The 115343-nt window shown below is 39.4% G+C and carries 105 protein-coding genes, 1 tRNA gene, 1 pseudogene and 1 riboswitch (2 of these 108 cut by a window edge); of the genes and pseudogenes, 43 read left to right on the top strand and 64 right to left on the bottom strand.

Annotated features, from left to right (window positions below; genetic code table 11):
- Together ABFY81_RS11200 and ABFY81_RS11195 are read right to left on the bottom strand one after the other, a co-directional pair.
- On the bottom strand, positions 1 to 759 hold the 5' portion of the coding sequence (locus tag ABFY81_RS11200; RefSeq protein ID WP_347913793.1) for a hypothetical protein. Its footprint begins 21 nt before the window's first position; only the first 759 of its 780 coding nucleotides appear in the window; the start codon lies at positions 757 to 759; the stop codon falls past the left edge of the window.
- 141 nt (positions 760 to 900) lie between these two features.
- A complete protein-coding gene (locus ABFY81_RS11195) occupies positions 901 to 1458 on the bottom strand; it encodes an NAD(P)H-dependent oxidoreductase (RefSeq protein WP_004705070.1) in 558 nt (185 codons plus the stop codon).
- A gap of 115 nt (positions 1459 to 1573) precedes the next feature.
- Between ABFY81_RS11195 and ABFY81_RS11190 the strand changes: the two genes are divergently transcribed.
- Together ABFY81_RS11190 and ABFY81_RS11185 are read left to right on the top strand one after the other, a co-directional pair.
- Complete coding sequence (locus ABFY81_RS11190; protein WP_005300806.1) at positions 1574 to 1909, top strand: helix-turn-helix domain-containing protein; 336 nt, start codon at positions 1574 to 1576, stop codon at positions 1907 to 1909.
- Positions 1910 to 1936: 27 nt separating this feature from the next.
- Positions 1937 to 2155 carry a DUF6500 family protein gene (locus ABFY81_RS11185; RefSeq protein ID WP_347913792.1) on the top strand — a complete coding sequence of 73 codons (219 nt, stop codon included), beginning with the start codon at positions 1937 to 1939 and terminating at the stop codon, positions 2153 to 2155.
- 73 nt (positions 2156 to 2228) lie between these two features.
- On the opposite strand, the gene ABFY81_RS11180 is transcribed toward ABFY81_RS11185, so the two are convergent.
- Positions 2229 to 4469 carry a restriction endonuclease gene (locus ABFY81_RS11180; RefSeq protein ID WP_347913791.1) on the bottom strand — a complete coding sequence of 747 codons (2241 nt, stop codon included), beginning with the start codon at positions 4467 to 4469 and terminating at the stop codon, positions 2229 to 2231.
- 117 nt (positions 4470 to 4586) lie between these two features.
- Positions 4587 to 5138 (bottom strand): TetR/AcrR family transcriptional regulator, encoded by a 552-nt coding sequence (locus ABFY81_RS11175; RefSeq protein ID WP_347913790.1) that lies wholly within the window; start codon positions 5136 to 5138, stop codon positions 4587 to 4589.
- Between the two features lie 762 nt (positions 5139 to 5900).
- On the opposite strand from ABFY81_RS11175, the gene ABFY81_RS11170 reads away from it, so the two are divergent.
- Both ABFY81_RS11170 and ABFY81_RS11165 read left to right on the top strand, forming a co-directional pair.
- Complete coding sequence (locus ABFY81_RS11170; protein WP_002052189.1) at positions 5901 to 6803, top strand: helix-turn-helix transcriptional regulator; 903 nt, start codon at positions 5901 to 5903, stop codon at positions 6801 to 6803.
- 112 nt (positions 6804 to 6915) lie between these two features.
- Positions 6916 to 7917, top strand: a complete 1002-nt coding sequence (locus tag ABFY81_RS11165; protein WP_347913789.1) for an aldo/keto reductase — start codon at positions 6916 to 6918, stop codon at positions 7915 to 7917.
- A gap of 47 nt (positions 7918 to 7964) precedes the next feature.
- Here ABFY81_RS11165 and ABFY81_RS11160 read toward each other — a convergent pair whose 3' ends face one another.
- The gene (locus ABFY81_RS11160) at positions 7965 to 8357 is read right to left on the bottom strand and encodes a hypothetical protein (RefSeq protein WP_347913788.1); all 393 of its coding nucleotides are present in this window, start codon (positions 8355 to 8357) and stop codon (positions 7965 to 7967) included.
- A gap of 21 nt (positions 8358 to 8378) precedes the next feature.
- Positions 8379 to 9122, bottom strand: coding sequence for a hypothetical protein (locus ABFY81_RS11155; protein WP_347913787.1), 744 nt, complete (start codon positions 9120 to 9122; stop codon positions 8379 to 8381).
- A gap of 230 nt (positions 9123 to 9352) precedes the next feature.
- Between ABFY81_RS11155 and ABFY81_RS11150 the strand changes: the two genes are divergently transcribed.
- Positions 9353 to 10240, top strand: coding sequence for a DMT family transporter (locus ABFY81_RS11150; protein ID WP_151682830.1), 888 nt, complete (start codon positions 9353 to 9355; stop codon positions 10238 to 10240).
- Here ABFY81_RS11150 and ABFY81_RS11145 read toward each other — a convergent pair.
- Entirely contained in the window at positions 10237 to 11157 is a 921-nt protein-coding gene (locus ABFY81_RS11145) for a LysR family transcriptional regulator (protein WP_087606007.1), read from the bottom strand. The two genes, ABFY81_RS11150 and ABFY81_RS11145, sit on opposite strands and share 4 nt — an antisense overlap.
- Positions 11158 to 11296: 139 nt before the next feature.
- On the opposite strand from ABFY81_RS11145, the gene ABFY81_RS11140 reads away from it, so the two are divergent.
- From ABFY81_RS11140 to ABFY81_RS11130, 3 genes are all read left to right on the top strand, one after another.
- Complete coding sequence (locus ABFY81_RS11140) at positions 11297 to 12541, top strand: MFS transporter (RefSeq protein WP_191105854.1); 1245 nt, start codon at positions 11297 to 11299, stop codon at positions 12539 to 12541.
- A 23-nt stretch (positions 12542 to 12564) separates the two neighbouring features.
- The gene (locus ABFY81_RS11135; protein ID WP_151792178.1) at positions 12565 to 12891 is read left to right on the top strand and encodes a gamma-glutamylcyclotransferase family protein; all 327 of its coding nucleotides are present in this window, start codon (positions 12565 to 12567) and stop codon (positions 12889 to 12891) included.
- A gap of 111 nt (positions 12892 to 13002) precedes the next feature.
- Positions 13003 to 13078 (top strand) — tRNA-Thr (locus ABFY81_RS11130).
- A 650-nt stretch (positions 13079 to 13728) separates the two neighbouring features.
- On the opposite strand, the gene ABFY81_RS11125 is transcribed toward ABFY81_RS11130, so the two are convergent.
- The 4 genes from ABFY81_RS11125 to ABFY81_RS11110 form a co-directional block, all read right to left on the bottom strand.
- Complete coding sequence (locus ABFY81_RS11125) at positions 13729 to 14151, bottom strand: GFA family protein (protein WP_347913786.1); 423 nt, start codon at positions 14149 to 14151, stop codon at positions 13729 to 13731.
- Between the two features lie 8 nt (positions 14152 to 14159).
- Positions 14160 to 14987 carry a class I SAM-dependent methyltransferase gene (locus ABFY81_RS11120; protein ID WP_347913785.1) on the bottom strand — a complete coding sequence of 276 codons (828 nt, stop codon included), beginning with the start codon at positions 14985 to 14987 and terminating at the stop codon, positions 14160 to 14162.
- A gap of 4 nt (positions 14988 to 14991) precedes the next feature.
- Complete coding sequence (locus ABFY81_RS11115) at positions 14992 to 16290, bottom strand: FAD-dependent oxidoreductase (protein WP_347913784.1); 1299 nt, start codon at positions 16288 to 16290, stop codon at positions 14992 to 14994.
- Positions 16291 to 16729: 439 nt separating this feature from the next.
- Positions 16730 to 17602 (bottom strand): pirin family protein, encoded by an 873-nt coding sequence (locus ABFY81_RS11110; RefSeq protein WP_347913783.1) that lies wholly within the window; start codon positions 17600 to 17602, stop codon positions 16730 to 16732.
- 276 nt (positions 17603 to 17878) lie between these two features.
- Here ABFY81_RS11110 and ycaC point away from each other — a divergent pair, with 276 nt between their 5' ends.
- Together ycaC and ABFY81_RS11100 are read left to right on the top strand one after the other, a co-directional pair.
- On the top strand, positions 17879 to 18505 hold the full coding sequence (gene ycaC, locus ABFY81_RS11105; protein WP_347913782.1) for an isochorismate family cysteine hydrolase YcaC: 627 nt from the start codon (positions 17879 to 17881) through the stop codon (positions 18503 to 18505).
- 20 nt (positions 18506 to 18525) lie between these two features.
- The gene (locus ABFY81_RS11100; RefSeq protein ID WP_288420888.1) at positions 18526 to 19500 is read left to right on the top strand and encodes a LysR substrate-binding domain-containing protein; all 975 of its coding nucleotides are present in this window, start codon (positions 18526 to 18528) and stop codon (positions 19498 to 19500) included.
- 104 nt (positions 19501 to 19604) lie between these two features.
- On the opposite strand, the gene ABFY81_RS11095 is transcribed toward ABFY81_RS11100, so the two are convergent.
- Both ABFY81_RS11095 and gabT read right to left on the bottom strand, forming a co-directional pair.
- The gene (locus tag ABFY81_RS11095) at positions 19605 to 21053 is read right to left on the bottom strand and encodes an NAD-dependent succinate-semialdehyde dehydrogenase (protein ID WP_347913781.1); all 1449 of its coding nucleotides are present in this window, start codon (positions 21051 to 21053) and stop codon (positions 19605 to 19607) included.
- Entirely contained in the window at positions 21050 to 22342 is a 1293-nt protein-coding gene (gene gabT, locus ABFY81_RS11090) for a 4-aminobutyrate--2-oxoglutarate transaminase (protein ID WP_068935230.1), read from the bottom strand. Before gabT ends, ABFY81_RS11095 begins: the two co-directional genes overlap by 4 nt.
- Before the next feature lie 156 nt (positions 22343 to 22498).
- Here gabT and ABFY81_RS11085 point away from each other — a divergent pair, with 156 nt between their 5' ends.
- The gene (locus ABFY81_RS11085) at positions 22499 to 23998 is read left to right on the top strand and encodes a PLP-dependent aminotransferase family protein (protein WP_347913780.1); all 1500 of its coding nucleotides are present in this window, start codon (positions 22499 to 22501) and stop codon (positions 23996 to 23998) included.
- A gap of 62 nt (positions 23999 to 24060) precedes the next feature.
- Here ABFY81_RS11085 and ABFY81_RS11080 read toward each other — a convergent pair whose 3' ends face one another.
- Both ABFY81_RS11080 and ABFY81_RS11075 read right to left on the bottom strand, forming a co-directional pair.
- Positions 24061 to 25503, bottom strand: a complete 1443-nt coding sequence (locus ABFY81_RS11080; protein ID WP_068935232.1) for an amino acid permease — start codon at positions 25501 to 25503, stop codon at positions 24061 to 24063.
- 305 nt (positions 25504 to 25808) lie between these two features.
- Entirely contained in the window at positions 25809 to 26357 is a 549-nt protein-coding gene (locus ABFY81_RS11075) for an XRE family transcriptional regulator (RefSeq protein WP_002117406.1), read from the bottom strand.
- Between the two features lie 68 nt (positions 26358 to 26425).
- On the opposite strand from ABFY81_RS11075, the gene ABFY81_RS11070 reads away from it, so the two are divergent.
- Both ABFY81_RS11070 and ABFY81_RS11065 read left to right on the top strand, forming a co-directional pair.
- A complete protein-coding gene (locus ABFY81_RS11070; protein ID WP_151682839.1) occupies positions 26426 to 27121 on the top strand; it encodes an AzlC family ABC transporter permease in 696 nt (231 codons plus the stop codon).
- The gene (locus ABFY81_RS11065; RefSeq protein WP_151792172.1) at positions 27118 to 27441 is read left to right on the top strand and encodes an AzlD domain-containing protein; all 324 of its coding nucleotides are present in this window, start codon (positions 27118 to 27120) and stop codon (positions 27439 to 27441) included. Before ABFY81_RS11070 ends, ABFY81_RS11065 begins: the two co-directional genes overlap by 4 nt.
- Positions 27442 to 27481: 40 nt before the next feature.
- Here the strand turns inward: ABFY81_RS11065 and ssb are convergent, their stop codons facing one another.
- From ssb to ABFY81_RS11050, 3 genes are all read right to left on the bottom strand, one after another.
- The gene (gene ssb / locus ABFY81_RS11060) at positions 27482 to 28069 is read right to left on the bottom strand and encodes a single-stranded DNA-binding protein (protein WP_004705007.1); all 588 of its coding nucleotides are present in this window, start codon (positions 28067 to 28069) and stop codon (positions 27482 to 27484) included.
- A 50-nt stretch (positions 28070 to 28119) separates the two neighbouring features.
- Positions 28120 to 29484, bottom strand: coding sequence for an MFS transporter (locus ABFY81_RS11055; protein ID WP_216984416.1), 1365 nt, complete (start codon positions 29482 to 29484; stop codon positions 28120 to 28122).
- 146 nt (positions 29485 to 29630) lie between these two features.
- Positions 29631 to 30713 carry a DUF475 domain-containing protein gene (locus tag ABFY81_RS11050; protein WP_004705003.1) on the bottom strand — a complete coding sequence of 361 codons (1083 nt, stop codon included), beginning with the start codon at positions 30711 to 30713 and terminating at the stop codon, positions 29631 to 29633.
- Positions 30714 to 30975: 262 nt separating this feature from the next.
- Between ABFY81_RS11050 and tenA the strand changes: the two genes are divergently transcribed.
- From tenA to ABFY81_RS11035, 3 genes are all read left to right on the top strand, one after another.
- Positions 30976 to 31650: a thiaminase II gene (gene tenA, locus ABFY81_RS11045; protein WP_151761294.1), complete on the top strand. Its 675-nt coding sequence runs from the start codon at positions 30976 to 30978 to the stop codon at positions 31648 to 31650.
- A 64-nt stretch (positions 31651 to 31714) separates the two neighbouring features.
- Positions 31715 to 32086 carry a MerR family transcriptional regulator gene (locus ABFY81_RS11040; protein WP_019458498.1) on the top strand — a complete coding sequence of 124 codons (372 nt, stop codon included), beginning with the start codon at positions 31715 to 31717 and terminating at the stop codon, positions 32084 to 32086.
- Positions 32087 to 32189: 103 nt separating this feature from the next.
- Entirely contained in the window at positions 32190 to 32996 is an 807-nt protein-coding gene (locus ABFY81_RS11035) for an SDR family oxidoreductase (protein ID WP_100290573.1), read from the top strand.
- Between the two features lie 43 nt (positions 32997 to 33039).
- Here ABFY81_RS11035 and ABFY81_RS11030 read toward each other — a convergent pair whose 3' ends face one another.
- The 4 genes from ABFY81_RS11030 to ABFY81_RS11015 all read right to left on the bottom strand — a co-directional run bounded on the left by ABFY81_RS11030 (position 33040) and on the right by ABFY81_RS11015 (position 35436).
- Positions 33040 to 33381, bottom strand: a complete 342-nt coding sequence (locus tag ABFY81_RS11030) for a GlpM family protein (RefSeq protein ID WP_148356559.1) — start codon at positions 33379 to 33381, stop codon at positions 33040 to 33042.
- A gap of 52 nt (positions 33382 to 33433) precedes the next feature.
- Positions 33434 to 33787, bottom strand: a complete 354-nt coding sequence (locus ABFY81_RS11025; RefSeq protein WP_347913779.1) for a DUF1304 domain-containing protein — start codon at positions 33785 to 33787, stop codon at positions 33434 to 33436.
- A gap of 65 nt (positions 33788 to 33852) precedes the next feature.
- On the bottom strand, positions 33853 to 34830 hold the full coding sequence (locus tag ABFY81_RS11020) for a zinc-binding dehydrogenase (protein WP_174723248.1): 978 nt from the start codon (positions 34828 to 34830) through the stop codon (positions 33853 to 33855).
- 3 nt (positions 34831 to 34833) lie between these two features.
- On the bottom strand, positions 34834 to 35436 hold the full coding sequence (locus ABFY81_RS11015) for a TetR/AcrR family transcriptional regulator (RefSeq protein ID WP_347913778.1): 603 nt from the start codon (positions 35434 to 35436) through the stop codon (positions 34834 to 34836).
- Between the two features lie 293 nt (positions 35437 to 35729).
- Between ABFY81_RS11015 and uvrA the strand changes: the two genes are divergently transcribed.
- On the top strand, positions 35730 to 38561 hold the full coding sequence (gene uvrA / locus ABFY81_RS11010; RefSeq protein ID WP_347913777.1) for an excinuclease ABC subunit UvrA: 2832 nt from the start codon (positions 35730 to 35732) through the stop codon (positions 38559 to 38561).
- 39 nt (positions 38562 to 38600) lie between these two features.
- On the opposite strand, the gene ABFY81_RS11005 is transcribed toward uvrA, so the two are convergent.
- Positions 38601 to 40307, bottom strand: a complete 1707-nt coding sequence (locus ABFY81_RS11005; protein WP_347913776.1) for a GGDEF domain-containing protein — start codon at positions 40305 to 40307, stop codon at positions 38601 to 38603.
- Positions 40308 to 41303: 996 nt separating this feature from the next.
- Here ABFY81_RS11005 and omp33-36 point away from each other — a divergent pair.
- A complete protein-coding gene (omp33-36, locus tag ABFY81_RS11000; RefSeq protein ID WP_019458506.1) occupies positions 41304 to 42206 on the top strand; it encodes a porin Omp33-36 in 903 nt (300 codons plus the stop codon).
- A 58-nt stretch (positions 42207 to 42264) separates the two neighbouring features.
- On the opposite strand, the gene betT is transcribed toward omp33-36, so the two are convergent.
- The 4 genes from betT to ABFY81_RS10980 all read right to left on the bottom strand — a co-directional run bounded on the left by betT (position 42265) and on the right by ABFY81_RS10980 (position 47311).
- Positions 42265 to 44232, bottom strand: coding sequence for a choline BCCT transporter BetT (betT, locus tag ABFY81_RS10995; protein WP_347913775.1), 1968 nt, complete (start codon positions 44230 to 44232; stop codon positions 42265 to 42267).
- Between the two features lie 166 nt (positions 44233 to 44398).
- Positions 44399 to 45091, bottom strand: a complete 693-nt coding sequence (locus ABFY81_RS10990) for an ion channel (protein ID WP_004704983.1) — start codon at positions 45089 to 45091, stop codon at positions 44399 to 44401.
- A gap of 170 nt (positions 45092 to 45261) precedes the next feature.
- Entirely contained in the window at positions 45262 to 46977 is a 1716-nt protein-coding gene (locus tag ABFY81_RS10985; RefSeq protein ID WP_347913774.1) for a cation acetate symporter, read from the bottom strand.
- Between the two features lies 1 nt (position 46978).
- Positions 46979 to 47311: a DUF485 domain-containing protein gene (locus tag ABFY81_RS10980; RefSeq protein ID WP_000372818.1), complete on the bottom strand. Its 333-nt coding sequence runs from the start codon at positions 47309 to 47311 to the stop codon at positions 46979 to 46981.
- Positions 47312 to 47494: 183 nt separating this feature from the next.
- On the opposite strand from ABFY81_RS10980, the gene ABFY81_RS10975 reads away from it, so the two are divergent.
- On the top strand, positions 47495 to 50992 hold the full coding sequence (locus tag ABFY81_RS10975; protein ID WP_039251860.1) for a PAS domain-containing hybrid sensor histidine kinase/response regulator: 3498 nt from the start codon (positions 47495 to 47497) through the stop codon (positions 50990 to 50992).
- A gap of 371 nt (positions 50993 to 51363) precedes the next feature.
- The gene (locus ABFY81_RS10970; RefSeq protein ID WP_019458510.1) at positions 51364 to 52131 is read left to right on the top strand and encodes a hypothetical protein; all 768 of its coding nucleotides are present in this window, start codon (positions 51364 to 51366) and stop codon (positions 52129 to 52131) included.
- A 36-nt stretch (positions 52132 to 52167) separates the two neighbouring features.
- Here ABFY81_RS10970 and ABFY81_RS10965 read toward each other — a convergent pair.
- Positions 52168 to 52825, bottom strand: a pseudogene (locus tag ABFY81_RS10965) (response regulator transcription factor).
- Between the two features lie 375 nt (positions 52826 to 53200).
- On the opposite strand from ABFY81_RS10965, the gene msuE reads away from it, so the two are divergent.
- Complete coding sequence (gene msuE, locus ABFY81_RS10960) at positions 53201 to 53938, top strand: FMN reductase (RefSeq protein WP_039251864.1); 738 nt, start codon at positions 53201 to 53203, stop codon at positions 53936 to 53938.
- A 43-nt stretch (positions 53939 to 53981) separates the two neighbouring features.
- Positions 53982 to 55094: a dimethylsulfone monooxygenase SfnG gene (sfnG, locus tag ABFY81_RS10955; RefSeq protein ID WP_004704974.1), complete on the top strand. Its 1113-nt coding sequence runs from the start codon at positions 53982 to 53984 to the stop codon at positions 55092 to 55094.
- A 93-nt stretch (positions 55095 to 55187) separates the two neighbouring features.
- Here the strand turns inward: sfnG and ABFY81_RS10950 are convergent, their stop codons facing one another.
- Positions 55188 to 55601 (bottom strand): winged helix-turn-helix transcriptional regulator, encoded by a 414-nt coding sequence (locus tag ABFY81_RS10950; protein ID WP_347913773.1) that lies wholly within the window; start codon positions 55599 to 55601, stop codon positions 55188 to 55190.
- A gap of 105 nt (positions 55602 to 55706) precedes the next feature.
- Here ABFY81_RS10950 and ABFY81_RS10945 point away from each other — a divergent pair, with 105 nt between their 5' ends.
- Positions 55707 to 56249, top strand: coding sequence for a cysteine hydrolase family protein (locus ABFY81_RS10945; protein ID WP_019458514.1), 543 nt, complete (start codon positions 55707 to 55709; stop codon positions 56247 to 56249).
- Between the two features lie 40 nt (positions 56250 to 56289).
- On the opposite strand, the gene acs is transcribed toward ABFY81_RS10945, so the two are convergent.
- On the bottom strand, positions 56290 to 58239 hold the full coding sequence (gene acs, locus ABFY81_RS10940) for an acetate--CoA ligase (protein ID WP_039251874.1): 1950 nt from the start codon (positions 58237 to 58239) through the stop codon (positions 56290 to 56292).
- Between the two features lie 294 nt (positions 58240 to 58533).
- Between acs and ABFY81_RS10935 the strand changes: the two genes are divergently transcribed.
- Together ABFY81_RS10935 and ABFY81_RS10930 are read left to right on the top strand one after the other, a co-directional pair.
- Positions 58534 to 59109, top strand: coding sequence for a DUF805 domain-containing protein (locus tag ABFY81_RS10935; protein ID WP_002053807.1), 576 nt, complete (start codon positions 58534 to 58536; stop codon positions 59107 to 59109).
- Positions 59110 to 59222: 113 nt separating this feature from the next.
- A complete protein-coding gene (locus ABFY81_RS10930) occupies positions 59223 to 60194 on the top strand; it encodes a mechanosensitive ion channel family protein (protein ID WP_077163708.1) in 972 nt (323 codons plus the stop codon).
- Here ABFY81_RS10930 and ABFY81_RS10925 read toward each other — a convergent pair.
- The 5 genes from ABFY81_RS10925 to prfB form a co-directional block, all read right to left on the bottom strand.
- Positions 60183 to 60890, bottom strand: a complete 708-nt coding sequence (locus ABFY81_RS10925) for a 16S rRNA (uracil(1498)-N(3))-methyltransferase (protein WP_347913772.1) — start codon at positions 60888 to 60890, stop codon at positions 60183 to 60185. The two genes, ABFY81_RS10930 and ABFY81_RS10925, sit on opposite strands and share 12 nt — an antisense overlap.
- Entirely contained in the window at positions 60887 to 62179 is a 1293-nt protein-coding gene (locus ABFY81_RS10920) for a 3-deoxy-D-manno-octulosonic acid transferase (protein ID WP_347913771.1), read from the bottom strand. Before ABFY81_RS10920 ends, ABFY81_RS10925 begins: the two co-directional genes overlap by 4 nt.
- 168 nt (positions 62180 to 62347) lie before the next feature.
- Positions 62348 to 63406, bottom strand: a complete 1059-nt coding sequence (locus ABFY81_RS10915; RefSeq protein ID WP_004704960.1) for an alkene reductase — start codon at positions 63404 to 63406, stop codon at positions 62348 to 62350.
- Positions 63407 to 63434: 28 nt separating this feature from the next.
- Entirely contained in the window at positions 63435 to 63737 is a 303-nt protein-coding gene (locus ABFY81_RS10910) for a helix-turn-helix transcriptional regulator (RefSeq protein ID WP_002053977.1), read from the bottom strand.
- Between the two features lie 199 nt (positions 63738 to 63936).
- Positions 63937 to 65032, bottom strand: a protein-coding gene (gene prfB, locus ABFY81_RS10905) for a peptide chain release factor 2 (RefSeq protein WP_099143691.1) whose coding sequence is annotated in 2 segments (ribosomal slippage) — positions 63937 to 64959 and positions 64961 to 65032 — 1095 coding nt in all. Because the reading frame shifts where the segments join, the coding sequence is not laid out codon by codon here.
- 204 nt (positions 65033 to 65236) lie between these two features.
- Here prfB and ABFY81_RS10900 point away from each other — a divergent pair.
- Both ABFY81_RS10900 and ABFY81_RS10895 read left to right on the top strand, forming a co-directional pair.
- A complete protein-coding gene (locus ABFY81_RS10900; protein WP_077168845.1) occupies positions 65237 to 66094 on the top strand; it encodes a putative porin in 858 nt (285 codons plus the stop codon).
- Between the two features lie 335 nt (positions 66095 to 66429).
- Positions 66430 to 67197, top strand: coding sequence for a putative porin (locus tag ABFY81_RS10895; RefSeq protein ID WP_004704957.1), 768 nt, complete (start codon positions 66430 to 66432; stop codon positions 67195 to 67197).
- Positions 67198 to 67238: 41 nt separating this feature from the next.
- Here ABFY81_RS10895 and recJ read toward each other — a convergent pair whose 3' ends face one another.
- The 11 genes from recJ to ABFY81_RS10840 form a co-directional block, all read right to left on the bottom strand.
- Complete coding sequence (recJ, locus tag ABFY81_RS10890; RefSeq protein ID WP_347913769.1) at positions 67239 to 68939, bottom strand: single-stranded-DNA-specific exonuclease RecJ; 1701 nt, start codon at positions 68937 to 68939, stop codon at positions 67239 to 67241.
- Positions 68940 to 69596, bottom strand: a complete 657-nt coding sequence (gene pdxH, locus ABFY81_RS10885) for a pyridoxamine 5'-phosphate oxidase (RefSeq protein ID WP_068935275.1) — start codon at positions 69594 to 69596, stop codon at positions 68940 to 68942. It abuts the gene before it with no gap.
- 10 nt (positions 69597 to 69606) lie between these two features.
- Positions 69607 to 70944 carry a phosphoglucosamine mutase gene (gene glmM, locus ABFY81_RS10880; protein WP_019458523.1) on the bottom strand — a complete coding sequence of 446 codons (1338 nt, stop codon included), beginning with the start codon at positions 70942 to 70944 and terminating at the stop codon, positions 69607 to 69609.
- A gap of 149 nt (positions 70945 to 71093) precedes the next feature.
- Entirely contained in the window at positions 71094 to 72560 is a 1467-nt protein-coding gene (gene guaB, locus ABFY81_RS10875; RefSeq protein WP_002121951.1) for an IMP dehydrogenase, read from the bottom strand.
- Positions 72561 to 72695: 135 nt separating this feature from the next.
- Positions 72696 to 73061 carry a YkgJ family cysteine cluster protein gene (locus tag ABFY81_RS10870; RefSeq protein ID WP_191000984.1) on the bottom strand — a complete coding sequence of 122 codons (366 nt, stop codon included), beginning with the start codon at positions 73059 to 73061 and terminating at the stop codon, positions 72696 to 72698.
- A 91-nt stretch (positions 73062 to 73152) separates the two neighbouring features.
- On the bottom strand, positions 73153 to 73950 hold the full coding sequence (locus ABFY81_RS10865) for an MBL fold metallo-hydrolase (protein ID WP_004711495.1): 798 nt from the start codon (positions 73948 to 73950) through the stop codon (positions 73153 to 73155).
- 269 nt (positions 73951 to 74219) lie between these two features.
- Complete coding sequence (locus ABFY81_RS10860; protein WP_004704943.1) at positions 74220 to 74795, bottom strand: TMEM165/GDT1 family protein; 576 nt, start codon at positions 74793 to 74795, stop codon at positions 74220 to 74222.
- Positions 74796 to 74810: 15 nt separating this feature from the next.
- Positions 74811 to 75007, bottom strand: a riboswitch (yybP-ykoY riboswitch).
- 36 nt (positions 75008 to 75043) lie between these two features.
- The gene (locus tag ABFY81_RS10855; RefSeq protein ID WP_347913768.1) at positions 75044 to 75316 is read right to left on the bottom strand and encodes a hypothetical protein; all 273 of its coding nucleotides are present in this window, start codon (positions 75314 to 75316) and stop codon (positions 75044 to 75046) included.
- A gap of 149 nt (positions 75317 to 75465) precedes the next feature.
- Positions 75466 to 77436: a 2-oxo acid dehydrogenase subunit E2 gene (locus ABFY81_RS10850; protein ID WP_347913767.1), complete on the bottom strand. Its 1971-nt coding sequence runs from the start codon at positions 77434 to 77436 to the stop codon at positions 75466 to 75468.
- 2 nt (positions 77437 to 77438) lie between these two features.
- The gene (aceE, locus tag ABFY81_RS10845; protein ID WP_049066257.1) at positions 77439 to 80156 is read right to left on the bottom strand and encodes a pyruvate dehydrogenase (acetyl-transferring), homodimeric type; all 2718 of its coding nucleotides are present in this window, start codon (positions 80154 to 80156) and stop codon (positions 77439 to 77441) included.
- 250 nt (positions 80157 to 80406) lie between these two features.
- Positions 80407 to 81099 (bottom strand): M23 family metallopeptidase, encoded by a 693-nt coding sequence (locus tag ABFY81_RS10840; RefSeq protein ID WP_004704936.1) that lies wholly within the window; start codon positions 81097 to 81099, stop codon positions 80407 to 80409.
- A 107-nt stretch (positions 81100 to 81206) separates the two neighbouring features.
- On the opposite strand from ABFY81_RS10840, the gene ABFY81_RS10835 reads away from it, so the two are divergent.
- A complete protein-coding gene (locus ABFY81_RS10835; protein ID WP_347913766.1) occupies positions 81207 to 81653 on the top strand; it encodes a DciA family protein in 447 nt (148 codons plus the stop codon).
- Positions 81654 to 81750: 97 nt separating this feature from the next.
- Here ABFY81_RS10835 and lpxC read toward each other — a convergent pair whose 3' ends face one another.
- From lpxC to gshB, 8 genes are all read right to left on the bottom strand, one after another.
- The gene (gene lpxC, locus ABFY81_RS10830) at positions 81751 to 82653 is read right to left on the bottom strand and encodes a UDP-3-O-acyl-N-acetylglucosamine deacetylase (protein WP_347913765.1); all 903 of its coding nucleotides are present in this window, start codon (positions 82651 to 82653) and stop codon (positions 81751 to 81753) included.
- 110 nt (positions 82654 to 82763) lie between these two features.
- Positions 82764 to 83939, bottom strand: a complete 1176-nt coding sequence (gene ftsZ, locus ABFY81_RS10825; protein WP_004704930.1) for a cell division protein FtsZ — start codon at positions 83937 to 83939, stop codon at positions 82764 to 82766.
- A 164-nt stretch (positions 83940 to 84103) separates the two neighbouring features.
- Positions 84104 to 85366 (bottom strand): cell division protein FtsA, encoded by a 1263-nt coding sequence (gene ftsA / locus ABFY81_RS10820; RefSeq protein ID WP_347913764.1) that lies wholly within the window; start codon positions 85364 to 85366, stop codon positions 84104 to 84106.
- A gap of 60 nt (positions 85367 to 85426) precedes the next feature.
- A complete protein-coding gene (locus ABFY81_RS10815; RefSeq protein WP_019458529.1) occupies positions 85427 to 86281 on the bottom strand; it encodes a cell division protein FtsQ/DivIB in 855 nt (284 codons plus the stop codon).
- A 2-nt stretch (positions 86282 to 86283) separates the two neighbouring features.
- On the bottom strand, positions 86284 to 87210 hold the full coding sequence (locus ABFY81_RS10810; RefSeq protein WP_004704925.1) for a D-alanine--D-alanine ligase: 927 nt from the start codon (positions 87208 to 87210) through the stop codon (positions 86284 to 86286).
- Between the two features lie 38 nt (positions 87211 to 87248).
- Positions 87249 to 88697, bottom strand: coding sequence for a UDP-N-acetylmuramate--L-alanine ligase (gene murC / locus ABFY81_RS10805; RefSeq protein ID WP_004704924.1), 1449 nt, complete (start codon positions 88695 to 88697; stop codon positions 87249 to 87251).
- Between the two features lie 11 nt (positions 88698 to 88708).
- A complete protein-coding gene (gene murG / locus ABFY81_RS10800; RefSeq protein ID WP_347913763.1) occupies positions 88709 to 89806 on the bottom strand; it encodes an undecaprenyldiphospho-muramoylpentapeptide beta-N-acetylglucosaminyltransferase in 1098 nt (365 codons plus the stop codon).
- Between the two features lie 237 nt (positions 89807 to 90043).
- On the bottom strand, positions 90044 to 90988 hold the full coding sequence (gshB, locus tag ABFY81_RS10795) for a glutathione synthase (protein WP_347913762.1): 945 nt from the start codon (positions 90986 to 90988) through the stop codon (positions 90044 to 90046).
- A 161-nt stretch (positions 90989 to 91149) separates the two neighbouring features.
- Between gshB and ABFY81_RS10790 the strand changes: the two genes are divergently transcribed.
- The 3 genes from ABFY81_RS10790 (at position 91150) to ABFY81_RS10780 (ending at position 94399) form a co-directional block, all read left to right on the top strand.
- On the top strand, positions 91150 to 91362 hold the full coding sequence (locus ABFY81_RS10790; RefSeq protein ID WP_347913761.1) for a DUF1737 domain-containing protein: 213 nt from the start codon (positions 91150 to 91152) through the stop codon (positions 91360 to 91362).
- 226 nt (positions 91363 to 91588) lie between these two features.
- Positions 91589 to 93781 (top strand): TonB-dependent siderophore receptor, encoded by a 2193-nt coding sequence (locus tag ABFY81_RS10785; protein WP_347913760.1) that lies wholly within the window; start codon positions 91589 to 91591, stop codon positions 93779 to 93781.
- Between the two features lie 150 nt (positions 93782 to 93931).
- Positions 93932 to 94399 (top strand): surface-adhesin E family protein, encoded by a 468-nt coding sequence (locus ABFY81_RS10780; protein ID WP_347913759.1) that lies wholly within the window; start codon positions 93932 to 93934, stop codon positions 94397 to 94399.
- A 51-nt stretch (positions 94400 to 94450) separates the two neighbouring features.
- Here ABFY81_RS10780 and pyrE read toward each other — a convergent pair whose 3' ends face one another.
- Complete coding sequence (gene pyrE, locus ABFY81_RS10775; RefSeq protein ID WP_005130591.1) at positions 94451 to 95101, bottom strand: orotate phosphoribosyltransferase; 651 nt, start codon at positions 95099 to 95101, stop codon at positions 94451 to 94453.
- Between the two features lie 38 nt (positions 95102 to 95139).
- On the opposite strand from pyrE, the gene ABFY81_RS10770 reads away from it, so the two are divergent.
- Entirely contained in the window at positions 95140 to 95964 is an 825-nt protein-coding gene (locus ABFY81_RS10770; RefSeq protein WP_049066069.1) for an exodeoxyribonuclease III, read from the top strand.
- A 456-nt stretch (positions 95965 to 96420) separates the two neighbouring features.
- A complete protein-coding gene (locus ABFY81_RS10765; protein ID WP_100193409.1) occupies positions 96421 to 96771 on the top strand; it encodes an arsenate reductase in 351 nt (116 codons plus the stop codon).
- A 39-nt stretch (positions 96772 to 96810) separates the two neighbouring features.
- Here the strand turns inward: ABFY81_RS10765 and ABFY81_RS10760 are convergent, their stop codons facing one another.
- Positions 96811 to 97248, bottom strand: a complete 438-nt coding sequence (locus ABFY81_RS10760; protein WP_004704906.1) for a DUF2147 domain-containing protein — start codon at positions 97246 to 97248, stop codon at positions 96811 to 96813.
- Between the two features lie 149 nt (positions 97249 to 97397).
- On the opposite strand from ABFY81_RS10760, the gene ABFY81_RS10755 reads away from it, so the two are divergent.
- A complete protein-coding gene (locus ABFY81_RS10755; protein ID WP_068935299.1) occupies positions 97398 to 98309 on the top strand; it encodes an alpha/beta hydrolase in 912 nt (303 codons plus the stop codon).
- A 176-nt stretch (positions 98310 to 98485) separates the two neighbouring features.
- Positions 98486 to 99679: a diguanylate cyclase gene (locus ABFY81_RS10750; RefSeq protein WP_347913758.1), complete on the top strand. Its 1194-nt coding sequence runs from the start codon at positions 98486 to 98488 to the stop codon at positions 99677 to 99679.
- Here ABFY81_RS10750 and dsbD read toward each other — a convergent pair whose 3' ends face one another.
- From dsbD to ABFY81_RS10730, 4 genes are all read right to left on the bottom strand, one after another.
- Positions 99680 to 101491 carry a protein-disulfide reductase DsbD gene (gene dsbD / locus ABFY81_RS10745; RefSeq protein ID WP_347913757.1) on the bottom strand — a complete coding sequence of 604 codons (1812 nt, stop codon included), beginning with the start codon at positions 101489 to 101491 and terminating at the stop codon, positions 99680 to 99682.
- Between the two features lie 18 nt (positions 101492 to 101509).
- Complete coding sequence (locus ABFY81_RS10740) at positions 101510 to 102277, bottom strand: transporter (protein WP_004704898.1); 768 nt, start codon at positions 102275 to 102277, stop codon at positions 101510 to 101512.
- 12 nt (positions 102278 to 102289) lie between these two features.
- Positions 102290 to 102835 (bottom strand): ankyrin repeat domain-containing protein, encoded by a 546-nt coding sequence (locus ABFY81_RS10735; RefSeq protein WP_004704896.1) that lies wholly within the window; start codon positions 102833 to 102835, stop codon positions 102290 to 102292.
- Between the two features lie 158 nt (positions 102836 to 102993).
- The gene (locus ABFY81_RS10730) at positions 102994 to 103344 is read right to left on the bottom strand and encodes an HPF/RaiA family ribosome-associated protein (protein WP_004704894.1); all 351 of its coding nucleotides are present in this window, start codon (positions 103342 to 103344) and stop codon (positions 102994 to 102996) included.
- 252 nt (positions 103345 to 103596) lie between these two features.
- Here ABFY81_RS10730 and puuE point away from each other — a divergent pair, with 252 nt between their 5' ends.
- The 5 genes from puuE to ABFY81_RS10705 all read left to right on the top strand — a co-directional run bounded on the left by puuE (position 103597) and on the right by ABFY81_RS10705 (position 107723).
- Positions 103597 to 104562 carry an allantoinase PuuE gene (gene puuE, locus ABFY81_RS10725; RefSeq protein WP_191104685.1) on the top strand — a complete coding sequence of 322 codons (966 nt, stop codon included), beginning with the start codon at positions 103597 to 103599 and terminating at the stop codon, positions 104560 to 104562.
- A 99-nt stretch (positions 104563 to 104661) separates the two neighbouring features.
- A complete protein-coding gene (uraD, locus tag ABFY81_RS10720) occupies positions 104662 to 105165 on the top strand; it encodes a 2-oxo-4-hydroxy-4-carboxy-5-ureidoimidazoline decarboxylase (protein WP_347913881.1) in 504 nt (167 codons plus the stop codon).
- On the top strand, positions 105162 to 105485 hold the full coding sequence (uraH, locus tag ABFY81_RS10715) for a hydroxyisourate hydrolase (RefSeq protein ID WP_004704888.1): 324 nt from the start codon (positions 105162 to 105164) through the stop codon (positions 105483 to 105485). Before uraD ends, uraH begins: the two co-directional genes overlap by 4 nt.
- A 23-nt stretch (positions 105486 to 105508) precedes the next feature.
- Positions 105509 to 106876, top strand: a complete 1368-nt coding sequence (locus ABFY81_RS10710; protein ID WP_347913756.1) for a nucleobase:cation symporter-2 family protein — start codon at positions 105509 to 105511, stop codon at positions 106874 to 106876.
- 121 nt (positions 106877 to 106997) lie between these two features.
- Positions 106998 to 107723 carry an outer membrane protein OmpK gene (locus tag ABFY81_RS10705; protein WP_039251953.1) on the top strand — a complete coding sequence of 242 codons (726 nt, stop codon included), beginning with the start codon at positions 106998 to 107000 and terminating at the stop codon, positions 107721 to 107723.
- Between the two features lie 54 nt (positions 107724 to 107777).
- On the opposite strand, the gene hpxO is transcribed toward ABFY81_RS10705, so the two are convergent.
- Positions 107778 to 108935 (bottom strand): FAD-dependent urate hydroxylase HpxO, encoded by a 1158-nt coding sequence (gene hpxO / locus ABFY81_RS10700; protein ID WP_004704883.1) that lies wholly within the window; start codon positions 108933 to 108935, stop codon positions 107778 to 107780.
- A 199-nt stretch (positions 108936 to 109134) separates the two neighbouring features.
- Here hpxO and alc point away from each other — a divergent pair, with 199 nt between their 5' ends.
- Positions 109135 to 110145: an allantoicase gene (gene alc, locus ABFY81_RS10695; protein WP_347913880.1), complete on the top strand. Its 1011-nt coding sequence runs from the start codon at positions 109135 to 109137 to the stop codon at positions 110143 to 110145.
- Positions 110142 to 110645 (top strand): ureidoglycolate lyase, encoded by a 504-nt coding sequence (locus tag ABFY81_RS10690; RefSeq protein WP_347913754.1) that lies wholly within the window; start codon positions 110142 to 110144, stop codon positions 110643 to 110645. Before alc ends, ABFY81_RS10690 begins: the two co-directional genes overlap by 4 nt.
- 116 nt (positions 110646 to 110761) lie before the next feature.
- On the opposite strand, the gene parE is transcribed toward ABFY81_RS10690, so the two are convergent.
- Together parE and ABFY81_RS10680 are read right to left on the bottom strand one after the other, a co-directional pair.
- Positions 110762 to 112645 (bottom strand): DNA topoisomerase IV subunit B, encoded by a 1884-nt coding sequence (gene parE, locus ABFY81_RS10685; protein ID WP_004704878.1) that lies wholly within the window; start codon positions 112643 to 112645, stop codon positions 110762 to 110764.
- A gap of 14 nt (positions 112646 to 112659) precedes the next feature.
- Positions 112660 to 113241 (bottom strand): YqiA/YcfP family alpha/beta fold hydrolase, encoded by a 582-nt coding sequence (locus tag ABFY81_RS10680; protein WP_019458548.1) that lies wholly within the window; start codon positions 113239 to 113241, stop codon positions 112660 to 112662.
- Between the two features lie 211 nt (positions 113242 to 113452).
- Between ABFY81_RS10680 and ABFY81_RS10675 the strand changes: the two genes are divergently transcribed.
- Entirely contained in the window at positions 113453 to 114796 is a 1344-nt protein-coding gene (locus tag ABFY81_RS10675) for a hypothetical protein (RefSeq protein ID WP_004704875.1), read from the top strand.
- 96 nt (positions 114797 to 114892) lie between these two features.
- On the opposite strand, the gene ABFY81_RS10670 is transcribed toward ABFY81_RS10675, so the two are convergent.
- A protein-coding gene (locus ABFY81_RS10670; RefSeq protein WP_228144408.1) for a hypothetical protein crosses the window boundary here: on the bottom strand, positions 114893 to 115343 show its 3' portion. 71 nt of this gene lie beyond the right edge of the window; 451 of the gene's 522 nt are visible here — the last part of the coding sequence; its start codon lies off the right edge, out of view; the stop codon is at positions 114893 to 114895.

Below are 115343 nucleotides of genomic sequence, written 5' to 3'. Positions count from 1 at the left end.
TAATGACTCTACATAAGGCAAAATAAGATATTCATGATGAGATAAATGTTGTTCTAGCTGGTGATGCGTTGTTTGATTGAATTGATAAAAGCTGCTCAACTCATTAAGTAATTGAGGCGTTTTATTTGCATCAAATTTTGGTGTTTTCATAAAGAATAATAAGCTTGCCCCTAAACCCACATACTCTAAGCCATAGTTTTGATCTAAATGCTCAATCAAGCTAAAAGATTCAAAAGGGTTCAAATCACAACTAAAATATCCATTGAGGCATGCTGCAAATTTTTGAGTTTCAGTTTGACTATTGACTAACTTTACTTGAATAACATCATCTAAAATTTTGTCGGGTTCAGCATTGATCTGTAGCAGAGTTACTTGATCTTCATCGCTATAGTTAAGTTTTTTAGGCAAGTTATTAAAGCCTATATAATTTTCTGGCTTTAATAATTGTTCTATATGATATTGAAGCTCTAAAGGTCGAGTATTTTCCCAACTTGCTGCACTGTCATCTTCAACGAATTCTGTAGTATCAAAATAAAGCCCATCTCCCATTGAAGCATGCATGGATGTGTATTCACATTGCCCAATATCTTCTAAAAGTAATAATACTTTTTTAGGTAAATGCTTATGCTTAATTTCTGAATATAAGTTAACGACATCGTTCCATGAGTTTATTTCACTGATTGTTGCGTAGCATATTAATTCATGAGCATCATCAGTTATAAGGGAATTTTCTTTTTCTTTAATATCAAGAATAGTCATAAATTTTTAAATTTAATCTATATTTAGCGGACATTTATATCATAAATAAATTGTATATTTAACTTAAAAACTTAATGTAATTTTTTAAAAATCTTCTATATAAGAAGCCCAAACTCTCAAGTTTAGGCCTCCTCTTAAAACTTACTCAGACAACGCTAATAACTTCTGAACATACTGAACCGCATTATCCGCTATGTCTTGTTGAGTCGGAACATCGTCATCTTCTGATGGATTTGTGTCTATACCATAAAATGCATGAAGCGGCTGATAGTCTGCCCCAACATATAAAGCCGTTAGCTTAAATGGAGTAAAAATTTGCTCTAAAGAAAGGTTATATCCACCATACTCTGAATAAACTTTTTCTTGCACACCCGCAGATAAAGCCAACATAAACTTTTTATTTTTAAGCTTATCGCCTGTTGAACCATACCCCCAACCATAAGTCACAACTTCATCAATCCATTGTTTCAAAAGCGGTGGACAGTTAAACCAATACACTGGAAATTGAAATACTAAATTTTCATGTTCTTCAACCAGTGCTTGTTCTTTAGCAACATCAATCACACCGTCTGGGTAGGCTTGATAAATTTGGTGAACCGTAAATTGGTCTGGGTGTTTTTCTAGTTCTTCTACCCATCTTTTATTTACAACAGATTGGTCTATGTGAGGATGGGTAACAATGACTAATGTCTTTTTCATTATGAAAACACTCTTATCGGAAAGTTGATAAATCGATTATAGAAGTGTGCTTTCCTAAATATAAGTACGGTAATTTATGTTATATACTATACTAAAAGATAGTGTAGATTTTAAAATGACTGAGTGCATTCCTTCATATACACCATTAGAAGATACGGGTTTTGGCTATACCCTTTCTTTGATTAATGGCAAATATAAAATGATTATTATGTATTGGCTGTATGAAAAAAATGTCATGCGTTTTAATGAAATGCAACGCTGCATCGGCAATATTTCGTTTAGAACACTCAGCAATACACTTAAAGAATTAGAAAGAGATGGACTGATTACTCGCAAGGAATATCCTCAAATTCCGCCAAAGGTTGAGTATCGACTTTCAGAAAAAGGGCAATCTTTAATTCCTTTGTTAGATATGATGTGCCAATGGGGCGAGCAAAATAAGCCGTCTTAGTTTTATAGACTTGAAGTGATACTAAATATGAGAAATGAATTAAGAGAAATTTTTATTAAGGGATGCGACGATAAAATTGAAAAGAAGGGAGACAATGTTGGTCTGTCTTTTTACGCTTTTTTTAAAAATAAGAATGATAACCCTGAATTACTGATGGAAGCAGCGCATTGGTGGATTATGGAGCATAAGCTAGATCACTTCGAGAAAGCAGTTAAGATTAAACAATTAGTTTTGAGTAAAAAATAAGTAAATAAGGTAAGCTTAAGAAGATTTTTGAGATAACCAAATATTTTAATAAGCTAATACCTTTACTATTAAATTAACCACGATCAAACAAGTCAGTAATCGGATCAATATCAGGTTTATTAATTGGATTTTTTCCTATTGGATCTCTATTACTATCTTCATTATTATAAATTATATTTTGATTATTACTTTCAATAGCACCATCAACATCTATATACAAAAGAATTTCACTTATTTCATCATCATCAAACTCTACAAAGAAATCATCTTTTAGTACTGAGGACAAATAGTCTACAATTATATCTTCAGAATAGTCATCTATACTATAAATCCCATCAAAAATATTAGCATCATTTGCCATGGTAGATATTTCATGACACAAATATTCGAAGATATCCTTTTTCAATTTCTTATAAAAGTTATTCTCTTTTTTCAACTTAAGTTTTTTTACAATAAAACTTAAGTTAGATAAGGAATAATAATCATTTGAATCAATATAAATTAAGTCATTTTCAATCAAATGCATGAATTCAAATAAATCAACTATTCCATTTTCAACTAGCCATAAAATAAATTTACATGATTGCACATTAGCGCTATCAGCAGTAAAGAAAAATTCTTTAACAGGCCTAAAAAAATTAATTATTTCATTTTTATTTATTAAACTATTTAAAGCGATATAGGAAAAAATTTCCCAAAATTTTAAATCATACTTCTCCTGTTTAATCTTAATATTTAAAAAATCTCTTAAAACAGAATTAATATTAGAACTATCTTTACTCCTAGAAATTTCAATTAAAGTTTCAACAGCTGTAATATTATCTGAAACTCTCAACAAAGATAAAAGATAAGAATGATTTGAAAAATAATTTAAAATAATAAAATCTGCTATAGAAGGGTTAAAAAGATTATAATATACACCACTATAACCTATATTTCTATTAACCAAAGAGCCTGTTAATGCTTTCATTACAAATTCAAATCTTTTTATAGGACCATAATTTTTAGACGTAGATAATCTACCATATACTTCCTGTAATTTATTTTCATAAAGACTATTTCTATTTAAAACTATCAATGCAACAAGATCTTTAGATAGCTCATCAATTTGCCTATCAAAAACATTTCCCCATATTTGTGCTGGATCTTCTAATATAGATTCAATGTAAGACCAATAATTTTCTGCATTTATATCCTTCAGCCTTTGAAAATCTGTTATAAACGAAATTAATCGTGGATTATAATTTTTATGATTTATTATTTTCTTATAACGCTCATCTATATAAAGCTGATCTATAAAATCCTCGGTTAATTCAGAAAAAAAGATATGGTTATACAATATTTTCGCTTTATCTAAATCTTTTAAATTACCAACAATTAACTCAAATTCATTTTTATCAATATTCTGCACATCAAATGCAGTACTTATTCTTTTACCTTGATTAAGAATATTTGTTCTTGTTGTCAAAACAAATCTTTTTGTTTTATCTTTTTCAATTCTTTTAATTAATGAGGCAGTTTTAGAATCTTCCCTATTATTAATAACCTCTAAATAATTACTACCTAAAAAATCATCAAAATAAAAAATTTGACACACATCTTCCTTATAAACTTTATCCACATCTAATATAGTATCCTCAATGTAATAAAATTCAAATTTATTAGCCATATAGAATCTACATATTTGATCTGCCAAAGTAGTTTTACCAATCCCTGGTAAACCAGAAATAATTATTGTTCCCAATTTATCAAGTATTTTTATGGCCTCATTGTGATTATTGGTTATTACATATTTTGTAGATTTTTCGTTTATTTCATTTATTTTATACTTACTACTTCCAATAATATCAGCATTGATAATAGACTCTAACACTGTTACGCTTGAAAACCATAACTTATAATGTAAACGCTCAATTTTTGGATACTTTTTTAAAATGTCATTTAAATCTTCTCTTCCAAAAATTTGACTATCTTTATTTATATAATCTCCAAAAATAGATTTGATTTTTATTTTATTTTCTCTTGAAAGCGGCAAAGATGTAACTAAAAAGTAGTTCTGAGGATTCAATTTTTTTACTTTTGTTATTTCTGTTGTCATTAATGATTTAATAAGAGCATTTACACCTGTTTTTATCCAATGTTTACATTGAATTATTTGCTCACCACCATCAATATTAAAAAAACGGCCGTCGACTCCTCCATCTTTTCCCGCCTTGAAACGTTCAATTCTCTTATTAAATTCTGCTGAGAGTAAATCTACAACTAGTTCTTCAAAATCTTTATCATTAAGCGTATGAAAATCGTAGTCTGCCATTTTTAGAATTCATTTACATTTTTTTTATAATAAAATTAATACAAGCTAAAGTATAGATTATTTATAAAAATCAACTTTTATAGTCAAAAGCCCAACTCCCGTCGGGCCTTCCCCCCATCAAACCCTTTTTAAAAAATACTCAAGCAAGGCATCTCTTTCCCTTTCTTCATCTGAACTTAACAGCCCCAGAATTGTGCCATCAATCATAAATACAAAAATTTCCGCTTCTGCATAGGAAACTGTTTTTTTGTTTTCCATGAGCAAACAGAAAATTTCATTTTTAAGCCACCGCCTATATCTGAGTGCGGTTTGATACGCATTTGGATAAAGCTTTTTAATTTCAAAAATCGCCTTAAACAACAGGTAATACGCACTTTTTAAGTCAGCATGTAAAAGATAAATTTGCCTGAGTTGATCAGACAAATCTGCATTTTGATAAAACTCACTCACCACACTCACTTTCTCTTGTAACTGTTCTTTTTGCGTGACCAAACACCTTTCAATAAATCTTTCTTTAGAGTGAAAGTAGTTGTAAAACGTGCCTTTATTTATTTGAGATTCGGCAATAATTTGGTCTACTCCGACCTTATTAAAGCCATATTGTTTAAATAAATCTGTTGCTGTATCAATCACATGTAATGCTTTACGTGAAGCGTCTAAATTTTTCATGTATACCGCTTAAAATAATTTTTTGTTGTAAATAAAAGAGATAGAAATGCCGTCACTCTTAAATTGAGCGCTAAATACAGGCATGCAGAAGCCGCACAAAAATGGTGTGCTCGCCTATCTCGGGTTTTATTGTTGCTATGATTTTTTAGTCGTAATGACCTATGGCTTAAAACCTAGAGTCGGTTAAACCGTTTTAAAGACCAGTTGGGTATAGAGTCAAAGATTTTGGCAATGGTTGCCAATGAGAGAGATGAAATAGTACGCATAATGGCGAACTCCTTGTGTATTAAAGAAGAACTACCACGATTACTGCTAAATAATGGTGGCAGAACGAAAGGGGTTAGCAGACTGGTACACAAGGACCCAGCACGCGCAAGCGCGTCCCCCTCCGTCCTACCATAGAAAAAAGGGGGACGTAAGGATCCAGTACTGAAAAGCAAGCTTTTAGTACTCTTGTGTAAAAGGGTCTGCTAAAACCCACTGGCAATGTGGCCAGCAGGCAAAGGATAATCCGCGTGTTTTGGAGTGTCAATGTGATATTGGCTATTCATTTATAAAGATTATTTTTATTTTTCATTGGCATAGTGATTTAACAATATATTTTCTTAAAGTTTAGTTTGTCTAGTCATTTCATTGTTAATTTATCATTCATTTTCAAACCGCTTAAATGAACCGATTGATCACGCTATAAATAAAAGCTACAGTAAATAAAGTTTGAATTTTATAACTTTAAATAAATTGATAACGCATACAGGCAAAAACATGGAAACCATACATGATTTTTATCGCCGCTTTTCTTTAACCAGAGATAGCGATTACTCGGTTCCATCGACTTCGTTTGGACATTTTAACGTGTTCCAACGCGATGCCTGCTCGTTCCTCACGCCTTATAGCCGCCGCGATTATTATAAAATTTCACTGGTTTTAGGCACAGGCGAACTTCACTACGCCAACCGCTGGATACGAGTCGACCGCCCTGCTTTACTGTTTTCAAACCCGATGGTGCCATATGCATGGGAAATTAATTCGCCTGAACAAGCAGGCTGGTTTTGTCTGTTTACCGAAGAGTTTGTAAACCAAGAATCAAGACAAAGTTTTTTAAAAGACTCACCGCTGTTTAAAGTCGACGGCGACCCGCTGTATTTTTTAAATGACCAACAAGTTGAAGAAATTTCATTTATTTTCAAAAAGATGATGACTGAAATAAATTCAGACTATATTCATAAATACAATGTTTTAAGAAATTATTTGCACCTAATTGTGCATGAAGCCATGAAAATGCAACCGACCCAACAGTTTGAAAAACATAGCAATGCTGCTGTTCGGATTTGCCATTTGTTCTTTGAATTATTAGAGCGCCAGTTCCCCATCGACTCGCCCCATTTTCAGCTTAAACTCAAAACTGCAAATGACTATGCCTATGGCCTGTCTGTGCATGTGAACCATTTAAACCGCGCTGTAAAAGAAGCCACAGGTAAAACCACCTCTGAACATATTAGCTCGCGCATTACGCAAGAAGCCAAAGCGCTGCTACAACACACCAGTTGGAATATTTCTGAAATTGCCTATAGCTTAGGTTTTGAATATTCAGCGTATTTCACCAACTTCTTTAAGAAAAATACGGGATTTTCACCTAAAAAGTTCCGTGAAGACTGTGTGGCCTAAAAACAGATTGTTTGAATTTTATAATTATTGGTTTGAATGTTATACGTCAGTTTGAGCCAAAGCATTTTATAGTTTTTCTACTCAAGTGATTTTGCAAAAAAGAGTGTGAAAAATGAAATATAGAACTTTAGGACAAACAGGCGAAAAAGTATCAGCACTTGGTTTAGGTTGCATGGGAATGAGCTTTGCCTATGGTGCATCAGACGACACACAAAGCATTGCCACTCTAGAAAAGGCATTAGACCTCGGCATTAACTTTTGGGACACTGCCGACATGTACGGCAACGGCGCAAACGAAGTATTGCTCTCAAAAGTTTTAGAAAAAAACCGCGACAAAGTGTTCTTGGCGACCAAATTTGGCTTCCGTTATAAAGAAGACAACCTTAACCCACAAAACTCTTTAGAGTCTTATATCGACGGTTCTCCAGAGTGGATTAAAGTTGCGGTCGAAAACAGTTTAAGACGCTTAAATACAGACGTAATTGATTTGTATTATGCACACCGCATTGACCCAAATATTCCAGTTGAAGACACCATTGGCGCAATGGCTGACTTGGTGCAACAAGGTAAAGTTCGTTACCTAGGACTTAGTGAAGCGTCGGCGGAAACCATTCGTAAAGCGCATGCAATTCACCCAATTGCAGCGGTTCAACACGAATATTCATTGCTTACTCGTGAGCTGGAAGACACGCACTTTCAAACCATTCGTGAGTTAGGCATTAGCCTTGTGCCGTATTCACCGCTATCGCGTGGTTTAATCACCAATACGCTTGATGTGAGCAACTTAGACGAAAGTGATTTCCGTCGTCAGTTACCACGTTATCAAGGCGATAACTGGAAAAATAACCAAAGCTTGGCACAAGCATTTAGCGACTTTGCTCAAAGCAAAAATGCGACAGCGGCTCAACTGGCTTTGGCTTGGATTTTGGCGCAAGGTGACGACATTATTCCAATTCCAGGTACGCGTAAAATTGAGCGACTTGTAGAAAATGCAGGTGCTATAAACCTTTATTTAACACCAGCAGATTTGGCAGAAATTGAAGCGATTATTGCGAGATACCCAAACATGGGCGCACGCTATAACGCTCAGCAACTTGCTGCAGTGAACCACTAAAATCTAAGCCATAAAAAAAGTCCGACTCAGTGTCGGACTCTTTTTATTTAGTCTTTGCTATATGTGCCTTGTTGGCGTCCACCGTCCCAGATCGCGTCTAAAGATTTATCTGAAATCGTTAGGCTTTCAGGGAAAATACTTAAACCCTTTTTAAATTTAGCTTCTGGTTTTAAACCAATACAGTCACCGTTTTTCCACCATGTGCCTTCGGCATATTGGTCCAACGCACCCACTGCAAGCATCCATTTAAACTTGCCATCTGGCTGAAGTAAAAGTTCCGAACCCACTTCCATCACGCCATTTAAATAATAGTGCCCACTCCACGCCTCATCGGCTTTTTGGAATTTCACTTCTTTGCATGTGCTAGTTGGCTCTGCATAAATGTGAGCAGAAAAAATAACCGTCGAAAGAAGTATTAGAGGTGCAAATATATTTTTCATTATTTAGTTCCTATCGTTTTTTTATTTTCCAGACTCAACTTTTAAATACGTTCCATCCGCATATACATTATGCCCAAAGCCACAGCCCGAGTTACCCTCGTTTTGTTTGGCTTGAATATAATTTCCTAATTTCGCGTTGGTTTTAAAGTCGAGTTGAATGCGACAGTCTTGATCTTTATAGACGATTTGCTTTTTATTGCTCGGCATTGTGGTCCCAAACTCACCCATGTTCGGGCCGTAAATTAAGCTTCTAAGTCCCATATATAAACCGGCATAGCTGATTGCATATTGGCCCTGTTTTCGACTTACCGTAATGTGATCCCACTCGCCAAAACCTGAGTAACGGACATACTCACCTGACAGGTCATTTGACGCTTTAGGTGCGGGTAACTGTTGAAGATTAAACAGGCTCGACTTTGATTTTTCATCGAGCATAAACCATGCTCTCGCCCACAGTGGCCGACCCAGTTTGGCATAGGCTAAGCCCACGTTATTGTTGGCAACTTCAATATCTCGGTCAGTAAATTTAACTGTGGTTTCATCTTCATTGGCTTTACAAAATGCAGTCCAAGAGGCTTGACTTTGGAAGTTTTCGAGCGCTTTTTTATATTGTTTTTGGTCGTAGTTTTTCTTACCTAAGCTCGCGTATTGCTTCACTTTATTACAGCCTTGTTGTAATTCTTGTTCAAAAGAAAACTCTGCATGCGTGACCGCCAAAGTCGAAAGTGTAAGAACCGCGCAACCTGAAATAATAGATTTAATCATTTTTAAAATTCTTTAATAATTAACTAATTATATAATATGAGTAAGTTTTATAAATCACAATTCTTTGAAACAAAAGTCTATTAGAATGCTTTTAGTCTTAAATAAAAATTTATTAAATCAATTCAAAATAAATCATTGAAAATACCAAGCATTAATTGGTTATTTTTGTTGAATATTCATCCAAAAAATATTGTAGACTTCATGCGTAAAACTTAGGAAGAATTATAAGAGTGAATAATCTTGTTATTGGAACCCTATTTGCACTTTGTGCAGCAGCTTTAAATGCATCTATTGGTGTCATTAGTAAATTACTCATGCATAGCGGTTTAAACCCACAAGATATTGCCTTTTTAAAAACCATTATCGCGTTTTTCTTTTTAAGTGTTTTTTTATTTAAAGTGCCTGTGAGCCAAAAGATTGCCTACATCAGTAGCACTCCAAGCAAGCTCAGTGTTTTTACTCAAATTGCCATCTGTGCCTTTTTAGGGATTTTCTCTTTATTCTTTTTTGAAACCATTGCCTATAACCATGGTGCTGCCGCCAATGTGGTCGTGGTACTTATGGCTTCGGCTGCTATTTCTGCCCTATTTTTTGGTCGGTTTATTTTAAAAGAAAGCATCTATATTCACTCTCTTATAGGAACATTATTAGCAGTTGCTGGTATTAGTATCATTTCGTGGAAAGGTGAAAATAGCCTTTTAATGCTGATTAATGCTTCTATTGCCGGTACGGGTTATGGCCTATTTTCAGTTTTAGTTAAAAAGTTCAAATTAAACGGCGGGCTGTTTCTAACTAAGTATTTATTGCTCTTTGGCAGCGTTTATCTTGCCGTTCCGTTTTTAATAAACTTGCATAGTATTCATTTTAATACTGACATTCTTTTAGGTTTGATTGGTTTAGCTGTTCTGCCAACCATACTCGGCTTTTTCTGTACCACCAAGGCGTTGTCTTATATGAGTGCAGCAAAGGTACAAGTCACCGAGCTTTCCGAACCTATTTTTGCAGCGCTTATGGCTTGGGTTTTCATTCATGAGCAGCCGACTTTGTCGTTTTTATATGGTGCAATCTTTATTATTTCAGGCATCTTTTTAATGAACAGAGCGCCGAAATCAAACTAGCCAATTTCATCTATTTCATCGGCGTGGTGACAAGCCACTTGCACCACACTGGCAAAGTTAATCGCCATTTGTGAAGGGGCATGTTTTTTATAGGCAAGCCCTAAACCCACCGTAGGTACAGGTGCTTTTAAAGAGCGATAAGCCACCCCCTGTATTTGCAATTGTTTAGTCGACTCAGGTACCAAAGACACCCCTAAGTTTGCTGACACCAACGATAAAATCGACACAATTTGCGGGGCGTTTTGTCCGATTTTCGGTTCAAAGCCACGCTCATGACAGGCTTGTTTAATCGCATCAAAAAGCCCTGCACTAATGGATGGTGGCGAGACAATAAAATCAAGCTCTCGCAGTGTGGTTAAATCAATTTCTTGCGTTGAATCATCTAAACTCAAAGACTCGGAAGGCAAAGCCGCAATGAGTGGTTCTGCTAATAATTCTTGAAGAATGAGACTATCTGGAATGTTGCGTGGTGAGCGAATAATTGCCACATCTAAACGGTCTTCAAGCAATAGGTCGATGAGCAACAAGGTATTGGCTTCTTCAAGCTTTAAATCTACTTTCGGATATTGCTGCTGAAAATAGCGAACGCATTTAGGAATGAGAGGGTTCAGCATTGAAGTACCTGTAAATCCTAATCGTAGTTGACCTACTTCGCCATTTGCCACTTGTTTAACAAGGTTGGCTGCATCTTCTACACGCTGCTGTACTGGCTGAATCGCATTTAAAAAGGCAAGCCCCGCTTCGGTCAGCTCCACCCCATGTGGTGAACGAATAAATAAATCTGCGCCTAATTCTTCTTCTAAGTCACGTATTTGCATACTTAAAGGCGGCTGGCTCATGTTTAAACGCTGCGCAGCTCTGGTAAAGTTTTTTTCTTCTGCTACTGCTAAAAAGTAGCGTATATGTCTGAGTTCCATTGCTATATATAAAACATATTATGACCTATTGTTAAATATATTAGAAAAATACCCTCTAAATTGCTAATTTTAATTCATCGAATTTTCTCGATGCAGCATGCCCTCAAGCACTGCTCTTTCTTTCTGTCATGGTCATGATATGAGCTCTTCATCTACACCCAGCACTTTAAACACAGAAGCGACTTCTCTGCTTTCACGTGAGTGGATTCATAAAGGTACTAAAGCCTATAAGCATGCAGGTTTCGCTTTGTTCCTTGTAGGTTTTGCCAGTTTCTCACTGATTTATTGTGTACAGCCGTTGTTGCCTGCATTTAGCCAAAGTTTCCAGATTAGTCCTGCGAGTAGCTCTTTAGCACTGTCATTAACGACTGCCTTTTTAGCCATTTCGATTGTGCTATCAAGCGCGTTTTCACAAGCGATTGGTCGTCGTGGTGTAATCTTTACATCGATGCTATGTGCAGCAATTTTAAATATTGTCTCAATGTTTACTCCGAACTGGCACAGTTTGCTGATGGCACGAGCGTTAGAAGGTTTGCTGCTCGGTGGTGTACCCGCAGTGACAATGGCTTGGATTGCCGAAGAAATTGCACCTGAACACTTGGGTAAAACCATGGGGTTGTATATTGCAGGGACAGCCTTTGGCGGCATGATGGGCCGTGTCGGCATGGGCATTTTGATTGAATATTTTTCATGGCGCACCGCTTTAGGTTTGCTGGGCGCAATCTGTTTTATTTGCTCAATTGCCTTTTTAAGCTTACTCCCTGCTTCACGTAATTTTGTACAGAAAAAAGGGCTGAATTTAGGCTTTCACATGCAAATGTGGCGTGCTCATTTAAGCAATACTAAATTATTACGCCTGTTTGCCATTGGTTTCTTGCTCACCAGTGTGTTTGTGACCTTATTTAACTACGCGACTTTCCGTTTAAGCGGCGCGCCTTATTCACTGAGCCAAACACAAATTAGCCTTATTTTCTTGTCGTATAGCTTTGGTATGGTGTCTTCATCGTTGGCAGGTAGCTTAGCCGATCGCTTTGGTAAAAAAACCATGATGATGAGTGGCTTCGCGCTCATGATTGTGGGTAGCCTCATGACTCTACTCAGCTCACTTTTTGGCATTATTATTGGAATTGCCTTTATTACCACGGGTTTCTTTATTACCCACTCACTCACCAGTAGTTCTGTGGGTGCTGAAAGTAAACAAGCCAAAGCCCATGCGAGTTCTCTGTATTTACTTTTTTACTATATGGGTTCAAGTATTGTCGGTTCGGCAGGTGGTTGGTTCTGGTTACACGGTGGCTGGAGTGCGATTGTCGCTTTAACGGTTGTATTGTCAGTATTGGGAATATTTTTAGTGGTTTATACCGCACACGCAAAAGCACATTAATGAGTAATTTAAAGGAAAAACACATGTCGAGTTTATTTGTTTATGGCACTTTAGGTCCCGGCCGTCCTAATGCCCATATACTTGAAAATATTGGCGGACAATGGTCGGAAGGCTGGGTAAACGGAACCCTACATCATGAAGGTTGGGGAGCAGATTTAGGCTATCCGGGAATTGTACTCGATGATAGTGCTAACCAAGTGCAAGGCTTTGTTTTTAGCTCAGAACATTTAGATGCTAACTGGAAATTACTGGATGACTTTGAAGGCGAAGAGTACGAAAGAGTGCCTGTCCGCGTCACTTTAAATAGTGGTGAACATGTTGATTCTTTTATTTATATGTTGAAGCCTTAGGCCATTTTTAAAGCTCAAACGCATAAGCGCTTAAAAATTGATAGAAAAAATTCAAATGCTCATTTTTTGGCTTGTATTTTTTTTAAGAAACTGTAAAATTCACTCCACATTGCCGGCATAGCTCAGTTGGTAGAGCAACTGACTTGTAATCAGTAGGTCCACAGTTCGAATCCGTGTGCCGGCACCATCATTAAACCTCATGAATATTTGATTTATGGGGTTTTTTGTTGTCTGTAGGTTTTATATTCTGGCTTGTGAATCTATTATCCTCAGTGTGAAATAAATTCTTTAATAAGAAATGAAAAAAAGCCCAACATCCTGTTGGGCTTTTTTCGTATTTCGTTACTAGGTATACATCCTGTAATACCTCACGTCCTGATGCTTAAACTTATTATTGTTGTTTTACGTTTCGGAACTTCCTGTTCCTGATGAGTTCATCATAGGTAATTAATAGAGTTCTAAAAAGACGCCAATTTCCCGAATGTATGTACGAAAAAGCGTACATAGTGCTTTTAAATTTAAAGCTTAATTTGCCTATATTTGAAAATAAAAAAAGAAAATATGAATTTATGAAGAAGTTCAGTTCATCAATTAAATAAGAAAACACTATAATGAATCTATTAATTTACTTCTAAAATATATTTAAAAATAACAAGGAACGAGATGTCTACTCTACCATCAAATCTTTTTCAACCTTTAGTGATCATACTGGCATGCCTTATTATCATTGCAAGTAAAATGCCTCAGCTAAAATTTAGAAAAACTATATTATTTTTAGCCCTTGGCAGTCTTACTTTAATCTGTGCTTTAGCAATATTTAGCTTCTTTAATTAAGCCTTATTTCTTGCTCTTCTCTATCATTTTTTCAAAGTGTTTAAGGTTTGGGTTCAACGTATCCCAAGCGTAGGCTTGGCTCACAAACACCTCTGCTCTAGGCTCATAAAGACTTGGGTCATCAAGCGTACCTGCACGTATTGAAATCATTTCAGGGGCAATTTCAGGTAAGCCAAAAAGCTGAGAACCACATGTCGGGCAAAATGCTCTTTTAATGGAACGGCCAGAAGAACCTACGGTCTCAAAATATTTAAGCTCGCCACTTACTTTCAATTCAGATTGGTGAAAAAAAGCGATTGGTGCATATGCTGAACCTGTGACTTTTTGGCAATCTCGACAATGGCAATTAAAGCTATAACGTGGCGCTGCTTCACTTTGGTAGCTCACAGCTCCACATAAACACGATCCTTGATATTTGGCTGACATGGCTCATCCTATTTTTTTATTGCTGTGATTTGAATATAACGGACATACCCACTTTGGTAGAGTTGCTGGCATAACTTTGCAGTCATTTGAATTTTAAAATTCGCCAACCCTCGGCTATGAGATTGTCCTTGTTGTTTTTGAATATACTCTGAAAAACCTAATAATACTTGTTCAGATAAATCTTCAATTTGAATATCTGTAAAACCGTGCTGTTCCAAGCTCGTTCTTATAATTTGTTCAGTTGGTACAGCATTCCAAGTCACGTCGGCTGCTTTAAGTAAATAACGATACTTTTGTTCTTGCAGCATTGTCATGTTTTGACATGATTCAGCTCGCATTAAGTAGTGAAAACCTAAGCGTGCATTTGAATTTAAAACGGGAGTGACCGAATCTAGAAATGAATTTAAAGAACTGTGGTAAGCCGCATCAATGCACATCACTACATCGAAAGCTTGTTTGAATTTAAATTGTTTTAAATTTAAAAATGAACCGCAAAAAATCTGACTGATTTCAGGAATAAGGTTTTGAATTTTATTCACACATTGAGCTTGTAGCTCAACGGCACTCATACTTTTGGGCTGATAGTGCTTTAACCAGTGCAACAAACTTGCACCCTGTCCGCAGCCTAAATCGAGTAAATAATCTTTTGAATTTAAATTGACAGCTTGTGCCAAATGGTCGGCCAATTGGCGACAAGCTTCAGGATAGTTTTGGGTATTTTTCCAAAAACCCAAATTTGTCCAAGCAAGCTCTCCATCATCCCCTAAACTTGATGCATCAATGGCATATTTATGGGGAATGAGTCGAGAAAGAGCTGCTCGAACTTTTGTTTTCACAATTTTAGTAGCCGAGTTCTGGAGCAACTTCAACCTGAGGTTTTAAACCTACAAATGGTAAAGGTGCACCTAAAATTTCAGCAATATGCATTGCAGAAGTCACGGCTGACTCTAAAATTGGCAAGCCATCACATGACCATGAACCACAGTAAAATACTTTACGATTTGGTTCTAAATGACGTTGCTGTAACTCTTTGTTTAGAGCAATGGTTTGCGAGTCTACAACTGCACGCGTTAAAGTCACTTTTGAAATGATTTTTTTAGGGTCAATATCAGTCACTGGACGCCAAGTTTGGAATACAGGATTTTTACCTACAAGTGATGGTTCAACCGCATTCATCCAAACTGTAAACTGCTGACGAGTAAACTTACGATCCATCATATAGCTCAGCACTGACCAGTCTTTACGGCGTGGCGGCATGACTGTCGCATCGGTATGAATAACCAAGTCACCTTGCTCAAAACGGAACTGTTTAAGCAGGTTCATATCATCTGCAAACTGCTCACGGTTTAAGAACTCTTCAATCTTAGATGTTGGTGTCGCCACAATAACGCGGTCATATGTGCCCTTATCGCCTTGCGCATTTTCAACCAGTACTTTTTCGCCTTGTTGCTCAACTTTCTTAATTGCCGAACCACTATGGATATCAATGCCTTTAATTAAGCTGTCTACAAATGCAGGTGTACCGCCTTTCATACGCAATAGCATGTCGCCATCAGTTAAATGACGCAAAAACTCAAGAAGGTTTTTTGCAGGCCAGTCACCAATTGTTTTTGGGTTACATGTACAAATGGTATAGAGCACTGGCATCACTACACCGTGCCAGAATACTTCTTCTATGTCGTTCTGATTAATAAATTCAGCGAGAGTAATATCTTGATTTTTAGATTTGAAAAACTGGTGGATCGCAGTTTTTAATTGCAACATCCCTTTCACAAGACGCCAGCCATACTGCTGGATGCCTTTACGGTTATTGATAATCGGGAAATTACCAATACGGCTACGAGATGTGGTTAACCATGTTTCAGTACGATCTTCAAATAACCAGCTACAAGACATATAGGTACGAACTGGGAAAGTTTTAATACCTAAGTGTGCAGCAAGGCTGAGTGTATTTTTCCATAGATGCGGGTTCATAACACGCAATGGCGCATCAATAATCCCACCATCGAACTCAATGCTATGGCTATCCATTCCCCGGCCAGGAAGTGCTTCAAATATCGTGATTGTATGTCCTGCATCTTTCAGAATTCTTGCTGCTGCAAGTCCTGCCATTCCACTACCAATAATTGCGATATCCAAAATGATGTCCCATTTTTCGAGAATTTTTTTGATTATCACTCATACCTAAAAAAAACACCGTATTAAAAACTACCAGATTTTTATTTTTTACATGAATTTATACAGAAAAATTTTCTCTGATGAATGCAAATTTATTTATAAAACTTTACAAAAGAAAATAAGTCCATAAAACTTTATATTTTTTAAAAATTTAAAAAAAATTCTTTTAAATAAAATGAGATAATTTAACTAAATTTATATCAAATATTTTACAAAACACTCATTTTACGATATCATGCCACCACAACAATGAGAACTAAGTCACATAAAACAATGCCCAAACAATAATGATATCTATCATAAAAATAGAAACTTTACAGCGAAAAAGCCCGCTATTCACACTTGATAGCGGGCTTTTTATTACTTTGCTTGAATAGCTAATTAAGCTCAAATAAACAATTTATGCTTCTTGCATGAGAGAACCAAATTTTCCACGATTAAAATCATTAATCGCTTCCATAATCTCGGCTTTGGTATTCATGACAAATGGACCATAACCTTCGATTGGTTCATTGAGTGGTTGGCCAGTCAACACTAGGAATTTAGTGTCTTCTTCGGCATTTAAACTAAACTCAACACCTTCACGAGATAAAATCGCAACGGTTTTACCTTCAAGACGGTTGGTATCATTAATGACCACAGCACCATCTAAAACAACAACAAGTGTAGTATGTCCTTCAGGCACATAAAGGATGTGTTTTTGGCCTTTGACTAACTTACCATCCCATACGTTTAATGGGCTAAAGGTCGTTGCGGCACCTTTTGAATCTGCATATTCACCCGCAATCACACGTAAATGACTACCGTGCTCATCTAGCGCGATGTCTGGAATTTCTTTCGCTTCAATTGCTTGGTATTTTCCAGGCGTCATTTTTGAATGAGCAGGTAAATTTACCCACAATTGCACCATTTCAAACAGACCGCCATGCTCTGCAAATTCAGGAGAATGGAACTCTTCATGTAACACGCCTGCACCTGCAGTCATCCATTGTACGTCACCCGTTTTAATGGTTCCGCCGCCACCACTTGAGTCTTTGTGTGTAACTTCACCTTGGTAGGCAATCGTCACGGTTTCAAAGCCACGGTGAGGATGCGACCCGACACCTTGTTGTTCGGTGGTTGGTGAGAAGTTATAAGGCGCTGCATAATCCAGTAACAAAAATGGGCTTAGGGTTTGGCCTAAACGGTCATAAGAGAACAGGTTATATACAGGGAAACCATCACCAACCCAATGCATGTGGTTATTTTGATATGCACCAAGAAATTTCTTCATCTGATCTCTCCTATATATGTAGGATTTTCTTGAACTGGGATTGATTTTACGCCTCAATAATTGCAGTTTATAGATCAGGTTTAGCAACACATTATTTCATATATGAGACAATCTTAAAGTTTGAGGTACGCTTCAAAAGATCGTCCTATTTTTAAAATTCTTAATCCTATTTTTTAGACTTAATCACGACAACAAACTCAACTAGCATAATTTTAGGCACTAACGACCTACTTAATAATTTTTAATTATTTATTTTGATAACATGAGGATATAAAAATGGCTCAAGATTACGTCCGTTTAGACAAGGATAATGCTGCGGTTCTTTTAGTTGACCACCAAGCTGGTTTACTTTCTTTAGTTCGAGATATCGAACCAGATAAATTTAAAAATAACGTATTAGCGCTTGCAGATGCAGCAAAATATTTTAACTTACCGACTATTTTAACGACCAGTTTTGAAAATGGTCCAAACGGTCCTTTAGTTCCAGAATTAAAAGAACTTTTCCCAGATGCACCATTTATTCCACGCCCTGGTCAAATCAACGCTTGGGACAATGAAGACTTCGTAAAAGCAGTTAAAGCGACAGGTAAAAAACAACTGATTATTGCAGGTGTGGTCACTGAAGTTTGTGTGGCATTCCCTGCTTTATCTGCACTCGCTGAAGGCTTTGAAGTGTTTGTGATTACTGATGCTTCTGGTACTTTCAATGAATTAACCCGTGATGCTGCTTGGGACCGTATGTCAAAAGCAGGTGTTCAGCTGATGACTTGGTTCGGCATGGCATGTGAGTTACACCGTGACTGGCGTAATGACGTAGAAGGCTTAGGTGCTCTCTTCTCAAATCATATTCCTGATTACCGCAACCTGATGACCAGCTATAGCTTTAATACATCGCAAAAATAAGCTGAATTGCCAAGATTAGAGTGCTTAAGCGCTCTAATCTTAAATTTAAATGGATTGATCTGACATTGATAAGCTCTTTTGATGATTTTTATTATTTCTATTTAGTCGTAAAACACGGCGGCTTTAGTGCGGCCAGTGAAGCCGAAAATATTAGTAAGTCCAAACTCAGCCGACGCATTATTGACCTTGAAAATAAATTTAATGTTAGCCTCATTCAAAGAACAACCCGCCATTTTAAAGTGACCGATTTAGGCCAAGAGTTCTACGAAGAATGCTGCAAAGTCATTGCTCAAGTTGAATGTGCAGAAAACGTTTTGTTAAAGCAAAAAAGTGAGCCTCAAGGAGTAGTAAAAGTCAGCTGCCCACCTTTAATGATGCATTTTCAAATTAGAAAAATTTTAAATCAGTTTTTAAAAACCTATCCAAAAGTTGAGATTGCTCTTGAGCTGACCAGCCGTCGAGTAGATATTTTGCACGATGACATCGACCTCGCAATTCGAACCAATTTCGAACCCAATGAAGATTCAAATTTAATTGTTCGGGATGTAATTAAAACCGACCACTGTCTAGTGGCTTCGCCTGAATTATTACAAGGCCGTACCATTGAGCATTATTCCGAATTACAAGACTTTCCAAGTATTAGCTTAGGTACTCAAAAGCAAAATTATATTTGGCATTTATGCAATATTCGAAATGGTGAATCAGTTGATGTGCCTTATCAACCACGAATCAAAAGTAATGACTTGGCAGGTGTTTACTATGCCGTGATGGATGGTTTAGGCATTGCCGATCTTCCCTTTTTAACTGTCGAATCTGAAATTCGTAAAGGCACACTTGTGCATATTCTTCCTGACTGGAAGTCGAATATTGGCATGCTACAACTGGTTTATGTGTCTAGAAAAGGCCAACGTCTGGTGGTCGAAAAACTCATTGAAACATTGATTGAAGAACTCAGGCGTTTGCCCGAAAGCCATGAAGGGTATTTGCCGACTTAAATAAAAAAACCGGTCATGAATGGGCATGACCGGGTTTTTGTGAAACATCACATACAGCATAACTGTATGTTTTCGTTCAGAACAAAACGAACTCGCTTTATTCCTTACTCAGATAAGTCTACGCAGAGATATTTCATTTCGACATATTCTTCGATGCCGAATTTTGAACCTTCACGACCTAGACCTGACTGTTTTACGCCACCAAACGGAGCAACTTCATTTGAAATCGCGCCCGTGTTAATGCCGACCATACCGTACTCAAGTGTTTCACCCACTCGCCATTGACGAGCTGTGCTTTGAGTAAATAAATAAGCAGCTAAACCAAACTCGGTATCGTTCGCCATCGCCACTGCTTCCTCTTCAGTTTTAAAGCGGAATAGTGGTGCAAGCGGACCAAAAGTTTCTTCTTTAGACACTTTCATGTCTTGCGTTACGCCAGTTAAAACTGTTGGCTCAAAGAATGTGCCGCCTAGTGCCGAGCGTTGACCACCAATACGAACTGTCGCACCTTTCTCAGTTGCATCTGCAATATGAGACTGAACTTTTGCAATCGCATCTTCATCAATTAAAGGTCCTTGAGTTGAACCTTCTTGACGGCCATCGCCAACTTTAAGCTTAGACACAGCTTCAACCAAACGCTCTGCCAATGCATCATAAATACCGTCTTGAACATAAATACGGTTCGCACAAACACAAGTCTGACCACTGTTACGATATTTACTTGCCATAATGCCCTGAACTGCTTGTTCAAGATTGGCATCGTCAAATACCACAACTGGCGCATTACCACCGAGTTCAAGTGAAAGCTTTTTAATGGTCGGCGCACATTGTTGCATCAAGATACGGCCAACTTGAGTTGAACCTGTGAAGCTTAACTTACGAACAATATCGCTTTCGCATAGAGTTTTACCGACTTCAACTGCATCACCACTAATGTTAATTAAAACATCAGCTGGTAAGCCTGCCTGTAACGCCAATACTTCAAGTGCATAAGCGGTTAACGGCGTTTGCTCTGCCGGTTTAACCAACATTGAACAACCCGCAGCAATCGCTGGGCCTGCTTTACGCGTAATCATGGCAGCTGGGAAGTTCCACGGCGTAATGGCAGCAGTAACACCAATTGCTTGTTTAATCACGAGCAGACGTTGATTTGGCAACGTAGGTGTTAAGACTTCACCATCAATACGGCGAGCTTGCTCGGCAAACCAGCGTATGAACGATGCTGCATAACCAATTTCACCACGTGCTTCTGCCAATGGTTTACCTTGCTCAGCTGTTAAAATTTGAGCTAAATTTTCTTTGTGCTCAAGCATGAGGTTGTACCATGCCAATAACACATCAGCACGAGCCAAGGCAGTTTGCTTTTTCCAAGCAGCCTGCGCTTTTGCCGAACGGTTAATTGCAGCTTCAACCCCTGCGCGGTCATAGGTTTTTACCCATGCCAAAGTTTCGCCCGTAGCAGCATCATTTACCTCGATATAGTCATTTGATGCAGGTGCTTCTAACGCAATATCAGGATGTTTTAACAAATACTGCAAAGTATTTTGAATCATGCAGATTGCTCCGTTGCTTTTGCACTACCTGCTTTGAGTGTTGCAAAACCTTGTTTCAAAATATCAAGACCTTGACGGAATTGCTCAGCAGGAATGGTTAATGGATATAAGAAACGAATTACATTACCGTATTTACCACAAGTAAGAAGTAACAACCCGTTTTCCATTGCATAGTTTTGTACAACTTTTGCTTGTTCAGCCGTTTCAAGCTCTACTGCAACCATTGAACCTAAAGCACGAATATCAGTTACGACGTCGCCTGTTGCTTGCTGAATATCTTTAAGGGTAGCGACTAACTCAGCACCTAATTCATTTGCACGGTCGCATAAGTTTTCTTCTTCAATCGCATCGATTACCGCGTGCGCAGCTGCAACCGCAATCGGGCTACCTGCGTAAGTACCGCCTAGACCACCTGGGTTTGGTGCATCCATGACTTCTGCACGGCCTACAACACCCGAAATAGGGAAACCACCGCCCAAGCTTTTCGCCATCGTGATGAGGTCTGCTTTAGTCTCGTAATAGTTCATTGCAAACAATTTACCAGTACGCGCAAAACCAGATTGCACTTCGTCAGCCACAAGTAAAATGCCGTGCTTATCGCAAATTGCGCGTAAACGTTTTAAGAACTCAGCTGGTACCACATTGAAACCGCCTTCACCTTGTACTGGCTCAAGTACGATTGCCGCAACATCATGTGGTGCAATATCTTCACTGAAAATATCTTCAACGCTTTCGATCGCTGCATCTACTGAAATACCTTTAGCAGGTACAGGGTAACGTGCGTGGAATACACCCGCTGGCATTACACCAAAGTCACGTTTGTAAGGTGCGGTTTTACCTGTCATTGCCATCGTCATAAATGAACGACCGTGGAAACCGTTACCAAAAGTAATAATGCCGTGACGACCTGTATAAGAGCGAGCAATCTTCACCGCATTTTCAACAGCTTCTGCACCTGTAGTGAAAAAAGCTGACTTCGCAGGACCAGCAATTGGCGCACGCTCATTAATACGTTCAGCCAAAGCTACATAGCTTTCATAAGGTGTTACTTGATAGGCAGTGTGCGTAAATTTAGTAAGTTGCTCAGTTACTGCTGCAATCACTTTAGGGTGGCGATGGCCTGTGTTTAAAACTGCGATACCACCAGCAAAGTCGATAAATTGGTTGCCTTCCTTGTCCCAAAGCGTGGCATTTTCAGCTTTTTCCGCATACCACTGACACATCACGCCTACACCACGTGGAGTTGCTTGCTGTTTACGTGCGTTAAGTGCAGAATGTTGATTATCCATTTGATTCCCTCATATTTTCATCATCAGTTGCAGCTTTGGTTTCTTGCATCCTGTGCTTAATTTTCAGGGTGCTTTACAACGACTGCCTATGCATGTAATTTCGCTCGTCTGACGCCAACTGACGAGAGCCACTTTTTAACTGTAGGAGAGAGCCAATTGCGTAGTTTACTTGGAGATCATTTGCTACAACGACTCCAACAGGACACTGAAGGGAAACTACATCAACGCCTTTTCCGTTGCCTGCGTGGTGCCATTATTGATGGAGTCATCCAGCCCAAGACTCGTCTACCTGCATCACGTGACTTAGCTAGTGAAATTCATGTTTCTAGAAATACAGTGCTTACTGCCTATGAACAGCTACAAGCTGAAGGCTACTTAGAAGCCCGTACAGGTCATGGCACATGGGTTGCCGAAAAATTACCAGAGAGTTTTTTAAATACTCAAAATAAGAAAAAAGCGGTTTCAAGCCCGAAAGCTCAAAGCTCTTATGCCCTTTCGCAGCGTGGTTCTAACTTATTAGGCTATGCAGCAGCGTCGCCACACCAATGGGGAGCTTTTGTGCCGGGAGCACCCGATGTAACAGAGTTTCCACATCATATTTTTAGTCGTATTCAAGCACGCCTAAGCCGCGAACCGGACATTAACCGCCTGATTTATAGCAACGCTGGTGGCTGTATCGAGCTTCGAAGTGCTTTGGCAGATTACTTACGTGTTGCACGTTCGGTTCAGTGCGATGCAGACCAGATTATTATTACCGAAGGCATTCACCAAGCGATTGATTTGGTCTCGCGTGCACTGAGTGATATTGGTGATCGAATCTGGCTTGAAGATCCCGCTTATTGGGGAATGCGTAATACCTTACGGATTAATGGCCTCGATATTCAACCGATGCCTGTCGATGCTGAAGGTATTATTCCTGAAGAAAATCCGGCAAAGCCGCCTAAACTCATTTTTGTCACACCATCACATCAATATCCGCTGGGTTCACATTTAAGCCTAGATCGACGACGTAAACTGATTGAAATTGCACGCCAGCATAATAGCTGGATTGTAGAAGATGATTACGACAGCGAGTTCCGTTTCTCAGGTCAACCGTATCCGTCTTTACAAGGCTTAGAAAATGATGCACCTGTGCTCTACATGGGCACATTTAGTAAAACCATTTATCCATCTTTAAGAATTGGTTATTTGGTCGTACCTAAACCACTTTTTTCACCATTACGCATTGTGGCAGCCGAGCTTTATCGTGGGGGCCATTTGCTTGAACAAAAAGCCTTAGCTGAATTTATTCGTGAAGGTCATTACGAAGCGCATATTCGCCGCATGCGCCTACTCTATGGCAAACGCCGTGACTACTTGGTGAGTTTAATTCAACGTTACCTTGGCCCCGAATTTATTCATGAATATGACGAAGCCGCAGGGTTACATCTAGTTTTAAAACTACCGAACGCTTGCGATGATGTTGCGATTGCGGCGACTGCGCTTGAACGCGGTGTTAAAGTTCGACCACTGTCTCAGTACTACATGCAGTCGCATGCACATGCAGAACGTGGATTGCTCATGGGCTTCGCTTGTGTAAATGAAAAAGATATGGTGATGGCTTTTGGTGTGTTACTTCAATGCTTACGTGAAGCAGGCGTACCTACGCTAAATTAAAGATTTTTCCATATTAATAAACAAAAAGAGCCTCACAGTGAGGCTCTTTTTTATTTAAAAATTTAAACTAACTTTTCTTCATGGCTATGAGTTAAATGAGTTGCTCTACGCTCTTTACCCCAACCTAGTTTTTCAGACAGCAAACCGAAGAACACAATAATGCCGAACAATGCCGTAGTGTAAATCACTTCTTTAAAATATGTACCTTCAATCAGCATGGTAAGAATTGCACCAATAATTGCAAAGATCACCACGTAAGTTAAGTAAGGGAACATCCACATTTTAAAGTCAATTTTCACGCCTTCAGCTTCTAACTTTTTACGCATACGAAGCTGAGAATAAGCAATCGTCAGGTATACATACAGTGTTGCTGCACCTGTTGTTAGCATGAAAAAGTCATACACATCCATACTCTTGGTTGCAGTTAAAACCACAGCAATTACAGAGAAGAAGCATGACACAATCACGCCCACCCACGGACTACTTTTACTGTTTACAGAGCCAAAGCTTTTCGGTGCATCACCACGTTTAGATAATGAGAACAACATACGTGAACACGTATAAAGCGCTGAGTTAAAGCAGCTACATACCGAGGTTAGAACCACAAAGTTTACGATATGGCGCGCACCCGGAATACCAAGCGCAGACAACGTAACGCTATAAGTTCCCCAAGTCGAATCTTTCAAAAGTTCATTGTTGTGAGGAATTAAACATACCGCCACAAACATTGAACCGACGTAGAATAAAATAATTCGCCAAACCACTGAGTTCGAAGCCTTACGAATTTCTTTAGATGGGTTTGCAGACTCTGCCGCTGCTACAGTCACAATTTCAGCGCCAATATAGGCAAACATGACCCCAAGTAAGGCGGTAATAACGGATGAACCGCCATTAGGCATAAAGCCTTGAGAGGTTAAATTACTGATACCAGATGCAGCTGGATTACCCCAAGGCCACAAATGCATGATGGCTAAGCTACCAATCACCAAGAAGATCACAATCGCAATCACTTTGATGAGAGCGAACCAGAACTCGAATTCACCATAGTTCTTTACGTTCTGCAAATTGACTGCAACCAGTGCACCAATGACGACAGTCATATAGACCCAGATCGGTATAAACGGGAACCAGTTATTTAAAATTTTACCTGCCACATAAGCTTCCCACCCCATGAGCATTGCCAGCGTACACCAGTACAACCACCCAATTGAGAAACCTGCCCAACGACCGATTGCGCGGTCCGCATAAGTTGAAAAAGAGCCACTGTCGGGGTTTAAAACGGCCATCTCGCCTAGCATACGCATGATGAACCAAACGAGTAGTCCACCTAAAGCATAGGTTAAGAAAACCACAGGACCTGTGTTGTAGATGATACTGCCTGAGCCAACAAAGAGAGAGCCACCAATAACCCCTGCTATCGAGATCATGGTTAGATGGCGTGATTTGAGTCCATGTTTTAAACTTTGGGAGTGATTGGCTTCAGAACCATTTTGATGAGCTGCCATATCATTTTCCTTAATATATGGAGGATATCGGCTAGACTCGGAAATCCTCCGAAGCCAAAAAATATCCCCTAAAAATTTAGCCGTTTTGCTCAATTCCTAAAACAGAAAATTCACTGAGCTTATCCGGCGCTTCCGTATGCATACTTCCAATGGCTTTAATTTGTCGTTTCGGCACTCAAGAAACGAGAGCCATTTTTGTAATAAAAGAGAGAGCCAATTGCAAAATTTATACGCAAAATTGGCCCTTTTTATATTGGATGAGGGTAAGTAATTTTTAGTTTTTATTTTAATGAGCTTGAAATTCTTTAGTTTTGTTCAGAAATTAATAACGCCTTTGTTCCTGTTTCCAAGGCTCTAAATATATGCTTTTGATCGGCTGGATAACAAATATAGTCTCCGACGCCAAGCTCAACTGCCTCATCAATTAAACCCACTAAAGCTTTGCCTTCGACCACAATAATATGTTCTACAGAACCAACTGGATGCGGCTCTGACAGTCGGTCTTCACCCGGCTCCACAATCAATAAATATACATCACGGCGCGCATGCGGTGGACAAGTCGCCAACAAAATTGCTTTGTAATTGGCAATCTCAGAACTCACTGTTGGCCCATCGCCACAGCGAATCACTTGTACCTGATTACTTGGTTCTTCCATCAAGCGTGCAAATGGAATATTCAGTGCAACACAAAGTGCCCATAAAGTTTCAATACTAGGATTACCTTGCCCTGCCTCTAATTGTGACAGTGTAGATTTAGCGACACCTGCACGACGAGCAACCTCTGCCAATGAAAGCCCTGCTCTTTGGCGTTCACGCGTTAAACCTTTGGCAATAATTTCAATTGGCTGAGACATTCACCGCACCCGTTCTATAAAAAAAACGATCGTTCGTTTTGACAAAACAATCAGACTTATTCATTATAATGGAAAATCGTTCGCTATATCATACTATGTCCACATACGCTCTCATTAAGAAACTTAGTAAAGACACCACTCGCTCGATTTTCTTTGTCTGTCTAGCAACCAGTGTTGTCGGTATGTCTTTAGGTTCACTCGCTGCAAGCTATGGCTTAGCACTCTGGATTCCGCTTTGCCTATCTGTCTTTGTGCTTGCAGGAACTGCTGAATTTATTTTTATTGGATTCTTGGCTGTAGGTGGTAGCCCAATTGCGGCTGCGATTGCAGGACTACTCGTCAATTTAAGGCATCTGCCTTTTGGTATTGCGGTCAATGAACTAATCCGAGGTAAATTCTCTCGATATTTCGGGGCTCATATCATGAACGATGAGAGCGTTTTGTTTGGTATGGCACAGCCTGATTTTGAAACAAAAAAGGCTGCTTACTGGCTATGTGGTATATGCATTATGCTGACTTGGCCACTTGGTGTAACGGCGGGTTATTTCATTGGAAGTGCTATTCCAGACCCGAAAACATTTGGCTTAGATGCAATTTTCCCTGCCATTTTAATTGCACTGACTTTTAATGCTTTAAAGAATAAATCTACACGAAAAGCTGCATTTGCAGGGTCAACTTTAGCGCTGATGACTACACCTTTTTTGGCCTCAGGACTTCCAATTCTGATTTCGCTTTTTGGCTTGATATGGGGTAGAAGGAAATGAGTCAACAGTTACTTATTATTGTAGGAATAGCTCTACTTGCACTTGGAACGTACAGTATTCGTTTTGCTGGCTTTCACTTAGGTGCCAAGTTTTCGTTTTCTGAAAAATACCAAGTTTTACTCTCAAATGGCGCAACCGTTTTGCTCTGTGCCATTGCGGTGACCACTACATTTTTTGAAGGCCAACATTTCGCAGGTTTTGCGCGTATATTTGGTGTTGGCTTAGCACTGTTCTTGGTTTGGAAAAAAGTACCGCTGTTATTGGTGATTTGTTTGGCTGCTGTTGGCACGGCAGTTCTACGTTTGCTGGGAATTGAATAATAAAAAAGGCGAGATAAACTCGCCTTTTTTGAAACTTTGATTAGAATGGTAAATCATCGTCTAAATCAGCTGGTGCAGACGCTGGTTGTTGCGGCGCTTTAGGAGCAAATCCACCACCTTGCGGGCTGTTGCCACCATTACCGAAACCACCTTGGCCACCATAACCACCGCCATTGTTTTGACCGTAGCCGCCACCTTGGTTGTTATTATTTTGATAACCACCACCTTGTTGAGGTGCGTTAAAACGTGGTTGATTAAAATCATTACCGCCAGCGAAACCTTGTTCACCTTGTTGACGAGCATCTAACATTTGCATCTGGTCGCCACGGATTTCTGTCGTATAACGCTCTTGGCCATTTTGATCTGTCCATTGACGTGTACGTAATGAACCTTCAATGTAAACCTTAGAACCTTTACGTAAAAACTGCTGAGCAATTTCCCCTAAACGGTTATGCAAAACAATACGGTGCCATTCTGTTTGTTCTTTACGTTCACCTGTATTTTTATCAGTCCAAGATTCACTTGTCGCGATCGAAAATTGGGTCAACGAACCCCCATTTGGAAAAGTTTTTGTTTCAGGATCACGACCCAAAGTACCAACCAAAATAACCTTATTTACACCACGCATTAGCTGTCTTCATCCTATAATTTCTATGTTTTACTTTATAAGAGTTATGCTTAAATGGCTACCTCTTTACCAAACAACTGCGTTAAATCACGTCGTGCAGCATCATCAAGAGTCTGTTTATCGACTTTAATATAAGCAACCTGCTGGTCAGGCATCACCACAACTTCTTCAATACCACGAATTGCCAATAGCTGTGTGGTCCACTCATTCACCTGTTGCACTTGCGGTAATGGCAACACAATAGATGACAGATACCGCGGCTGAGCTAAACCAAAACTAATTAGCAGCCATATTATAGCAATCCCTGCTAAGACACTCCATCCAATCGCAGTATTATGTAACATCAATAATTGACCACCTAGCGTGCCACCAAAAAAAGCACCTAAGAACTGGCTACTGGCATTTACACCCATAGCGGTAGCTTTCGACTGAATTGGAGCAGACTTTGACAACCAAGAAGGCAATAAAGCTTCCATTACATTAAAGGCAATAAAGAAAATACCTAAGCCTGCGAGCAAGACATATTTAGACTGATAACCAAATATGAGAAGCAGCAACCCCACAATAATGCCTGTAATTGCCGTTAAGAAAATGCCTCGCATTTTGCGGTATTTTTCAGCCACGATAATGCTCGGAAATGCAAAAAATAAACTAATCACCAACAGTGGCAAATACACCAAGCCGTGGCTAGCCAGAGGGATATGCGCAAACTCGATCAGCTGTGAAGGCACATAAATAAACATGGCTGTCAGCAATAAATGCAATGCAAAAACCGAAACGTGTAAACGGTTTAAATCACCCATTTGAATGACTTGCTTAAGCTGCGCCATATAGCCTTGCTGATAATTACGATGATGGCGGGTCACTTTAGGTACAAGCAATAGCATCGAAATCGCGATTAAGCCCATAATTGTGGTCACAAAGAATAGACCAGAAATACCGACAAGACTTGTGAGCCAAGGCCCAAGGCTAAACGCGACAACAAAAGATAAACCAATACTCATGCCCATAGCAGCCATGGCTTTAGTACGCTGCTCTTCACGCGTCACATCAGCTAAAAGTGCCATGACCACTGCCGAAACCGCACCAGCGCCAGCGATGGCACGGCCAATAATGACGCCATAAATCGTGTCAGATAAACCCGCAATTGCACCACCAATAGCAAAAAGCAATAAGCCAAAGACTACAAGCGGTTTACGGCTAAAACGGTCAGCCAGCAAGCTAAATGGAATTTGTAAAATCGCCTGACTTAGACCATATACACCTACGGCCAAACCAATAAGTGCCGGAGTCGCATATTGATATGACTGCCCGACTACAGAGAAGACAGGAATAATCATGAACAAACCCAACATGCGTAGCGCAAAAATACTACTTAAAGCAAAAGTTGAGCGGCGTTCCAAAGCATTCATCATATCAATACACGTTATCAAACTAGGCAAATTATAAGCCGATTCGTTTCTAAAAATACGGGAGAGATGATTTAAAATAACGATTTCGGCTTAAAAAAATAAAGAGGCATTTAGCCTCTTTATAATATCGAACTTTACTGAAAATTAGCTTAAGGCGACTCTTGCTCGCGCTTGGTATATTGAATTGAAGCAATGACAGCCCACACAATAAACGCTACACCAATTAACCCTGTGACCACTTCAGGTACATGCACACCCGTACCGCTTGCAATCATAATGAATGCTAAAGCACCAATTGCATAATGTGCACCATGTTCCAAGAACACGTAAGCATCTAGCGTACCTTTTTCAACAAGATAAACAGTCATTGAACGAACAAAAATAGCACCAATCGCAAGACCCAGCATAATCACAACAACATCGCTGGTAATTGCAAATGCACCAATCACACCGTCAAAACTAAATGATGCATCTAATACTTCAAGATATAAGAAACCGCCTAAACCAGCTTTAACCACACCAGACGCAGCACCCGAGCCATCTTGTAATACAGCATTACCATTTTCATCAATTTCAGGCTCACCACCTAGCAAGTGACTTAATACTTCAACGCCAATATAAACCACAATGCCCCAAATACCGGCCATGGTCACGGCTAAACGTTGATGATCATCTACATACCCTGCCATCACAATTAAAGCGATTAAAGCAAGGAATACTGACATTGCTGGTACGCTAGCCAAACTCGTAAGTTTAGATTCAAGCCATCTAAACCAATGCGTTTCTTTTCCGTCATCGAAGAAGAAGTTTAGGAAAACCAACAACAGGAATGTTCCACCAAAAGCTGAAATTTCAGCGTGGTGCGCCATTAAGCGCTCAGAATAAGTTTTCGGATCATTGAGTGCCAGTTTTGCAACTTCAATTACCCCCATATCTGCGGTTACAGCAACAATCACAACAGGGAAAATCAAACGCATACCAAAAACGGCGATTAAAATACCCACCGTTAAAAAGATCATTTTCCAGAACGGATCCCAATTACGCAAAACCGATGCATTCACGACAGCATTGTCAAAAGATAAAGAAACCTCCATTACAGCTAAAATTGCGGTAATGGTTAAAGCTTTAAGCATGGTAGACACGCCAGCTTCAGGCCCATGGGTAAAACCCCAATACGCGGATAGTGCTAAACACACCACCGTAAAAAATATCGAAAATCGGAAATGCTTCATGGATCAGACCTATACCAAGAACTAAATTTAATCTTTCTTAAAACCGCGGTTATTATATCGATAATTAATCACAAAACGATGTTGTTTTGTGCCGTTATTCTCTTTACTTTATCCCTCTGTTTAATAAAGAAATTTATAATTTTCAATTAACTGGTTAATCGTATTAAATATTTTCTTTCGATATATCTATTATTATTATTTTTGTATTTTAAAATTGATTTAAAATCTGGTTCAGCTGTCTTATTTTAAATGGAATGAATTTATGCTTTTTTCTCAAGAACTCTGGCAACGTAATTTAAATTTATATCAAAAAATTCTCGACCTGCCTTTTAATCAGGAACTTGCTAGCGGTACTTTAGATAAAGAAGCATTTTGTCATTATGTTATTCAAGATGCTCAATATTTAGTGGCGTATGGGCGTGTACTTGCTGTTGCAGCAGCTAAAGCATTTGATGCTGACGATATTATGCAGTTCTCTGATGCCGCAAAAATTGCAATTGTGGTTGAACGTAGCTTACATGATGACTTCATGAAAAACTTTGGCGTAAGCAAAGAAGAATTTCAAAATACACCATTAACCTTGGCAGGCCATCATTATACTTCATTTTTAACCGCAACGGCTTGGTCAGAAAGCTACCCTATTGTACTCGCTGCCCTTTTACCTTGCTTCTGGATTTATGCCGAAGTTGGTAAAGATATTGTAAGCAAATCAGTTGCTAATAATCCTTACCAAGCATGGGTTGATACCTATGCTGGCGAAGAGTTCCATACGGCTGTTCGTAATGTGATTGCAACCGTAGATAAAGTCGCAGCACGTTGTGATGCAGACACACTAGAAAAAATGCATGCAGCCTATACGATGGGTGCAAAACTTGAGTGGTTATTTTGGGATAGTGCTTACCATCAAAGACAATGGTTAGGTTTAGACCATATTTAAAACTTTAAAAGAATCGATCAGTTTGTTCATACCTGATCGATTCTTAATAAAATGCGAGATAAGTATGTATATCGGCGAATTAGCATCTTTAACTGGAGCCACTCCTAAAGCCATTCGACATTATGAAAAATTAGGCTTACTACCAGTCGCAAAAAGAAAAGGCAATTATCGTATTTATGAAGAGATTGATGTCAAATCAGTTAAGATGATTCGCCTTGCACAAGCAGTAGGATTTAGCCTTTCTGAGCTTTATGAATTGTCAGCTTTAAAATATAAAAATAATCGCTTTCCGGTAGAAATTGCGCAGCAGCTTATTCAAAAAAAGAATCAACAAATTATTGAACAAAAAGAAGCATTAAATCGTTTGCAAGTAGATTTAAAACAACTGGAAGATGAGATTATTGAAACTTATATTACCAGTAAAATTTCTGCTTAAAATGATGCATAAAAATGTAAAAATAGCTTTTGAATTTAGCGCTTGACTCTGTCCTTAGGGACAAGGTTTATCGTAAGAACTTCATGTATTACGGATAAATAAAATGAGCGCTCATCTTTCTACATTTAAAAATTCAACAGCATTAATTACAGGCGCATCTTCAGGAATAGGTAAAGCGTATGCTAAAAAAATTGCATCTTTAGGAATCCACCTGATTTTAACGGCACGCTCCGAACAAAAACTAAATGATTTAGCCGATGAACTGAGAAAAAAATATAGCGTAAATGTTGAGGTGATCGTTTTAGATTTAGCTCAACCCAATTCAGCTCAGACCTTATTTAATGAAGTGCAGGCGAGAAAATTATCGGTAGAAATTTTAATTAACAACGCAGGGTTTGGTAAATGGACCAAGTTCCTTGATCAATCGCTTTCTACCTATCAAGAAATGATTACACTTAACATCAGCAGCGTAACGTCTTTATGTTATCTGTTTTTGCCACATATGCTTTCGAACAAAAAAGGCATCATGATTAATATTTCATCGACAGGTGCCTTTCAACCTCTCCCTTATATTGCTGTTTATGGCGCAACTAAATCTTATGTTTTGCAGTTTACTGAAGCACTTGCAGGGGAATATGGCACTTCGGGTGTTAAGTTTATCGCTGTTTGCCCAGGCAATACCGAAACCAATTTTACTCAGGTCGCAAATGCCGATACCAGTGGAATGAAAAGCTCTACGGTAGATGATGTTGTCTCTGCCACAGTTCGAGCATTAGATAAAAATAAAGCGACGGTTGTAGTGGGGTGTAGCAATTATTTAACGTCTCAATTGCCACGAATTCTTTCCCGCAAAAAAATGATTAATTTAGTTGAAGGCATGCTCAGAACGCGTGTTCTTGAGCAGTCATAAAAAATACTTCAATTTAAAAGATTAAGGGGTTTCTCTTAATCTTTTAATGCTGAAACAACTGCCACCCATAAATTAAACCTGCCGCAGCGACCACCCAACATAAGGTTGCCAAGCCCAGACACGACCACATCGACACGCGTGTTGCCAGCATGTAAACCGCAACTAAATAAATGGCATAAGGAATAAGTGACCATAGACCAAACAGAGCCGTTTTTTGTAATGCTTCGGCTCCTTTTTGCTGAAAAACAATCACATGAGCAATCAAAGCAAAGGTAGGAAAAAGTGGGACTAAACCTGCAATATAAAATGCCTTACTTTTCGATAAAATCGAAATAATGAGGACAACCCCAGCCCCCAACATACATTTTAAAAATAACGCCCACATGTGCCGATCCTACCTGATCATTTCCATAACAAAACGCTGTATTGTGCGCTTTTTAAAGAAAATTAACAGCGACTAAAGCAATCAAAGCTGGAACTGCCTGAATGTAAATAATCTTTTTACTGGCAGTTAGACCACCATAAATACCTGCAATGAGTACACAACCTAAAAAGAAGTTGGCAATTGATGTGGCAAACGGTGCATCAGCCAATAAAGACCAAAATAAACCCGCAGCTAAAAAGCCATTATAAAGACCTTGGTTTTGTGCCATCACTTTGGTGAGCTTTGCTTTTTCAACATTATTTCCAAAGGCTTTCATGCCATAAGGTTTGTCCCACAAAAACATTTCTAACACTAAAATATAGACATGCAATAGTGCGATAAGCGCAATCAATATTTGTCCGATCATATAGTTTTCCTTTTTATTTTAAAGATATGAAAAAAGATCAGTCTCTCGACTGATCTTTTAGTGTTTTACGGTTTTAACAATACTTTGCCTTGTCGAGCACCTTGCGTTGCTCTTTGGGCAGCTGTTTTAATCTCATCAAAACTAAACACACCTTCTACAGGCAAGATTAATTTTTTCTGAGTCGCTAACGTTAATAACTCAACAATCAGTTCCTTTTTACGTTCTGCTGGCATTTCTTTATTGACCACACTCGCCCAGAACCCTTTTACTGTCGCTTGTTTGAAAATCAAATCGCCAGATGAAATCTGCATGGTTTCACCAGTCATACTGCCAAACGAAACCAATAGACTATTTTCACTGAGTAAATTCAGCATTTCACCACTTGCGCTGCCACCAATCGAGTCTACACCAGCAATCAGCGGTTGGTCACCGTGAAGTTGCTTAACCTGCTCTTTCCAGTTAGGTTGATCAGTCGCAACAACATGTTGAATACCTAATGCTTGCATCTCGGCAATTGCATCGGTACGACGAACCAGATTAATCACTGGTAAACCACGTGCCTGAGCAATCATGGCAACTGTTTTACCGACTGCACCATTTGCTGTGTTTTGAATCAACCATTGACCCGGTTGAACATTTACAAAGTCTAAAAGCATAAGCGCACTAATTGGCATACCAATCAGCTGCGCTGCTGTTTCATCGTCAATTTCATTATTTAAAGGAATAAGGCCTTGAGCTGGTGCAATAAAGTATTCAGCCCAACTTCCATGTACAGCCGCAACTGCAATACGCTGCCCTATTTGTACATGAGTAACGCCTTCACCTAAGGCATCTACAATACCAACGCCTTCACTACCACCAATCGCAGGTAGGGTTGGCTTATAACCATAGCTTCCGCGTACCGTCCATACATCATGATTATGAATTGGAGACATGATGGTTTTAATACGCACTTCGCCTGCTTTCGGTTCTGGCTTTGGCATATCCGCCTGCTCTAAAACGTCTACAGGTTCGCCAAAATTACGATGGATAATACTTCGCATGCTTTATTCCTCTATCGGTTTTAAGAGTTGTTGGGTGGTTTCTAAGGCTAGGTGTAAATGTGCTTTGTCTTGCGACAATTTTGTGAGTAAAGCAGCACCTAACAATAACTGATACATGACTTGCGCAGTTTTTAAAGGCTCAATGTGTTTTGGAATTGACCCTTCTTGTTGCCCATCTTTGAGTAGCAAAGCCAAACGTTGCGTTAGTTTGTGCACACCGTCATTCAAAATTTGGCGCATATCTTCTGATAAGTCAGAAACCTCTGCTGCCAGTTTCACAATTAGACAATTTTCAGCCCAACTACCGTTTACCGGATCATCAATCCATGCCTGCCATAACGCCATTAACCGCGCATGAGCACTTTGCTCACTGTGCTGCCAAAGTTGTTCTACTCTAACTTTATAGTCAGCCATGTATTGCTCGAGCAACGCACAGCCGAATGCCTCTTTCGAAGCAAAGTAGTGATAGAACGAACCTTTGGGTACGTCACAAGCCTTTAAGATTTCTTGCAAACCAACACCGACAAAACCTTTACGTAGTACCAGCTCAAAACTGGTATCTAAAATGTGTTGTCGCGTGCTTTCGCTTTTGTTTAATCGTTTCATGAACACATCATAGACAACTATTAGACCAGTCGTCTAGTAAAATTATGTAGCTTGTAAAAATATGCGAGAGTAGAAATGTAGAGTGAGGAATGTTAAAAATACAATCTGCTTATTTAAACAAATTTTGTCGATTGTCGTTTAACCGTCACAATTTGTCGCTTTAAATCATTTTGTACTACTTGAACAATTTTAAATCGTTATCATATAGGGTCTGTTGTTTATAAATAGCCATATCTCCCTGTGACTAAACAAACAACACCTAAATTTTCATCAATACATAATTGAGATGTTTTATGAGCCAAAGTCATATCCGTATTCGAGGCGCACGTACCCATAACTTAAAAAATGTGTCACTCGATATTCCACGCGACAAATTTGTGGTGATTACGGGGCTATCAGGTTCAGGAAAATCTTCTCTTGCCTTTGATACCTTGTACGCCGAAGGACAACGCCGTTACGTCGAATCGCTTTCAGCGTATGCCCGCCAGTTTTTATCGCAAATGGAAAAGCCTGAAGTCGACTCGATTGAAGGTTTGTCACCAGCGATTGCCATTGAACAAAAATCTACCAGTCATAACCCACGTTCAACGGTGGGTACGATTACCGAAATTTATGACTATTTACGTTTGCTTTATGCACGTGTCGGCACGCCCTACTGCCCTGAACACGACTTGCCGATGGTTGCGCAAACCGTTTCTGAAATGGTCGATGCGGTAAAAAACCTTGAGGAAGGCACAGCACTCATGTTGCTTGCTCCAGTGGTACGTGAGCGTAAGGGTGAATACAGTAACTTGTTCGAACAACTACAAGGTCAAGGTTTTGTTCGTGCCCGTGTTGATGGTGAAATCATTGATATTGATACGCCACCAGAACTCGACAAAAAGAAAAAGCATACCATCGAAGTTGTGGTTGACCGCTTCAAAGTACGTGATGACTTAGGTAACCGTATTGCGGAATCATTTGAAACCGCACTACGTTTAGGTAGCGATATTGCTGTTTTATCATGGATGAATGGCGAACACCCTGATCGCGTCTTTTCTGCAAAGCACTCGTGTCCTGAATGTGATCGCGCAGTCGCAGAGCTTGAGCCGCGTTTGTTTTCGTTTAACAACCCGTTCGGTGCCTGCCCTGTTTGTGATGGTTTAGGTACCCGTAGCCACTTTAGCTCTGAAAAGCTCATTCCAAATCCTGAACTTGCAATTAGCGAAGGTGCTATTCGTGGTTGGGATCGTCAGCGTCCATATTATTATTCGATGCTACAAAAAGTTGCCGACCATTTTGGTTTCCAACTTGATACGCCTTGGAACCAGTTAGATAAAGATACTCAGAAGAAATTCTTACAAGGTACTGGCAAAGAAAAAATCGATTTAAGCTATATCGATGAACGTGGCCGTAAACATAATCGCGTGCAACCTTTTGAAGGGATATTGCCGCACCTTGAACGTCGTTACCGTGAAACTGAAAGTAACTATGTACGTGATGATTTAGCTCAATATCTCTCTAATGCAGCATGTGATGCATGTGATGGCTCACGTCTAAATGAAATTTCACGCCATGTTCGTGTGAAAGACAAAACAATTGCTGACATTACCCGCATGTCGATTGGTGATGCCGAAAGTTACTATCAAGATTTAAACCTTGAAGGTGCTAAAGGTGAAATCGCCGATAAAATCTTTAAAGAGATTCGTGAACGTTTACATTTCTTGGTGAGTGTTGGACTTAACTATTTAAGTTTAGCTCGTTCTGCTGAAACGTTATCGGGTGGTGAAGCACAACGTATCCGTTTAGCCTCACAAATTGGTGCAGGTTTAATGGGCGTCATGTATGTACTCGATGAACCGTCTATTGGTTTGCATCAACGTGATAACGATCGTTTATTACAAACCCTGATTCGCTTACGTGATTTAGGCAACACGGTATTAGTTGTTGAACACGATGAAGACGCCATTCGTGCAGCCGACCATATTATTGATATCGGGCCGGGTGCGGGTGTACATGGCGGCGTAATTATTGCTGAAGGAACTTATGATGAATTGGCTGAACATGCTGACTCACTCACAGGACAATATCTTTCTGGCAAACTCAAAATTGAAGTGCCAAAAAAACGTACTGAATCGCCACGTCCAGATGAAGTCATCAAACTTTCAGGTGCAGCAGGCCATAACTTAAAAAATGTCGATTTAACCATTCCTCTTGGCATTATGACTTGTGTGACTGGTGTTTCAGGTTCGGGTAAATCAACACTAATCAACCGTACTCTGCTCCCATTAGCTGCCACACAGCTCAATGGTGCAACCACTTTAACAGCAGAAAAGTTTGATTCAATTGATGGTCTTCAACATCTAGATAAAGTCGTTGATATTGACCAAAGCCCGATTGGACGTACGCCACGTTCTAACCCTGCAACATATACAGGGTTATTTACACCAATCCGTGAGTTATTTGCTCAAACGCCAGAAGCGAAAGCCCGTGGTTATAGTGCAGGCCGTTTCTCGTTTAACGTGAAAGGTGGACGCTGTGAAGCCTGTGAAGGCGACGGCATGATTAAGGTCGCAATGCACTTCTTACCAGATATGTATGTACCTTGCGATGCCTGTCATGGCAAACGTTATAACCGTGAAACGCTTGAAGTCGGCTATAAAGGCAAAAACATTTCAGATGTCTTAGAAATGACTGTTGAAGATGCTGCTGAATTCTTTAGTGCCATTCCAGTCATCCACCGCCGTTTAGAAACCTTAACTCAAGTGGGCTTAGGCTATATTCGTTTAGGTCAGGCTGCAACTACACTTTCTGGTGGTGAAGCCCAACGTGTAAAACTCGCACGTGAGTTAGCTAAACGAGATACGGGTAAAACTTTATATATCTTGGATGAACCGACAACAGGTCTACATTTCCATGATATTGCCAAGTTGCTCGATATTTTGCATGAGCTACGCAATAAGGGTAATACCATTGTGGTGATTGAACATAACCTTGATGTGATTAAAACAGCGGACTGGGTTGTCGACTTAGGTCCTGAAGGTGGTTCAGGTGGCGGTATGATTATTGCCGAAGGTACACCTGAACAAGTGGCTGAGGTTGAGATTTCCCATACGGGTCGTTTCTTGAAACCGATGTTGAAGTAACAAATTAAAAAAAGGCTGGAAATTAGTTTCCGGCCTTTTTTATCCCTCTACGACATTTCGACCCCGAGCTTTAGCTCTTAAAAGTGAACGATCTGCTTTTTCTAATAGCTCCATCCAGCTTGTCGCTCCAATTGCAAAACCAATACTGACAGAGATATGCAATTTTTCATCCGAGCCAGATAAATCAATTCCTTCTAAAGAAATCGCAATACGAATTTTTTCTGCCAATAGACGGGCATCTAAAAACGGTATCTGCTCTAACAAGATTAAGAACTCATCACCACCATAACGAACAATTAAATCTGAAGCACGCACATTCGCTTTTAACTGATCTGCAATACGGCTAATGACTTGATCACCCACAATATGACCATATTGATCATTCACATCTTTAAAGCGATCTATATCAATAATCATCAAACAGGTTTTTGAAAATTTATTTGGATAGCTCTCAACAATTTTTAAATATTCAGCTAGAGCCAAACGATTAGATACACCAGTTAAAGGATCTGTATTGGCTATATTTTTAAGTTGAAATTCAAATGCATCTCTTTGCTTAAGCATTTTTTGCAAACGATCAATTGCCTCAAACAGTGAAATAAACTCACCCTTTTTAGAATTCAAATCATCTACTGGATAGTCTGTACTCTGAGACAACTCAAGAATTAAAGTACGCGCTTGAATAAGAGGTTCAAAGACTCTTCTCTTTGCATAAATTAAAGTGAGTAAAGCAGCCGCTAAAGATATGCTCGAAATAAGTAAAGTCAGAAAGAATTTCTTTTTTGCTAAGTATTTCTCTTGAACCGCAATTGAGACACTCTTATTAAGTAGAAACTTTTGTAAATCAATAACGGTTGTAAATTTACCAACAATATGGTCGGTAAGTTGATTAGCTGTTAAGTGATAAGCCTCCTGTTTTTGGCTTTCATCTAAAAGCTGACCAACAATAGGCACGCCTTTATCCAAAAACTCAGTTTTAACTCTTGAATAAAGACGATGATATTCTTGAGTCTTGGCCTGTTCAGACTGTAATGTGTCTACAAGCGCCCATAAATATCGTGCTTGTTGTTGAGTCTGCAAAGAACGGGCCCGATTGTCATTGGGAATCGTTTCTTTAAACGTGATCGGTGCAATAACATTGGATGCAGTGCGACCAGCCTGATCCCGCATATCAGTTAATACAACAATCAAAGTAAAATAGTTATTAATTTGGCTGTCTTTACTTTTTAACTGTAACATCAGCTTTTGCAACACATCTCGGCAGCTATCCCAAGCACCAAACATCGCTAAAATTGCATTATCAAGCTTTTCGGAAGTTCTCGCCTGCTTGGGTGTAGCAACATAATCATCTACAACTGTACGTGCGCGCTTTAAGTCACTCTTAAATTTAGTATTTAAAATATCAGCTAAATCCGAATAGCCCTCTTCTCTTAAAACTCGAATCGTTTCATCAATTTGTTGATCAACACTAAGACGATATTGTTTTAAATTCTTTTGGTTTTTTAGAAAGTCAGCAGAGTTACTCGACATTAATTTATTTGCTGGTGCACGTTCTTTTGATACTTTATTTGCAACTTCAGCAATTAATTTTAAGCTTTTGATTTCAATCAAAGCTTGTTTGGTTTTTAAATATTCTTGATAGCTACTGACAATAAGAGGCACAGCCATAAACAGTAACGACAGAATAATGACCAACATAAAGAAAAATAGTCGATTACTGATATGTTCTGAACGTAATCCTGACATTTCTAGTTGGTACTCCGTAAATGTCCTACCATAATCACTGCTATAGAATGAAGTAAGTAATGCGCATCCTAGCACTTTACTGAACAGAAGTTCAGCAACAAAGCTCAGGTAATATGATTAAGGCCGTCATCTTTACATTTCATAAAATATCTCATCGAATATGTAAATGATGGAATGATTATATTAAATCTCTATTTTACAAATACAGTAAGCTTCATAATTCTATAAAAACCTGCTTTTGTTGTTAAATGGCTCTCCAAACATCAGAAACCCAACATTAAATTGGATTTATTTTTATACAAAGAAAAAACGTTAAATTTCATGTAATTTTTTTAACAAATATTAATGTTTTCTTATAGATAAAAAAAAGCTCAACCTTGGGGAAAGCTGAGCTCGTAAAGTCTGATGTGATGCCACATCGTATCTGGTAAAGTCTTACTAACTTTAAAAATGTTAGGTAGTAAACTTTGCAATTGAATTGTGTGACTTATCTCTAATTTTGTAAAGTTGATTAAATTGATCAGAATTAATTTTTTAATCGTTTTTTTGATTTAAAAACGTATTTTTTTTGCCTTATTCAATTATATAATAATTCAAAATAGATAGATTATTTAGATAAACTTATCAAAATAGTGTTAACCATTACTCAAAATTTATAAAAACTGAAACAAGAACAATATTTGAGTGGTTATTTAATAAACAAATCGACACATTAGTTAACGTTAAAACCGATTAATAAAATCATTTTTTCCAATTATAAATGTAATTATTTTTAAATCATTTGATGCTAGATCCATATGAAGCTTAAGGTTTAGCTTCTTGTTAATGCTAATTTTTTTAGTTGGTTGACATAAACCAATTCGATTGATGGTTATTTAACCATTTTTAACATAAGTGTCAAATTTCCTTAACATTACAATTCAACTATTATTGACTTCATAAATTGTTACAATACAATGACCCCAGCTTTATCTCTTGTTAACGCTGGAAATGATTATGAAAAAACTTGGTTTAGCCACTGCTGTATTATTAGCCATGACCGGTGCTCATGCTTATCAATTTGAAGTTCAAGGTCAATCTGAATATGTTGACACAACTGCAAACGATAAAAACTTCACTGGTGACGTTGCTGGTACATACTACTTAAAAAATGTTGATACCACTAAAGGTCCTTTAGCTGAAGCAGCTTTCTTGAACCAAGCTTCTAGCGTGTCTTTAGGTTACAGCTACCAACAATATGACCAAAACAACGGCTTAAACTACCGTGTAGGTACATACGGTGTTAAAGGTGAGGCATACGTTCCAACTCCTTACCTTCCTGTATATGCTAGCGCTACTTATAACCACACTGACGTTGATGGTAAGAACGCGATTTCTCGTGATGACCAAGGCGACCGTTATGCATTAGAAGTTGGTGCAATGTTGTTACCTAACTTCTTGATGACTGTTGGTTATACAAGCGTTGCTAACCAATTCGCTTTAGATAACTTCGGTATCATCAGTAACGGTATCTACTCTGCTGTTAACCAAACTGCTGCAATCCAAAACGATCAAGATGCTATTACAGCTCGTGCTAAATATGTAGGTCCAATCGACGGAACTAACATGGCAATCGGTTTTGAAGCTGCTGGTGCTTTCGGTCAAGAAAACCAATACGGTTTAAAAACTGACCTTTACTTAACTCCTAAGTTAAGCGTTGGTGCTGCATTCATCGGTAACGACGGCGTAGCAAACATCAAAGGTAATGACCTTGGTGAATTCCGCCAAGCTTGGGGTGGTAACGTAAACTACTTCATCACTCCAGCAGTAGCTGTTGGTGCGTCTTACATGAAAGCTGACGTTAAAAATGCAAGCAACGATACTCAAACTATCGGCTTAAATGCTAAATTCCGTTTCTAATTTAATTTAGAAATTGAATTCAAAAAAAGGACTCTATTGAGTCCTTTTTTTATGATTGTTAACTTCGTACGATATTTAAGAAATGTAAATGACGCTCATACTGGTCAATAATATCCTGAATCAAATCTTCTTGAGTCCAGTCCATTACATCATAGTTTTGTCCGCCCTCTCTCAAAAAGACCTCGGCTTGGAAATATTGCCCGTCTTCAGCTTCTGTACGTCCAATTAAAAAACTTGGGGGTACTGTTTCACGTGAAACAACTTTATAAATAAAATTAATTTCATGATGGTGATCGACTCGAAGTTGCATACCATCTTCAACTTCACTAATCGACACTTCAAGGTGACGACGCTTAAACTCATGCTTAATATTTTCAAAAGCACTATAAACTTGCTTTTCAATATATTGTTTAACCTCTTCTTCACTATGTGGATAGTGCATGATTAGGCCTAAACGTTGCTGCCAGCTTCTCGGATTATGAATTGCACGTGGGGTAATTCGAGCTTCCTGAATTGCTTGCATTTTCGTGACATCAAGATGCAAAGCTTTTATTAATCCCCAGCTCATTAAAAGCATGACCACAGTAAATGGTAATGCACTCATAATGATTGAAGACTGCAATGCAGCAAGTCCACCTGCTAAAAGTAAAATAATAGCCAGCACTGCCATGAGTACTGTCCAAAACAAACGTTGCCACGTCGGTGAGTTATCAGTTTTTGCTGTTAAGTAATCAGTAACCAGCGCACCAGAGTCAGCCGAAGTCACAAAGAAAAGAATAACTAATATTGTTGCAATAACATTCATGACACCAGACCAAGGTAAGTGTCCTAAAAATTCAAATAATGCAACTGAAGAGTCTTGCTGAACAGCCTGAATGAGAGTAGTTTGATGTTCATGAATAATACTAAATAATGCAGCATTTCCTAAAAAACCCATCCAGATAATGGTAAAACCGGTCGGAATAAGTAGGACACCTACAATAAATTCTCGGATAGTACGTCCACGTGAAACTCTTGCGATAAACATACCCACAAATGGTGACCATGAAATCCACCAAGCCCAATATAAAATAGTCCATCCCCCAATCCATCCATTTGGCTGATAAGCATATAAATTGAATGTCATGGTAAATAGGTTAGAAATATACTGACCCGTGTTTTGAATAGTAGTTTGCAGTAAATAAATACTAGGCCCAGCGATAAAAACAAATACTAGTAAGATTAAGGCTAAAACTAAGTTTAGCTCTGATAAACGTTTGACTCCTTTATCAAGTCCTAAGAACACAGATAATGAAGCTAAAATACTCACAAAAATAATGAGCAAAACTTGAATATGAGTACTTTGCTCTATACCGAGTAAATAATGTAAACCAGAGTTAATTTGAGTAACCCCAAAACCCAGAGAAGTCGCTACACCAAATACGGTACCAATGGTCGCAAAGATATCAATGCTGTCACCCCAAGGCCCATAAATCTTTTTACCAATGAGTGGATAAAGAGCAGAACGGGTCTTTAGGGGTAAATTATGACGATAAGCAAAATATGCTAATGCTAAACCAACCACTGCATAAATTGCCCACGCATGTAAGCCCCAGTGGAAAAAAGTCACACGTAAGGCTTGCTGGGCTGCATCAATAGTCTGTGCATCTCCACTTGGTGGATTGACATAATGCATGACAGGTTCAGCAACACCGAAAAACATTAAGCCAATACCCATACCCGCAGTAAACAGCATGGCAAACCATGAACCGTTACCATATTCAGGCTGGCTATGGTCGGGCCCTAATTTAATTCGTCCAATCGAAGAGCAGGCAATATAAATGAGCAGAATAAGAAAAAAAGCAACCGATAAAACATAAAACCAGCTAAATGAATCAGTGATCCACTGTTTTAACTGCTGCGTGAGAAGTTCGAAAGAACTTGGAGCAATCACAACTACTGCCAAGAACAAAGCAATAATGATGACCGTACCCAAAAAGACATTGGGATTAACATTTGCGAACCAACTCGTTTGTTTGGAAGGCATAAATCCTCCATGTTATTTTTAATGAAAATGACAGGCATAAAGCCAATAAAGACATTCAGGAATGAATAAAGCTATATCTTTCAATAGAGAAAGCTGATAATACTTTAAATAAACTTAAAAAATATTGCAGTTACAAAGGTGTAAATAAATTAAAACACCTCCTTCTTTATTTATCAGAATTCTTTTTGGGTGCATGTGAGATGTACTGTAATGCAATTAAACGCGTAACGATAAGTGCTAGATACATCACCCCACAAAACATTTGTAGCATTGCTAAAACACGTGCTGGTGGACTAAGAGGCATTAGGTCGGACAGCCCTGTTGCTGACTGCAAACTAAAACTTAAAAACAGTAAATCTAGCCAGGTTTGTATGTGATGTACATGGTTTGGATTTTGAAAGCTATTGGGAATTAATAGCTGACAAATGTTGTATAAAAACGCAAAACCCCAAGCAATTAAGGTAAAAACAGCTGCGGCTGCAAACAGTTCATCTCGTGTTAAATATCGATCGGCAAACATATAACGAAATAAACCATAAGCTGCCGAAAAATAAGCTAAAGCTTCACAAGTATGGGCAAAAATTTGGATCGTTAAATTGCCATAGCCTAATAAAATAAATGCTGAAGATAGAATTGCTCCACTTACAAATGTGAGACCTAAAAAAGTAAACATCGGGGTTTGACGAATAACCTTAGCAATAATAAGTAAAGCGAGAACTCCCAACGCCCAAGTGAAGGTTCTATATGCCTCATTATCAAAAGTCAGCATGGCCAAAATAAGTAAAATGAATTGCACAAACAGCAACCATGCTGAAGGCAGCAATCGAAAGCTTGCCCAGAACTCGATGATAGATCGCATTTAATTATTTTCCGTTTTTTCGTTATGTTTTGAATTATAGAAAATCATACTGTACAAAAAATAGGATAAACAAGTTGTTCTTTATTAAGGAGCTTCTTATTAATAACTATATCGGAGAAACAAAAAAAGCCCCGCAGGGCTTTTTATGAAATATTTAATACGTTTTGATTTTAGTGATCTGATGCACCAGAAGCACCAATACCTGTCATTGAACGTACATATTGTGCATCGAAAGCATCGCGTTCTTTTTTCGCACGTGCTGAGTTATCAGTCACGGAGAAGAACCAGCAGCAAAGGAATGACAATGGCATAGCAAATAACGCAGGACCGTTGAATGGGTTGATTGGTGTATCAGAGATTTTTAACGTATCTACCCATACCGCTTTAGATAAGATGATCAGTACAACTGCGGTTACCAAACCAACCACTCCACCGATAACTGCTCCACGAGTAGTTAAACCTTTCCAGAACATTGAAAGAACAAGTACTGGGAAGTTTGCACAACACGCTACAGAGAACGCTAAGCCCACCATGAACGCTACGTTTTGCTTTTCAAACAAGATACCCAAAATCATGGCAAAGATTGCTAAACCAAGTGTTGCAATTTTTGACATACGGAGTTCAGAAGCTGGAGTCGTTTGACCTTTCTTAAATACGTTAGCGTATAAGTCATGCGAAATTGCAGATGCACCTGAAAGTGTTAAACCAGCAACAACAGCAAGAATCGTTGCAAACGCTACCGCTGAAATGAAGCCCATGAATAAGTCACCGCCTAAAGCGTCACTTAAATGCACGGCTGCCATGTTATTACCACCAACAAGCTCAAGCTTGCCTGTCATAGCCATTTTTGCAACATCAAGGAACTGTGGGTTGTTTGATACAAACAGGATCGCACCAAAACCAATAATGAAAGTTAAAAGATAGAAGTAACCAATGAAACCTGTTGCAACCACAACCGACTTACGCGCTTCTTTTGCATCTTTTACGGTGAAGAAACGCATAAGAATATGTGGAAGACCTGCTGTACCAAACATAAGTGCTAAACCAAGAGATAAGGCATCAATTGGGTTTGCTGCAAGTTTACCCGGACCCATAATTTTAGAAGCGTCTTCAAAGCTGATGCTATGAACTTTACTAAAGACTTCAATTGATTGGGTAAACATGTTGCTGAAACTAAATCCAACTGCTTTCATAACCATAAATGCCATGAAGGTCGCACCGCTCAGTAACATCACTGCTTTAATGATTTGTACCCATGTGGTTGCCAACATGCCACCAAAAATTACGTATGCCATCATTAAGAGACCAACGATGACAACCGCAATATTGTAGTTCAAACCAAATAGCAATTTGATGAGCTGACCTGCACCTACCATTTGCGCAATTAAGTAAAATGCGACAACAACAAGTGAGCTAAAAGCAGCTAAAGTACGAACTGGTTTTTCTTCAAGGCGGAATGACACGACATCGGAAAGGTTATATTTACCGAGGTTACGTAAGCGCTCTGCCACCAAGAATAAAACGATTGGCCAACCGACCATAAATCCGAGTGAATAAAGCAAGCCATCAAAACCAGAGCTAAACACCATTGCGGAAATACCAAGGAATGACGCCGCTGACATAAAGTCACCTGCGATCGCCAAACCATTTTGGAAACCACTAATTCCCCCACCCGCAGTATAGAAGTCTTGTGCTGATTGAGTTTGTTTTGCCGCCCATTTAGTAATGAACAATGTAAAACCAACAAAGATGACAAACATGATGATGGCATGCCAGTTGGTTGCTTGCTGCTCAGCTTCACCTAAGTCTGGGCTTGCCATAGCAACAGTTGAGTATAGCGATGCTGCACCCATTAGGGCTTTCGCTTTTAATGAATTCCATTTCATATTAGTGTAGTCCTTTCTCGTGCGTGATGGCTTCAACTTCCTTCAACGCTTCTTCACTCAATTGGTCAAGGGTATTATTTGCGATATAGGAATAGACACCACAGAGTAGGAAAGATAAAACGATAATTCCTAAACCAAGCGGGATACCCCATGTCGTTACACCACCACTAAAGGAACTCATCAAAAATTCTTTGTTGTAGCCCACAAGTAGCATAAAGCCCACATATAGCACTAACATGATGATTGTGAGCGTCCAGCTTAATGCACTTTTTTTCTTGACCATTTTTTGAAACTTTGGATTGCGTAGAATCTGTTCTACTTGGCTCTGATCCATAACCAAACTCCTTACCTAGTGCCCAACCTTGGTCACTTTTTTTTAATGTATTTTTTCATAATTAAAGTTAGCAAGATTCCAGCTTAGTCGTAACTTAGACTTTGGTCGTTAAAATTTAATCAATTTATAGCTTTGTTTCGGCATAGGTTATGATAGACACAAGGTTTCACTTACGTAGGTCATATGAACAGCTGGCTGATTATTGGGGTTCTCACTCTTTATATTGCGCTTTTATTTGTCTGTGCTTTTTTTGGTGAGAAGCATGCCAGTCGTCTCGGCACACGTGGCCGCATGTTTTTATTTAGTTTAACTTTAGGTGTTTACTGTTCTTCATGGACATTTTATGGCGCAACTGGCGCTGCCGTACGTGAAGGCGTCATCTTCTTGCCTATTTATTTAGGGCCACTTTTATTTGTCTGGTTTGGTTATGACATCTGGCGACGTTTAGGCCGAGTTCGTCAGCACCATGCGATTTCCTCGATCGCTGACTTTGTCGCAGCACGCTATGGTAAAAGTGGTGTACTCGCCTCGTTAGTCACTATTCTTGCCGTTATCGCGATTATTCCTTACCTCGCATTACAGCTACGTGCTATTGCTTTAAGTACTTCTGTCATTATGGAGCAAAACTCGCACATTCATACCACTACTAATAGCGTGTTATTACTCACCAGTGTACTCGCAATTTTGGCCATGATTTTTGGTACACGGCAAATTGCAAACACGGAACAACATGGCGGCCTTATGCTTGCTGTTGCATTTGAGTCGTTCGTGAAGTTATTTGCCTTATTGTGTGTGGCTTTATTTTTTATTTTTGAATCACCAGCTAACCTGAGCCAAATGACCTCTGATGTAAACCAGACTTTTCAGGAAGTACAGCTCTTTGGTGTCCCTGAAACTTTCTGGATTCAAACTTTGCTGGCAGGCTTAGCGATTATTTGTTTACCACGTCAGTTCCACGTGGCAGTGGTTGAACTACGCGATGAAAAGCATATTCGTGGTGCTCGTAAGTGGTTCGCGGTTTATCTCATTTTGACTATTCTTGCGATTATCCCAATCGCAAGTTGGGCTTTGCATGCTGCACCCAAATTCCTGACCGTACCCGATGTGGCTGTGCTGTCCTTACCTTTAAGTTATAACCAAGAGTGGCTCGCTTTATTGGCCTTTTTGGGCGGCTTTTCAGCCTCGACAGGTATGTTATTGGTGTCATCAGTTGCATTGTCTATCATGCTCAGTAACGATTTGATTATGCCTGCCTTATGGCGTTTTAAATTGCTGTCGCGTCACGACAAACATTTACCTAAAGTTCTGAAGTTCAGCCGTCGTATTAGTATTGTCGCAGTAATGCTACTCGGCTTCTTATTTTTCCATTTCTTTAATGATATTAACCAGCTTTCAGTATTTGGATTATTGGCGTTTAGTGCTGTAGCTCAGTTTGCACCTGCACTGATTGGTGGGCTGTATTGGCGAGGTGGAAGTCGTCAAGGAGTTTATGCAGGGCTCATCGTTGGATTTTTAATGTGGAGTTACACCTTACTCTTTCCAACCATATTACGTAGCTTACCAGAAGCCTATCAGGAAACTGCGCAAAGTATTTTGCTCTTCGGCCCATTTGGCATAAATGCTTTACGTCCAGAGTCACTTTTTGGTTTTGAGTCATTTGCTCCTTTAACTCATGGCGTGATTTGGTCGCTCGGTTTAAATATTCTGTTATACATCTGGATTTCAAAAATTTATCGTCCAAGTGTTGCTGAACAAATTCAGGCAGAAAGCTTTTTTTATTATGAAACCAAGCCGTTACCCTCACCGCATACCTCTACCGATTTAACTTACCTTCCACATGATGCAGCTCGCTTAAAAGTAGGTGATCTATTTGCCTTAGCCAAAAGAATTACAGGTGAGCAGCCAACCACACAAGCATTCGAGAACTTTTGTGAACAAAACCATCTCACACTCAATCCAAATACGATTGCCAATGGCATGTGGTGGCGTTTTACCGAGCAATATCTAGCAGGTATTATCGGTGCAGCTTCTGCACGTACTTTGCTCACGACAGCCATGATTAATAACGGCCTTGCTTTAGGTCAAGTCGCTAATATTTTAGACCAAGCATCTCAGTGGCAACGTTTTAATCAAAATCTGCTTATGACCATGATTGACCACATGACCCAAGGGGTCAGTGTAGTTGATAAAAATATGTGTTTGGTCGCGTGGAACAATCAATATTTAAAACTATTTGGCTATCCAAAAGATTTAGTCTATGTGGGCTGTCCTATTGCAGACCTGATTCGTTATAACGCTGAACGTGGCGAATGTGGTCCCGGTTCAGTCGAAGAACATGTACGCAAACGTCTTCACTGGATGAAAGTCGGCAGCGCTCATGAGTTTGAACGTATCCGTAAAGACGGCCGCGTAATTCAAATGCGCGGTAATCCAATTTCAGGCGGTGGCTTTGTCACCACATTTGCCGATATTACCGCTTTCCGTGCGAACGAAGCCGTACTTGAAGCTCGCGTAAAAGATCGAACTCAACAGCTTGCTGATGCTTTATCTGAGCAACAACTTGCACGTGAGCAAGCCGATATGGCCAATATGTCCAAGAGTCGATTTATTGCCGCGGCAAGCCACGATCTTTTACAACCCATGCACGCTGCTCGTCTGTTTAGTACTGTTCTTGAGCAAAGTATTTCGACAGAAGAAGACCGCCAAACCTTACAACAACTTGACCGAGCACTCTATGGTGCCGAAAGTATGCTGTCTGCCCTGCTCGATATTGCTCGTTTAGAAGGTGGCAGTATCCAGCCCAAAAGACAGCCTTATCCTTTGCATGATTTACTCAGTGACCTTGAGTTGCAGTTTAAATCGATCGCTGCACAGCGAAACATTTCACTAAAAGTTCATGATGTATCGTTCTGGATTGATACCGACCCACAGTGGATTCGTCGTATTATTCAAAACTTTGTCAGCAATGCCTTACGCTACACCGCCAAAGGCCGAGTAGTCGTAGGTGTGCTCCGTTCTGCACAGCAGCCGAATCATATTCGAATTGGCGTTTGGGATACTGGCCCTGGTATTGCCGAAGAACAACGAGTTAAGCTGTTCCAAGAATTTGAACGTTGTGGGCATTTATCACCTTGGGGTGAACAAGGCTTAGGACTAGGGCTTGCGATCGTACAACGTATGACTGGCTTGCTCAATTACCCAGTTCACGTTTACTCAGAGTTGGGCAAAGGCTCATGCTTTATGATTGAGGTACCTATTGTCGAGCCACCAAAAGTTACAACACCAGCTGTACAAGCTGTGCCTTTAAAAACCAAAGCGTACCGTATTTTGTGCTTAGATAATGACGAAACGATTTTAGAGGGTATGAGTAGTTTATTAGGGCGATGGGGTTATCAGGTATTCAAAGCTACTGAACCTGAACAGGCTTTAGACATTATTCAAAAAGAGAATATTCAGGTTTGGCTCATCGACCAACACTTAAATAACAATCAACTTGGTGTTGATTTTATTAATCAAAATCGTCAACACGATGTTCCAGTTGCTTTAATTACTGCTGACTCCCATCCTGAGTTACCACAGCAATTAAAAGAATTAAATATCGTTTTACTGAAGAAACCACTTAAACCTGCCTCATTAAGAGCTTGGTTATCTGGACTTAAAATTGCCAACACAGCTGACTAATTATTTTCATCTCTCAAGCTTTCTATAGGTTTGGGAGATATTTTTTGGCAAAAATTATGTGATTAATTTAAGCAAATAGGCAGAACTGCTCAAAAAGTCTTCTTTTAGGCCATAAATGATTGACCAAAGTTTCCAATGCTTACTTTCCTATGGCAAAGCTCACCTTTTTTGTAAGTGAACACGTGTACACCTAGTTACAATTTAATAAACCAATGTTTTTTAAAAATATTATTTACTTAAAAACACCATATAAGACTTTAGTCGTATTCTACTTGCATTCTTCATAGCACATAAATATTCCAAACGTATTTTATATTTGAACTTACTTCTGCCTATAGCCAGCTCTTGAATTAAAGCAAAGGACAACTGCCATGAATATTTCTGATAACAACCCGCAAGGGCAACTTTCATCTCAACAGTTTTATCGTCAATATAGTGCTAATGCCTTACTTCCAGAATTAGATTGGCAAAGTATTTTTCCTCATAGCAAGCTTAGCGAATCGCATATCAAAGCACTTAATACAATTTATCAGTGTGCTGTACCACTCGCGCTTAATGTATTTCATGATCTAAATTTTGATGTATTTGCACCTGCTGCTTATCATCCTCAAGGTTTAGGTTTATTTGATAAGTTAGCTCAACAGGAAGAAAATTTTCTAAAAGTTCTTAGTGCTGAAAGTGAAAATCTTGACCATGACACACGTCATCAAATCTGGAGTATGCTTCTACGTGGTGGCGCTGTTTTAGTTTTCAAAGCTTGGCTAGGTCATGTCAAACTTGGCGAAAACCAGTTAGATATGACTCAGTTTGATGAGCTTTCTGACTTACTGTTTATTAAAACACCTCCTCATCAACTTGCTGAACGTCTGCATGTTGATGAAAAAGCAAAACTCGACCATATCTTCTTAATGTATGGCAATGACATTTTCCTTGATCGATTCAACAGTCTGGAAACAGCTGCTCTGTTTGTTGATTTAGGTGTTTATGATGCAGCTTTCTTAAGCTTGCGTGATGACCGTGTAGCTGAATATTTAAAAAGTAAAGGCTATGTGACCCAAGAACAGATCGATGATTTGCAATGTGCTCTTAACCCACTGTACTGCGACAGCCTCACACCTAAGCAAGATTGCCTTGCCTAAGTGGAACATAAAAAAGACCTCAATTGAGGTCTTTTTTTATTTTTTAAATTTTCTTATCTTCAATATTTAATGCGCTAATTGCTAATACAGCTTGGGTACGATTTTGTACACCTAATTTTCTAAAAATAGCGGTTACATGCGCTTTAATGGTTGCTTCTGAAACATCGAGTTCATAGGCAATCTGTTTATTTAGCAAACCTTCAGCAACCATCATTAAAACACGGAACTGCTGAGGCGTTAAAGACTGAATACGTTCCGCTAAAGCAGTTTCATCTGCCGCTCTCGGATCAAGATTAAGATTTGACGGTAGGTTTGGTGGTAACCAAATTTCGCCATCTAAAACTTGACGAATCGCTTCACCAATATGACTTGGATGAGCCGATTTAGGAATATAACCCATCGCGCCATGCGCAATTGCACGCTGAATTATTGAAGTTTCTTCATGCGCAGAAACTACAATAATTGGAATAGCAGGATACTGAGCTCTTACATAAACCAGAGCAGAGAAACCTGAAGCACCCGGTAAATTTAAATCGAGTAACACTAGGTCAGGTTCTGCCCCATTTTCCAAACGCTCATAAAACTCATCAACCGAAGCTGTTTCATGAATTTGTGCCTGTGGCAGGCTATAACGTACTGCTTGAATTAAAGCATGACGAAACAAAGGATGATCATCAACGATTAAAATATTCATAAGCGATTAAAGTAATCTTGAGCATAAGTATGGCCTATTGTAACCCTACTATTTAGATGAAAGATACGTTCATCGTATCCATTTTTATGCAAAATATTGATAAATGCATAACTTAGACAAAATTTTCAGATGTTTTTTAACTTTTAATAAAAATTAATCTGTTTTTTATATAAGCTTCTTTTTTATTATAAAAAATATATCACCTATAATTATATAAAATAAAAACAGTAGCTTAATAGAAAACCAAACTATAAAAATCCATGATTAATCTTTTATATTTAAAACTGATAAGGTTGACCAATTTCGTTATTTTACAGTTTATCGTTGATGTTGATTAATAAGTCCAATGTTCTTTTTTAGGCTTAGGACCAAATTATGACTGGTATCACATCACCAAAACCTTTAAATATTGTTGCCGTTTCTGGTGGCTTAAATACCCCATCTAAAACCGAAAGTCTGGTTCAAGCCATTCTTGATGAATTATCAGAAGCAATCGATGTTAAAGTTCATTTTATTAAATTAAGCGAAATTGGGCCATTACTTGGTGGTGCATTTTATCGCAATCAACTTCCGCAGCGTGTACAAGATGATCTTGCAGCGGTTGAAGCAGCAGATGCTCTAATTGTCGGTACTCCTGTTTACCGTGCCTCTTTTACTGGTCTTTTCAAACATTTCTTCGATTTTGTTGAACAAACAGCTTTAGTCGATGTGCCTGTACTTTTAGCAGCATCGGGTGGTAGTGATCGCCATGCTTTAGTACTAGAGCATCAGCTTCGTCCATTATTTAGCTTCTTCCAAGCACAAACTTTACCAATTGGCGTATATGCAACAGATCGCGACTTTACCCCTGAATATACGGTAAAAAGCGAGCAACTATCTGACCGTATTACGCTAGCAGTGGCTCGTGCATTACCAATTTTAGAATGGGCACCAGCAAAAGGTAAACGTGCAGAGGTAATCAAATCTAAGACTCAGCAAGCAAATCAAGAACTTGGTATTAACAAGCAAATTGAGCAAGAAGAAGTATTACCTTCAGCAGCTGTACCAAACCTTGATGCAGCAGAGTCTCGTTTGCATCACAAGTCTGGTAAATCATTAACGCATGTTGCCTAAGCGCAATATCGCTAAATAAAAATAACGAATGGGAGAGCGCACCATGACGCAATTACAACAACCGATTAAATTTGCTTATTGGGTACCGAATGTAAGCGGTGGCCTTGTTGTGAGCAACATCGAACAGCGTACAGACTGGAGTTATGACTACAATGTTCGACTTGCTCAGGCAGCCGAAAACAATGGTTTTGAATATGCGCTCACTCAAATTCGTTTTACGGCGGGCTATGGGGCAGAAAACCAGCATGAATCCGTGAGTTTCAGTCATGCATTACTGGCAAAAACTGAAAAGCTTAAGGTGATTGCTGCTATTCTGCCCGGCCCTTGGAAACCGGCACTTGCAGCTAAACAGCTCGCGACAATTGATTATCTAACTGAAGGCCGTATTGCGATTAATGTGGTGAGTGGCTGGTTCAGAGGCGAGTTTGATGCGATTGGTGAGGAATGGCCAGAGCATGACGAGCGCTATGTCCGCTCTGAAGAGTTTATTCGTACACTAAAAGGAATCTGGACCACCGATAACTATAGTTTCGATGGTAAATACTACCAGTTCCAAAACTACACACTTAAACCAAAACCTCTGCAAAAGCCTCATATTGAAGTGTTTCAAGGAGGTAGTTCACGGGCTGCACGTGACATGGCTTCTCGTGTCTCTGACTGGTATTTCACTAACGGCAATACGGTAGAAGAAATTCAAAAACAAGTAGAAGACATTCGTACCAAAGCAAAAGCCAATAACCATCACGTCAAAATTGGTGTAAATGCGTTCATTATTGCTAGAGATACTGAAGAAGAAGCAAAAGCGGTACTTCAAGAAATTATTGATAAGGCCAACACTGAAGCGGTAAATGCATTTGGCGATGCAACTCGTGAAGCAGGTGCAGCATCTCCAGAGCAACAAGGTAACTGGGCAAAATCAACTTTTGAAGATTTAGTGCAATATAACGACGGTTTCAAAACCAATTTGATTGGTACACCTCAGCAAATTGCAGAGCGTATTGTGGCGCTTAAAAATGTAGGTGTCGATTTGGTTCTTTCAGGATTCTTACACTTTATTGAAGAGGTGGAATATTTCGGAGAAAAAGTTCTGCCGCTCGTTCGTGAGTTAGAACTTCAACAGGAAAAGGAGGTAGAAATCCAAGCGAAATCAGCCTAAAAAACTCCAGTTAAAAACAGCGCAAGATAATAAAAACAACAAACTAAAATAAAGATTTATTGGCTCCAAGACTCGGCTTGGAGCTTTTATTTTTTAAGGTTTCTCAACTTCTCGAATCACTGTTTCAACTGAATAGCGACACCATTTCGAAAGTACCTCAATAAATTCATTTAATGCTGCAGGTTCAAAATGACTGACAATCATGTAGCAAGCATTGCCCATGACTTTGAAACATTCATCTATTTGCTCATATTGCTTCACTAAATTTTCAATTTCTTCAAAAGCACGTTGTTCATTTAGATGCAAATGAATAAATTGTTTATACGAATATTGAACGGCAATGGTGTAATTTTTGATAACCCCTGCATCCATTAATTGAGCAATTCGAGTACCCACCGCCTGCCCCGTCCGGTAAACTCGCTGCCCGATTTCTTTATTGGTTAAGCGGGAATCTTGCTTGAGTAATGCAATAATTTTTAGATCAATCGGGTCTAATTCAATATTCATTTTTCATGGCGAAAGAAAACTGGCGTTAATGCTTTCATAGGACTATAGCCGATTTTGCCAGTAGAGAATAACCTTGTTTTATCTTATACAAACAAGAGTGTTCTCATGAAACAAGCACTATTAGTTATCGATGTTCAAAATGATTATTTTAAAAATGGCAAAATGGAATTGGTTGGACCAGATCAAGCGCTCGATAAAATAAAGCAGCTTGAACAATATTTTAACGAGAAAAATTTACCGATTATTTATGTGCAACATATTAACCCGCCACAAGCGAGTTTCTTTCAAGAAAATACAGATGGGGTTTTACTTCATCCTGAACTTAGTGCTGGCAGTGATTCATTAATCGTGACAAAGCATTATCCAAACAGTTTTTTAGAAACCAATTTAGAAGAACTTTTAAAAGCGCATCAAATTGAACAACTCGTGATTACAGGCATGATGACACATATGTGTATTGACTCAGGGACACGTGCAGCCAAAGAACTTGGCTATCAACCCATATTAATTGCAGATGCTACTGCAACACGTGACTTAAGCTATGCTGGAAAGACTACAAAAGCTGAAGACGTACAAACAGCTTTTTTAACTGCGCTGAGTACGTTTGCGAATGTACAAAATACTGCTGACTTTTTAGCAAACACTTAATGAATCTCAATAAAAAAGCCCCAAATGGGGCTTTTTAAAATTAGTTTTGCTTATCGGGATAAACCGTTGCAATTAACTGATCTACTACAGCCGGTTCAGCCAAGGTTGAAGTATCGCCTAAACTATCAAGCTCGTTTGCCGCGATCTTTCTTAAAATACGGCGCATAATTTTCCCCGAACGGGTTTTCGGTAATGCAGGTGCCCAATGCAGTGCGTCTGGCGAAGCTACTGGTCCAAGTACTTTACGCACCCAGTTGATTAACTCTTTACGCAGTTCTTCCGACTCTGGCACACCCGCCTGTAAGGTCACAAAAGTACAAATGCCCTGTCCTTTAATATCATGAGGCATACCTACTACGGCTGCTTCTGCTACTGATTCATGCGAAACAAGAGCACTTTCAATTTCAGCCGTACCTAAACGATGGCCTGAAACGTTTAAGACATCGTCAACTCGACCTGTAATCCAGTAATAACCATCTTGATCACGGCGAGCACCATCACCTGTAAAATAAGTATTTTTAAAGGTAGAGAAATATGCCTCAATAAAGCGATCAGGATCGCCCCAAATGGTACGCATCTGACCCGGCCATGAATCTTTAATTACAAGATTCCCTTCAGCGGCACCGTCTAGTTCATTACCTTCACCATCTACAATGGCTGGTTGGATACCAAATAACGGACGTGTTGCCGAACCCGGTTTTAATGCTGTTGCACCTGGCAATGGAGCAATCAAAATACCACCTGTTTCGGTTTGCCACCATGTATCAACAATTGGGCAACGGCCTTCGCCAACAACGTTGTAGTACCAGTTCCAAGCTTCTGGGTTAATTGGCTCACCAACCGAACCAAGTAAACGCAAACTGCTACGATTACTTTCACGTACAAACGAATCACCTTCTCGCATCATGGCACGAATCGCGGTTGGGGCCGTATATAAAATAGAGACTTTGTGTTTATCAACCACATGACCAAGACGTGCCCATGTTGGATATTGAGGTACACCTTCAAACATTAAGGTCGTCGTACCATTTGCCAACGGACCATAAATCAGATAACTATGCCCTGTAATCCAGCCAATATCAGCTGTACACCAGTACACATCGTCTTGTTTTAAATCGAAGACCTCTTTAAAGGTACTGGTTACATAGACTAAGTAACCACCCGTAGTATGCAATACCCCTTTCGGTTTTCCTGTCGATCCCGAAGTATAAAGAATAAATAATGGGTCCTCCGCCTTCATTGGTTCTGGAGGACAGTTTGCATCTACCTCCATAATAATGAGGTGATACCACAAATCACGACCCGGCTTCATTTCAATCGGGTTTGCATTGCGGTAAACCACAATCACGTTTTCAACGCACTCAGTACCCGGCAATGCTAAAGCCAAATCAACGTTTTCTTTGAGGGGTAATAGTTTTCCAGCACGTAGGCTTGAGTCTGCAGTAATCACCAGTTTAGCTTGGCTGTCTTCAATACGGCTTGCCAACGAGTCTGGCGAGAACCCACCAAATACCACACAGTGAACTGCACCAATACGGGCACAGGCTAACATGGCAATTGCAGCCTCAGTCACCATTGGCATATACAGCACAACGCGGTCACCTTTACCAATGCCATATTTCTTCAAAACGTTGGCAAAGCGGCAGACTTCATCGTGTAATTCTTTATAAGAAACGATTTTATGACGAGAAGGATGGTCACCTTCCCAAATAATGGCAGGTTTATGTGGATGTTCTTTAAGATGCCTGTCCAAGCAGTTTGCTGACACGTTCAACTCACCATCAGCAAACCACTCAATTTTGAAATTGTCTTTGTCAAAACTGGTATTTTTAACTTGGGTAAATGGCTTTATCCAATCGACAATTTTAGCTTGCTCTGCCCAGAATTCATCTGGGTTCTCGATAGAGTGTTGATAACGTTTAAAGTAGTCTGCTTCAACAGTACGAGCTGTTTTTTTAAATTCCTCTGGTACTGGATAGATCTCATTCATACGCAACTTCCTTGATCTTGTGCATCCCATCTCGAGACTGTGGCTATTATTTTACTGGATCTTATTTGTATGCCTTTTCAGTATGATGACTCTCTCAAAGTCAAAACAATCCGACTTTGGTCATATATTGACCACTTACTCAAACATACGAAATTGTGAACATTTTTATAAAATTAAGTTGATTTAAAACATTTGTCTATAGCTTTTACTTTTATAATTTTTTTAAGTTTTGATGGTTTTGACCATCAACAAAGTTTATTTTAGCTTTTAGAAGCAGTGCAGGAATAAAATAAGATGTTTGCCGAAACTCCCTCTTCACGACCACCAGAGCTTCCGTTTAAAGATAGTCCTTTTTCAATTCATGGTCGCTTTAACCGCATGAGTTATTTAGGTGGATATGGCCTAATTTATTTAATTACACTTATAGGTTATTTCATTTTAGCTTCCTTTCTTGGAAGTTTTCAGCTTTCAAGCGATCTATTTAATTTTGAGTTTTATAGCTCTCTTTCCGGCGTAAGTGCCTTAGTAGTATGGGCTTTTTGGCTATTTTTGATCTACCTCAATATTATTCTGGTCGTTCGGCGCTTACACGATTTAAATAAAAGTGGCTGGATGGGCCTGCTGTTATTTATTCCGGTGGTTCAGTTCTTTTTTATGATCTATTTATTACTTGCTTCTGGTACTGCAGGCCCAAATCAGTATGGTCCTGTTCGGCCTTCAACCTTTATTGAGAAACTGATGGCTTGGCTTATTTTAATCGCTATTTTAATTAGCCTTATTTCTACCGCAGGCTTTTTTTACTACTTCTCTGGTACCGATACTATTCAAACCCCAACACAAATTTTACAAAAAGGAACGCAATACTTTTAATTAAAAAACACTTTATTATTTAGATGAACTCATTATAGTAGGCGCACATTTTATCTCCTACTATGATGAAAGCTAAAAAAGCTTTCATGAATTTATTTAATTAGAGACTTGTCGTGGCTGATGAACAAAAATCCTTAACGGATGTTGCAAAAAATACAGGCGAACTTTTGCAAGAAGCAGGTACTAAAACCACTCAAACGGTTTTAGCACATACCGAGAAATATCATGATGCCTATACTACTATCGACAAAATCGTAGATAGTTTTTGGGAACGTGTACCTTATATCTGCATTGCGATTACCGTTTTTATTATTTTTTGGCTACTGACCAAATTATTTAAATTCTTTGTGCGTAAGACTTTAGAAAATCGTTCTTATACGCGCCAAAATTTGGTTCTTGTTTTAAACCGTGTCGGTAGTACAGCAATCTTATTCTTTGGTTTCTTAATTGCTTTAGTCATTATGATTCCAGGGTTTACGCCAGGCCAACTCATGAGTGCATTGGGTATTGGTTCGGTCGCAATTGGTTTTGCATTTAAAGATATTTTCCAAAACCTGCTTTCAGGTATTTTGATTTTATTGAGCGAGCCATTCCGTATTGGCGATTCGATTGTAGTGAATTCACTTGAAGGGACTGTTGAAGATATTCAGATTCGTGCAACCTTCTTACGCTCACCAGACGGCCGTCGTATCGTTATTCCAAACGCAACTGTTTATACGAGTGCTTTAACGGTAAATACGGCTTACCAACAACGACGCTGTGAGTTCGTAGTCGGTATCGGTTATGACGACGATGAGCAAAAAGCGAAACAAATTATTTTAGATATTCTCAATAATGACCGAAATGTACTGAGTCAGCCTGCTTTCTCGGTTAACGTGACAGCTCTAGCCGACTTCTCAGTTAACCTTACGGTACGCTGGTGGATTAACACCACTGAGACAGATATTTCGTCCTCTACAAGCACTATTCAAGCCGAAGTAAAACAAGCCTTCAATGCAAATGGCATTAATATTCCTTACCCTATTCAGGAATTAAAAATGGCTGCAAATCATTTGCCATTGAATGCGGAGAACTCAGCTAAATAAACGCCCTAAAATATAAGAAATAGACGTTTCTGTTCTTAAAATACGGTTGCCTAAGCTCACAGCTTGGCAGCCGTTTTTTGTGAGTAAATCAACTTCATAGGGAATAAAGCCACCTTCAGGCCCCACAACAACACTACATGCATGGCCAATACCGTTCGGCATACTCTGCTCGGCATAAGGGTGAGCCACATAGGCAGGAGATGTTTCTGAAATTAGGGTGGGCAAAACGTCTTCAACAAAAGGTTTAAAACGTTTATACATTTGAATTTCAGGAACGATGGTATCACCTGCTTGCTCAAGTCCAAGCGTAACGTATTGATCAATTTGCTGTAAAAATGGGGTTTGCCAATAGCTTTTATCAACTCGATAACTATGAATTAGGCTTATCTTTTCAACACCTAAAGTCACACTATCCATAATTAAACGGCGTAAAACTTTAGGTCTTGGTAAAGCCACAATTAAATGAACTGGAAGTTTTGCCGGTACTGCTTCTTCACGAATAGGGCGTATACACACTTCTTGCTCATCAATCGAAACAATTTCTGTGACATAACGCGCGCTATTACGAATACCAACTTTTAGATTTTGGCCAACCGTAATATCAAGATGTTCACGTAAATGTTGTAATTGGCGCTTTGAATGAATCGACCAGATTTCTGACTGAGTATCTTCAGGTTCTAGTAAAACAATATTCATGGTTTTTCGGCCAAATACCTGTTAATCACCCCTATATGTTTTTGTAGCGAACCTTGATTACGCTGCAATACTTTATGCGCCTGTGTAACGAGCTGTTCAGTAGCTTCAGGTTCTGCAAGACAAGCTAGCCAGATATCAATGACCTGCTGTGCATCTTGAGCAATAAGTACCCCATTTTCATCAATGAACTCATCGACAATTGTTTGAAAGTTGAAATAACGAGGTCCTACCACTGTAGGTACATTTAAAACCATAGGTTCTAAAATATTATGTCCACCACCCGGCTCATTTAAAGAACCACCTACAAAGCACACCTGACTTAAGGCGTACCATAACCAAAGCTCACCCATGCTATCGGCCAAATAAACCTGCGTGCTGGCATGAATACTTTGCCCCATGCTTCTACGATGCGTAACTAAATTTAAATTTTGAGAAATTTCAAATACTTCATCGAAGCGTTCAGGATGACGAGGCACAACTATGCATACCAACTCACGATTGGAATTTAAATGAGGTGCAAGTGCCTCCAAAATTTGTTGTTCTTCGGGTGCATGTGTACTGGCAATAGTCACAACCTGACGGTTTTCCAAATACCACTGCTGATGCAATTGGGCAGCTTGTTTTATAAAAGCCTCGGGCGCATGAATATCAAACTTAATATTTCCAACGACCTGACTTTTATGCTCATCTAAACCAAGCTCGACATAACGCTGACGGGTTGCACTATCTTGTGCTAATACCCAGTCGATTTGCTTTAACATACCGGCAGTTAAACTTGAGACTTTACTATAGCCCTTTGCTGACTTTTCAGATAGGCGAGCATTAAGCAACAAACAAGGCACATGCTGCAATTTGGCTTGATCGATTAAATTTGGCCAAAGCTCTGTTTCAACTAGTGCTAAAAGTCTCGGTTGGTATGACTCGAAAAATTGTTTTAAAAGCGGTTTTTGGTCTACAGGCAAATAGACTGCTTGAAATAAATCTAGATAGGGTTCTTTTAAAAAAAGTGACTTGGCACGTGCCTGACCTGTTTTTGTAGTATTGGTCACTAAAACCGGCTGCCCAAGTTTGAGATAGTGCTCGATTAAAGGCTGTGCAGCATTGGTTTCCCCAACTGAAACAGCATGAAACCAGATGGCTTTTACATTCTTCGGATCTTCAAACGGCCCAAATCTTTCCAGACATTCCTGATGATATAATTCCAGACTTTCTGCACGTCTTTTTATTCGCCAGCGATAAAACGGTTTTAATAAATGGAGTGCTGTGTTGTACCAAAATGGGGTCGCCAAGCGGTTTGCCTCAAATAGTCGAAATTTAAAAACTGGGGAAAATATAACATAGATAAAAAAAATGGCAGAGTTTCGATACCTAAACTCTACCATATACAAGAAAAGTCATTGACTGAACTCACAAAAGAGCAAGTTCAGTAAAAAGAAAAACTTAATAATAGAGTGATTTTATGAAGCTTCTAAAGCAGGATAGTCTGTATAACCTTCAGCGCCTTTAGCATATAAAGTCGTTGGTTGAATTTCATTTAATGGTAGACCTTGCTCTAAACGTTGTAAAAGGTCTGGGTTCGCAATATAAGCCTTACCAAAAGATACTGCATCTGCCTGACCTTCACGTAAAATACGTTTTGCCGACTCTGGTGTCAGATTTTCATTGGCAATCCACACACCATTAAATTTTTCACGTAATTGCGGACCAATACTATCGGCAGCTTCGTATTCGCGAGAGAAAATGAAAGCTACATTACGTTGACTCAATTGTTCAACCACATAACCGAATGTCGCTAACGGATTTTCATCCCCCATATCATGAGAGTCTCCACGCGGTGCAATATGTACACCTACTCGGCCAGCGCCCCACACTTCAATAAAGGCATCAACCACTTCTAATAACAAGCGAGCACGATTTTCAACCGGACCACCATACTCATCATCACGTTGGTTGGTATTACTTTGAAGGAACTGGTCAATTAAATAACCATTTGCAGCGTGCAACTCAACACCATCAAAACCAGCGGCTTTAGCCAGTTCTGCTGAATGTTTATATTGAGCTACAACTTCTTGAATTTCTTCAATTGAAAGTGCGCGCGGTTTTACAAATGGGCGTTTAGGGCGTAATAGACTCACTTCACCCGCAGGTTGAATCGCACTTGGTGCAACTGGAATATCACCATCTAAGAGTTCAGGGTCTGAAATACGGCCCACATGCCAAAGTTGAACTACAATTTTTGAACCTTGCGCATGAACTGCTTCAATAATCTTATTCCAAGCTTGTGCCTGCTCTTGTGACCATAGTCCCGGAGTATCTGCATAACCCACAGTTTTTGAACCAATCACTGTTGCTTCCGTGAGAATGAGACCAGCATTTGCACGTTGCTGATAATATTCCACCATTAAGTCGTTTGGAACACGGCTTTCGCCACTACGTGCACGTGTTAATGGGGCCATTACCAGTCGATTTTTAATTTCAAAATCACCAACTGTTAAGGGAGTATTGAGTTCAGCCATGATCGCCTCGACTTACACTTTATTTGTTTTAAAGTGTTTGTTTTAAATGTTCGATATATTGCTGAATCAAAGCTTCGTTACGTGAAAAATAAGACCATTGTCCATATTTTTGGACCTGAATGAGACCGGCCTGCTGTAATACAGACAAATGATTGGACATTGTAGACTGAGCTACTTTACCCAAACGTTCAATATGACCTGCGCAAACCCCTTTTTCAAAACTACCACCACACTCTTCTACCGGTAAATAATGCGCAGGTTCTTTTAACCATTGCAGAATCTGCCGACGCAGAGGATTGGCTAGGGCTTTGCTAATTGCATCAATATCCATAGGCTCAACACGTCTTTTAAACGAACAAAGCTTCGTTCAGCATTTCGAAAACATAATATCGCATTTCTTCGATATTCATATCCATTTTTTTCGATATTCATATCGTATTTTTCCGATTAACTTCCGATCACTGAACTGCTTTGCCGTTTTAATCGCTAAAAATTTAAGAATTTTAGAGAACTAAAAGTTCGAAAGACTCTTATAAACCCTGCTTTAAACTCGCTTCAATGAAACGATCAAGGTCACCGTCAAGAACTGCACCAGTATTTGAATTTTCAACACCTGTACGTAAGTCCTTAATACGAGAGTCATCAAGTACATAAGAACGAATTTGGCTACCCCAACCAATATCAGACTTCGAGTCTTCAAGTGCTTGAGCAGCTTCATTACGTTTTTGCATTTCTAGTTCATACAATTTTGCACGTAACTGTTTCCATGCATGATCACGGTTCGCATGTTGTGAACGCTGGTTTTGACACGCAACCACAATACCAGATGGAATGTGCGTCAAACGAACTGCTGAATCTGTTTTGTTAATGTGCTGACCACCTGCACCAGATGCACGGTAAGTATCGGTACGAACATCAGAAGGATTAATATCGATTTCGATATTGTCATCAACTTCCGGTGAGATAAACACCGCAGAGAATGAAGTATGACGGCGGTTACCACTGTCAAATGGTGACTTACGCACTAAACGGTGTACACCAGATTCTGTACGTAACCAGCCATATGCATATTCACCTTCTACACGAATCGTTGCAGATTTGATACCTGCTACGTCACCGTCAGATACTTCCATAAGTTCTGCTTTAAAACCGTGACGCTCAATCCAGCGCATATACATACGTAATAACATTGAAGCCCAATCTTGTGCTTCTGTACCGCCTGAACCTGCTTGAATCTCGACATAGCAAGGATTCGGATCCATTGGATTGCTAAACATACGGCGGAATTCAAGTTTTGCTAATTCTTCTTCGGCAGCGCCAAGCTCAGATTGGACATCTACCAGCAAGCTTTCATCATCAGCTTCAACAGCTAAATCCAGCATTGCTTTGGCATCTTCAAGCTGTGTAGACAAGCCATCTAATACATTAATAACGTTTTCTAGTTCGCCCTTTTCTTTTGCCATTGCCTGAGCACGGTTTTGATCATTCCAGATCGCAGGGTCTTCTAACTCACGTAAAACTTCTTCTAAACGCTCTTTTTTCAGATCGTAGTCAAAGATACCCCCGTAGTGTTTGGCTACGATCAGTTAAGTCTTTCAATTGGTTTAGATAAGGATTAATTTCCACGCGAGTGTTCCCATAAAAGCAGATAAACAGTCGAATATTTTATCATAGCTTGTCAGTATCGAACAAAATCAACGAGACTTATTATTTTTTATTATTAAACTGATAGTTCAAAATATAATATTATTGTTTAATTTTAAAAAATACATTAAAATTAATAACTTAAAATCTTTATAAATTTATAACACTTATTCTAAGAGTCTTATCATGAATAAATCAAATTTTTTACTTGCCCTCGTTACGACCATTTGTGCTTTCAATGCTAATGCCTATCAAACCGAAGTTGGTACTATGTATGAATTTACAGATATGGATGGTGGAGAAGTTAATAGCTTTGGAATTAATGGCAAATATTATTTTAATCCAGTTGAAACCAAAAATTATCCTTTAGCTGAAGCCGCATTTTTAAATAAAGCCTCTAATATTGGTGCTGGTTATACATATAGTAAAGTAGAAGATGATCAAGATTATGCAAAACTTGAATATAATTCTGTAGGGGTGGCAGGAGAATACTTTATTCCAAATAGCCAGTTCTACTTGTCTGGAGCATTTAACCGTACAAAAAGAGAAGTTACTGTAAATAATTACGGTTCAGCTGATGAAAGTGGTAATGGTTACGCTCTAGAAGTTGGTTTCCTACCAATAGATGGCCTATTAGTGGCCGCTGGTGTAGCTGATCTTTCTGAAAGTTTTGACCCAATTCAAGCAGCTAAATATGGTTTCCTTACTTCTTTCACTAATGCAACAACAGTCACTGGTGAAGATGATGATAAAGCTGTAACACTGCGCGCAAAATATGTTACTCAAATTGGTAATTTTTATACTAACTTTGAAGGACAAACTTACATTGGCGATGAGACAACTTACCGTTTAGGTGCAGATATTTATCTAGACCCTACTTTAAGTATTGGTGCATCTTTTGCTAACTCAACAGCAGATGATTCAGATACCATTTTTAGCGTACGTGCCCAAAAATTCTTTACTCCACAAGTAGCAGTAGGTTTGTCTTATACGACAGTTGATGATGCAGATTCTTTTGGTATTAATGGGACATTCCGTTTCTAATAAATAAGAATTTATATTTTTTAAATATAAAAGCTCAGATAGAATTTATCTGAGCTTTTTTCATTTCATTTTAAGCTTTATTCGTAACATCCCCATACAAAATTGGGTACTTTTCCAGCATTTTTGAGTTTCTACACAAAATATCCTCAATTTTAATAAAATAAAACATTATGTATTTATACACTTAAATCAATGACTTAATTTAATTAAATTTACAAAAAAAGCACATGGTTACAGTACAGTTACTCGTGCAAGATTGACGCTAAATGATTTTGCTCTAGACTAAAAGTTGTAACAAAACATTTATAAAATCGTTTTTAGAGGGGAGAGATTCCATGAAAAAACTAGCAATTGCATCAGCTCTTTTATCTGCGCTTGCAGTAAGTGGCGCAGCAAACGCTTACCAAGCTGAAGTTGGTGGTTCTTACACTTATCTTGATCCAGATAACGGCAGCAGCGTAAGCAAGTTTGGTGTTGATGGTACATATTATTTCAACCCTGTTCAAACACGTAATGCACCGCTTGCTGAAGCAGCATTCTTAAACCGTGCAAGCAATGTTAACGCACACGTTAACTATGGCGATAACAGCGGTACTAAAGATACTCAATACGGCGTAGGTGTTGAATACTATGTTCCTAATACTGACTTCTACCTTAGCGGTGATGTAGGCAGAAATGAACGTGAGATCGACAACACAAACTACGACCAGAAAGTTACAACTTATGCGGCTGAAGTAGGTTATTTACCAGCACCTGGTTTGTTACTTGCTTTAGGTGTTAAAGGTTATGACGAAAAAGATGGTAAAGACGGCGCAGACCCTACCGTTCGTGCAAAATACGTAACTCAAGTTGGTCAACATGACGTAAACCTTGAAGCTTACGGCGCGTTTGGTGACCTTGACGAATATAAAGTTCGTGGCGACTACTACATCGATAAAACTTTAAGTTTAGGTGTGGACTACTACAACAATGACTTAACTGATAAAGACGAATGGGGCATTAATGCTAAAAAATTCTTGAATCAGCAAGTAAGTGTTGAAGGTCGTATTGGTTTCGGTGATAACGACAACACTTATGGTGTTCGTGCAGCATACCGCTTCTAATCTTACCTAGATTAAAAAATCCGCTCAATTGAGCGGATTTTTTATTGATTTAAATGCACAATTCGCAGCTGTAAACTCACATTACCATTAAAAACATTACGGTCTATTTCATAGACTAAATGTACATGGTCACGCATAGGATCAAACTCGAAGTGGCCTGCTGCGTTAAAAGCAATTGCATCGAAACTATATTGATCTAAAGCCAATTTAAGTTTTAAGTGTGTCTCTTTGAGCCAACGGAAATCGATAACTTTAAAATATCCTTCAAATTGAGGCAGTGGAAATTTTTGTCCCCACGGGCCTAACTGTTCAATCCAGTTCAAGGTATCTAACTGCAAAGCAGAAACAGGTAGCTCACCATCAGTCCATAAGGTCGCTTGAAAGATAGATTCATCCATTGCAGCCACACAGTTACTAAATACTGTTTTAAAAGCCTCAAAGTTTTCTTTACGTATCGTCAAACCTGCTGCTGCAGCATGCCCACCAAAATGGCTCACCAACTCAGGATGTTGTTCGGCAACTTGCTCAATGGTATCTCGAATGTGCACACCGTCAATGGAACGTGCCGAGCCTTTAATATGAATGCCATCTTCATCGGGTGCAAAAACAATTGTAGGTCGATGGAACTGTTCTTTTAGACGGCCCGCAACTATACCAATCACACCTTGGTGCCAGTTTTCTTCAAATAGAACAAGCGCCGCGGGAATATCTTGCTGTGAAAGTTGCAAAGTATCTAAGGCCGATAAAGCTTGTTGCTTCATCTCTCCTTCAATTTGACGGCGATCGATATTTAACTGATTTAATTGCTGAGCAATGGGGTATGCTGTTTCCATTGTCTCGGCCAATAAACACTCGATCCCAATACGCATGCTCTCCATACGCCCTGCTGCATTAATACGCGGACCAAGAACAAATCCTAAGTCTTGAGCACGTATTGAAGTAGCTTCCCGACCTGCGATATCGAGTAAGGCTAAGATTCCTACTCGACACTGATGTTGCTGAATGCGCTTTACGCCTGCATCGACCAATATACGATTGTTATAGTCTAGAACAGCCACATCGGCATAAGTGCCCAAAGCGACTAAATCTAAATATTGAGTGACTTTGCTTGTGCTTTTGCCTTGTCTACTACGTAAACTCGCCAAATTGGCAAGTACATAAAAAGCAACACCAACACCAGCAAGCGCTTTACTTGGAAACTCACATCCCAATTGATTCGGGTTCACCACCGCCTCAGCAAGTGGGGTCTCTTTGGTCGTTAGATGATGGTCGGTAATAATGACTTGCATGCCTAGAGCATGTGCTGCTTCAACACCAGCATGGCTGGAAATTCCATTATCGACTGTAATTAATAAATCAGGTTGATAAGTTTGATGTGCAAGTTCAGCAATAGCAGGAGTAAGGCCATAACCGTATTTAAATCGGTCTGGAACTAAATAGTCGACTTGTGCTCCCATATCGCGAAGCACGAGCATCATTAAAGCTGTACTAGTTGCACCATCGGCATCATAGTCCCCCACAATAACTATTTTTTTCTGCTCATCAATGGCTTGATCCATTAATGCGACAGCAGCATCCATTCCTTTGAGCTCTGGCGCAAGCAGGTTCTTAAGTTTTAGCTCTAGTTCTTGTTCAGATTGCACTCCACGTCTTGCCAAAATCTCGGCAATAAACGGAGGCACGCCCTGAAACTGTTCAGGGCGTGTCAATAAAGGTCTTTGTTTAATTTGTATTTTTGTCATTTAAGGCATCAGTCGGTGCAACGTCCATTGACCGTCGATTTTTTCATAACTCAAGCGGTCATGTAAACGATTTGGTCGCCCTTGCCAGAATTCATAATAGTCCGGTTGCAGACGATATCCGCCCCAAAACTCTGGCTTATCGAGTATTTCACGGCTTTGAACTTGTTGTTGCAAGTCTTGGAAGCGCTGTTGCAATAACTCTCGACTTTCGATCTTTCCGCTTTGAGGCGTACTAATATGAGCTGCAATCTGGCTATCACGTGGACGCTTATGGTAATAGTCGGTAGATTCCTGTTCAGGAATCTTCACAACATGCCCACCCACACGTACCTGACGCTCTAGACTTGGCCAATAAAATAATAGTTCAGCATATGGATTTTCTGCCAAATCTGCCCCTTTCTGGCTGTCATAATTGGTATAAAAATCATACCCTGCTTCTGTGGCACCACGTAATAATACAGTTCTGACATGCGGGCGACCGCTAGCACTTGCAGTTGCTAACGACATTGCATACGGTTCGTGCAAGTTCGCAGCTAAAGCATAATTAAACCAACCTAAGAATTGCTCATGTGGATTGCTAGCGACTTGCGTCTCGTACAACTCACCTTGTTCATAACTTAAGCGTAATTCGCTTAAATCTTTAATGACATCACTCATGCCATACACCTTATGCGACTTGTGCTTGTGAACGAACTGCATTTGCTAAATGTTCAGCCAAAGCATTCACTTCTTGTTCGTCATCACCTTCAACCATGACGCGAATGACTGGCTCAGTTCCTGACTTACGAATCAGGATACGACCACGACCTTTAAGCTGTGCTTCTGCTTTATCAAATTCGGTAACCAATGCAGGAATAGAATACGGATCAAGCATTTGTTCTAAACGTATATTTACCAGCACTTGTGGGAATAATTCAAAGTCCTGAACTAGTTCATGGAGCGCTTTATTCTGTTCAACCATTACAGTTAACACTTGAAGTGCTGCAATAATCGCGTCACCAGTTGTGCTCTTGTCCAAAGTTAAAATATGACCGGAAGGCTCACCACCTATCACCCAACCATTTTCTTCTAAAGCTTGCAATACATAACGGTCACCAACTTTTGCACGAACAAAGCCAACATTTGCTTTTTCAAGTGCAATTTCAAGCGCCATATTACTCATGACCGTACCAACAACCCCTACTGGCTTATTTTTCGCCTGAGTCGCTAAAATGTACAAGATATGGTCACCATCAATTAAGTGACCAAACTTATCAACCATCACAACACGGTCAGCATCACCATCAAAGGCAATACCTAAATCTGCTTCGTGTTCAACCACTGCTTTTTGTAAGTGTTCAGGATGTGTTGAACCACAGTTCTCATTAATGTTTAAACCGTCTGGTTCGTTGTATAAAGCAACAACTTTAGCGCCTAGTTCACGAAAAACTGAAGGGCCAACACTATAGGCTGCACCATGTGCACAGTCCAACACGATCTTTAAATTATTTAAATCGAAGTGGTAAGGGAAAGTAGATTTACAAAATTCGATATAGCGACCATTTGCATCATTTACACGAACACTTTTACCTAAATTTGCAGTGTCCTCAATGAATAAATCCTTTTCTAATTCTTTATTAATTTCTTCTTGTAATGAATCCGGTAATTTTTTACCTTCACTTGAGAAAAATTTAATCCCATTATCATAATACGGATTATGTGATGCAGAAATTACAATACCTGCATGGGCATGTAATGCACGAGTAAGATGTGCAATCGCAGGTGTCGGTAATGGACCTAATAAATGAACATATACACCAGCAGCGTTTAAGCCAGCCTGTAAAGCAGATTCCAAAATATAACCAGATAAACGAGTGTCTTTTCCTAATACAACAAGTGGTTTATTTTTTTGACTCGTTCGTTTTAATACCTTCCCTGCGGCGAATCCGAGTTTTAAAGCAAACTCTGGAGTAATAGGCATTTGCCCAAATTTTCCACGAATACCATCCGTTCCAAAATAACTCATAGCTTATCTCATTTTTACGCCACTTCGGCCGCGGCTCATTTCATATATGGCTATTTTGCCATATCTCTTTTCATTAGATTTACTTTACACCAAAAACAAAAAGCCGTCAGTGTACTGACGGCTTTCTTAGTTGATTTAGTTACTAAAATCTAACCAACACGATAGTTTGGAGCTTCTTTAGTAATCGTTACATCATGAACATGTGACTCAGACATACCCGCTGAAGTAATTTTCACAAATTTCGCATTTTGGCGAAGATCTTCAATCACAGCTGAACCTGTATAGCCCATCGATGAACGTAAACCACCCATCATTTGATGAACGATATTACCCATTGGGCCTTTATATGGAACACGACCTTCAATACCTTCTGGTACTAATTTTTCAGCACCCGCTTTTGAGTCTTGGAAGTAACGGTCAGCAGAACCAGTGGCTCCAGCCATTGCACCTAATGAGCCCATACCACGATATGCTTTGTAGTAACGACCTTGGAAGAATTCAACTTCACCAGGTGCTTCTTCAGTACCAGCTAGAAGTGAACCGACCATGATTGTGCTTGCACCAGCACCGATCGCTTTAGCCATATCACCAGAGAAACGAATACCGCCATCTGCAATTAAAGGAATTTGATCTTTTAGTGCGCTAGCAACACTGTCAATTGCAGAAATTTGTGGCATACCAATACCTGCTACAATACGTGTAGTACAGATAGAACCAGGACCAATACCTACTTTTACAGCATCTGCGCCTGCATCTAATAACGCCAATGCAGCATCACCAGTTGCAATATTTCCACCAATCACTTGTACTTGAGGGAAGTTTTGTTTCACCCAACGTACACGTTCAATTACACCAGCAGAGTGACCATGTGCTGTATCAACAACAATAACGTCAACACCAGCTTCAACCAATGCTTCAACACGACTTGGTGTATCAGCACCAGTACCTACCGCAGCACCAACACGTAAACGACCAAGATCATCTTTACAACTGTTTGGATAACTCTCAGCTTTACGGAAGTCAGTTACCGTAATTAAGCCTTTAAGTTCATTGCTCTCGCCAACGACCAAGACTTTTTCAATACGGTGCTTTTGCAATAATGCTTGAATATTTTCTTTAGACTCGCCTTCACGTACAGTGACCAAACGATCTTGACCTGTCATGATGTTGCTAACAGGTTGTTCCAAGTTAGTTTCAAAACGCGTATCACGGCCTGTCACAATACCAACAACCTTGCCGTCTTTAACAACAGGTACACCACTAATGTTATTAGCGCTGGTAATTGCAATCAGTTCACGTACTGTAGTTTCAGGCGTTACAGTGATAGGGTCTTTCACCATACCTGCTTCGAATTTTTTCACACGGCGTACTTCTGCAGCTTGAGCAGCAATATCCATGTTTTTGTGCAAAATCCCGATACCACCATTTTGTGACATCGCAATCGCCATACGTGACTCAGTCACTGTATCCATTGCAGCTGAAACTAATGGGATATTTAAATGAATGCCGCGAGTTAAACGTGTCTTTAGAGAGACATCTTTTGGGAGAACAGTAGAGTAGGCAGGAAGTAATAAGACATCATCGAAGGTTAGCGCTTCTTGAACGATGGTCAGCATAACAATCTCACTGGTAAATTCCGTGAGCTATTATAAACAAATTTCAATGCAATTTTCATATTATCTTTGCCTTTTTCAGCAATAGATATTCACCTACTCTAAATATTTCTCACTTATTATCGTGTTAGTTCATATTTAACTCACCTGATCATAGTCATGATCATTTTCTGAATCTGCTGGGTTTACTTCAATCAGAGGAATCAACTGGTGCGCCAAGCGTGCTTTGTTACACTGTTCATCAGCAACCTGCACCTCTTTACAGGTAGAACTACGGACAGCATAAATAGAGCAGCCCACCTCTTTACCAATTTCACCCTTCAAAGCCTGACATCTTGGCTGAGCCTGATTAGTTCCACGCATACACGAATAAACGGGTGTCAAAGGTTCAACGAGATGTTCATCTATGAACTCGGCCTCAGCCCAGTAAAATGAAACCCGAAAATGTGCACAACATGCCCCACAGCGAAGGCACTCATCTGGAGTCGCAACTTGAGATAACATTTTTATTCAAATTCTCGTCATCAAAATTTTTTCTGTGACGCAAAATCCTAAAAAAATTTCAAATTGGACTCAAGATATTGAACTTAACTTTTTATGTTGGACAGCTGAAAATTTGTTCAGTCATTAAATCTACACCACATGGCAAGGTCTCAATCCAGTCTAAAAACTGGTTAATCATTTCTTTGCCAATAAATGGAGTACCATGCTGAGGCACAATCATTTCAATATCCATTTGACGAACCATGTTGACCCATAAACGGATGACTTTATTTGAGCACATATAGCGCTGATGAAAAGCCTTCATTTTCATCACATGAGCATCGAAATCTTTAAGAGGCTGACTTGCATCTTCAACAATAGAAGCCCCCATATCGCCTGAAAATAAAATTTTGGCAACTGGATCATAAAACTGAAAATTGCCCACCGAATGTAGAAAATGTGCAGGAACCATGACAAGCTTTGATTCGCCCAATTGAATCACTTGACCACGATCTGGCAGCTCAATGAGACGATCTTCCCAATTACCTTTCATACGCTCACTCATAAAAGACGAGTTTAAGTGAGGTAAAAATCGTGCCCATAATTTAGAGGCAACTACCTTAGCATCGGTATAAACTAACCAACGAGGCATTGAAGTAATAATATCTGGATCTTGATGCGAAGCGATTACATAGTCCAGATTTTTAAGACGAGTATATTTATTAAGTTCCATCGTTAATGGAACGTAGGTCAAATCACCACCTGGATCGATTACAGCTGCTCGTTCATGATCAATAATTAAAAATTGATTGGCTTGTATGCCTTCCCCTTTAACCAAACTGGTAAAACTAATACATTTATGTACGCCATTATCAAATAGTATCTGCGATGTTGTTTTTTCAAACCCCATACAATTCCCCAAAAAAACTTTAAATATTAGATATTTTTATATCCATACTAAAATAAAGGGATTCTAAAGTACTTGCAATGAATTGATTGATATTTCTCATAATATTTTAAAATTGATTTTAGTTTTCTTATTCTATAAATGAATCATCAAGAAATTGCATAATCTTCTAAAACTTTCTTAAATAAATGTATTTTGAAGTTTAACTACTAAAATGACCTATAAAAAAAGCACTCAATTCGAGTGCTTTTTTTATGGCAGCTTTAAATATCTTAAAAGAAATAATGTTGTACTAAAGTAGAGACACCTACAATTAAGAAAATAGCAGCACCAATTTTATGAATAAGCGAGATAGGTAAACGTTCTGCCAGTTTATTACCGATAAATACAGCAGGAGCATTGGCAATCATCATACCAACTGTTGTACCGAGCATTACCCAGAAAATACTGTCATAACGTGCAGCTAAAGCCACAGTTGCAATTTGTGTTTTATCGCCAATTTCAGCCAAGAAAAATAAAATAAAGGTTGCACCAAAAACACCAAATTTTTGCCATTTATTAATACTATCAGTTTCATCATCGAGCTTATCTGGAATAAGCATCCAGAACGCCATACCAATGAAACCAACAGCGAGCACCCAAACCAAGATTTCAGGACTCAACACAGTCGTAATCCACTGTCCAAGCACAGCAGAAATACCATGATTAATAAGTGTGGCTAAAAGAATCGCAATTAAAATAGGAATGGGCTTACGGAAACGCGCAGATAGTAGCAGAGCCAATAGTTGAGTTTTATCACCCATTTCAGCGAGGGCAACAATCGATGTAGAAATCAGAAATTCTTGCATATTAGTTCTCTGGCTAGCATAAATGCCTGTGACCTACCCCTCCTGCTAGCCAAATATCATAAAATGATTGCAGAGTGGTAAATCAAAGGTCTTGCCAACTCAGGAACGATGAGACGTTTAAGCTATGATGACCATGCTCTGTTGAACAATTATGTTGACCATCACCTATTCACATTTGCTGTGAATAGCGGCTACTCCCCAATGAAGTATGTATTTATTATAATCAAGTCACTCTATTTTTCAAATATTCAAGCAACAAATTTTACCCATACCCAAACAAATAAGCGTGCAATACCTAATAACACTGCAAAATAAGCACTTATATGAATGAAACCAATATGGTTATTACCTACTCCTGTCTGATATTCAAAGGGTAAAATCAAGGTAGCTACAAACACCTCAAAACCCATCACCACATAAGTCATCCATTCCCACGGGAAGTGTAAAATACTGACCCATATTCCCATCAATAAAAATACAACTAACAGTAAGGGCAACATAATTTTCAGGAAACCCAACATTTACTATTTCTCCTTTACCTAATAACGAGAAATTTCTCCTCACGCTCAATAAGCCTTGCTTAATCTGTAGATTAACCCAAAATTTAATTAAAGAGATATCAAAAACAAAACCCCGCCGAAGCGAGGTTTTAGTTAATTATTTCAAAGTATTAGATTAATAAAGTACGAATATCTTTAAGAAGTTTCGTAAGTTTATTTGTAAAGCGAGCTGCATCTGCACCATTAATTACACGGTGGTCATAAGACAATGACAACGGCAACATTAAGCGCGGATCAAAGTCTTTACCATTCCATACTGGCTGCATCGTTGCAGGTGAAATACCCAAAATTGCAACTTGTGGCCAGTTTACAAGTGGTGTAAACGCTGTACCACCAATTGCGCCTAAACTTGAAATGGTGAAATTCGCACCCTGCAAGTCTTTCGGTGTTAACTTCTTATCACGCGCTTTTTGACCCAACACACCCAATTCAACTGCAATTTGCTTAATTGATTTTTGGTCAGGGTTACGAAGTACTGGCACAGTTAAACCATCAGGTGTTGCTACCGCAATTCCCATATGGATTTCATTGCGCAAGAGCACTGATTTACCGTCATCAGATAAATGACCTGCGAACTCACGCTCTTCTTTCAACAAGTACGCAACTGCTTTGATAATGAATGCCATAATCGTCAGGCTGATACCTTCTTTTTTGAAGTTGCCTTTCAGTTCATTACGCCAATCTTCTAACTCAGTGATATCAGCCAAATCAAACTGAGTAACTTGCGGAATAAAGTTATTCAACGACAATTGCGGAATTGATACTTGCTGCAAACGCGTCAGTACTTTTTCTTCCACACCACCAAACGCAGTGAAGTCAGGCAGCTTTGGCAAACCCGAAACCGCTGGTGCAGCCGCAGCAACTGGTGCAGCTTGTGGCGCAGTTAAACGATTCTTCACATAGGCAAAGATATCTTCTTTAACAACACGACCATGCTCACCAGAAGTTTTAACTTGTGACAAAATCACACCAAGTTCACGAGCAAGCTTACGTACAGCAGGGCCTGCATATACTTTAGCGTTTTCGGCTTCTTGCTCTTTGGTTAACTTATCACTACCAGACGCTGGAGCAGATACAGCCTGACTCGGAGCAGGAGCTGCCGCTTTAGGTGCTGCTGCCTGTGGAGCTGGAGCTACTTCTGCTTTTGCCGCTGGTGCAGCCGCAGCAGGTGCTTGGCCTTCAGCTTCAATTGTTGCAAGCAATATACCTTGTGAAACCTGTTGGCCTGCTTGCAAGTGAATCGCTTTCACAACGCCAGCAACAGTACTAGGAACTTCAACAGTCGCTTTATCTGACTCAACCACAACAAGGCTTTGGTCTACATCCACTTTATCGCCAACTTGTACTAAGATTTCAGCAACAACTGCTTTATCTACGCCCAAATCAGGAACGTTAATATCAACTGGTCCAGATTGAGTAGCAGCCGCAGCTACAGTTTCTTGTTGAACTGGTGCAGGTGCTGCCGCAGGGGCTGCTGTAGAAGCAGGAGCTTCAACTGGTGCACTTGATGCAGACGTTGTTTTCACTTTAATGAGCACAACACCTTCTTTAACTGTATCGCCTTCTTTAACTTGAATGCTTTCTACAATACCAGCAGTACTGCTTGGTACTTCTACAGTTGCTTTGTCAGATTCAACTACAACGATGCTTTGCTCAACATCAATCTGGTCACCCACTTTAACGAGGATTTCGCCAACTAATGCTTTTTCAACACCAATGTCAGGGACAGTTACGTCAACAGTTGTAGTTGATGTAGTGGCAGCAGGTTGAGTTGAAGCTTGAGCTTGTTGTGCAGGTGCTGGAGCAGCTGGCTTTTCAGCCGCAGGAGCTGGTTCTGGAGCAGCTTGCGCTGCACCTTCAGCTTCAAGTTCAAACAATACCGTACCTTCAGTTACGCTATCGCCTTCCTTGATTAAGATGCTTTTTACCACACCTGCTGAAGTGCTAGGCACTTCAACAGAGGCTTTATCAGACTCAAGCAAAACAAGACTGTCATTTTCAGCAATGCTGTCACCAACTTTTACTAAAATTTCAGCAACAACTGCTTTATCTACACCAATATCAGGGGTCTTAATTTGCATGCTTAGTTCCCCTCACCTGTTTGCGTTTCATTGTATTCAGCAACTGGCTGAACTTCCGGATGTGCTTGTGGAGCCCATGCAACCGGACGGTCAGTATCTAACTCAAAGTTAGAAATTGCATCTTTCACTAAACGTGCATCTACTTCACCTTCGTCAGCTAATTTTTTCAAAGTAGCAACAACGATATGTGCAGCATCAACACCAAAGAAACTACGTAAGTTAGCACGCGTATCTGAACGACCATAACCATCTGTACCTAATGCAACAAATGGACGACCATCTGGAAGATAAGCACGGATTTGTTCGCTGTACGCACGCATATGGTCTGTAGCAGAAACTACAATACCTTCTGTACCGCGTAATTGTTTAGATACCCAAGACTCTTTCACTTCTTCAGTAAGTGGGTGTAAGCGGTTGTATTCTTCACATGCCATACCATCACGCGACAATTCATTGAAGCTTGTTACACTCCAAACGTTTGAATGGATTTGGTATTCATCACGTAAGATTTTCGCAGCTTTGATCACTTCACGAAGAATTACACCTGAACCAAGTAATTGGACAGTTGCTTTTTCGTCTTTTTCGAATAAGTACATACCACGTTTAATGCCTTCCTCAGCGCCTTCAGGCATTGCAGGATGCTCGTAGTTTTCGTTCATTACAGTTAAGTAATAGAACACACGCTCTTGGTTCACATACATACGTTGTAAACCGTCATGTACGATTACAGCTAATTCGTAACCAAAACATGGATCGTAAGATACGCAGTTTGGAATCGTGTTTGCCAAGATATGTGAATGGCCATCTTGGTGCTGTAAACCTTCACCGTTCAATGTAGTACGACCAGCAGTTGCACCTAACAAGAAACCTTGAGCTTGCGCGTCACCAGCTGCCCATGCAATGTCACCAATACGTTGGAAACCAAACATTGAGTAGTACATGTACATTGGAATCATTGGCAAGTTATTCGTTGAATAACTTGTTGCTAACGCAGCCCATGCGCTCATTGCACCAGCTTCGTTAATCCCTTCTTGAAGCATGTGACCATCACTTGCTTCACGGTAATGCATTAACTGCTCTTGGTCTTCTGGAGTATATTTTTGACCGTGAGCGGCATAAATACCAAGCTGACGGAACATCCCTTCTAAACCAAAAGTACGTGCTTCGTCTGGAACGATTGGGACTACGCGGTCTTTAATTGCTTTCTCTTTAAGTAAAGCAGCAATTAAACGAACCATTACCATCGTAGTAGATTGTTCTTTACCACCTGAACCGTTTAATACAGCATCAAATACAGACAATTCAGGAATCGCTAAAATTTCACTCTCTTTACGACGTGCAGGAAGGTAACCACCTAATGCTTCACGACGCGCCTTCATGTACTTCATTTCTGGAGAGTTTTCACTTGGGCGGTAGAATGGGAGCTCTTCTAATTTATCATCTGTAAATGGAAGGTTAAAACGGTCACGTACATATTTCAAAGAGTCGATCTGCATTTTCTTGATTTGGTGAGTTTTGTTCACCGCTTCAATTTCTTCAGATAAACCGTAACCTTTAACAGTTTTTGCAAGAATAACTGTTGGTTGACCTTTCGCTTTCATTGCTTCTGCATAGGCAGCAAAAACTTTATATGGGTCATGACCACCACGGTTGAGATTATCGATGTCTTCATCGCTTAAATCTTTTACAAGTTCCGCAGCTTCTGGGTACTTGCCAAAGAATTTCTCACGTGTATAGGCACCACCTTTTACTTGGTAACGTTGGTATTCACCATCAACAGTTTCTTCCATTACCGCTTTTAAAGCGCCTGTGCTGTCTTTTGCAAGTAGCGGATCCCAATGACGACCCCATACTACTTTAATGACACGCCAGCCTGCGCCACGGAATAAAGATTCTAATTCTTGAATAATTTTACCGTTACCACGTACAGGACCATCTAGACGCTGTAAGTTACAGTTAACCACCCAAATGAGGTTATCAAGTTTTTCACGACCAGCGAGTGAAATAGCACCAGTACTTTCTGGCTCATCCATCTCACCATCGCCAAGATAAGCCCAAACTTTACGATCTTCTTCTTTGATCAAGCCACGGTTCATCAAATATTTTTGAATGTGTGCTTGATAAATCGACATGATTGGACCAAGACCCATTGATACGGTTGGGAATTGCCAATAGTCTGGCATTAAATATGGATGTGGATAGCTTGGTAAACCGTTACCGCCAACTTCACGGCGGAAATTACTTAACTGTTCTTCAGTTAAACGTCCTTCAAGAAATGAACGTGCATAAATACCAGGAGCACAGTGTCCTTGGTAATAAATCATATCTCCGCCAAAGCTATTGCTGTTTGCGCGGAAGAAATGGTTAAAACCTACGTCATATAATGTTGCACTTGATGCGAAACTCGCTAAGTGACCACCTAAATCATCACCTGTTTTATTCGCACGAAGTACCATTGCTAAGGCATTCCAACGAATCAATGCACGTATACGGCGTTCCATATCTTGGTCGCCTGGCATTGCAGGTTGTTCTTCAACAGAAATTGTATTTAAGTAAGGTGTATTGAGACGTTGAATTGGAACATGCTTAGCAATTGCTTGTTGGTAAAGTTTTTCCAACAAGAATGCCGCTCGCTCAGTTCCCATATGTTGTAAAACTGAATCGAATGCATCTTGCCATTCTTGGGTTTCTTGTGCGTCGGAGTCACCGTAAAACGCCATAATTCACCTGTTCCTTGTTCTCTAATCTACTTTGTATTTTTACCACGTTTTGCCCCTCTCAAGTTATTGCCACGGGTGAATGTGAGGGGGCCCTATTATTTTCTGAATGAATAGTCATTGACCGAGCATGACTCAAAATAACAAAAAAACGCCAATATAGGCGTTTTTTTATACGATAATTGCGTTAAGAAAGGTTTTATCTCATTTCAGATTCAAAAATTTAATAATCCTAATTTTTAACAAATACGATTTAAGGCAACATTGCTAAGTAAGTTGATGGATTCTTACGTTGACCATCTTTTACTACTTCATAGTGTAAATGTGGTCCAGTACAACGACCTGTACAACCCACATTAGCAATATGATCACCAGCAGAAACCTGATCACCCACACGAACCATTAAACGTGAAGCGTGTGCATAGCGTGTTAAATAACCATTACCATGGTTGATTTCAACATACTGACCATAACCTGTGCCCCAACCTGATTTAGTTACAATACCAGGACCTGTTGCATAGATTGGCGTGCCACTTGGCGCAGACATATCTAAACCACCGTGATGCTCTGCACGACCACCCATGGTACGACCACCAAAGTTAGAAGAAACACGTACGCTATCAGGAAGAGGATGAGAAACTAACCAAGAATAAGGATTTGAAGAAGAGGTATTAAAAGAGTTTTTAGCGGTAGTATTACCATATTTTTTTGCCAGTGAGTCATTGTTGAGCTCAACTGTTTTCGGGCGTAAAGTGACTGAAACTTTTGCACTTGCCGGAAGATCTAAATCATCAGGATGCGTATATGAACCTTGAGATAATGTTTTTGATAACTGTTCCAATCGATCTGAATCTGTAGATTGGTTAATATTTTGATAATCTGCAAAAGCAACCGATGCTGCCGAAGCGGCTAGTGAAAATGCTAATAAAATACGACGCGTGTGCATAAAAACCTCTTGAAACTGTTCTTACTCAAGTTCCTTATGATCTCTTCCTTGATATCAGTCGAAATGAACGCTTAAGATGGAGACAAGAAACCATTCGAGAATGATCAATGTCTAAACCCGATAACGTTTTTCAACAATCCGGAAAACACATAAAAACAGGAAACCTTACGTTTCTAACAACGCAAGTCGCGCAATGGCAAAGACTTACGAAAATAATCCAACCCTTATTGCCCCAACCGGAACAATGGCAGGTCGTGTGTTATCAAAATGGCACTTTAATTATTACTGGTGAAAATCAGGCAATGATTAGTCAACTCAGCTATTTACAGAGCCAATATATATCTAAATTATCTCAACTTGAAGGACTAAAAGACTTACAAAGAATACAAGTTCGCTTGAGAAATAAGACTATTTCTTCTACAGCGCCCTCATCATCTGAGCCTTCTAAATCCATCCCCCCGGAAACACAAGAAATGTTACGTAGTGCCGCCGACTTCGTGAGCGACCCTAAGCTTAGCCAAGCTTTACTACGTTTGGCAAGCAATAAAAAATGATGAGCTTTCCATTTCTTAATTAGAATCGTTCTTATTTTGTGATAAAAATCACACTATTCACTGTTACATTATAACATAGATAAATAAAGACAATGACTTATGTCACACTCACATATGGAATTGGACATTCATTCTCGTCATTAAATGTTACAATTTCATAATTACTCGGATCACTTTGAACATTGCGTAACAGCTGATTATTTAAAGCATGTCCCGATTTATAACCATCGAACTTGGCAATAATTTGATGACCAAGTAAATACAAATCACCCACTGCATCTAAAATTTTATGTCGAACAAATTCGTCAGCAAATCGTAAACCTTCTTCGTTCACAACCCCTGTATCATCTACACCAATCGCATTATCCAGACTTGCACCTAAAGCCAAATTATTTGCTTTGAGGTAATCTAAGTCTTTCATAAAACCAAAAGTTCGTGCTTCACTGACCTCATACACAAACGTTTCGGTTGAAAAATCGATTGTCGCAGACTGGTATTCTTTTGCAAAAGCAGGATGATCAAAATCAATGGTAAAGTTGAGCTGAAAACCATTATGTGGTCGAAAAATTGCTTTTTTATCTTCAATTAAAGCTTCAACTGGTTTTAATATTCTTATAAATTTTTTAGGGGCATTTTGCTCGCGCAAGCCACCTTGCATTAATAGATAAATAAATGGTCCAGCACTACCATCCATAATTGGCACTTCGGATGCTGATACTTCTACGATTAAATTATCAATTCCTAAACCCGCAATCGCGCTCATTACATGCTCAATCGTACCTACTTTAATATCACCGGTAACAAGGTTCGAACACATAAATGCTTCTTGAATAAGCAATGCGTTAGCAGGAATATCAACAGGTGGATTCAAATCGATACGGCGAAATACAATACCTCCATCCACGGCATGTGGAATGAAATTGATCATCACTTTTTGACCGCTATGAAGACCTATTCCACTCGCTTTTACCACACGATTGAGAGTACGCTGTTTCACCATGCTTTGTAACTTCTTTTTTAAAACCGCTATACGTTAGCATATTTAGTCATTGATCAAAAATAAAAAAAGGCAGTGTTTAAACACTGCCTTTTAATAGATCAAAGACTGAATTACTTACGTTGCTGATTTTTCAAGTAATCTTGAATACTCATTGGCGAAGAACGCGGTGATGAACTTGGCGCATTATTTACATCAGTTTCAGCATTTTGGCGTTTATTAATTGCAGGAACATCATCTTCATCTACAGATTGTGCAGATTGAGTTGATGTATGGCTTACTGTATTACGCTTTCTCGGTTCTGCATCAGCAGCATTACGAGTCAAACCAGTTGCAATCACAGTTACACGTAATTCATCACGCGCATCTGGATCAAATACTGTACCGTAGAAGATTTCGCCTTCATCAAGGTCAACAATTTGGTTAACCACATCAGTAATGATTTCTGTTTCACGTAACGTGATGTCATCACCACCCGTAATGTTAATTAACACGCCTTTGGCATTAATAATATTTACGTTATCAAGTAATGGACTACGAATTGCCTGTTCAGCAGCTTGACGCGCACGGTCTTCACCACGACCCAAACCAGCACCCATCATTGCGTAACCGCGAGTACTCATTGCAGTTTTCAAATCAGCGAAGTCAAGGTTAATGTGACCGCGATTAACAACAAGATCAAAGATACTGCGTACAGCGTTTAACAATACATCATCTGCCTTTTTATAAGCATCTTTCATTGAAATATCACCATACACGCTTAACAAACGCTGGTTAGGAATAATAATCAATGAATCAACATGTGCTTCTAACGCTTCGATACCGCGTTCAGCTGACTTTTGACGACGACGACCTTCAAAGTTAAATGGAGTCGTTACCACACCAACAGTCAAAATCCCCATTTCTTTAGCAACTTCAGCAACAACCGGAGCTGCACCAGTACCTGTACCACCACCCATACCAGCGGTTACAAACACCATGTCAGTCCCTTCAAGGTGCTGACGAATAATTTCACGACTTTCTTCTGCTGCAACTTGCCCCACTTCTGGGTTAGCACCTGCACCTAAACCACGTGTACTTTGCTCACCTAACTGAATTTTGAAAGGAGCATTCATACAGTCAAGTGCTTGTTTATCTGTATTGGCACAAACGAATTTAACACCCTGAATATCAGACTGTACCATGTGCTGAACGGCATTACCGCCACCACCACCTACACCAAATACAGTGAAACGGGCTTGACCGTTGCCATCGTTTAGTTCATCTTCTATAAATTCAAATGAGGCCATGACCTTTAGGGTTCCTAATACATTATGGCAGTCACTTCAGCCCGTATACTGCCTTGATTTTCAAAAACAACTAATTTTAAGAATGCTGTGCAATACAAACCTTGTCAAGTACAGTGGTTTTCTCTTACAACTTCCTAACAATTCTACCAATAAATCCATACATCCTAAAAAATGGCTTTAAGTTTGCTATTAAACGCATTCCAACCATTTACCATTCGTTCCCATACCGAACGGTCACTACCCTCTTCAGGTTCCTCAACAGCTTCTTGTAATTCGCTTTGGCTAAACATAAGCAAACCAGCTGCTGTCGCATACATTGATCGACGTAACGCAGCTTGATGCTGATCATCAGCATACACCTGTAACGGTGGATTACCTAAATGAGCAGACACACCCAACATACGACGCGCTAAACTTACCATACCCTCAATCTGGCAAGCATCACCTGTCAATACAACACCATGATACAGACCATGGATTGCACCGCTTTGTTCTAGTTCTTCACGAATTTGACCAAAAATCTCTTCGTAACGAGCAATAATAATTTCTGACAACTCAATTCGGCTAATGGTTTGAGGACCATCAATACCCTGTACCTGAATCATATGGTCAGGCTTAACAGCACTTAGATCAACGCAGCCGTGTAAGATTTTAATCCGTTCAGCTTCGTCGGTCGTTGTTTGTAACACAGCAGCAATATCACGTGTCACATGTTCGCCACCACGCTGTAATGTACGCGCTAAAGCTAAACGACCATCTAAATAAACTGCTAAATTGGTAATGCCTGCGCCAATATCAACGAGACAAACACCATACTCTTTTTCATCTTTGAGCAAACTTGCTTCAGCGGTTGCCAAGCAAGAAACTACCATTTTTTCAACACCAATGTTCGCACCTTTCATGGCACGATCAAGGTTCTGCATAGTAGCGATTGGCATCATCATGAGTTGATAGTGACCAGTCATGCTATGAGCAGTCATATTAATTGGATTTTGAACCCATTCAGCAGAGTCACCTAACTCAAACCCAAGTGGGACTGCACTCGCTAAATAATAATCAGAGGTCACATGGCTTGCTTTTGCTAACTCCAATGCACGTACAACTTCATTGGTTGTAATCACATGTGAGGGGTTAGCAACAGGCGTGCGTCCAGAAGCATAGAAACTTTGCAGCTCGGTACTTGGAATAGATACCCACGCACTATGAATGCGACATTCAGCCATATTTTCCGCTTCAGAAACGGCGTTCTTAATCGCAGCAATGACTTTATCGAGACTTACAATTTTTCCTTTGTTCATGCCTCGATTGCGAGCAGTTGCCATACCGATAACCTGAATGTTATCCGGTGCATGAATTTTTCCAATCAAAACTGAAACTTTATGCGTCCCAATGTCAATCGCAACAACTGAGGGAACAGCTTCACTCATCACTCATACCATTTCTTTGTTGTCTAATACCAGGCAAATTGCCTATTTTAAAGCCACGTATTATGGCTTTGCTTTTGTACCACCTGCAATGCTTGTGTCATCACTCGTTACAACAAACTGACCATTCACAATTTTAGGTGGAGTTGCATTCTTCCATTGAATAGATAATCCATTACGATATCGCAAATCAATGGCTGAGATTTTCGTCCACACAGGTTTTAGGTCAGATTGTGCCAAGTGACTTAAACGTTGCAATTTATTCATTGTTTGGTCTTGGTCAACAATAATGCGCAAACCAGAATCAAACTGCATAAACCAAGTCATTCGTTCTGTTAGATATAACTCTTTTAAACGCAAATTAACAGGATGGAATAACTGATTAATTTCATTATAGCGTCGCATCATCATTTTAGACTGGCTTACCGGACCATGTAACAGCGGCAGCTCAGGATGAAGTTTCGGTTCTGCCTCACTAAATACGTCGCCACCATCGCTTAATAAGCGGCCTGTTCCCCAACGGGCAATCGCATGTTTAGGCATGATACGAACACGAATACCATTGGGCCAAGCACGAGATACAACGACTCGGTCGACCCATGAAATTTCTAATGCTTTATCACGAATCTGCTCTAAGTCAGACGTAAAATAATTATCTTTTACAATCGGCTGCACATATTGCATTACTTGCTGAGATTCAACTGGAGTCGTTGAACCCACAACTTCAAGTTTTGCAACAGTTGCATCAGTAATAACCTTATATAGCCCGTAAATTCCGACTGCCAGCACTAAAAAGGCAATAACCAGCAACATCCATCCGCCAGCGTTGGCAAGCTTTTGCTTACGCGTAGGCGGTTTTTCATGAATGGATGTAATTGCCGCACGTTTACGGCGCATGGAAGCCGGAAGTTGTGCCATATTTAAGCTGTACCTTCCAATGTTTGCTCAAGAATTGCAACACACAACGCTTCAAAGCTATAACCAACTGCTTTAGCAGCCTTAGGTACAAGCGAGTGACTTGTCATACCTGGCACAGTATTCACTTCTAAAAGCCAGAAAGTACCTTGCTCATCCTGCATTGCATCAATACGGCCCCAACCTTCTGCGCCTACTGCTTGGAAAGCACGCAAACTTAAAGCTTGTAATTTTTTCTCGTCTGCATCACTTAAACCACAAGGGATACCATACTCGACATCATTGCGTTGATATTTTGCTTCATAGTCATAAAAAGCAACATCTGCAGGTGGTTGCAAACGAATAACAGGTAAAGGCTGACCATTTAAAAATGAAATCGTAAATTCACGACCAGTAATCCATTTTTCTGCCATGACCACTGCATCGTGCTGAGTTGCTTTTTCAATTGCTGCCGCAAAATCTTCTGCTTTCTCAACCTTACTCATGCCTACGCTTGAACCTTCATGCACAGGCTTAATAATGACTGGTAGACCCAATTCCGCAATAACTGAATCGAGGTCAGTTTCTTTGGTAATAATTCGATATGGTGCTGTAGGTAAATCACTACCTTGCCAGATTTGCTTGGTTTTAACTTTATCCATACCAATGGCAGAACCTTGTACACCAGTTCCTGTATATGGAATATTCAACCACTCAAGCACACCTTGGATCTGACCATCTTCACCGCCACGACCATGCAATACAATAAATGCGCGATCATAGTTTACAAGTTCAGTTACACTACGGTCTTGCGGATCAAATGCCTCAGCCTGAACACCTGAACTTAACAAAGCGTCCAAAACTGCCTGACCACTATCTAAAGAAACAGCACGCTCAGCCGATTTTCCACCAAACAACACAGCAACTTTGCCGAATTTTGTAGCATTTGACACGTTTAAATCCTTAACCCGATAATTCAATACTTTTTTGTTTATTTCACATACAAATGGTGCTGTGCAAGTTCTACTGAAATTGCTCCCACGTTACCTGCACCTTGCGTTAATAACAAGTCATTTGGTTGTAACACATTTTGCATGATGTTTTGTAAATTACCGTCAACGGGATCAATCAAAATCGGTTCAACCTGACCACGCAAGCGGATACTACGCGCTAAAGTACGGCTGTCTGCACCAACAATTGGTTTTTCACCAGCAGGGTAAACTTCGAGTAACAATAATTGGTCGACTTGAGATAAAACTTCAATAAAGTCGTCAAAACAATCACGTGTACGAGAGTAACGATGAGGTTGGAAAAGCATCACTAAACGACGATCTGGATGGCTCTGACGAGCTGCTTTAATAGTTGCTTCTACTTCTTTAGGATGATGTCCATAGTCATCGACTAATTTTACATTACCCTCACCAAGCTCAAATTCACCTTGTACTTGGAAGCGACGCCCAACACCACTAAAGCCTTTTAATGCACGACTAATGGCTTCGTCTGAAACACCTTCATCAGTTGCAACACCAATTGCAGCCAAAGCATTTAAAACATTATGCATACCCGGTTGATTGATCGTTAAACGAAGCGGCTCACGTCCTTTACGCAATACCGTAAAGTGCGAACGCATGCCATCTTGCTCTACATCAATCGCACGGATGTCATTATCTTCATTAAAACCATACGTAATAACCGGACGGCCTACGCGTGGTAAAATTTCACGAATGTTCGCATCATCACCGCAAACTACAGCTAAACCATAGAACGGTAAATTATGTAGGAACTGCACAAAAGTATCTTTTAACTTATCAAAGCTACCTTCATAGGTGTCCATATGGTCAGCATCGATATTGGTTACAATCGCTGCCATTGGCTGCAAATAAAGGAATGAGGCATCTGATTCGTCAGCTTCTGCAACAATAAAACGACTTTCACCAAGCGCTGCATTTACACCAGTACTGTTAAGCAAACCACCAATCACATAAGTTGGATCAAGGTTTTCTTCAGCCAACATTGTGGTTAACAAACTTGTTGTTGTGGTTTTACCATGTGTTCCTGCTACCGCAATACCATGACGGTAACGCATAAGTTCACCGAGCATTTCTGCACGACGTACAATCGGAGTACGTTGTTCAATTGCCGCTTTAATTTCCGGATTTTCCGGATCAATAGCAGTTGAAACTACAAGCACATTAGCGTTTTTAATATTTTCTGCTTCGTGTCCGATATAGACCTTAATACCATTTTCTTCTAATTGTTGTGTAGTTTTAGAAGCTTTAATATCTGAACCGGAAATTTTATATCCTTGGTTAGCTAACACCTCAGCAATACCACACATACCTGCTCCGCCAATACCCACAAAATGAATGTGTTTGATACGGCGCATTTCAGGCACTTTAATCAATTTTTTTGCTTGGTTTGCAGCTGTTGTTGGAGACATAGTAAATCCGATTACATTTTTTGAATAAGATCAACCACATGCTGAGTTGCATTTGGTTGGGCATGTTGACGCGCTTTCACTGCCATTTCTGTAAGTAATTGGCGATTCATCAACGTGGTAAACAATTGATTTAAAACTTCTGGTGTCATGGTCGATTGCTGGCAAATTTTTGCAGCACCGACATCGGCCAGAAATTTGGCATTTGCAGTTTGATGATCATCTACCGCAATAGGTAACGGTACAAAAACTGCTGCAACACCAGCGGTTGCAACTTCTGTCACAGTTAAAGCGCCAGCACGGCAAATAATCAGGTCTGCTTCGCTATATGCCTTCGCCATGTCTTCAATAAATGGCAAAACCTGTACTGTTAAATTTGCAGGTGCATCTGCGTACAATGCTTGTGTTGCTTCAACTTGTTGCTGACCACACTGATGAAAAATATTCAGTGGAACCTGCAGTTGCTTTAAAGCTGGGGGTAAACGTTCATTGAGTGCTTTGGCACCTAAAGAACCACCTACAATTAAAATATTTAACGGCTTACCCGCTTGTTCACGCTCATCGTAGCGCCATTTTGGGCTTAATATATCTGTAATTTCGCGGCGCACAGGGTTTCCTGTGGTCACGACTTTGCCACCAGCAGGAAAAGTATTAGGAAATGCTTCGCATACCACTTTAGCTACACGTGATAACTGCGCATTGGTAAAACCGGCAACTGCATTTTGCTCGTGAATGAGAACAGGAATACCTAATAAGCGAGCAGCCAGACCACCCGGTCCTGCAACATAACCACCAAAGCCAGCGACTGCGTCAACTTTGAGCTGTTTCATATAACGCATAGCGCTAAAAGTTGCTTTTAAAATTTTAAAAGGCGCGGCGAGTTTACGGATGACTCCGTTGCCACGTACACCTTGAATATCAATTTGATATATTGGAATATTTTGATCTTTTAATAACCGATTTTCCATACCTGTTGGCGTGGCTAACCATGAAACCTGACAACCTTGGTGTTGAAGTTGTTTGGCTACGGCGAGGGCTGGAAAAACATGTCCACCAGTACCGGCAGCCATCATCATGACATGTTTAGGTTTGCTTTGCTGTGAATCTGTCACGGTCTAATTCTTCAACTCAAAAAACAATGGAAATTGTCATCTATTTTTGTAGCCGTTTATTTTAATCCTAAAGCTTCATTAACGAAAAGCGAATTTCACTCGTTTATAACAGAAAGATGTGCTTTTTTGAAAATATGCCTACAAAGCGCCAGCGTATTTCATATTGTGGTTTTATTAATTGATAAATTTTTAGGTGATTTCCCAATATTCGCTTAGGAAATCACCCAAAGTAGATGATTAAGCAGGACGACCAGCTTCTAATACGTCAAATAGATCATCGGCAATCGATGTACCAAATTGAGCATCAATTTCACGAATACAGGTTGGGCTAGTGACATTAATTTCAGTGACATAATTACCAATCACATCTAAACCTACAAAAACCAAACCTTTTTCGCGTAAGAAAGGCCCAATTTTCGCTGCAATCTGCTTATCATTTTCAGTAAGTGGTCGTGCTTGACCTAAACCACCTGCCGCCAAGTTACCGCGCACTTCACCATTTTGCGGAATACGGGCTAGACAATAAGGAATAGGTTCACCATTCACCATTAGAATTCGTTTATCCCCTTCAACAATTTCAGGAATATAACGCTGTGCCATAATTGGACGCGTACCCAATTCTGTCAGCATTTCTAAGGTAGAACCAATATTTACACCATCTTGGTATAAACGGAAAATTCCCATTCCCCCCATACCATCAAGCGGCTTAACGATCACATCGCCATGTTCTTTAATAAATTCACGAATTAAACTTTGCTGTGATGTCACAAGTGTAGGTACTTGTAGCTCTGGAAACTGCGTTGCAAAGAGTTTTTCATTACAATCACGCAGTGATTGAGGCTTATTAATAATCCATGAACCTTCCCGCTCAGCTTGCTCAAGCACGTAAGTCGTGTAGACAAAATTCATATCAAACGGCGGGTCTTTACGCATGAGTACTACATCATAAGCAGCAATAGATTCTTTTTTCTTTTCGCCAAGCTCATAGTAATGGCTGTAATCTTCAAATACATCTAAAGGAGAGATTAGACCGTAAGCTTTACCTTGATCGATATATAAATCTTGCTGTAATGCATAACCCAATTCATGTCCACGACGGCTCGCCGCCCACAACATTGCCATGGTTGAATCCTTTTTCAGATTTACGGTTTCAATCGGATCCATGACGACAAGTACACGCATGCTCAAGCTCTTCTTAAAATTTAAATTAGCATGAGTATAACTGAGATTTTTCACTGGTTTTTCTTAATTTCAGTAAAACCTTATCGGTTATTTCTTTATCTTGAATTCAGATAAATTCAGTTAAACTAAGGCCATAAAATATTATTTTTTAAAGGCTAAAGATGAAACTTTATCGCTATTTAACTGGCCCCGATGACTCTGCTTTTTGCGCAAGAGTTACTAAAGCGCTCAATCATGGCTGGGAATTATATGGAGCACCAACCATGACCTTTAATGGTACTCAAGTGATTGTGGGCCAAGCCATTTGCAAAACGATTGATGAAAATTATGATCCTGAAATGGATATTTTAGATGTACTTAAAAACAATACTTAACTCTAAGGGTGTTTTTCAATAATGATGCACCCTCTTCAAAATCTCATTTATAAATAAAACTAATACTTACCTTATACTCGCCCTTTAACATAAAAATTATATTTTTAAAATCAATAACTAAAAGCATACCTCGATAATTTCATAGGCAATAGTTCTTTTATTCTAAAAAATTAAATGATTATAATTATCATTTATACTTTTATTTTTGTTAACAGACTTTGTTTTTATGTTAAAAATTTCTATATCTTCTCCCCAAATTAAAAATTCGTTTCCGCTTAGCTTACTCAGCTTAATGATCTTGAATATTCAAGGTGTCTACGCAGAGGAATTAGCTGACTCATCATCAAAAGTTGCAGCAGTCATGCCGACTATAAAAATTGAAGCGATGAGTGAGCTCGACCCGATTAAAAGCTATATCGACTATGACAAAGCCAATGTCACACGTAATGGTTTAGACAAAAAAGATATTCCGCAAACCATTGATACCATTGATGTTCAAAAATATAAAATTTATGGATCAAATGATTTAAGCGTTATGCTGCAAGGTACCCCAGGGGTATCAACCAATTACGATATGCGTGGTGATGGAATTACCATTCGTGGTTTTGGTGCAGACACAGGTGATATTTACCGTGATGGCATACGTGAAAGCGGACAAGTACGTCGCAGTACAGCCAATATCGAACGTATTGAGATTTTAAAAGGCCCCGCCTCTGTTTTATATGGCCGTAGTGCTGGCGGCGGGGTTGTGAATATGGTGAGTAAGTTCGCCAATTTTGACTCTAAAAGTTCAGTTGGTGCATATGCAGGTTCTTACGACAACTATGGAACAACGGCTGACATCAACCAAGTACTTAACGACAATTTAGCAGTACGTTTGACTGGAGAATATGGTGAGTCAGGTAGCTTCCGCTCAGGTATTAAAAACAAAATAGAGATGCTCTCTCCAAGCTTTACCTATAAAAATGACGATGGAACACTCACTTGGACCACACAATATACCTATGACAAATTAAGTCGAGTGCCTGACCGCGGACCAACGCGTGACAATCTACCTACAGGTACATCTATCAAAACAGGATTTGCCCAAGATGGCGATTATGTTGATGATATTTTGCAAGTAGTCCGCACCGATGTGAATTATCAATATGCACCCGATTGGAACTTCCACTGGGCTGCTAGCTACCGCCAAGCAGAACAGAACTTTGACCACTTTTACTTTGGAACTTATTGTGGGTTAGATGGTAAAGATTTAAAAGGTAAAGCATGCATCACTAAAAAAGGCTATATCAATCAAATTTACTACTGGCAACAAACTAGCAATAAGACCACGACCAATACATTTGATATTAAGGGCAAGTTCAAAACAGGCTCGCTTGAGCACCAAATTATGGTCGGTACAGACTGGACCTATGAGCAACGAGAACCACGTCTAGCCAATAAGACTCAAAACGGTTCAGCCATTTATGGTTATGTTAATCTGCTCACTGGTGAACGTGAATATAGCCGAGGTAATGGCCCTCTTTTGATTAGCCAACATAACTACAATGAAGGCACCACTTATGGAGTATTTGTTCAGGATTTAATTGGTCTAAATGACCAACTTAAACTCATGATGGGCCTACGTTATGATTACTTTGACTTTTCAACTACCAATAAACTTAATAATGATCATCGTAATGTAAAAGACAGCAGTTTTAGTCCAAATGTAGGTTTGGTATGGCAACCCGTTCCAGAGCATAGCTTTTATACGTCTTACTCTAAGAGTTTTGCACCATTTGGCGGGCAAATGGGTGTTAACCAAGTTACTGGCAGCACCGATGTCACAAAAATGGATAAAGAGCCTCAATATAACGAGCAATATGAAGTTGGAGTAAAAAGTGAATGGTTAGATAACCGTTTAAATACTCAATTTTCTGTCTTTGATATTCGTAAAAATAATATTCGCTATAAACCAAACCCTGACAGTGAACCAGATGTATGGGCAACTGCGGGTCAGCATCAATCTCGTGGTCTCGAATTTAGCTTTATTGGCCGTGTACTTGATAATGTGTTTGTTCGCGGTGGTTATGGTTATACCGATGCAAAAGTAAAAGAAGACAAGCAAAATCCTGAGCGTGAAGGCAACTATTTAGCAAACACATCTAAGAACACAGGTAATTTATTTGTTCGTTATTTACCAACTGAACAGTGGTATACCGAAGTGGGTGTGACCTATGTCGGGTCTTATTATCCAAATATTAATAATCAAGTAAAAATGGAAGGCTTTAACCGTGTCGATGCAGCGATTGGCTATAGTGCAGCCCCATGGAATGTCACTCTTGCGGTAAATAACCTAACCAATAAAGAGTACTGGCGTTCAGACAGTATGCCAGGCACACCACGTAATGTGTTATTACGTTTAAATTATCAGTTCTAAGTAAAAATAAAAAAGGCATACCCTCCTATTTTAGAGGTATGCCTTTTGTTTTTAATAATAAAAGAGACAAGTTTTTTTATCTTCAATAAATAAAATATTTAATTTTTAGATTATACTTTTTTCATTAAAGATACCAATTAAATCAACAATATGAATAAACAGTTTATTTTAACTTTTTTATTATTTTTTCTATCACTATCAACAGAGGCAAAAATCATTACTCTTTCAATTGATACATATCAAGACTTATCAAAACAACAGCAAAATAGTATTAAAGACAACCTCAACAAAGGATGGATCAGTTATGCTAGAGATGATAAAAAAATTCATTATTTGAGTTATCAACTAATTAAATCTATTTCAGACTCCGTCGTAATAGCTCCAGTTAAAACCACACCAGTTAATCTAGGAAATTTAAATTCTTTAGAGTTATGGCAATTTGACTGCAAAAATAAAAAAATGATGTTGTTGTCCGAAGCGAATTATTCAATTACGAATTCTGAAATATTTTCAATACAAGAAGTAGAGTTTCCACAAGAAGTACCGGCTATTCCTAATTCTATTGCAAATAGAATTCTAGAAATGGCATGTGTTCTGAACTACATAAAAAATCATTAGACATAAAAGGAAGGAGAGGTCAAGTGCTCCTTCCTTTTATATTATGGAAAATTAAATCCCATATTTCTCACGATAAGCTTGCATATTTGCTAGCGCTTCTTTTTCGCCTTTTGCTTCTAAGTAATCCATTAAATCTTTCATGGTAATCAGTGCATGCACAGGAATTTCTAATTCTTTTTGAACTTCTTGAATTGCAGAAAGCTCACCTTGACCACGTTCTTGACGATCTAACGCAACTAAAACACCCGCAATAGTTGCGCCAGCGTTTTTCAAAATCGTTACAACTTCACGAATCGCTGTACCTGCGGTAATTACGTCATCAATAATCCAGACTTTTTTACCTTCAACCGCAGCACCAACTAAAACACCGCCTTCACCATGATCTTTCGCTTCTTTACGGTTAAAGCCCCATGGCACACTCTTATTATGTGTTTGCGACAAAGCAACAGCAGTCGCTGCTACAAATGGGATACCCTTGTATGCTGGTCCAAAAATCACATCAACATTTTCACATTGTGTTAATTTATCGGCATAGCCTTGTGCTAAAAGAGATAAAGCTTCACCATCGTTGAGTAGGCCTGCATTAAAAAAATAAGGACTCACACGTCCAGATTTTAAAGTAAACTCACCAAATTTAAGCACACCGCGTGATAATGCGAGTTCGATAAATGCTTGCGGGTTAAATGACACAGGCGTTGTCATGAGGTGCTCCAAATTCACAATTGAGGTTAAATTTTCGCATGATACCAAAGGATCAGTATCCAAGTGATGTAAAAATTCTTCGAGTCGTTTCCATTAACGTAAATGGCTTACGTTCTTCAGTAACGAAAGGCTTACTTGAATGGTTAGAACAATCCGATGCCGATGTCGTATGCATGCAGGAAAGCCGCATTACCCATGAACAATGGACTGAAAAATTTAGACCCGAAGGATGGCATACCCATCTGTTTCCAGCAGAGCGTGCAGGCTATGCAGGTACTGCAATTTATAGCCGCTTACCCTTCGTTTCTATTAAAGATGGTTTAGGGTTTGAATTGGCCGATAGTCAAGGCCGCTTCATTTCTGCCGAATTCGATTTAGGTTTGTCACATCCCGTACATATTGCATCATTATACTTACCTTCAGGCTCAAGTGGTGAAGAAGCTCAAGCACGTAAAGATTTATTTTTGGGTGAATACGCAAAAATCTTAAAACAATGGCGTGATGAAAATAAGTCCATCATTATTTGTGGCGATTACAATATCGTTCATAAACGAATTGATATTAAAAACTGGTCGGGTAACCAGAAGTCGTCTGGCTGTTTACCACATGAACGTGCATGGCTTGACCATATTTATGATGAACTTGGCTATGTAGACACCTTCCGTGTGGTAAGAACAGAAGCCGAATTGTATTCATGGTGGTCAAATCGCGGTCAAGCGCGTGCGAAAAATGTAGGTTGGCGTATTGACTATCAAGCTTGTTCACCAGACTGGAAAACACGTACAACAAACGCATGGGTCTATAAAGATCAATGGTTTAGTGACCATGCCCCAGTTATTATTGACTATAAAATTCAAGAATAAGTGAACACATGTTCACTTACATTGTCGTTTTTGCTTACAGCACATGTCGTTTTTGAGTATTTTTCTTACACACGTTTAACGGCATTATAGCCCCACGGCACAGGGAAGCAGTCAGGATGACGCGAAAGGATAGGACGCCGTAGGAAGATAAAATAAACTTATGATAAGTTTATTTGCAAGGATGTGACAATGGACGTTGAAATGAGACCCGCATGATCAGGATGATTAAATGCGGGTTTTCTCTTTTCTATCTCTTATTTTTTGCGCTAAGTTCTTTTAGTTTTCTAGATTCTTCTTGTTGGGCTCATTATTACCTCGTCTTATGACAGTAACATGACATTGTTTATTGTTTTAATCATTATTTTTCATTTGTTTTAAAACTATCTGTATAAAGTAGTCCTTAAAAGCATTTTGGGTTAGGCTGTGTGTTCTTTCTTTTTGACATGGTCCGATAAAATGTTAAAAATTTATGGTATTAAAAACTGTAATTCAATGAAAAAAGCATTTGATGCCTTACAAGCAAAAGGTTTGAGCTACGAATTTCACGATTATAAAAAACAAGGAATCGATGCCGACACCCTCAAAATTTGGTTAAAAGAAATAGGACAAGATACTGTTCTCAATAAAAAAGGCACCACGTGGAGAAAACTATCTGAAGAAGAACAAACGCGTGCATTAAGCAGTGAAGATCATCTTATTGAAGCTTTAATTGCTCAACCAAGCTTAATTAAACGACCAGTTCTACAGACGTCTAAAGGTTTTCTGGTCGGTTTTGATGAAACTGCCTATCAAAATCTAAGTGCATAAAAAAACGAGCCATTTGGCTCGTTTTTTTCATTCACAGATTTAGTTCGCACGAATCCATGTTTGGTTACGGCCTAATGCTGACACACCAATATAACCGCGCAATTTAAGCTTTTTACCGCCCTCGGCCAACTCACCTTTTAATTTATAAGTTTTGCCAGATTTAGGGTCTAAAATTGTACCGTTTTCATAACTGGTGCCACCTACATTTTTTAGATTATGTACAATGGTCACACCTTTAAGCGGTTTGTTTTTATACGGCCCTTCACATTTTGTACAGGAGTTTTCTTCACCTGGTGTCAAAATGTTTTGAATGGTTGCAGTTAAGGTTCCATCCTTCTGTTCCGTAAACTTTACTACGGCTTTGGGCTTATTGGTTTGGTCATCAATCGTTTTCCATACCGTTCCATTGAGTGGATCAGCCGCATTTGCAAATGCAGCCATACCAACAAGTCCTAAAGCTAAAGCAATCTTTTTCATTTTTGTAATATCCTTGGGTCTTTCAAGACTTCAGTATTCAAAACTCGCAACGATATTGCAATTTTTGAATGTGACTGTTTCGTGTAACCTTGTAACCTTGAAAAATAAAATTTATAGGGAAACAAGTTATTAACATAAGCGGATACTATATGAATATACCAAACGTTTTAAAATATTATTTAACTGAAACATTTCTAAAAACAGCGATTCGTAAACCAAGTCAGTTGAATTTACCTCCAACCGCCCTGCGTCCGATGCTTGAACAACTTTGCCGAGCATTTCCAAAACAAAAAAACGTAACTGTTCGTCCGATTCGACTTGCTGGTGTAAAGGGTGAAGAGATTAAAGCTCAGGATTCAGCGACGCAGCTTATTTTTCATATTCACGGCGGCGCTTTTTTTCTGGGCAGTGTAAAAACCCATCATGCATTCATGACGGATTTAGCGGCCCGTACTCAAATGCAAATTATTCACGTGGACTATCCTCTTGCTCCTGAGCACCCATACCCTGAAGCGATTGAGGCATTATATGATGTATATCAAGCGTTATTAGTTCAAGGTATTCAGCCCAAAGATATTATTTTATCTGGTGACTCATGCGGGGCCAATTTAGCTTTAGCACTTTGCTTACGCTTAAAAGAACAACCTGAACTGATGCCAAGTGGTTTGATTTTATTGTCTCCCTTTTTAGATTTAACCCTAACCAGTGAATCTTTAAGATTTAACCAAAAACATGATGCCCTACTTTCTTTTGAAGCCCTGCAAATCGGTATTCAACATTATATTGGCAATCATATTGGAGCAGATGACCCGCGTGTTTCACCTATTTTCGATAACTTAGCAGGTTTGCCACCGACTTTAGTACAGGTGGGTTCTAAAGAAATTTTATTAGACGACGCGAAACGCTTTAGAGAAAAAGCTGAAGAAGCAGGTGTCAAAGTACATTTTAAACTTTACACAGGCATGTGGCATAACTTCCAAATGTTTAATGCTTGGTTTGAAGAAGCAAAACAAGCGATGGCAGATATTGCCGAGTTTGCACATGAACTCGACAAAACTTAATTGAAATAAATGAAGTGACAAGTTTTAAATACTTTTCACTTCATTTTTTATAAAAACCCTAATCTTAAGGTTTAATAATTGAATCATGATATGTTTAGGTTATGAATCATTCCAACTCTCCCATTTTAGGATGATCTGAAGAGGAAACATCTCTATTTAGGAGTTCATCTATTATTATGAAAATTCGTTTCATCACTTATTCTATAAATAAAATAAAACAGGTGGTTCTCGAATTCATCCATAACAACCATATTATTAATTGGACGCCATTAGAAAAAAGCGCACTGATGCTTACACTTGCATGTGCAATGAATTTCAGTTGGATTTTATGGAAAGGCTATATCTTAATAACGCCTAGCGTTTGGCAATGGGCAAATTTACCACTCGTAGAGTCACAACTCTGGCTGAATTTATTGACCTTATTTTTATTAGCTTTGCTGATTATTCCTTGTTATCGCTACAAAGACCAAGAAAGGGCTCAAAAAATTGTTCCTTTTGTTAGTGTACAAGTCTTCATGCTTATGCTGTGTCATGATGGATACTTAATTGGTAGTATCAGCCCTGCCACAATGGTTGGATATGTAGGCACCATTGGTGTAGGTCTGGTTTTATTTGAAAGAAAAATTGTTTATAGCGCCTTTATACCAGCAACAATTATTTTAGCAGTATGTACTTATTTAAGTATGAATGGCGTTATTCCCTACGCTCCTTTATTTAACTTCACCATAATTCGACATGCCCAAACCAATCCATTTTGGTTAGGGAGCATGCTATTTTTTATTATGCCGATTTTAGTGGCCTGCCTTATTTTATTTGAAATATTACTGACCCAGTGGCGACAACGAGAAACTTATATTCAGCGCTTAAGCCAAATTGACCCATTAACTAATGTATTAAATAGACGCAGTTTAAATACCCATCTTGAAACACTGCATGAACAAAAATTCGATTATGCTTTAGTCCTTCTCGACATAGACCATTTTAAAAAAATTAATGATGTCTATGGGCATCATCAGGGTGATCAAGTCTTAATTAAAATTGCTCAATGCTTGTCTGAAAACTTGCGTAATGAAGACATTATTGGTCGATTTGGTGGAGAAGAATTTATTTTATTACTCCCTCATACCGATATTACTCAAGCGGAAAAAATTGCAGAGCGTTGCCGAATTGCCTTAGAAGAGCTTTCTATTTTCAACAATCAAAATATTCAGATTCATGTAAGTGCAAGTTTTGGAATTAGTAGTTCCGCTTTTGCAAACGATCCCTACCTCGTCATTCGACAGGCCGATGAAGCACTTTATGCGGTAAAGGCTTCAGGGCGCAATCAAGTGCGCACTTTTCAACAAATACCACATATAGAATCAATTTAACTATTTAGCTTTCGATAAGCTTGCAAGCTGTTGCAAAAGCTCTTGCTGACTAAATGCACCAGTTAAACGTAAAGAACGTATTTCTTGTTGATGCTCATTTAAAAACAGATAAGTTGGTGGCCCTAAAATACTCCACTGCTTGAGTAGAGCCTCATGTGAATGGTCATAATGACTCAAATCAAGCTTAATGAGGTAGTAAGGTGCAAGAGCTGACTGAACTTCTGGTGCTTTTAAAATACGATGCTCAATAGGCTGACAAGCCACACACCAGTCTGCATAGACATCAACGACAATAGCCCGATCAGCAGGCGCTGCCGCTAAAATTTTCTGAAAGTCTGCTGCTGTTGTCGCAATGTGCCATTCAGCCATGTGCTCGGAACTTTGCAAACTGCGATTTTGAATATGCTGATACTGGTTATAGGCAACAAACGGAGTAACCAATAAAAGCAGAAGCGCATAGAGCCACTGTAACTGCCCTTTTTTCCAAAAGAACTGATAAAGCGCGTAAGCAATAAAAGTGAGGCCTAGCAATAAACTAAGCACTTGCATGCCCCAATCTGGCAATAAAGGGCGAATAAAATAAAGACTTAGACCCAACATCAGAAAAGCAAAAATTACTTTAATCTGATGCATCCAGTCGCCAGCTTTAGGTAAAAATCTTGCACCTAAAACACTAGCGATGAGTAAAGGAATCCCCATTCCAAAACCTAAACAAAATAAAAGCAAAGCACCTTGCCATTGGTTTTGGGTTTGAGAAATAAATAGTAAAGTTCCAGCCAAAGGTGCGGTCATACATGGACCAACCAAGAGCGCAGAAACTACACCCATGACTCCTGCACCAAACAAAGTACCACCTTGTTGCATGGACTGAATGCGGTCAAGTCGATTTAACCAAGTTTGCGGTAAACGAATCTCAAATAACCCAAACAGATTTAGGGCAAAAACCACAAATAACAAACTAAACGCGATAAGCGTGGCGGGCTGTTGCAACCAACGTTGGAAATTTAGCCCTGCTGAAGAAGCAATTAAACCTAGACCTGCATAAACCAATGCCATACTACATACAAAAGTAAGTGCAATAGTCCAAGCCTTTAAACCTTTATGCTCTCGAATAATTAATGAAGTTAAAATCGGCAGCATGGGTAAAGAGCATGGTGTAAATGCGAGCAACATGCCTAAGCCTAAAAATAATAAAACACCATACCAAAGCGAGTGTTCAATTAATTTCGCGGACCAAATCTGGTCTTCTGCAATTTGTGGAGTAGTCGCATCTGCTTTAGTTTCTGAACTTGTTTGATTAGTTAGAGTTTCTTGAGACGATGCTTGTGTATTTGCCAAATCTAATAAGCGTTTCGGTGCTGCCCCTGCTTGGTTTTGCACACCAACCAATCCGTCTGCATCGGTTTGAAACTCGATGGTTTGGGGTGGATAACAAATACGGTCTTTGGCACAGCCCTGCCAAGTTACAGTGTAGTGCTCTGAAGGCTTGGTTTTAATCTGGAAATTGATTTGATGATAATAAACCTGACTTTGCCCATAGTTCTCATCATATTGAGAAACTGCCTTAGGCAAATTCAAAGTTAAAGGTTGAGTACCCTGTTGTACGGTAAATTTATGCTGATACAAATAATAGTTCGGCTGAATCTGCCACGATAATTTCGCAGTATGCGATTGTGGCGACTCAACCGAAAATGAAAAAGCCTGTTCTGGTGCAAGTAGCTTATCTTCTGCAAAAACAAACTGACTAAATACCAACGTAGCCGCAGCTAGAAAATAAATAATTCCCTGAGAAAAAAGCTTTTTCATTAACATCTATTCAAGTTAGTTTTATCAGAATAAGAATGCCATACCCAAGCCACCGCGGTAGCCTTTATATTGACCATCTAGATCTACTCCAACACTTGCATCAAGCTGAGTACGCTTATTGACTGCATAAACTAAACCTGTGCCTAGGCTATATTGATAGTCTTCGCTTTCAGCTTTACGATATACAAACTCAGAATAACCAGAAAGTTTGCCGGCAATTTTATAGTTGATGGTTGGAATAGCAGTCACAGCCCAGTTGCTGTTTTGCACTTCGTAACGCATGGTAATTGCTGTATTGATCAAATCATTATATTGATAAGCCACTGCCGAACTTAAACTATAAATATCGTCATGTGCAGTAAATTCATCATTACCTGTTGCAATAAGCGCTTGAGCCAATACAGCCATTGTTAAATTTTCATCATTTAAATCAATCGCTTTTTTTAAGCCGATGCTTACATCACCTAAACCAGAGGTATCTGTTTTTTTACCTGCGCGTTTAGTTTGAGTCCAAGCCGGACCTTGCCAACCTAATTGTAATTCTAGGTCCTTAGCCAAACCTGTACGGAATAACATATCTTCATTGACGGTTACGGTCTTTTCTCTCACACCATCAACATTTGATTCTGTATAAGTTGCACTTGGTAAGCCTTGTTCCCAAGCTAACTGCCCTACTGGAGTGATGCCTGTTCCAAAGCCTGAACCAGGACGGTCAAACGAGAACTCAGCAGCAAAAGTACTTCCTGCGGCAACAGTGGTCAGAGCAAAAGTTAAAATTTGAAATGTTCTCATTCTATTATCCAATCAAGTAGTTAGTTCTTTTGACATTTTTGCCCCATGATGGCGCAACAATTCTAATGTTTCACGCTCTTCTTGAAGCGCTTCTGACCAATCTATTTCATCAAAATCACAATCAAAGAACAACTGGCTGATTGAAGATAAAATGGTAAGTCCTTCTTCATCACGTGTATTTGGGTCAACTTTTTCATCAAGTAAACGTTGAACCGCTGGTGCGCATGCCGAACTTGCCGCATCCCATAGTGGGCCATAAAATTCTTCTGCATCCCAAAGATGAACATTTGCTTTAGCTTGGATTAAGGCATCAAGGATATCGAGATAAACTTGTAATGCATCTTGCTTTTCTTGTTTTGATAAAGGAGTACCCGCTTCATAAGCTTCTGAAACGTCTTCCCACCATTTAAAAATTCCATCACAGATAATTGACACGGGTGGCCCTTGTTCCGGATCAATGAAATTCGGATCAAGCCCCTCAGCAAGTAATTTTTGTACTTGCGTAAGTTCTAATTCTTCTATGGCTTGAATTAAAGCCTGCTGCTGGGTGGTTAACATGACCATCTCTCAAAAATATATTAGGACTATTATGCCTAATCTCTGATAAAGATTTTAGAGGTCAATGCTATTGCATTGCAAACCAAAAGTTGTGAAGAGTTTTTATTCTTATTTTTAATATTCCATAAAAAAAGCCCCGAAGGGCTTTTTAGCTATTTTTAAGCTTCATCATCAATGAATTCAGGTTGACCACCTCTCGGGTGTTCCTTTTTCTCAAACGTATGTTCAAGGCTGCGTTTTAGTTTTTCAATCGCGCCATGAATTGAAGCATCAATATTTCCTGCTTTATGGTGCACTGCAACTGGTTTTAAACCAGCAGGACGGGCTTCAATCATACAGTGGATATCTTTGTCACCACCTTTGTCCCCATTTTCATCACTAAAATGAACCGAAAAATGCGTAATACGTTCGCTATGACGTTGGAATTCTTGAGTAAGTTCTGCACGTACATAAGTAATTAAACGTTCACTATTATGGATGTTTTTATCTGTGCGGATTTCAATATTCATAAATACCATCCTCTCTTTCTTACTGTGGATCTTTTCTATGCAAAACTTTTTTATGTTGGCATGTTTTAAGCATGCATGAACTGACTTCAATTGTACATTTTGATGGTGTAATGGTTTGTTATCTCCTGACTTAAACGTACTGCTTTTAATTTATTTTGAAGATCTTCATATCTTCAATATCAGTCCATCTATAAAAATATGCAAGCTGATTTTTTAAATTTTTATGAAAAATTGAACAAAAGGAGAGCAATTGTGACCGAATCTTATCTATATGGAGCAGAACTCATTGAGCAGATTCAGAAGTCTCCTTATTCACGTGATTTAATCGGTTATCACGGACAGCCTCCAGAGGTGAAATGGCCCAACAATGCTAAGGTTGCAGTGCAATTTGTCCTGAATTATGAAGAAGGTGGCGAAAAGCATATCGAGCATGGCGATGAGGGTTCGGAACAGTTTTTATCAGAGATTATTGGTGCTGCAAGCTATCCAGCCAAGCATATGTCGATGGACTCTATGTACGAATATGGTTCACGTGCTGGTTTTTGGCGCATTCATAGTGAGTTCCAACGGCGCAAGCTCCCAATGACCATTTTTGGCGTTGCCATGGCGTTGGCGCGCAACCCTTATATCGTCGAAGCGATTAAAGAAGCTGATTATGATGTGGTTTCTCATGGCTACCGATGGCTTCACTATCAAGACACTGACATTGAAGTCGAAAAACAGCATATGAAACAAGCTTTATCTGTTTTAGAAAACTTGTTTAAAAATAAAACTATAGGCTGGTACACTGGACGCGATAGTCCTAATACCCGTCAGTTACTCGCAGAGTTTCCGCAAATACAATACGACTCAGATTATTATGGCGATGATCTACCCTTTTGGACGACCCTTACCAATGAGGCAGGTTCATCCCGTCCGCATTTAATTATTCCTTATACCCTCGAATGTAACGACATGAAGTTCTGTTCACCGGGTGGATTTAATAGCTCAGAGCAGTTTTTTCAATATTTAAAAGATAGTTTTGATGTGTTGTATGCAGAAGGTGAAACTGCACCAAAAATGATGTCGATTGGAATGCATTGCCGTATTTTGGGGCATCCGGGTCGTTTTAAAGCATTACAAAGGTTTCTCGACTATATTGAAATGCACGATCGTGTCTGGGTCTGTCGCCGTCAGGATATAGCAGAGTATTGGTATAAAAATCACATAACTCGATAGTTGATTATTCATTTTGCAAATTCATTAGCGAAATATTAACCACTTTTGGCACTGTTATTGCTAAAACTCTATATCACTATATTGAGTTTAGGAATGACAGTGTTTTTAGCCGAGTTTAACCAAGCCCCACCCGATCAACTCAAGACTCTGTTAAATAACTGCGTCCATATTCCAGCCTGGGCCGAAAAAATCATCTCAGAACGTCCCTACTCATCAAAGTCTGTTCTTTTAGGATATGCGGAACAATTGAGCCACACATGGTCATGGGAAGAGATTGAAAATGCTTTAGCAACTCATCCAAAAATTGGTGAACGGCAAGCAAAAAAACAGCTGAATGCAAAAGAACAAAATTTTTCAGCTCAAGAGCAAGCTAGCATTTCCTTAGATGAGCAAACACAACAAGCTCTGCTACAAGGCAATATCGACTATGAACAGAAGTTTGGCTTCATCTTTTTAATTAAAGCCGCAGGCCTTAGTAGCGATGAGATTTTAAAAAAACTTAATCAACGTCTTCAAAACAACTTAGCTATAGAAAAAGTCATTGTACATGAGCAACTCGCAGCAATTGCTCTATTACGTCTATCTCAGGAAATACAAGCATGATCAGCACTCATATTTTAGATACAAATTTAGGTAAACCCGCTGCAGAAGTCGAAGTGAAGTTATTTCATGCAGCAACCCATGAACTGATTGCAACCGCAACCACCAATAAAGATGGTCGAGTAAGTGATTTTGGTATCAAAGATTTAACTGAAGGGCCATATCAACTTGAATTTGAAATCGCGCCTTATTTTTCGGCGAAGCAAGTCAAAACTTTTTTCCCGCGTGTTTGCATTCAATTTTTTATAGAAGACATCAAGCAGCACTATCACATTCCACTACTCATTAGCCCGTTTGCTTACTCTACTTATCGTGGTAGCTAACTGAATTAAAATAGGAGAAAAATATGAATGATCGACAAAAGAATGCGATTTCTCCAGAGCATGAATATTTAGGAATCTCGAAAAGTTTTGCTTACGGTTTACAGCATGTGCTGACCATGTATGGTGGCATTGTGGCTCCGCCGCTTATTATTGGAACTGCTGCAGGTTTAAGCTCGGCACAAGTCGGAATGCTCATTGCAGCAGCCCTATTTGTAGGTGGATTGGCAACACTCATACAAACCATAGGAACCAAATATCTAGGCGCAAAACTACCTTTAGTTCAGGGGGTGTCTTTTGCTGGCGTGGCAACCATGGTCGCTATTATTACCACGGGCGGTGGCCTGCCTGCGGTTTATGGGGCGGTCATTGTAGCCTCTCTAGTTGGACTTTGCCTTGCACCTTACTTTTCAAAAATCATTCGTTTTTTCCCCCCTGTTGTGACTGGATGCGTCATCACGATTATTGGGCTATCTCTGTTACCCGTTGCGATTCGCTGGATGATGGGTGGCAACGATAAAGCACCCAACTGGGGAAGCGTAGAAAATATTTCTTTGGCCTTACTCACCTTAGGCATTGTGATTATTTTAAATATGCTGCCACAAGCTGGCATTCGTCGCTTATCTATATTATTAGCGATCGTGGCTGGTACCATACTGGCTTACTTTATGGGTTTCGGTGACTTTAGTCAGGTCAGCTCAGGTGCATGGCTGCAATTTCCACATTTCTTTGCATTTGGTTTACCTACCTTTGAACTGAGTGCCATTTTATCAATGCTCATTGTCACCTTGGTGATTATGACGGAAACTACAGCCGATATTATTGCTGTCGGAGACATTGTAGGAACCGATGTCGACTCTAAACGTATCGCCAATGGTGTTCGTGCAGATATGTTCTCAAGTGCTATTGCACCTATCTTTGGTTCGTTCATGCAAAGCGCTTTTGCCCAAAATGTTGGGTTGGTTGCGATTACAGGCATCAAAAGTCGTTTTGTCGTGGCGGCAGGTGGTGTCATTCTGATTATTTTGGGGCTATTGCCTGTTATGGGACGTCTAATTGCAGCAATTCCTATGCCTGTACTTGGTGGTGCAGGTCTGGTCTTATTTGGGTCAGTTGCAGCGAGCGGAATTCGCACTTTAGCAAAAATAAATTATAACGATCAGAAAAATTTAATCATTGTCGCGACTGCTTTATCGGCAGGAATGATCCCCATTATTAACCATGAGTTTTATGCACATTTTCCAGTTTGGGTACAAACTTTGTTTCATTCGGGTATTAGTTCGACTTGTATCTTTGCTATCTTATTGAATTTATTATTTAATCATTTGCCTTCATTTCGAAGCTCACCGACCCCTCATTTGAGCCAAACCATAAACACTAGGAATACACATTAATAGATTAGTTTTTAGCGCCCCACTTCGGTGGGCCTTTTTTTAACCGTTGATCAAATTTGGCTTCATTTTTGCTTAAGACCCTGTATCCTTAGCGTGCTTTATTTGGGGGGAGATCATTTAAATGCAATTAAAGCAACTTGCGGCGACTTGTGCCTTGTTATCTGCAACTGCCATGGTTCAGGCAAAACCAATTTGGCAAGATTTTAGCGTGACTGGACTTTATGGTGAAAACTATGAAGTTGTAGACGACAAAGAAACCACGATTACTTTGGAATATGCTGCAAAAGTTAAATATGCTGATGTGTTTTTCTTCATGGACCGTATGCGCGGTGAAGACGATCATAAAAGTACATATTTTGAGTTATCACCACGTTTAAGCTTGGGCGAAGTGTCTGGCAAAAAACTAGCTTATGGCCCAATTAAAGATGTACTCATTAGTACCACTTGGGAAAGTAACAGCGAAAACGGCAATAACTTTGATAATTTCTTATATGGTTTTGCTGTTGATTTAGATATTCCATATTTTAAATATGCGAATTTAAACTTCTACCGTGCAAATAATGAGAAAACTGACGACGATTATCAAATGACTTTCGTTTATGGTATTCCATTTAACATTGCATCTGAAGAATTCTTGGTTGATGGCTTCCTAGATTGGTCAACTGCTGAAGGTGACCATGCTAGCGAGTTAAACTGGACAACTCAGTGGAAATGGAATGTAGGTAAACACATTTCTCCTGACACACGTCTATACCTCGGTATTGAACACTCTGTATGGAATAATAAATTTGGTCTACAAGGCCGAGATGAAAATAACGTGAGTGCTTTGGTTAAATACCACTTCTAAAATTTTTATTTAGAAGCTTAAAACAGCAAGGAAAAAATCCTTGCTGTTTTTGTTTTAGTCGAGTGGATTACCCACAATATTACTAATAATCCCCTGCATAATATGTCCGCCTTGTTCACGGCGTAATTCTGCATACCAAGCTTGGGTCACAGTTTCATCTTTCATATGGGTCACATCACAACGTTTACGGGCACGAAGAACCAACTCATTGGCCCGTTCATTACGCTTGTTTTGATAACGACGTAAAGCGTCCTCTAAACCCAAAGTATTTATTTGCAAAGAACGCGCTAAATAAATCGCATCTTCCATGGCTTGGCAGCCACCTTGTCCAATATCAGGTGTGGTGCTGTGTGCAGCATCGCCTAAAATCACCACGCGACCCTTATAAAATTGGGCAAACGGTTCGATATCATGGATTTCTACCCGATTGGTCTTTTGTGGGTCTAAGCGTTCAATGAGTTGCTGTACAGGCTGACACCAATCAGCAAAATATTGTTTTAAAAGTTTTTTATATTCATCCCGATTATTTTCTAAGCCTGCTGGCAAAGGCACATCTAAAAAGAAATAGAACTTACCGTCTGCGACGGGCATTAAAGAAGCTCGCTTACCTTCTCCTACATAGGTCGTCCATTGCTGAGCTGGTGCTAAATCTTCAGAGATCTCAACTAAACCATTCCAGTTTACATAACCAGCATAACGGCGCTGTACTTGCTGACCCAAAACATAGGCACGAGTCATTGAATGAGTACCATCCGCCCCAATCAGTAAGTCAGCTTGCGTTGAACTACCATCTGCAAAATGTACTTCGACATAATCGGTCTTATCTTCAAGGCTGACCATTTTTTTGCCTAGATAAATCTGGTCTCGACCAAACTCATCCATCAGCATATTTTGTAAATCGGCACGTGCAACCGGATATGGGCGCTGTCCTACTTCTTCAATTAATGGCAGTAAACTGAATTGTGTCATCACATCTCCAGTTAAACCATCAACATAGGCCAAGTCGTCCATTTGTCCGCCAAGTTTGGCGATTTTGTCAGTTAATCCGAGATAGTTCAGACATTTCACACCATTTGACCACAACGAAATAGCAGCGCCGACTGGAAGAATCTTTTCAGTTTGCTCAAAAATACGAACTTGGTGACCAAATTTTTTTAATGCAATGCCTGTGGTTAGACCTCCCATTCCCGCACCAATAATCACCACATTCATAACACTCTCCTATAGATATTCACCTATAGGGTGCTTATGCTAAAAACATGCCATCGTTCAAAATTTATTTAGCTTTTCCACAAAACTGGCATGCCCCATGCTTATATATTTAAGTATAAAACTCTTCTCAACGTGCTCTGTATGTTGATAGTTTTAAATGAAAAATCATGTTTTTAACAAGAAATACGGATACCGCATTATGGCAACTCTACACGCCCCAGCTTTTGAACTTCCTGAAATTTTGAATACCAAAACCAATTTGGCAGATGTCCGAATTGGTGCACAAGTCATTGAGTGTTCGGATGATTTCTTTGCAGAAGCAAAGCGTATGCTGCAATTTGAAGCACCTATTTTTGTTGAAGATAAATTTGATGACAACGGTAAATGGATGGACGGTTGGGAAACGCGTCGTAAGCGTCACGCGGGATATGACTGGTGTATTGTGAAGCTAGGAGTGAGTGGAAAAATCACCGCACTTGATATCGACACCAGCTTTTTTACAGGAAACTATCCAGCATCTGCCTCATTAGAAGCGTGTTATGCACCAAATGGAGACCTAACAGGGGCAAAATGGGAGAATGTTCTAGAAAATACTGAGCTGGGGCCAAGTCAGCATCATATTTTTATGGTCAATAATGATGCACTTTTTACCCATATTCGCCTCAATATTTTCCCAGATGGCGGTGTTGCTCGTTTGCGTGTTTATGGAGATGTTCATATTCAGGTGAGTGATAGTGAGCAAACGCTTGATTTATTAGCACTTGAAAATGGTGGTCGCGTAGTTGCTTATAGCGATGCGCACTTTGGACACCCACGTAATTTGATTAACCCTGGTCGTGGTATCAACATGGGCGATGGTTGGGAAACCAAACGCCGCCGCGCACCGGGTTATGACTGGTGTATTCTTGCGTTGGGTAAAAGCGGAAAAATTGAAAAGCTTGAAATTGATACCGCTCATTTTAAAGGGAACTTCCCTGCACAAGTATCTATACAAGCGGTTTACCTTGAAAATGCAACCGATGCACAGTTAATTCCACAGAGTATGTTCTGGTCTTATTTACTTGAAGCTCAACCAATGCAAATGGATCATATTCATGAATATGTGAGTGAGATTTTACAGCATGAAAAGATCTCTCATATTCGCATTAACATGATTCCAGACGGTGGTATTAGCCGTGTTCGTTTATGGGGGAAAATTGCTAAATCATGATCATGAATACTGTTCAAATTCAGCCCTTAACTATTGAAAACTTTCAGCCCTTCGGAGAAGTCATTTGTTGCGACGGGCATGATTTTTTTCATATTAATGATGCCCACACCGAGCGCTACCATGCGCTCGTTGAAACCGAAATTGAGGGCGAAGCAAAGGCAGGCATTAGTATTTTCCGTAATATTAAGACCAGTGTATTACCTCTGGAAATTTCAATGCTAGAGCGTCATCCGAAAGGCTCTCAGGCATTTATTCCATTACAGCAACAAAAGTTTTTAATTATTGTGGCGCCCGCTTTAGATGAAAACACTCCCGATATTTCCAAGCTCTGTGCTTTCGTTTCAAATGGAAAGCAAAGTATTAATTATCGGGCAGGCACATGGCATCACCCTTTGCTTACTTTTGAGTCACCAAGTGATTTTGCAGTAGTAGATCGCATCGGAAGTGGAGCAAATTGTGATGTTTTTCAGTTTCCAAAATCTATAGAAATCAGGTTTTAAATAAAGAGCAATTTATACAGACTTGTCTGTTTTAAATTGATTATATAAATACACCAAATTATCTGTAACTAAAATAAAAATCCCCGCCAATTGAGCGGGGATTTTTTAATTCTATTTTAAACAGTGATATCGGCTAAGTTACCCTTCTGCTCAAGCCACTGCTTACGATCTGCGGAACGTTTTTTCGCAAGCAATTTATCGAGTAAACCAGCTGTTAAATGTGCATCATCGAGATCAAGCTGTACTAAACGACGAGTGTTAGGGTCCATGGTTGTTTCGCGAAGCTGAATCGCGTTCATTTCACCTAGTCCCTTGAATCGAGTAATTTGAGGATTTTTATTGCCTTTGACATTTTTCAAAATGGTTTCAAGTTCATCATCATCGAGTGCGTAATGGACATCTTTACCAATATCGATACGGAACAGTGGTGGCATTGCTACAAATAAATGACCTTCTTCCACCAATGCAGGAAAGTGCTTAACGAATAAGGCACAAAGCAAAGTCGCAATATGTAAACCGTCCGAGTCGGCATCGGCCAAAATACAGATTTTGCCATAGCGTAGTTCTGACAAATCATCACTACCCGGATCTACACCAATCGCAATCGCAATGTCGTGAACTTCTTGAGAAGCGAGTACTTCATCTGAAGAGACTTCCCATGTGTTTAAGATTTTTCCACGAATTGGCATGATGGCCTGAAAGTTTTTATCACGCGCTTGCTTGGCACTCCCGCCCGCAGAGTCACCCTCGACAATGAATAACTCACTTTCTTCACGCGTTTGACCAACACAGTCTGCCAATTTACCCGGTAAAGCTGGGCCTGAAACAATTTTTTTACGCTCAACTTTCTTGGCTGCTTTTAAACGACGACCTGCTTTAGAAATCGCCATTTCCGCCAGTTGCATAGCAATTTCAGCATGTTGGTTGAGCCAGAGCGCAAATGCATCTTTAGCAATATTTAAAACAATATTTGATGCTTCACGACTTGAAAGACGCTCTTTGGTTTGACCAGAAAATTGTGGTTCTTGGAACTTGAGCGACAAGATATAGTTCACGCCATCCCAAACATCTTCTGCCGAAAGTTTAAGATTACGCGGTAACAAGTTACGCAATTCACAGAACTCACGTAACGCCTCGGTCACGCCTGAACGTAAACCGTTCACATGCGTACCGCCTTGTGCAGTTGGAATCAAGTTGACGTAACTTTCTTGAACCTGCTCACCGCCTTCTACATTCCAGCAAATCGCAAACTCACAGGCTGCGCGGTCTGCTTGTCCACTACTTACAAATGCAGGGTTTGGCAAAATTTCGCGGTCTTGTAATTCATCCATCAAATAATCGACGAGGCCATTTTCAAACTGCCATTCGATTTTTTCATCATTAATTTGATCGATATAAATAATTTTTAAACCAGCTGCTAATACAGCTTTCGCTTTTAAATTATGTTTGAGTGCTTTTAACGCAAATTTTGGACTATCAAAATATTTAGCTTCAGGCCAGAAATGTACCGTTGTACCAGTCGCACGTTTTGGTGCTTTGCCTTCTAGCACTGCTAAAGGCGCAACAGGTTCACCTTGCTCAAAAGCCATCTGGTATAAATTACCCTGACGCTGAACCTCCACCTCAACACGTGTAGATAAAGCGTTTACAACCGAAATCCCCACACCATGCAAACCACCTGAAAACTGGTAGTTATCGGTACTGAATTTACCCCCTGCGTGGAGCTTGGTTAAAATGATTTCGATACCACTTTGGCCATATTCAGGGTGAATATCGACTGGCATACCACGGCCATTATCTTCAACAGACAATGAGCCATCTTTATAAACCGTGACACAAATTTTGTCGGCATGACCAGCTAATGCTTCATCGACAGCATTATCAATAACTTCTTGGGCTAAATGGTTAGGTCGAGTCGTATCGGTATACATTCCCGGACGACGACGAACAGGGTCTAAACCAGAAAGGACTTCAAGCGATTGAGCCGTATATTGTGTCACGTTGTACGTTTTCCTTATTTGATGGTGTGCGCAAAGAATTCGATCACTAAGGGTAATTTTTCTTCAAAATCTTCCATGGCATGATTGCCATGAGCATCCGTCAAAATCAATGAGGATGGTGTTGCAGCACTATAATAGCGTTGTGCTTGACGATAATCCAAAATTTCGTCGCCTTGTTGCAGCAAGACGAGTATTTTGTCGGCATTTTCAGGTTGTTTCAGTTCCAGTTGTTCTAACTGTCGTAACTGAACATGATCAATTGACCATTGATCATTCACCTTATAAGGCATGCTTTCAACTTGAAATAACTTATCAAACAACTTCCATGGTTGCATAGCAGGGTTAATCAGTACAGCCGGAATATTATATTTCGCGACAAAATATGTCGCAAAAAACCCGCCGAGGCTACTGCCGACTAACGCCACATCTTGTAAAGACTCGATTAGCTCTGAAACTTGAGCTACGACCTGATCTGGAGATCTATTTAAATCTGGCAAATGCACATTGATGCCCAATTCGCTACAATACTGCTTAAGGCTCAGCCCTTTAATCGAGGAAGAACTGCTATTAAAGCCATGGAGGTAGATAATATTCATATATTTCCCTCTTAAATTGAGAATAAACTCACATTTTTGTTCTCAGTTTGTATATAAAAACACTATTGTCAGACAAGAAAAACGATTCAACTTACCATTCATCAGTATTTTAAAAACATGTGTTATTTAAACTACTAAGATGGAAACGTTAGCTGCCGTTGATAAAAAGTACAGCTTAAAACGTCGGTTATAACGTAAATGGGGAAAAGATATGCCGAGCTTAACACCGTTACATGAAACTTATTGTAAATGGGATCGTACGCCACCGAGTCAGGCCGACGTACTAGAAGGTTTAGCTCAACTGTTCAGCACCAGCTTAAATGGTGTACATGAATTAATACAAGTCATTAATATTGAAGTATTAAAAAATGCTTTTGGTATTAGCGCCCAAAATGCAAAAAACTTTCAAAAACGACCATTTGTGCAAAAGTTATATCAATTTTCTTATGGCGCTTTACAAAAATATGGTAGCCACTTTTTAGCGCCAAGTTTACGTCACATAATTGAAAAATATCCCACACTTCATGAAAAACCACTCACCCCGAGCCAACATTTTTTGGTGGGTATTTTAAATGGTATTTTTGGAGACTATTTACTTAAACAACATAGTCCCCTTGCCTTACCCATGGTGCTATACGACCACTACGGTGCAATCCAGCAAGGCGAACTTGCAGGCCGTATCGTGATTTTGGCTCATGGTCTATGTATGAACCATCTGACTTGGTCAAATGCGCACTATGGTGGCATTGGTGAGCGTCTGCTCGCGCAGCGTGATCACAACACCATGCTGTATTTAAACTACAACACAGGTCGGCGCATTTCAGCCAATGGCCGTAGTTTCTCTAACTTATTAGAAGATTTGGTACAACGTAATCCAAGAATTACCAGTATTGATATCATTGGTCATAGTATGGGTGGACTGGTTTCCCGTAGCGCACTGTTTTACGGTAAACAAAATATGTACCAATGGATTCATATGGTCGAGAACCTTGTCTGTATTGGTTCCCCACACCATGGTGCAGTACTTGAGCGCTTTGGCTTTGCTATACAAGATAAACTCGGGGCGTTCCCATTTGTCGGATTACTTGGTCAGTTGGTTAATATTCGTAGTAATGGCATTTTAGACCTACGCCACGGTAGTGTTCGTGACGATGACTGGGAATATATGGATGCCCGTATTGGCATGATGGATGACAACCGTGCTCCAGCTCCTCTACCTTCGCATATCAATACCTTTTTAGTGGCTGGAACACTCGAGTTTGAAAAGGTGCGTAATAAAGCGCTTACCGTGATTGGCGATTACTTAGTGAGTGTGAAAAGCGCACTGGGCGAACACCCAAATCCACGTTTTCAACTTAAAGTTCCAGACTCACACAAAGCGGTGTTTTATGGCCTAAATCACTTTGAAATTCAGTATCATTCGAGTGTTGCTGAGCAGATTACTCGCTGGTTATATCCTCATGTGAATGATTATGTGCAAGACGGTATTCAAACCCATATTATTGATATGCCGAACTATACGCTCGAAGATTTGGAAGGAATTGTAGAGACGTAAATAGAACCCAATTTATGAATATAAAAACTATTTAAAATAATCTATCACTAATTTGTACCTGATCTTATAAACACATAAAATCAGGTATAAGTAATATTACTCACAATCAGATAGATCAAATCCTTTTTTTCCTAAATGTATTCCTTGTATTTTCCCATGTACAACATCAAAAATTAAACTATTATTTTTCTGTAAATTATCAGTCACTATGTAAGTATAGTCATCTTGTGAATCTCCAGCTCCATCACTTTTCATTTTTTTAATATTATAACCCTTATAGTTTTTGTATATATTTTCAACACCCATACCATTTCGTATATTTTTTAATGTGTATATACTTTTATTTTCACTTCCAATTAATACTTCAACCAACTTCTGATTATTAAGAGTATATGAAATACTATTATTAAAATCTGAAAAAGTTGTACAGCTTCCCATTTGATCTTTTGCTATACCTTCTGACGAAAAATTAATATCAGAGTATTTATTATCAATAATATAAGATTTATCTTTTAAATTTATTGAGTTAAAGTCTAAATAAATTTTT

This window comes from Acinetobacter sp. WA-87, from assembly GCF_039938935.1.
Classification (GTDB): Bacteria; Pseudomonadota; Gammaproteobacteria; order Pseudomonadales; family Moraxellaceae; genus Acinetobacter; species Acinetobacter seifertii.
Note: the sequence above shows the minus strand (reverse complement) of the source record. Positions and strands in the feature narration are given on the sequence as shown.

Bases quoted from the DNA above. Each gene is read 5' to 3' on its own strand.
- ABFY81_RS11195 (WP_004705070.1), bottom strand. From the start codon at position 1,458: ATGAAAAAGACATTAGTCATTGTTACCCATCCTCACATAGACCAATCT.
- dsbD (WP_347913757.1), bottom strand. From the start codon at position 101,491: ATGTTAATGAAAAAGCTTTTTTCTCAGGGAATTATTTATTTTCTAGCT.
- ABFY81_RS10970 (WP_019458510.1), top strand. From the start codon at position 51,364: ATGAATATTTCTGATAACAACCCGCAAGGGCAACTTTCATCTCAACAG.
- gshB (WP_347913762.1), bottom strand. From the start codon at position 90,988: ATGCGTGTACTTGTCGTCATGGATCCGATTGAAACCGTAAATCTGAAA.
- ABFY81_RS10785 (WP_347913760.1), top strand. From the start codon at position 91,589: ATGTTAAAAATTTCTATATCTTCTCCCCAAATTAAAAATTCGTTTCCG.
- hpxO (WP_004704883.1), bottom strand. From the start codon at position 108,935: ATGAATGTGGTGATTATTGGTGCGGGAATGGGAGGTCTAACCACAGGC.
- murC (WP_004704924.1), bottom strand. From the start codon at position 88,697: ATGTCTCCAACAACAGCTGCAAACCAAGCAAAAAAATTGATTAAAGTG.
- ABFY81_RS11145 (WP_087606007.1), bottom strand. From the start codon at position 11,157: ATGGAACTCAGACATATACGCTACTTTTTAGCAGTAGCAGAAGAAAAA.
- ABFY81_RS10950 (WP_347913773.1), bottom strand. From the start codon at position 55,601: ATGAATATTGAATTAGACCCGATTGATCTAAAAATTATTGCATTACTC.
- ABFY81_RS10835 (WP_347913766.1), top strand. From the start codon at position 81,207: ATGTCTAAACCCGATAACGTTTTTCAACAATCCGGAAAACACATAAAA.
- ABFY81_RS11135 (WP_151792178.1), top strand. From the start codon at position 12,565: ATGTCGAGTTTATTTGTTTATGGCACTTTAGGTCCCGGCCGTCCTAAT.
- pdxH (WP_068935275.1), bottom strand. From the start codon at position 69,596: ATGAGTGATGTCATTAAAGATTTAAGCGAATTACGCTTAAGTTATGAA.
- ABFY81_RS11180 (WP_347913791.1), bottom strand. From the start codon at position 4,469: ATGGCAGACTACGATTTTCATACGCTTAATGATAAAGATTTTGAAGAA.
- ABFY81_RS10980 (WP_000372818.1), bottom strand. From the start codon at position 47,311: ATGGATCAGAGCCAAGTAGAACAGATTCTACGCAATCCAAAGTTTCAA.
- ABFY81_RS11095 (WP_347913781.1), bottom strand. From the start codon at position 21,053: ATGATTCAAAATACTTTGCAGTATTTGTTAAAACATCCTGATATTGCG.
- ABFY81_RS11050 (WP_004705003.1), bottom strand. From the start codon at position 30,713: ATGAAGCATTTCCGATTTTCGATATTTTTTACGGTGGTGTGTTTAGCA.
- acs (WP_039251874.1), bottom strand. From the start codon at position 58,239: ATGAATGAGATCTATCCAGTACCAGAGGAATTTAAAAAAACAGCTCGT.
- ABFY81_RS10690 (WP_347913754.1), top strand. From the start codon at position 110,142: ATGATCATGAATACTGTTCAAATTCAGCCCTTAACTATTGAAAACTTT.
- ssb (WP_004705007.1), bottom strand. From the start codon at position 28,069: ATGCGTGGTGTAAATAAGGTTATTTTGGTTGGTACTTTGGGTCGTGAT.
- ABFY81_RS11190 (WP_005300806.1), top strand. From the start codon at position 1,574: ATGACTGAGTGCATTCCTTCATATACACCATTAGAAGATACGGGTTTT.
- ABFY81_RS10910 (WP_002053977.1), bottom strand. From the start codon at position 63,737: ATGGATATTGATGCAATTAGCAAAGCCCTAGCCAATCCTCTGCGTCGG.
- ABFY81_RS10765 (WP_100193409.1), top strand. From the start codon at position 96,421: ATGTTAAAAATTTATGGTATTAAAAACTGTAATTCAATGAAAAAAGCA.
- ABFY81_RS10975 (WP_039251860.1), top strand. From the start codon at position 47,495: ATGAACAGCTGGCTGATTATTGGGGTTCTCACTCTTTATATTGCGCTT.
- ABFY81_RS10935 (WP_002053807.1), top strand. From the start codon at position 58,534: ATGTTTGCCGAAACTCCCTCTTCACGACCACCAGAGCTTCCGTTTAAA.
- ABFY81_RS10915 (WP_004704960.1), bottom strand. From the start codon at position 63,406: ATGGCTGAACTCAATACTCCCTTAACAGTTGGTGATTTTGAAATTAAA.
- ABFY81_RS10790 (WP_347913761.1), top strand. From the start codon at position 91,150: ATGAAACTTTATCGCTATTTAACTGGCCCCGATGACTCTGCTTTTTGC.
- ABFY81_RS11165 (WP_347913789.1), top strand. From the start codon at position 6,916: ATGAAATATAGAACTTTAGGACAAACAGGCGAAAAAGTATCAGCACTT.
- gabT (WP_068935230.1), bottom strand. From the start codon at position 22,342: ATGGATAATCAACATTCTGCACTTAACGCACGTAAACAGCAAGCAACT.
- ABFY81_RS10770 (WP_049066069.1), top strand. From the start codon at position 95,140: ATGATACCAAAGGATCAGTATCCAAGTGATGTAAAAATTCTTCGAGTC.
- aceE (WP_049066257.1), bottom strand. From the start codon at position 80,156: ATGGCGTTTTACGGTGACTCCGACGCACAAGAAACCCAAGAATGGCAA.
- ftsZ (WP_004704930.1), bottom strand. From the start codon at position 83,939: ATGGCCTCATTTGAATTTATAGAAGATGAACTAAACGATGGCAACGGT.
- ABFY81_RS10900 (WP_077168845.1), top strand. From the start codon at position 65,237: ATGAATAAATCAAATTTTTTACTTGCCCTCGTTACGACCATTTGTGCT.
- ABFY81_RS11140 (WP_191105854.1), top strand. From the start codon at position 11,297: ATGAGCTCTTCATCTACACCCAGCACTTTAAACACAGAAGCGACTTCT.
- ABFY81_RS10925 (WP_347913772.1), bottom strand. From the start codon at position 60,890: ATGAATATTGTTTTACTAGAACCTGAAGATACTCAGTCAGAAATCTGG.
- ABFY81_RS10780 (WP_347913759.1), top strand. From the start codon at position 93,932: ATGAATAAACAGTTTATTTTAACTTTTTTATTATTTTTTCTATCACTA.
- ABFY81_RS11185 (WP_347913792.1), top strand. From the start codon at position 1,937: ATGAGAAATGAATTAAGAGAAATTTTTATTAAGGGATGCGACGATAAA.
- ABFY81_RS10860 (WP_004704943.1), bottom strand. From the start codon at position 74,795: ATGCAAGAATTTCTGATTTCTACATCGATTGTTGCCCTCGCTGAAATG.
- ABFY81_RS10760 (WP_004704906.1), bottom strand. From the start codon at position 97,248: ATGAAAAAGATTGCTTTAGCTTTAGGACTTGTTGGTATGGCTGCATTT.
- uvrA (WP_347913777.1), top strand. From the start codon at position 35,730: ATGAGCCAAAGTCATATCCGTATTCGAGGCGCACGTACCCATAACTTA.
- uraH (WP_004704888.1), top strand. From the start codon at position 105,162: ATGATCAGCACTCATATTTTAGATACAAATTTAGGTAAACCCGCTGCA.
- ABFY81_RS10850 (WP_347913767.1), bottom strand. From the start codon at position 77,436: ATGCAAATTAAGACCCCTGATATTGGTGTAGATAAAGCAGTTGTTGCT.
- guaB (WP_002121951.1), bottom strand. From the start codon at position 72,560: ATGCTGACCATCGTTCAAGAAGCGCTAACCTTCGATGATGTCTTATTA.
- ABFY81_RS11025 (WP_347913779.1), bottom strand. From the start codon at position 33,787: ATGATCGGACAAATATTGATTGCGCTTATCGCACTATTGCATGTCTAT.
- ABFY81_RS11040 (WP_019458498.1), top strand. From the start codon at position 31,715: ATGTATATCGGCGAATTAGCATCTTTAACTGGAGCCACTCCTAAAGCC.
- ABFY81_RS11070 (WP_151682839.1), top strand. From the start codon at position 26,426: ATGGAAAATCGTTCGCTATATCATACTATGTCCACATACGCTCTCATT.
- ABFY81_RS11005 (WP_347913776.1), bottom strand. From the start codon at position 40,307: ATGTCAGGATTACGTTCAGAACATATCAGTAATCGACTATTTTTCTTT.
- betT (WP_347913775.1), bottom strand. From the start codon at position 44,232: ATGCCTTCCAAACAAACGAGTTGGTTCGCAAATGTTAATCCCAATGTC.
- omp33-36 (WP_019458506.1), top strand. From the start codon at position 41,304: ATGAAAAAACTTGGTTTAGCCACTGCTGTATTATTAGCCATGACCGGT.
- lpxC (WP_347913765.1), bottom strand. From the start codon at position 82,653: ATGGTGAAACAGCGTACTCTCAATCGTGTGGTAAAAGCGAGTGGAATA.
- ycaC (WP_347913782.1), top strand. From the start codon at position 17,879: ATGGCTCAAGATTACGTCCGTTTAGACAAGGATAATGCTGCGGTTCTT.
- sfnG (WP_004704974.1), top strand. From the start codon at position 53,982: ATGACGCAATTACAACAACCGATTAAATTTGCTTATTGGGTACCGAAT.
- glmM (WP_019458523.1), bottom strand. From the start codon at position 70,944: ATGAGTTATTTTGGAACGGATGGTATTCGTGGAAAATTTGGGCAAATG.
- recJ (WP_347913769.1), bottom strand. From the start codon at position 68,939: ATGACAAAAATACAAATTAAACAAAGACCTTTATTGACACGCCCTGAA.
- ABFY81_RS10710 (WP_347913756.1), top strand. From the start codon at position 105,509: ATGAATGATCGACAAAAGAATGCGATTTCTCCAGAGCATGAATATTTA.
- ABFY81_RS11035 (WP_100290573.1), top strand. From the start codon at position 32,190: ATGAGCGCTCATCTTTCTACATTTAAAAATTCAACAGCATTAATTACA.
- ABFY81_RS11170 (WP_002052189.1), top strand. From the start codon at position 5,901: ATGGAAACCATACATGATTTTTATCGCCGCTTTTCTTTAACCAGAGAT.
- ABFY81_RS10750 (WP_347913758.1), top strand. From the start codon at position 98,486: ATGAAAATTCGTTTCATCACTTATTCTATAAATAAAATAAAACAGGTG.
- alc (WP_347913880.1), top strand. From the start codon at position 109,135: ATGGCAACTCTACACGCCCCAGCTTTTGAACTTCCTGAAATTTTGAAT.
- ABFY81_RS10855 (WP_347913768.1), bottom strand. From the start codon at position 75,316: ATGTTGGGTTTCCTGAAAATTATGTTGCCCTTACTGTTAGTTGTATTT.
- ABFY81_RS10675 (WP_004704875.1), top strand. From the start codon at position 113,453: ATGCCGAGCTTAACACCGTTACATGAAACTTATTGTAAATGGGATCGT.
- pyrE (WP_005130591.1), bottom strand. From the start codon at position 95,101: ATGACAACGCCTGTGTCATTTAACCCGCAAGCATTTATCGAACTCGCA.
- tenA (WP_151761294.1), top strand. From the start codon at position 30,976: ATGCTTTTTTCTCAAGAACTCTGGCAACGTAATTTAAATTTATATCAA.
- ABFY81_RS10985 (WP_347913774.1), bottom strand. From the start codon at position 46,977: ATGAAATGGAATTCATTAAAAGCGAAAGCCCTAATGGGTGCAGCATCG.
- ABFY81_RS11030 (WP_148356559.1), bottom strand. From the start codon at position 33,381: ATGTGGGCGTTATTTTTAAAATGTATGTTGGGGGCTGGGGTTGTCCTC.
- ABFY81_RS10895 (WP_004704957.1), top strand. From the start codon at position 66,430: ATGAAAAAACTAGCAATTGCATCAGCTCTTTTATCTGCGCTTGCAGTA.
- ABFY81_RS11155 (WP_347913787.1), bottom strand. From the start codon at position 9,122: ATGATTAAATCTATTATTTCAGGTTGCGCGGTTCTTACACTTTCGACT.
- ABFY81_RS11015 (WP_347913778.1), bottom strand. From the start codon at position 35,436: ATGAAACGATTAAACAAAAGCGAAAGCACGCGACAACACATTTTAGAT.
- ABFY81_RS11065 (WP_151792172.1), top strand. From the start codon at position 27,118: ATGAGTCAACAGTTACTTATTATTGTAGGAATAGCTCTACTTGCACTT.
- ABFY81_RS11125 (WP_347913786.1), bottom strand. From the start codon at position 14,151: ATGTCAGCCAAATATCAAGGATCGTGTTTATGTGGAGCTGTGAGCTAC.
- ABFY81_RS11080 (WP_068935232.1), bottom strand. From the start codon at position 25,503: ATGGCAGCTCATCAAAATGGTTCTGAAGCCAATCACTCCCAAAGTTTA.
- ABFY81_RS10870 (WP_191000984.1), bottom strand. From the start codon at position 73,061: ATGTTATCTCAAGTTGCGACTCCAGATGAGTGCCTTCGCTGTGGGGCA.
- ftsA (WP_347913764.1), bottom strand. From the start codon at position 85,366: ATGAGTGAAGCTGTTCCCTCAGTTGTTGCGATTGACATTGGGACGCAT.
- ABFY81_RS11020 (WP_174723248.1), bottom strand. From the start codon at position 34,830: ATGCGAAGTATTATCCATCGTAATTTTGGCGAACCTGTAGACGTTTTA.
- ABFY81_RS10705 (WP_039251953.1), top strand. From the start codon at position 106,998: ATGCAATTAAAGCAACTTGCGGCGACTTGTGCCTTGTTATCTGCAACT.
- ABFY81_RS10735 (WP_004704896.1), bottom strand. From the start codon at position 102,835: ATGTTAACCACCCAGCAGCAGGCTTTAATTCAAGCCATAGAAGAATTA.
- ABFY81_RS11160 (WP_347913788.1), bottom strand. From the start codon at position 8,357: ATGAAAAATATATTTGCACCTCTAATACTTCTTTCGACGGTTATTTTT.
- ABFY81_RS10730 (WP_004704894.1), bottom strand. From the start codon at position 103,344: ATGAATATTGAAATCCGCACAGATAAAAACATCCATAATAGTGAACGT.
- ABFY81_RS10755 (WP_068935299.1), top strand. From the start codon at position 97,398: ATGAATATACCAAACGTTTTAAAATATTATTTAACTGAAACATTTCTA.
- msuE (WP_039251864.1), top strand. From the start codon at position 53,201: ATGACTGGTATCACATCACCAAAACCTTTAAATATTGTTGCCGTTTCT.
- ABFY81_RS10815 (WP_019458529.1), bottom strand. From the start codon at position 86,281: ATGGCACAACTTCCGGCTTCCATGCGCCGTAAACGTGCGGCAATTACA.
- ABFY81_RS11075 (WP_002117406.1), bottom strand. From the start codon at position 26,357: ATGTCTCAGCCAATTGAAATTATTGCCAAAGGTTTAACGCGTGAACGC.
- ABFY81_RS10680 (WP_019458548.1), bottom strand. From the start codon at position 113,241: ATGAATATTATCTACCTCCATGGCTTTAATAGCAGTTCTTCCTCGATT.
- ABFY81_RS11175 (WP_347913790.1), bottom strand. From the start codon at position 5,138: ATGAAAAATTTAGACGCTTCACGTAAAGCATTACATGTGATTGATACA.
- ABFY81_RS11055 (WP_216984416.1), bottom strand. From the start codon at position 29,484: ATGATGAATGCTTTGGAACGCCGCTCAACTTTTGCTTTAAGTAGTATT.
- ABFY81_RS10865 (WP_004711495.1), bottom strand. From the start codon at position 73,950: ATGGGGTTTGAAAAAACAACATCGCAGATACTATTTGATAATGGCGTA.
- ABFY81_RS10945 (WP_019458514.1), top strand. From the start codon at position 55,707: ATGAAACAAGCACTATTAGTTATCGATGTTCAAAATGATTATTTTAAA.
- ABFY81_RS10990 (WP_004704983.1), bottom strand. From the start codon at position 45,091: ATGCGATCTATCATCGAGTTCTGGGCAAGCTTTCGATTGCTGCCTTCA.
- ABFY81_RS10840 (WP_004704936.1), bottom strand. From the start codon at position 81,099: ATGCACACGCGTCGTATTTTATTAGCATTTTCACTAGCCGCTTCGGCA.
- ABFY81_RS11110 (WP_347913783.1), bottom strand. From the start codon at position 17,602: ATGAAGAAATTTCTTGGTGCATATCAAAATAACCACATGCATTGGGTT.
- ABFY81_RS10740 (WP_004704898.1), bottom strand. From the start codon at position 102,277: ATGAGAACATTTCAAATTTTAACTTTTGCTCTGACCACTGTTGCCGCA.